An 84,689-nucleotide genomic window follows, 5' to 3' on the forward strand; every position below is an offset into this window, starting at 1 on the left:
GTGCCCGCCCTGCAACCAGCCCACACGACTTTGCCGGAACCCTGCCCTCCCAAGGGGGGCGTCCCTGTTCCAGTTTACCGAGGTCAGCGGGCCGGTCCCGGGACCGGACGCCGGCCGCGGCTCACCCGCCGAAGATGATCGTCGCCGGGTGGGTGTCCAGGGCCGCCTGGTTGAACGTCACCGCGACACCGTGGCCCTTGAGCCGGGAGGCGTGCTGGTCGATCTTCCAGCCGTCGAGGCGCACGCCGAGGTCGGGGTGGCGCCGGGACTGCTCTGCGGTCAGCTGTACGCGGACGGTGCTCGATTCACCGGCCGTCAGGTTCAGGTAGTTGTCGCTGAAGGTCGCCGGCAGCACACGTTCGCCGGTTCGGGTGTCGTAGACCTGGAGGTGCAGCATCAGGGCCACGGCGGTGCCGAGGTTGGCGACCTCCGCCGTCAGTTCGACCCCGTCCCGCCCGCGCCGGGCGTCGGCTGCCACGGAGACGGTAGCCGCGGGCGCGGTGTCCAGGCTCGTGAAGCCGGCCGGGTGCGCCGGGTTCTCGACCCACGAGAAGGTGCGGACCAGCTCCTTGCCCTCCCGCAGTACCAGCCGGACGAAAGCGACGTCGCCGGGTGCGGCTTTCAGCTGGGACGCGAGGTTGCCGACCACGGTGTGCCCGGACGCACCGGCCTCGCCGACGGCCAGCGACGTTTCGGCGAACGCCGTTCCGTCGAGGTCGTACAGCGTGACGGCGACCGTCCCCCGCACCGCGGTCCGGGTGTGGTTGGCCACCACCACGTCGAACGTCTGGCGGTCGAGGATCACGTTGACCCGCCGGCACGCGTGCTGCACCGCGTAGTACGCCGAGTGCGCCTCGAGGTCGTGGCTGTACATCTGCCACACGAAGCTCGGCTGCGCGGGGTTGGTCATCCACATGATCACGCCCGTGCGCGGATAGGGCTTGCCGGGCGTGGCGCCGAGCATGTTCGCCGCGTGGGCCTCGTAGATCGCCCTGATGCACTCGTAGTTCATCAGCTGCGACTTGCGCGCGAAGTCCGGCAGGTTCGCCACGGTGCCGTAGCGCTGCGCGGTGAGGCGCAGGTAGCCGGCACCGCCGCCGTTGCCGCCGTTGCCGTTCACGTCGCGGTCGGCCCAGAAGTCGTCCGGGTGCTCCCACGACGACTCGGGCAGCATCTTCCGCATGAACTCGAGCGTCGGGATCGAGTAGGAGCCGACCTCGTTGTGGAACGGCGGCCACTTCGTGCCGTCGTTGCGGGAGAAGTGGTCACTGGGCACGACCCAGTGGTACGGCCCGCCCGAGGTGTAGCCGCCGATCGGGTTCGCGCCGGTGTCGCCGGCCGAGCTGGTCAGCACCGCGCGCTTCGGGTCGAGCTCGGCGACCAGCGCGTCGAGGCCGTCGATGAGCGGCTGTGGCGGCGGGCCCTCGTTGCCGCCGCACCAGAGCAGGATCGACGGGTGGTTGCGGAAGCGCACGATGCAGTCGCGGATGTTCGCCAGGTCCCGCGCGACGTCCTCCGGCGGCGGACCCTCGGTCGAGCAGAAGAAGTCCTGCCACACGAGGATGCCGAACTCGTCGCACGCCTCGTAGAAGCCTTCGGTGCTGCTCTGCCCGTTCCAGTTGCGGATCAGGTTGAGGTTGGCGTCGCGGTGCAGCCGGACCTGCTCGCGCAGGCGGTCGCGCGGAATGCGCTTGAGGGCTTCGTCGAGGCCCCAGTTGCCACCCATCACGAGGATCGGCTGGTTGTTCACGGTGATCGCGAGGCAGTCGGCCGGCGAGCCCGACGGCGACTGGATCGACCGGGAGTACTCGATCCGCCGGACGCCGAAGTCCACCGTCCGCTCGTCGCTGACCTGTCCCCCGGACTCGACGGCGACCGTGAGCCGGTAGCGGTGGGGGTCGCCGTAACCGTTGGGCCACCAGAGCTTCGGGTGGTCCAGCCGCAGCGCGGCGACGTCCTTCGAGGTCACGGTGATCGACGACGCGCCCGCCGGCACGCTGACCGTACGCCGGAAGTCCCGGGCGGCCAGCGATCCCTTCAGCACCACGGTCCGGGCCTGCGCGAACACGCTGTCGAGGCCGAGGTCGAGGGTGACCTCGGCCGTGCGCAGGTCGGCCGAGAGCGTCGGGTCCACACGCACGTCGCTCAGCCGCACGGGACCGGTGGTGGACCACGTGACCGGCTGCCAGATGCCCAGGTCGCGGTCGGGGATCGTGGGCAGCCAGTCCCAGCCGGAGGTGCAGAAGAACGTCGGGCCGTTCTTCAAAGTGATGCCGGTCTTGCCGCCGTTGCGCCCGCCGCGCGTCACGCCGCTGGTGTAGCTCGGCGCCGACGGCGGGTCGGTGTAGTCCAGTTTTCCCACCAGCACGGCCAGGTACGCCATGCCGCGCGCCTTCGCGACGATGTCGGTCACGTCGAACACGCCGCGCTTGAACGCACCCTCGATCGAGCCGACTTCGGTGCCGTTGAGCCAGATCGTGCCCAGGTAGTTGACGCCGTCGAACCGCAGCCAGAACCGCTGGCCGGGGATCAGCCGGGGGACGGGGAAGGAGACGCGGTACCAGTAGCCGGTGTCCTTGAGGGTGTCCGGGATCGTGTCGGTGACGATGTGGCCGTAGAGCGGGTCGGGGTAGTCGCCGTTGGCGATCATGCTCGTGAGCGGCGTGCCCGGCACGACGGCCGGCTTCAGGCCGGCGATGTGCTGCGCACTGGCGAACTGGTCGCCCGCCGCGGTGGTCGCGTCAGCGGCGGTGAAGGACCAGCCGCCGGTGATCTGGGCACCCGAGGTGCCGGCCGGGGCCGCGCCCGCGGTGCCGGTCAGGCCGAGCGCCCCGAGGGCGCCGCCCCCGGCGATCGCGATGCCACCGGACAGGAAACGTCTGCGATTCAACCGGGCCACGTCGCTCCCCTGCTGCTTTGACAACGTTGTCACACGCCATGTGAATTCCATGATTCTCAGGCTGTGAACGCTTTGTCAAGCAGCGGTGCGGTTGGTCCACACCTCACGGACGGCCGGGAAACCCGTTCGCCGCAACACAACCGGGTCAGGACACCAGCTCGACCTCGAGCCCCATGATGCTCGTCGTGTGGCTGCGGCGGAACCAGCGCCGGGCCGGCGAGGTGGGCGGCAGCTCGTCGAGGAATGCCTTGCGCTGCGGGATCGTCGCCGCGCGCCAGCGCAGTTCGAGCACGGGCCGCACCGGCGCGAGGAAACCGCGCAGCTGCTCGTGGGTCTCGGCGAAGCGGGTGCGGTACTCGCGGTCCGGTTCGTAGGCGAGCTCGAGGTCGATCAACGGCTCGGTGCCGCCGGCCCGGTGGTGGCAGCGCGAAAGCATCCGGGCGATCTCGTCGACCGCGAGCTGCACCGTCGTGGTCATCCGGTCCTGCCAGCGCCCGAGGTGCGGGGCGTTCACCGCCGCCGGGGCCAGGTCCGCCGACGGGACGATCAACGCCCGGACCTCGGTCCCGGTCAGCTCGACCCGCAGCCGACGGCCGCCCGCGTCGACGAAGAACCGGGGCACCCGGCCGGCCAGTCCGGACCCCGCACGCAGCCGCGCCCACTCGGACACGTCGCCGGGCGGGTCGCCGGACAGCACGAACGTGAACTCCAGCTCGTCACCGGCGAGGCTCATCCTCGCCGGGAACAGCGATCCGAGGTCGGTCATGAACGCCGAGCCGATGCCGAGTGCGGCCCTGGAACCGCCTCCGGGCATCACCGCCTCCTCGCGGGTGGGAGCGAACTAGACCTGCAGGTCCGTTTCAATGCGCTTGAGGTAGTGGCGCGCCAGCGCGAGATTCGCGCGTTCGCGGTCCAGAACCAAGTACAGGAAAAGCGAGTTGCGCGATCCGACGGAATTGAGCAGCCGGATCAGGTGGTATTGGCGGTGCAGGGTGATCAGGATGTCCTCGATGCTGTCGTTGAGCGCGAGCGAGGACATGACGCGCAGTTTCGACCGCACGACCTCGGTGTTCCCGGCCGCCGCGACTTCCAGGTCCAGCCAGTCGCCACCGCCGCTGGTGCCGAGCGACATCCCGCTGTCGTAGTCGACGAGCGCGACGCCGATGGCACCGGCGATGGACATGGCCTCTTTCAAAGCGGTGTCGATGTTCATGATCACACGTACTCCTTCGTGAACTGGTGGTGGACCGGTACGCCGCGAGCGGCTAGGCGGCCAGAATCGAGTCGATCCGCTCGATGATCGGCCGGGACTCGAACAGCAGGCGTCCGACGTTGAGTCCCTTGTCTCCCAGGACGACCAGCACCGCCACCCGGCCGATCGCGTAGACGGCCATGTAGCCCTCGCTGCTGAAAACCACGGTCTGTTTCAACGTGCCCTGACCGCACGTTTCCGACGCCTGCCGCGCGATCCCGAGGTCGGCGGCGGCGAGCGCGGAAAGCTTGGCGGGGTCGAGGCGGGCGTCCGCGTCGGCCATGATCGGGATCCCGTCGACCGCCGCGAGCACCGTGTCGGTGACCCCGGCGACGTTTTCCCGCAACTTCCTCAGCTCAGCGCCCAGCGCGTCGAAATCCACTATGTCTTTCTTCCTGCATCGAAAAGGACGACGGATCGCCCGGGATTCACGCACGGCAAATTTCGCAGGCAGCCTGGTCCCACACACTCCAGTACTGACTCCGAGTGAACTCGCGGTACGAACTCTCCCGCACGGCCGAAGCACACGACGACCATTCGGGTTGCTCTTGCGCCGGGAACCCTACCGTCGCAATCACTCTCGGCCTACCAGGGCACAAGATCATGTCGCATGATCACACGATCGGCGCAACCACAGCCAGTCAACTCGGAAATTGGTCCAGTACTGGTCAATTGATCACCGGACGGCACGATGCACCGTTTCCGATCTTCGAAATCGTCGATGAACTGCTGCGACGGCAGTTGGTGCGACTTATTGACTGTTCGTCGACCGGCCTTGCTTCGTCCACTTTGTCCCGATGTCGAGGTACCGTTCTTGCGCGATAGGTACAACTGTGACAACACGCACCCCGGCGTGGCGCGAAGTTACTCCTTTCGGCGGGTTACTCCTGCCCCGTCACAGGTCGGACCATCTCCCGCTTGCCCGGCCCTCCGGTCGCCGACGCCCGCGAGGGCGATCTATACACCCAAGGTATACCTCTCGTATATAGTCGCCGGTGTCGATCATGAGGCACCCGGACCGAGGGCGGGTGAGCAATGGACACGGCGCTTCAGGACAGGGCTTCGCGGGCGGCCCCGGCGGAGGTCGCACGGCCGGCCGTGGCGTGGCTGCCGGTGGTTCTGGTGGCGCTGGGCACGGCCGTCGCGCTGGTGGAGGAGGCCGTGCGGCAGGGGTACCACGGTGACGAGCTCTACTTCCTCGCCGCAGCGCAGCACTTGTCGTGGGGGTACGCCGATCAGGGGTTGCTGGTGGCGTTCCTGGCGTGGGCCGCCGAGGCGAGCGGGGGTTCGCCACTGGCCCTGTGGGCGCCGGCGATCGTCGCGTCCTTCGCCGGAGTGGTACTGGCCGCGCTGATCGCGCGGGAGTTCGGGGGCGGGCGGTGGGCACAGGTGGCCACGGCGGCGGTGTCCGTCGCGTCGCCGCGGGTGCTGGACACCGGGTCGCTGCTGGCGACGCAGACGTTCGACATCCCGTTGTGGATCGCCACCACCTGGCTGCTGGCGCGCTGGGGCCGGACCGGCTCCGACCGCCTGTGGTGGGGCATGGGCCTGCTCGCGGGGGTCGCGTTCACGGTCAAAGCGCTGATCGCCGTCTTCTGGGTGTGCTGCGCCGCCGCGCTGCTCGCCACCAGGCACCGGCGGGCGCTGCTGCCCCACCTCGCCAAGCCGGCGGTGCTCGGCGGGCTGGGTGCCCTGCCCTCCCTGATCTGGCAGTGGTCGCACGGGTTCCCGCAGGCGACGCTCGTTCCCGTCGTCGCGCAGGAGACCGGGCAGTTCGCGGGCGGCAAGGCGGCCGCGCTGCCGTTGACGCTGCTGTCGAACGGCGCGCTCGACGGCGCGGCGCTCGCCGGCTACCGCTGCTGGGTCCTCCTGCGCGACGAGCGGTTCAGGCCGTACCGGTTCCTGGGCTGGACGGTGCTCGCCGTCGCCGCGGTGGGCCTGGTCGCCGGGGGCCGTTACTACTACTGCGCTGGGCTTCCCGATGTGCTGGGCCGCCGCCGCGACCGCGCGGCTCACCGGTACCCGCAGCTGGTGGCGCAAGATCGCGTCGGTGCGTGTCTCGGTGTTCTCCGCCCTGGTGATCCTGGGGATCAGCGTGGTCGCGACGGGACCGTCCGCGCCGGCCTGGGCCACGGCGGCGACGCTCGAAGTCAAGGCCGAACAAGGCTGGATCGGCTTCACGGACACCGTGGCGGAGGTCTACGCCACGACCGCACCGGGCACGCCGATCGTCACCGAGCACTACTGGCAGGCCAGCGCGGTGAACTGGTTCGGCTCGGGCCGCGGGATGCCGCCCGCGCACAGCCCCCACCGCGGCTTCGCCTACTTCGGCGCGCCGGCGTACACGACGGGGGCAGTCGTGTACGTCGGCACCGATCCGGCGCCGCTGCACACCCAGTGCGTGCGCCAAGCCGTCACGCCGACGCGGCCCGGCCAGGGCTTCGACCGGCTCGACCAGGGGGTGCCGGTCTGGGTCCGCGCGCCGCCCGCGCAACCGTGGGCCACGCTGTGGCCCCAGCTGCGTCACGCGTGATCCCCCGGCTTGGCATAGTGACGGGCGACAGCTGCCCCGCGACCGAAAGACAGGTCAGCACATGGCTTCTCCCCGCCACGACGGCGACACGTGGGACCTCGCGTCCAGCGTCGGCGCGACCGCCACCATGGCCGCGGCCGCGCGGGCGATCGCGACCCGCGCCGAGGGATCACTGTTCGACGACCCGTTCGCCGAGCCCCTCGTGCGCGCCGTCGGCATCGAGCTCCTCACCCGGCTCGCCTCGGGAGAACTGCCGCCGGGCGAGCTGGTCGGCGAGATCTTCGTCGACGTCGCCCAGGTCCGGGCCCGCTTCTACGACACGTTTTTCCTCGACGCGACCGCCGCGGGCATCAGGCAGGCCGTGATCCTGGCCTCCGGCCTGGACTCCCGCGCCTACCGCCTGCCCTGGCCGGCCGGGACGATCGTGTACGAGCTCGACCAGCCGCAGGTCGTCGCCTTCAAGACCCGCACCCTCGCCGACCTCGGCGCCACCCCCACCGCCGACCGCCGCGTGGCCGCCGCCGACCTGCGTGACGACTGGCCGGCCGCCCTGCGCACCGCCGGCTTCGACCCGGCGCTGCCCACCGCGTGGAGCGCCGAGGGCCTGCTCGGCTACCTCCCGCCCGAGGCCCAGGACCGGCTCCTCGACACCATCACCGACCTCAGCGCGCCCGGCAGCCGCGTGGCCACCGAAAGCCGCCCCAACCCCCGCCCCGGCGACGACGCGCGAACCAAGGAACGCCTCGACCGCATCTCCGAAACCTGGCGCGCTCAGGGTTTCGACACCGACATGGCCCAGGCCCGCTACTTCGGCGAACGCAACGAAGCCGGCCCGTATCTCAGCAACCTCGGCTGGACCTTGACCGGCGCCACCATCCGGGAGCTGTTCGAGGCCAACGACTTCCCTCCGTTGACCGACGACGCGCTGGGCACTGCCCAGGTCCGTTACGTCCGGGGCGTTCTCGGCGGATAGCGTGGTCCGACCAGCGCTTCCTGACGGCCCTGTTCCGCTCGGCACCAGTCGCGTGTGGAGCGGACGTGCGAGGCGCCGTGTGGCGGCCGTGGTGAACCGGGGTCGTCGTCGATCTTCGGCCCGAGCCGAGCGCGGTCACCGACGCTCAGGCCGGGTAGCTCGTTCCACGAGCTCCAGAACGTGCTCGTAGCGCTCCCCCGTCGCGCGCGTCATCCCGAGCTCGCACGTCCGGTTGCACGACACGTGTGCCTGGAACGGGCCCGCCGCCGCGAGTTCCCGGGCCTGCCGCGCGGTGGCCGACGCCGTCAGCTCCGGGTGCAGCAGGCCGCGGTCGCCCGCGAAGCCGCAACAGCCCCACTCGTCGGGGACCGTCACCGTGGTCGCCACGGCTTCGGTCAGCTCGCGCAGCGCGCCGGTCAGGCCCATCCGGGTGGCCGAGCACGTCGGGTGCAGGGCGACGGTCGCCGCGGGGGCGGTGATCGTGAGCCGGCCGAGGACGTTGTCGCGCACGAACTCGACGGCGTCGACCACCCGGATCGTGCGGAACCGCTCCGGGCCCTGCTCGACCAGGTGCCGCACGCCTTCGCTGCACGAGGAAGCGTCGCCGATCACCGGAATGCGGCCTTCGTCCGTGGCCGTCCACAACGCGGGCAGCACGCGGCGCGCCATCTCCTCGTACCCGCGCTCGAGTCCCTTGGACTTCCACGGCGTGCCGCAGCACAGCGAAGCGGGCGCGGCCGGCGTCGTGAGGCGGATTCCGGCACGCTCGCAGAGAATTCGCAACGCGGCCGCCGCTCCGACGCCCTCGCTGCCGAACATCGTGCCGGTGCAGGAGGCGAACAGCACCGCGTCGGCGCCGCCGGTCTCGGCGGCGGTGCGCCGTCGCCCGCCGCTCGGGAGTTCGGGTGACCACAGCGGGACCGCGTCGGCGCCGCCGGCCTTGCGCGCCAGGGCGTTGGTGCCGGTGACGAGGCTGTCGGGCAGGCGAGCAGCGGTGGTGAGCGCGGCCGCGGCGGCGCGCGTGGTGCCGTCCCAGTGCCGGGCGGCGCCGGCCCACAGCGCCGACGTGGCGCGGCCGACGTCCTCGGCCCGCAGCCGCTTCATCAGGTCGCCGGTGTTGATCGTGACGGGGCAGGCGGTCTGGCACATGCCGTCGGCGGCGCAGGTCTGCACCGCGGCGTAGTCGTACTCGGCCCGCAGCTGCTCGACCGCCGCTGTGTCGCCGGCCGAGCGGGCGCGTTCGATCTCCCGGCGCAGCACGATGCGCTGGCGTGGAGTCGTGGTCAGGTCGCGGCTGGGGCACACGGGCTCGCAGAACCCGCACTCCACGCAGCGGTCCACTTCCTCCTCCACCGGCGGCGCCGCCTTGAGGTGACGCAGGTGCCCACCCGGGTCCTCGGCGATGAGCACGCCCGGGTTGAGCACGCCGCGCGGGTCGCACAGGCGCTTGATCTCGCGCATCACGTCGTAGAGCTCGTCGCCGTACTGCCGGCGGACGAACGGCGCCATCATCCGGCCCGTCCCGTGCTCGGCCTTGAGCGAGCCACCGCGCCCGAGCACGAGGTCGACCATGTCGTCGGTGAACGCCGCGAACCGGTCCAGCGGTCCGCCGTCACCGAGCCGCTCGGTGAGCATGAAGTGGATGTTGCCGTCCTTGGCGTGGCCGAAGATCACGCTGTCGCGGTAGCCGTGGACGTGGAACAGGCCCGTGAGCGCCTCGCACGTCGGCAGGAGTTCCGGCACGGGCACGACGATGTCCTCCAGCAGCGCTGTCGTACCGCTCGGACGCGCGCCGGCGATCATCGCGTACAGGCCTTTGCGCACGTGCCAGTGGGCGGCGCGGGTTGCCGCGTCGGCGGACAGCTGCGGGGTCGAGGTCGGCAGGCCCGCCAGCACCGAAGCGGCGGCTCCGGCCAGCTCGGTGACTTCTTCGGCGGTGCCGGCCTGGTACTCGACGAGCAGCGCCGCGTGCTGCCGCACGGCGAGGTCCCGCAGCACGCCGGTGGCCTGGGCGTCGCGTTGCCCCACCCGCAGGGAGGTGGCGTCGAGGAGCTCGATCGTCGCGGGGCCGGTGGCGACCAGCGCCGGCAGCACACCCGTGGCGCCGGCGAGGTCGTCGAACACGAGCAGGCCCGTGCGCGCGTGCCCGTGCAGCGGCACGGTGCGCAGGACCACCGATGCGATGAACGCCAGCGTGCCCTCGCTGCCCACCGCCAGGTGGGCCAGGATGTCGGCCGGCGCGGTGTGGTCCAGCAGCGAGTTGAGGCCGTAGCCCATGGTGTTCTTCATCGAGAACTGCCGCTCGACGTTCGCGCGCAGCGCCGCGTCGCCGCGTACCCGGTCGCGCAGCCGCGCCAGCCCGGCGTGCAGCTCGGGTTCGGCGGCACGCAGGCGCTCGTCGGCGTCGCGTTCGCCGGTGTCCACGACCGTGCCCGACGGCAGGACGAGCACGATCGAGTCGAGCGTCGCGTAGCTGTTGGCCCATGTGCCGCAGGCCATGCCGCTGGAATTGTTCGCCACGACGCCGCCGACGGTGCACGCGACCTCGCTCGCCGGGTCGGGGCCGAGCTTGCGGCCCAGGCGCGCGAGGCGCGCGTTCACCTGCCGGATCGTGGCGCCGGGGCCGACCCGCACGCGCGCGCCGTCGTCGAGCACCTCGATGTCGCGGAAGTGGCGGCGGGTGTCGACGAGCACGCCGTCGGTGCCGGCCTGCCCGGACAGGCTCGTGCCCCCGGACCGGAACCCGAGCGCGACCCCGGCCGAGCTCGCCGCGGCGAACAGCCGGCCGACCTCGTCGGCACCGCGCGGGGTGACCACCGCGCTCGGGGTCAGCAGGAAGTGCGACGCGTCGTGCGCGTGGGCCAGGCGGTCGGTGAGCCGGTGCCCGACCAGGGCCGGGTCCCCGGTCGCGGCGGCCAGCAGGGTGAACAGGTCGGCGGAACGACCCGACGCGGCGGCGTGCTCGGTGACGGTCATCGGCTGATCCTCGTCGATCGGGAAGGGCGCGGCGCGTTCAGCGTGCCCTTCGCCGTGCAAAGTCTTCAACGACTACCGACGAGTTCCCGGCCGAATCACAGCGAGTGCCCTCGGTCGCCCGAGTCCCAGTGTGCGCCCGGGGCGACCGCCGTCACCCCGCGTACCGTGCCGGGATCTGCACCGCGGTGTCGAGCATCTGGCGCGTGCTCTTGAACCAGTCGTGCAGGTTCAGGTCCAGGATCAGCTCGTCCGCACCGGCCGCTTCGGCCGTGTGGATGTCTTCCTCGACCTGGTCGAGGGTGCCGACGAACGCGGTGCGATCCGGGCCCTGCGGGCGGTCGGTGAAGGTGACGTTGCCGACCACGATCAGCTCCATCCGGCTCGCGTCGCGGCCGTACCCGGCGGCCAGTTCGCGGATGCGGTCCCACTCGGAGCGCAGGGCCGCGGCGCCGGCCGGGCCGGGGGTCGTGAGCAGTGGCAGCCAGCCGTCCGCGCGCCGGGCGATGCGCCGCACGGCCGCCGAACTGCTGTCGCGGCCCAGGTTGCTGCCGCCACCGCCGAGCAGCACCGGGATCTTCGCGACGGGCTTGGGCAGGACCGAGGCGTTGTCGATCACCGTGCGCGGCCCGCGGAACGACACCGGGTCCGGCCCCCACACGGCGTCGAAGACGTCCAGCGTCTCGTCGAGGAACCGGCCGCGATCGGCGCGGGCGACACCCGCGGCCTGGAACTCGTCGGTGGACCAGCCGGCGGCCATCCCCGCGAGCACACGGCCGCCGCTGATCCGGTCGAGCGTCGCCAGTTCCTTCGCCAGCTGCACGGGCGTGTGCAGCGGCGCCACCAGCACGGACGTCCCGAGGCGCACGTGCTCCGTCACGGCCGCGGCGACCGTGAGCACCGCCAACGGGTCGGCGGCCTGCCGCGAGCCTTCCGGCCACGGCACGTCCGGCGGCGCGTACGGTTCGCGCGGCGCCGCCGGGAAAAGCAGGCGTTCGTAGGTCCACAAACTGGCGTAGCCCGCCGCCTCCGCGGTTTCGGCCGCCTCGACCAGATCACGCCGCAGGTCGACGCCCAGCCGCTGCGGCAGGCGAAGTCCGAGTTTCACTTCAGCTCCTCCGAGGATCGGGGGCCGGTTTCGAATCGGCCAACTCACCCAGCCTGAACCTTCACATCGATGTGAAGGTCAATGTAGGCTGGAGCACATGCGAATCGGGGAGCTCGCCCAGCGCACCGGCGTGTCCACCCGCCTGCTGCGCTACTACGAAGAACAGGGCCTCCTGACCCCCGCGCGCACCCCCAACGGTTACCGCGACTACGGCGAGTCCCACGTGGACGTCGTGCTGCAGATCAAGGGCCTGCTCGACTCCGGACTGCCCACACGCATCATCCAGGAGCTCCTGCCGTGCCTGGACAAGCCGAAGGACATCCACGTCCCCAACGTGACGACCGAGATGATCGCGACCCTGCACCGCGAACAAGCCCGCCTGTCCGAACGCATCGACTTCCTGACCCGCAACCGCGACGCGATCGGCGACTACCTGCAGGCGGTGCTGAGCGTGAAATCGGCGAATGCGGGCACTTCCTGAAAATGCACTGCCCGCCAGCCACGACGTCGGGGGTTTCGCGACCTACTCGGCCCATCGGTACACCGAGCCCGCGAGCGCATTGAGCGGCTCCTCGACCGGATGGACGCACGAGTGCCCGAATCAGCGTGAAGGACCCCGACCGTGGGTGTCAGCGCGCGGGCTCGCGTCGAAAGGTGGGCAGCTGGTGCTCATGTCCGCACCTGATCCCGCTGCACCCAGGAACCGTTCGCCCGGATCGGCGCGAACGGTCGGCTCGCCGTCGCGGCGACCAAGGAGATCTCCCGGCGCGCGCCCGGCTGGACGGTGAAGCAGGCGTGGGCCGAGCAGCCCGCGTTGATGAACCCGGTGTTCTCCTCCGCCGACGTTCAGGAAGGCGCGCGGGTGTTCGCGGAGAAGCGCCCTCCCGGGTGGACCGGGCGTCAACCCGGGCTGCGCTTGAGCTTGACCCGGTACGAGTACTGCTCGGGCAGGAAGTGGTTCACCGCCAGCTCGACGGGCTGACCGTCGGTTGTCAGGTAGGTGCGGTCCACGCGCAGCAGCGGAGCGCCGGGCGGGCACTCCAGCGCGTCGGCGAGCGTGGCGTCGGCCGCGGCGGCCGTGATGCTCTGGTCGGCCTCGGCGATCGGCGCGGGCAGCCGGTCGTCGAGCAGGCCGATGATCGTCACCTCGCTGCTCGCGCCCGCGGTGGCGAGCTCGGGCGCGTCGGCGAGGGTGCTGCCGGCGGCCGGGTGCAGGTGGACGGCGGTGTGGCAGAAGGGTTTTCCGTCGTGTAGCCGGCGGAACAGCACGGTGTGGACCGTGTCGCTGTCGAGCCGCAGCCGGCTGGCCGCCTCCACGTTCACCACGCGCCGCAGCGGACGCAGCACTTCGAGCGTGGTGTCGAGCGAGAGCCCCATCAGGTCTTCGATGGAGCCGAACTGCCGCAGGTACTGGCCCTCGCGCGGAGCGGCGAAGGTGCCCCGCCCCGGCACGCGGTGCACGAGGCCGTCGGCCACGAGGTCCTGGAACGCGCGCCGCACGGTCTGTCGGCTCACGCCGTGCTCGGTGGCGAGCTCGGCCTCCGTCGGCAGGCGGACCCCGTCGGCGAAGCGCCGCTGCAGGATGCCGTGGCGCAGCTCGCGCGCCAGCACCTTGTACGCGGCTTCACCCGGCTGCTCGCTGTTGGTCATCCGTCCCACTCCGCTCCGTCGCGGTCGGGCAAGCGCCGGCTCAGCCGAGCCCACCGCGCTGCACCAGCTGGCTGACGATCACGTTGCGCTGGATCTCGTTGGTGCCCTCGCCCACGATCATCAGCGGCGCGTCGCGGAAGTACCGCTCCACGTCGAACTCCGTGGAGTACCCGTAACCGCCGTGCACGCGCACGGCGTTCAGCGCGATCTCCATGGCCGTCTCCGAAGCGAACAGCTTCGCCATACCCGCTTCGAGGTCGCTGCGCGCCCCTGAGTCGTACGTCTCGGCGGCGTGCAGCACCAGGTGGCGCGCGGCCGTGTACTTCGTGGCCATGTCGGCGAGGTAGTTCCCGATCGACTGGTGCTGCCAGATGGGTTTGCCGAACGACTCCCGCTCCTGTGCGTAGCGCAGCGCGTCGTCGATCGACGCCCGCGCCACACCGAGTGCGCGCGAGGCAACCTGGATCCGGCCGATCTCCAGGCCCTTCATCATCTGCGCGAACCCGCGGCCTTCCGTGCCGCCCAGCACCGCGTCGGCCGGGGCTCGGTAGTCCTGAAAGGACAGTTCGCAGCTCTCGACGCCCTTGTACCCCAGCTTCGGCAGGTCGCGCGAGACCGAGAAGCCCTCGCCGGGCTCCGCGAGCAGGATGCTGATCCCCTTGTGCCGCGGCTCGGCCTTCGGATCGGTGCGGCACAGCAGCGCGATGAGCTTCGACCGGCGGGCGTTGCTGATCCACGTCTTCGAGCCGTTGACGACGTAGCCCTCACCCTCGCGACGCGCCGAGGTGGTCAGCGCCTGCAGGTCGGACCCGCCACCGGGCTCGGTCAGTGCCATGGTCGCGCGGATCTCGCCCGTCGCCATCCTCGGCAGGTAGCGCTCCTTCTGCTCTTCGGTGCCGAACGCGACCAGCAGCTTCGTCACCACGGTGTGGCCGCCCATCGCGCCCGCGAGGCTCATCCAGCCCCGGGCGAGCTGCTCGGTCACCTGCACGTAGCACGGCGTGGACACGGCGACCTCACCGTAGGGCTCCGGCACGGCCAGCCCGAAGATGCCGAGCTGCTTCATCTGCACGATGAGCTTCTCGGGGTATTCGTTCGCGTGCTCCAGCTCGCGGGCCACCGGACGGACTTCACGGTCGACGAAGTCCGCCACGGTGTCGACGATCGCCTGCTCTTCTTGGCTCAACGTGTGCACGAGGCTCCTTTTCGGACGGTCGGACCACACCGGCGGCGCGCAGGGCGACGACGCCGGCGGGCGAGCGGCCCAGCTCGCTCAGGACGGTTGCGGTGTGCTCGCCGAGGGCGGGAAGCCCCGTCACGATCCGGGCGACCGGGTCGTGCCGCGCGGCCGGCGTCACGGCCACCGTGTCGACGAGCGAGCGCTGCGCCGGCGCCTCGGCTGTCGCAATCATGCTCACCGTCCAGGGACGAAATGTACGGCCAATAGTGCGCACCACCCGCACCCGTTGTCAACCAGACGTCACGGAGCGGTTGACACTTACCGCGGCTCACGGGGAGACTCGCGAGCGAATTTGGCCGTACATTTTGAAGGAGCGTGTCGTGACCGCCAGCGTCCCGATCGACGTGCAGGGGCCCTACTTCGACGAACTCACCGTGGGCCGGCGGTTCTCGGCGCCCGCCGTGACCCTCACCGAGGGACAGGCGGCGCTGCACCAGGCGATCGTGGGCGACCGGCTGCGCCTGCCGCTCGACGCCGGGCTCGCCGAGGCCGTCACGGGGCGCGCGCCCCTGGCACACCCGGCCCTGGTCTGGGACCTCGCGATCGGTCAGTCGACGGGCGCGACCCACCACGTGCGCGCCAACCTCTTCTACCGCGGCTTCGTGGTGCGCCGGCTACCCCGCATCGGCGACACACTGTCCACGGTCACCGAGGTCGTCGGGCTCCGGCAGAACCGGGCCCGCGAAGGCCGCGCGCCCACGGGTCTCGCGGCGTTGCGCATCGAGACCACGGACCAGAACGGCCGTCCGGTGCTGGACTTCTGGCGGTGCGCGATGCTCCCGCTGCGCGAGGGCGCCGGCGACACCGGCCACCACGACGACCTCGACACCATCGGCACCAACCCCACCCCCGCGGACTACGCGGCGACGATCGACGGCTGGAATCTCGCACCGCTCGCCGACCGGGCCGCCGGGCCGCGGTTCGCCGATCTCGAAGTCGGGCGCGCGTACCGCGTCATCGGGGCGGACGTCGTGTCCTCGGCGCCCGAGCTGGCGCGGCTCACGCTCAACATCGCCCGCGTGCACCACGACCGCGTGGCCGCCGGCGGGCAGCGGCTCGTGTACGGCGGTCACACGATCGGTCTCGCCATGGCCCAGCTGACGCGCGCGCTGCCCGATCTGGTGACCGTGGCCGGCTGGGACGGCTGCGACCACCTCGGCCCGGTCCACGAAGGCGATCTGCTGTCCAGCACCGTCACCGTCGAAGGGCTGACCCCGCTCGCGTCGGGCGGTCTCGTGCACCTGCGCATCGAGGTCGACGCGCACGACGACAACACCGGCGGGCGGCCCGTGCTGCTGTGGCGCTGCGTCGCCGTACTGGCCTGACCCCACGAAAGGAACGCCCCTTGGACGCCCGAGTTCTCGCCGAAGCGCGGACGCTGCTGTTCGTCCCCGGCGACCGTCCGGACCGCTTCGCCAAAGCCGCCGCGAGCGGTGCCGACGCGATCGTGATCGACCTCGAGGACGCCGTCGCACCGACGGCCAAGACCACGGCGTTGCGCAACGCGGTGGAGTGGCTCGGGGCCGGCAACGACGCGGTCGTCCGGCTCAACGCGACCGGAACTCCTTGGCACGCCGAGGAAATCGCCGCGCTGAACGAGCAGCCGATCAGTGTGATGCTCCCGAAAGCCGCCGATCCCGACGCGCTCGCCGGAGTGCTCGCGGCGCTCGCGCCGGGCTCCGTGGCAGTTCCGCTCGTCGAGACCGCCGCCGGGGTGCTGGGGGCTCGAGCGGTTGCGGCCGTGCCGGGGGTCGTGCGCCTGGCGTTCGGGCACGTGGACCTTTCGGTCGAGCTGGGCGTGCCTCCGGACGGCTCGCCGACGCTCGAGCAGGCCCGGGTCTCCCTCGTGCTCGCGGCCGCGGCGGCCGGCAGCGCGCCACCGATCGACGGCGTGACCACCGCGCTCGACGATCCCGACGTGCTGGCCGCGGACGTCCGGCGCGCGAAGCTCTTGGGGTTCACCGGAAAGCTCTGCGTGCACCCTCGTCAGGTACCGCGGGTGCACGAGGCGTTGGCACCCACCGAGACCGAGCTGGAGTGGGCCCGCACCGTCGTGGCCGCCGCGAGCGGAGGCGCGAGCGCGGTCGACGGCCAGATGGTCGACCACCCGGTGCTCCTGCGGGCGGAGCGGTTGCTGAACCGGGCCGCGAGCTCAGCCTGACCCGGGGTCGGGTTCCTTCGTCAGCACGTCGTCGGTGAACCCCGCGCCCAGCGCGCGCAACGCGGCGTCGAGGTACACCGTGAGATCGGCGTCGGCGCGCGCGGACCAGCGTTCGTAGGCCGCGCGGCAGGCGGCAAGGACCGAGCGCCCGACCGCCAGCGGGTACAGCGAATCGGTGGGCTGGCCGATGCGCTGCGCGACGAAGTCGGCGATGGCTCGTTCCCAGGCGTCGTAGTGGATCGTGGCGCTGGCGGCGAGGTCGGGGACCGTGCTGAGCAGGCTCATGCGCAGGCGCAGCTCCGGCACGTCCTCGGCGCGGTAGTGGTTGGCCTCCAGCACCGCGCGGCGCACGGCCTCGAGCACCGGCAGGTCTTCCGGCATGCCGGCCAGCACCGACCGGATCGTCTCGACCTCGTGGTCGAACTCGTTCCACAGCACGTCGGATTTGGCATCGTAGTACCGGAAGAACGTACGCCGCGTGACGCCCGCGGCCGAGGCGATCTGGTCGACGGTCGTCTCCTCGAAGCCCTGTTCGGTGAACAGTTCGAGAGCGATGACCTCCAGCTCGCGGGCACTCGTGGCCGGCGGGCGGCCGCGGCGGGACTTGTTTTTCGTCACGCAGTGACGTTACTCTACCTATATTCGTCACATAGTGTCGAAAATTCGTGATACGTGTCGAAGGAGCCACGAATGAGCGAAACCCCCGAGGTCGAAGACGTTGTGGTGGCCGAGGACCTGCTCGTCGAAGAGGTCTCGATCGACGGCATGTGCGGTGTCTACTGACACCGCGCCGTTCGAGCTGGACGGCGCCTGGGAGCTCGACTCCCGGGTGTCCGTCCGGCCCGAGCGGTTCGGCGCGCTGCTCTACCACTTCGGCACGCGCCGCCTGTCGTTCCTGAAGAACCCGACGTTGCTGGCCGTCGTGCGCGCCCTGCCCCAGCAGCCGACCGCGCGCGCCGCGTGCGCCGAAGCCGGTGTGGCGCCGGCAGAACTGCCCCGCTACGAGCGGGCTCTGGCCACGCTGGCCCAGTCGCTGATGATCCGCCCGAGGAGCGTGTGATGTCGCTGGTCGACGAATTCCAGTACGGGCTCGACGCGCCGATCTGCCTCACCTGGGAACTCACCTACGCGTGCAACCTGTCGTGCGTGCACTGCCTTTCTTCTTCCGGGCGGCGCGACCCACGGGAGCTGAGCACGGCCGAGTGCAAGGCGCTGATCGACGAGTTCGAGCGCATGCAGGTGTTCTACGTGAACATCGGCGGCGGCGAGCCGACCGTGCGGCCCGATTTCTGGGAACTGGTCGACTACGCGACCGAGCACCACGTCGGCGTGAAGTTCTCCACCAACGGCATCAAGATCACCGACGAGGTCGCGCGCAAGCTCGCCGCGAGCGACTACGTCGACGTGCAAATCTCCCTCGACGGCGCCACCGAGGAGGTCAACGACGCGGTGCGCGGCCCCGGCTCGTACCGCACCGCGCTACGCGCGATGGAACGCTTGCGTGACGCGGGTTTCAAGGACTTCAAAGTGTCCGTTGTGGTCACTCGCCGCAACGCCGGGCAGCTGGATGCGTTCAAGGCCATCGCCGACCGCCACGGCGCCCAGCTGCGCCTGACCCGCCTGCGTCCCTCGGGCCGCGGCGCCGACGTGTGGGACGAGCTGCACCCGACGGCCGAGCAGCAGCGCGAGCTCTACGACTGGCTCGTCGCCCACGGGGACAACGTGCTCACCGGCGACTCGTTCTTCCACCTCGCGGGGTACGGCGAAGGCGGGCTCCCGGGGCTCAACCTGTGCGGCGCCGGGCGCGTGGTGTGCCTGGTCGATCCGGTCGGCGATGTCTACGCGTGCCCGTTCGCCATCCACGACACGTTCCTCGCCGGCAACATCCGCGACGCCGGGTTCGCGCCCGTGTGGCGGGAGTCCGAACTGTTCACCGAACTGCGCAGCTCGCAGACCGGCGGCGCGTGCACTTCGTGCTCGGCGTATGACTCGTGCCGCGGCGGCTGCATGGCGGCGAAGTTCTTCACCGGCCTGCCGCTTGACGGCCCGGACCCCGAATGCGTGCGCGGCCGGGGTGAGCTCGCGCTCGCCGGGGTCACGCCGGGAAGTGCGCCGAAACCGTCGCTGGACCACTCGCACCGCACCGGCCCGGTCCCGGTGACCATCGGCCTGCGCCGACCACCCGAACGAGCGTGCGACGAGAGCCCGCTCGCCGGCCTCGAGCGCTGACGCATGCGGCTGTCCGACCTGACGTCCCCGGACGTCGCGCGCCGGGCCGGGGCGATCCTGGCCGTCCCGATCGGCGCCACCGAGCAGCACGGCCCGCACCTGCCGGTGAGCACGGACACCGACGTCGCGCTGGCGTTGTGCGACCGGCTCGCCGCGGCCCGGCCCGACGTGGTGGTGGCGCCGGCCGTGCCGTACGGCTCCAGCGGCGAGCACGCCGGGTTCGCCGGCACGCTGTCGATCGGGCGGGCCGCCACCGAGCTGCTCCTGCTCGAACTGGGCCGGTCCGCCACGGAAACCTTCGGCCGGGTGCTGTTCGTCTCCGCGCACGGCGGCAACGCCGAACCCGTCCGGGCCGCCGCGGCCACGCTCGTCGCGGAGTCCCGGGACGTCTCGGTCTTCGAGCCGCGCTGGCCGGGGGAACCCCACGCCGGGGCGGCGGAAACGGCGCTGCAGCTGACGTTGCGGCCTGGCTCGGTGCACATGGCGCGCGCGGTCCGCGGCGACACCCGGCCCCTGCGCGAGTTGCTGCCGCTGCTGTGTTCCGGCGGCGTCCGCGCGGTCACGGACACCGGCGTCCTCGGCGACCCGACCCACGCCACGGCCGAGGACGGCGTGGTCCTGCTGAAGGAACTGGACACGCAGCTGCTCACCCACGTCGAGACCTGGGTGGCCCGGTGACCCCGCGCGTCGCCCTCGTGACGGGCGCCGCCCGCGGTATCGGCGCGGCGACCACGCTCCGGCTGGCCGAGCAGGGCTGGCGAGTGCTGGCGGTGGACCTCGCCGCCGACGACCCCGCCCTGCCGTACGCGATGGGCTCCGCGGCGGAACTGTCCACTGTGACCGGACACCCGAACGTTCTCGCGCACACCGCCGACGTCCGCGACCGCGCCGCCCTCACCGCCGCGGTCGCCGCCGCCGAATCCCGCTGGGGCGGCCTCGACGCCGCCATCGCCGCCGCCGGCGTCATCGCCGGCGGCCGGCCGCTGTGGGAGGTGCCCGAGGACCAGGAGGACGCCGTCCTCGACACCGACCTGCGCGGCGTCGTGAACCTGGCCCGCGCGGCCATTCCGGCGCTGCTGCGCCGCCCGGCCCCGCGCTCGGGCCGCTTCCTCGCCGTGGCCTCCGCGGCCGCGACGCGCGGGCTGCCGATGCTCGCCGCGTACTGCGCCGCCAAAGCCGGGGTCGCCGGCCTGGTCCGCGCCCTCGGCGTGGAACTCAGCGACAGCGGCGTCACCGCCAACGCCGTCAGCCCGGGCTCCACCGACACCCCGATCCTCGCCGAGAGCGCCCGTCTCTACGACCTGCCCTCGGCCGCCGCGTTCGCCTCGCAGCAGCCGGTGGGCCGGCTCCTCGATCCGGCTGAGGTCGCCGCCGTGCTGGCGTTCCTCGCCGGGCCGGACAGCAGCGGCATGACCGGCTCGGTCGTGCCCGTGGACGGAGGTCTGGCCCTGTGACCCTGACCCAAGCCACGGCCACACCAGCCGGGCAACCACTCGCGCTACTCGTCGACCCCGCCATGGTCGCCGCCGTGGCGGGCCTTCTCACCGACCCCGACGGCGGTGCTGTGCCCGGCTCGGTCGTCCCCGCCGGCGGCGGGGACCATTCAGCGACCCTGCCCCAGATCACCGCCCTGCCAGCCCGGCAACCACCCACACCGTCCGCCGACCCAGCCGAAGTCGCCGCCGTGCTGGCCTTCCTCGCCGACCCCGATCGCGGTGCCGCGACCGCCTCGGCCCTCCCCGTCGACGGGGATCAGTCAGCGACCCGGCCCCTGACCACGGCCATGCCAGCCCGGCAACCACTCGCCCGGCTCCTCAACCCCGCCGAAGTCGCCGCCGTGGCGGGCCTTCTCACCAACCCCATCGGCGCCGCCGTGACCAGCTCGGTCATCTCCGCCAACAGGAATCATTCAGCGGCCCTGCCCCAAACCACCGCCACACCAGCCCGGCAACCACCCACACCGTGCGCCGACCCAGCCGAAGTCGTCGCCATACCAACGCACCTCACCCACCCCGATAGCGGCGCCGTGACCACCTCGGTCATCCCCGCCAACAGGGATCATCCTGCGACCCTGCCCCAAACCACCGCCACACCAGCCCGGCAACCACCCACACCGTCCGCCGACCCAGCCGAAATCGCCGCCATACCAACGCACCTCACCCACCCCGATGGCGACGCCGCGACCGACTCCGTCAAACCCGCGAACGGAAGGCCGGCCCAGTGACCCCACCCCTCCCCCACGGGTTCCGCCTCGAACTCGACACCGGCACCCAGCAGCTGACCGACGCGCTGTGGTTCGGTGGCTCCCCCGCGCGTGTCCTCCGGCTGACCGCCGCCGGGCAGGAAGCGTGGCGCCGGCTGCAGAACGGGCCCGTCGACTCCCCCGCGACCGGTGCCCTCGCACGCAAGTTCACCGACGCCGGCCTCGCCCACCCCGTCCCGCCGCCGAGCGCGAAACCGCCGGATCTCACCATCGTCGTCCCGGTGCACGATCGGGCCGCGGCGCTCGGGCGGTGTCTCGGGGCGCTCGACGGACGCCACCCGGTGCTGGTCGTGGACGACGCGTCGGCCGATGCCGCCGCGGTGGCCTCGGTGGCGGCCGGGCACGGGGCGAAACTCGTGCGCCGCCAGGTCAACGGGGGTCCGGGCGCCGCGCGCAACACCGCGCTCGAGCACGTCTCCACGAACCTCGTGGCGTTCCTCGACAGCGACTGCGTGCCGAGTCCCGAGTGGACTGACCGGCTCGCCCCCCACTTCGCCGATCCGTTGCTCGCCGCGGTCGCCCCGCGGATCCGGCCGTTGGCGCCCGACGGCTGGGCCGGGCGCTACACCCGCGCGGCCGGCAGCCTCGACCTGGGCGACCGGCCCGGCCGCGTCGTGCCCGGAACCCGCGTGTCCTACGTGCCGACCGCCGCCCTCGTGGTCCGCCGGGAAGCACTGGCCCACCACACCTTCGACGAAACCATGCGGGTCGGCGAGGACGTCGACCTGGTGTGGCGGCTGCACAACGCGGGGCTGAGGGTGCGCTACGACCCGTCCGTCCACATCGGACACGAAGAGCCGGCGACCTGGCGCGGACTACTGGCCCGCCGGTTCCGCTACGGCACCTCCGCGGCCCCGCTCGCCGAGCGCCACCCCGAGGCGACGGCGCCACTCGTGCTGCACCCGTGGCCGGCACTCACCGTCGCGGGGCTACTGGCCCGAAAGCCCCTGGTCGCCGCCGCCGGGTTCGCCGCGGCAGTGCTGGGCATGCGCGAAACCCTGCGCTCACAGGACATCCCGACCGCCGGCGTCACCCGCGCCACGGCCACCGCCGTGCACCAGACGTGGCTCGGCACCGGCCGCTACGGCACGCAGTTCGCGGCACCGGCGCTCGCGGCGCTCCTGGTCGCGGGCGGGCGCCACCGACTCGCCGCCGCGTCGCTGCTGTTGGGCCCGCCGCTCGCCGCGTGGCTCGGCCGCCGCCCCGACCTCGATCCGGTGCGCTACAGCGCCGCCGCGATCGCCGACGACCTCGCCTACGGCGCCGGCGTCTGGGCCGGCTGCCTCACCCACCGCACCGCCGCGCCGCTGCGCCCGCGCATCGCCTGGCGGCCCCTTCGCATCGACCGTGAGGAACACCGATGAGCAACACCTGGTTCGAGTCCGTCGCCGAAGCCCAGCGGCGCGCGAAGAAGCGCCTGCCCGCGTCCGTCTACTCGGCACTGATCGCCGGCTCGGAAAAAGGCCTGACGCTGCAGGACAACCTCAACGCGTTCGACGAGCTCGGCTTCGCGCCCCGTACCGCCGGGCACCACGCGCAGCGCGAACTCGCCACGACGGTCCTCGGCCGCGACGTGTCCCTGCCCGTGCTCATCTCCCCCACCGGCGTGCAGGCCGTGCACCCCGACGGCGAGGTCGCCGTGGCCCGCGCGGCCGCCGCGCGCGGCACGTCGATGGGCCTGTCCTCCTTCGGCAGCAAGCCGATCGAAGACGTCGTCGCCGCCAACCCGAACACCTACTTCCAGGTCTACTGGACCGGCACCCGCGACGACATCGTGGGCCGCCTCGACCGCGCCCGGACCGCCGGCGCCGCCGGGATCATCCTCACCCTCGACTGGTCCTTCTCCCACAGCCGCGACTGGGGCAGCCCGCACATCCCCGACAAGCTCACCCCGCGCGAACTGCTCCGCTTCGCCCCCGAAGGCCTCACCCACCCACGCTGGCTCTACCGGTTCGCGCGCACCCGCCGCCTGCCCGACCTCACCGTGCCCAACATGACCCCACCCGGCGGCACCGCACCCACCTTCTTCGGCGCCTACGGCCAGTGGATGCACACCACCCCGCCCACCTGGGACGACGTCGCCTGGCTGCGGGCCCAGTGGGACGGCCCCTTCCTCCTCAAGGGCGTGATCCGCGTCGACGAAGCCCGCCGCGCCGTCGACGCCGGCGTCAGCGCCATCTCCGTGTCCAACCACGGCGGCAACAACCTAGACGGCACCCCCGCCACCATCCGCGCCCTTCCCGCCATCGCCACCGCCGTCGGCGACCAGGTCGAAGTCCTCCTCGACGGCGGGATCCGCCGAGGCAGCGACGTCGTCAAGGCCCTGGCTCTCGGTGCCCGCGCCGTCCTCATCGGTCGCGCCTACCTCTGGGGCCTCGCCGCCGGCGGCCAGGTCGGCGTGGAAAACGTCCTCGACGTCCTGCGGGGCGGCATCGACTCCACCCTGCTGGCCCTCGGCCACCGCAGCGTGCACGACCTGACCCCGGCCGACCTCGTGATCCCCGCCGGCTTCACCCCCGCCCTGGGCACGAACCCGGCGGCCGTGCTGCACTGAACAGTCAGGTGGTGCCGGCCGCGACCAACTCGATGATCTTCGGCGCGTGGTCCGCGATGAAGAAGTGCCCGCCGGGAAACTCGACCAGCTCGCAGGGCGCCGTCGTGTGCGTTGCCCAGTCCTTCGCCTCGGCGAGAGTGGTGTGGGAGTCGTCCGAGCCGATCAACGCGGTGATCGGCACCTCCAGTGGCTTGCCCCCGCCGAACCGGTACGTCTCGACCGCACGGTAGTCGGCGCGCACGGCCGGCAGGATCATGGCGCGGACCTCGGGTTCACGCAGCAGCCGGGTGTCCGTGCCGCCGAGGGACTCGATCTCGGCGACGAGGCCGTCGTCGTCGAGCCGGTGCACCCGGCCGGTCCGGCTCATCGCGGGCGACGGCCGGCCGGACACGAACAGATGCGCCAGGCGGAACCGCGGGTCGCCGGCCAGCCGGCGCGCCACCTCGAACGCGACGACGGCACCCATGCTGGGTCCCAGAAACGTCAGCGGCCGGTCGAGGAGCCCCGCCATGGCGGCGCAGATGTTCCTCACCGGGCCGGCGGTCCTGCGCGAGGCCCTCGGCGAGCAGGTGTCGGCCGAGGATCTCGGGGGCGCGCTGGTACACCACACCCGTTCGGGTTCCGCGCACCACATCGCGGCCACCGAGGAGGACGCCATCGCCTACGTCCGGGAGCTGCTCACCTATCTGTCCACTGAGGACACCATCACCAGGGTGCCGCCGCGGCATTCCTGACTTCCCCAGTCGCCACCGACGATGCCGGCACCGACAGCGCCTGGCTCCTCTCGATCGTCACCGGCGAGGTCGCCGGCGCCGCGAGCCTGCTGGTCCTCGACGCCTCCGACCTCGCGGCCGGACCGGTCGCCGCCGGGCACCTGCCGCGCCGCGTTCCCGCGGGGTTCCACGGCGCCTCGATCGCGGACGGACCCGAGTCCTGAGCGAGCGGACCCGGCTCGTGGACCCGGTGAACAGCTTCCTGCGGGCGGTGCAGGTCGAGAGCACCCTCGACCTGCGGTGCCTGATCGCCGGGCGGTTCGAGCTGGACCGCGAGGCGGTCGCGGCCGGGCTGGTTCCGTTCCACCTCGTCCTCGAGGGCTCGTGCACGGTGACCACCGCCGCCTCGACGACCGAGCTCAAGGCCGGTGATCTGCTGTTGCTTCCCCGCGGCGACGCCCACCGGGTGAGTGTTGTCACGACCGCGCCGCGGTGGGACGTCGCCGATACCGCGGGGCCGGCGTTCCCGACGCGGCGCAGCGTGGGCGCGGAGCCGGAACTCGATCTCTACTCCGGCCACTACCGCTTCGACCCGGCCGCGGGATTGGCGGTGGTCCGCACACTGCCGCCGGTGGTGCACGTCGCGCTCGGGATTTCGCTCGCCGGGCTGTCCCACGTGCTGCGCGGCGAAACCCGCTTCGGCGACGACTCCCTCGTGCGTTCGCTCTTCGGCGTACTGCTGGGGATAGCACTGCGGCCCGCGAACCCGGGCCGGTAGCGCGGTCCACACCACTGCCGGTTCCACGCCACCCACGGTCCACACCACTCGCGGTCCACACCACTGTCGGTCCACACCACTGTCGGTCCACACCACTGTGCCGGCCGATGTTCCTCCGGCCCTGCCGAAAAGTCCTTCTCGCCCGGACCCGGCGGACACGCCGGTTGCGCGCGTGGCTCGAATTTCGCCGGGTTCGGATCATGGCCGATTCAGGACTCGCCCGCGGCCCCTAGGTTGGGCGGGTGGAGCGAGGAGATGAGCGGTGACCCCGTCGTGCACCCGGGTTTCCTGGCCGATCGCGGGCCGCGCCGAGCTGCCGCGCCGGATGCGCGCGATGGTGTTCGACCGGTTCGGCGGCCCGGACGTCCTGCACCAGCGGGAGGTGGACACGCCGCGGCCGGGGCCCGGCGAAGTGGCGATCCGCGTGGCCGCGGTGAGCGTCGGCCGGCTGCTCGATCTCAGCGCCCGCGCCGGAACCCACCCGTACGCCCGGATCGAGCTCCCGCACGTGCTCGGCGCCGAGCACGCGGGCACGGTCGCCGCGGTCGGGCCGGGAGTGCGGTCGGTCCGCCCGGGTGACCACGTCGCGGTCATCCCGCTGCAGACGTGCGGTTCCTGCGCGGCGTGCGTGGCCGGCGCCGAGGAAGCGTGCGAGTCCGCACGGATCCTCGGCGTGCACCTGCAGGGCGCCTACGCCGAGTACACCGTGGTGCCCGAGGCGACGGTGTTCCCGGTCCCGGCGGGCGTGGGGCCCGAGGAGGCCGCGGCCCTCGTGTGGTCGGGCGCGGTCGCCGAGAACCAGTTCGAGCAGGCCGGCCTGAAAACCGGCGAATGGGTGCTGGTGCACGGCGCTTCCTCCGCGCTGGGCTCGCTCACGGCGACACTGGCCGGGCACCACGGCGCCCGCGTGATCGCCGCGTCGCGCTCGGCGGCCAAGCGCGACCGCCTGCGAGCGCTGGGCTCGATCGCCGCGGTGGTCGACCCCACCGGCCCCGGGTTCGCCGAGCAGGTGCGCAAGCTGACCGCGGGCGCCGGCGCGGACCTCGTGGTCGACAACCTCGGAGATCCCGCGATCTGGCGGTCCACCCTGGACGTCCTCGCGATGCGCGGCCGCGTCGTCTCCTCGGGCGCGTTCCTCGGCGGGAAGGTGGAGCTCGACCTGCTGCGGCTGTACTCCCGGTCCCAGCGGATCATCGGCGTCCGCACCGGCAACGCACGCAGCACCCGCCGGCTCTGGGCAGCCGTCGAAGCCGGGTTCCGGACCGACGTCGACCGGGCCTACCCCGTCACCCGCGCCGCCGAGGCCCACCGCTACCTGGAAGCATCCGCCAACACCGGCCGCGTGGTGCTCACGACGACCGACGACGACTGGGCGGACCGGCCCGGCGAGAAGGAGCAGTCATGAACCCGGACCACGCGGCGGCCCGCGTCTCCAAGCTCGGCTACGTGGAGTTCACGACCCCCGACGTCGACCGGCTGGTCGAGTACTACCGGACCTGCCTCGGGTTCCGCGTGGAGGAGCAGGCACCCGACGTCGCCTACCTCACCACCGGTTTCGACCACCACAGCGTGATCATCCGCGAAGGCGAGACGGCCGCGCGGACGGCAGTGGGCTACGAGATCGCGTTCGACCCGTCCGCCGCGCAGCGGCACCTCACCGACTCCGGGTACGAGGTCTCGCGGCGCAGCGACATCGCACCGGGCACCTCGGACGTGCTCGTGCTGGCCGAACCGGGCACGGACGTCCCGCTGCACCTCTACGCCGCGCAAACGCCGAGCGCCGCCGGCACGGAACCCGGCCCCGCGCACCGCCCGACGAAACTCGGGCACCTCGCCGCCTTCACCCCCAGCCTGAACCGGATCCAGGGCTTCTACGAGGACCTGCTCGGCTTCCGCTGGTCGGACACCATCGGCGACTTCTTCGTCTTCCTGCGCTGCAACGCCGACCACCACGCGGCCAACTTCCTCCAGAGCGCGAAGTTCTCCGGCATGCACCACGTCGCCTACGAGATGCGCGACCTCAACCACCTGCAGACCACGCTCGACCACCTGGCACGCCACGACGTCCGGCTCCACTGGGGCCCGGGCCGCCACGGCCCCGGCCACAACGTGTTCACCTACCACCGCGACCCGGACGGCAACACCGTCGAGCTGTTCACCCAGCTCGACCAGATGATCGACGAATCGGCCGGCTACTTCGAACCCCGCCCGTGGCACGAGGACCGGCCCCAGGTCCCGAAGACCTGGGAGGTCGACATCGCCACCGCCAACGCGTGGGGTCCGGTGGCGCCCGACGTGCTCGATCACTGAGCCGGCGGAACTTCCCCGAAGCCCGGTGAGACACGGGCGGCCGATCCGGACATGTACGGGGTGAGGCGACGGACGGGAGGATGCGATCACATGGGTGTGCCGCCGGACAGGGCCGGACCGGCCGAGCGGGAACAGCGGTTCCGCGCTCTGCACGAACGGACGTACGCGGATCTGCTGCGGTTCGTGGAGCGCCGGGTCGACCCGGCCGAGGCCGAGGACGTGGTGTCGGCCGCCTATCTGACCGCGTGACGGCGCCTCGACGAGGTACCCGCCGACGCGCGGCCGTGGCTGTTCACCGTGGCACGCAACACGATGGCGAACCAGACGAGAGCCAGGTGGCGCCGGCAGGCGCTCGACGTGCGCGTGTCCGCCCTCCCCCGGGGGACCGAGGCCGACGGCGCGGTCGCCGTGGCCGTGCGCGTGGACCTGGCCCGCGTGTGGCAGCGGCTGTCCGCCGCCGACCGTGAGGTCCTGGCGCTGACCGCGTTCGACGGCCTCGACTCCACGCAGGCCGCGCTGGTGCTGGGCTGCCGGCCCAGCACCTACACGACCCGGCTCAGCCGAGCCCGCCGGCGCCTGCGTGACGCCCTCGATCCGCTGCCCGAAGCGCAGCCGCACAGTCTCGAGAAGGAGACCCGCTGATGGTGAACACCGATCCCCTCGCCGGCCTCGGCCTGCTCGACCCGGCGCTGGGCCGAGAGCCGAGCGAGACCGAGTGGACGCGCGCCCGCGCCTCGGTCGAGCGCATCATGTCCGACGACCGCACCGCCTGCGTCCGGCGCCGCTCACGCGTGCGCCGGCCCCGGCTGGCCGCGATCACGACCGTGGCGGCGGTGGCCGCCGTCGGTGCCGTGGTCGTGCCGAGCGTGCTGCCGAGCGCCGCCGACCGCGCGTTCGCCGCGTGGACGACCGACCCCGTCGAGCTCACCTCCACCCAGCCACTGCCGCTCGCCGAGGACTGCGCCCAGTTCGGCGGTGGCGGCACCGTGACCGCGGCTGACGTGCTCGTCGCCGAGCGCCGGGGTCCGGCCACGCAGCTGCTGCTCCACAAAGGACCGGCCGTGGCCGAGTGCGTGAGCTTCGACTCCGAGTCCGTCGTGGGCTGGACGCAGGTGGCCGGCTGGCCGGCCGCACACCCCTCGGGCCGGACCGTGACCGTCGACCTGCTCGACTCGCACGGCTCGGGCGGTGACGCGTTCTCGAACATCGCCGGACGCGTCGGGACCGACGTCGCGGGGGTCGACGTGGTGCGGGCCTCGGGCCAGGTCGTGCACGCCAGCGTGCGGGACGGCTGGCTGACCGGGTGGTGGCCGGGTGCCGACGCACTCGACCTGCGCCCGATCAAGATCGTCGTGCACACCACCGACGGCACCTCGGCCACGTTCGCCGCGACCGACCTCCTGTCGTGAGGTGCTCCGGGGGCGTCCACTGTGGACACCCCCGGCTGCGCGGAAAGCACGCGCGCGCCGCGCAGGCCGGAGAGGTCGAAGGTGAAGTAGGACTTCGCCACGTGCTTCTCGTCGGCCGGGCAGGCGTCGAGGCAGCCGGGACCGGGCAGCTTGCTCAGCTCCCGGGGCTGGGCGTCCCACGTCTGCGCCTGCTCGGAAAGGAGACCGCGGTCGCCGGCTGTTCGGCGGCGCGCGCCACCGATCTCTGGGTCACGGCACCGGCGAAACGTCGGGTGGGACGCCGCGGCGACGCTGCACCAGGCGATCGACCCGGGCCCACCTCGTTGACGCTGGTCCTGCGCCTACCCGACGACCAGTAGCGCGACCCGCGGTTCGATGCCGAACGTCAGCCTGCAGAAGAACCAGCCGTCCACTTCGTATTCGTTCTTCGTGACCGACAACGGACCCTCGATGACCTGCGCTCCGGCCCAGGCGTTCCACACCTACCGCTACCGCGGCGGCGACCCGGTCACGGTGCCAGTGGGGCCCGGACGGCACGGCGAGCGTCGTCCTCACCCCGCTCACCACCGATTTCCAGTCCCTGACCGCGACCACCACTCGTTCACCCCTCGCTCCGCCGCGCCGCCGCTGACCTGTGACGCCAGCGGGGCCATTCGCCCCGGCCAGCCGGTCCACTGCACGCTCACCCGGGTGCAGCCCGGTCTCGCCGCCTACGGCAGCACCGTGGAAACGTCGTACGGCACCGGCCCGGACGTGACCTTGGCCCCCGGCCCCGACGGCACGGGCGCGTTCGACGTCACCCCGCCGGCGGACCAGGCGCAGTACGTGCTCGTCGTCCGCGCCTGGAGCACCAATGGCGCCGGCCTGCGCACGGACACCTCGGTCACCCTGTTCTGGGTGGACGCCGCCGCGGCGAGCCGCCTGGCCAAGGCGGTCTGAGCCGGCCGCGGGCCGGTGACCGCGGCAGCCCGCCACGGTCACCGGCCGGCGCAGTTTCGCCGTCGGTGAACCCCGGAATCGGACCAGGGCCGAACCGCGTTGGCCTGACATGGACACCGACAACCCGGAGGACCCCCTCGACGCCTACTCGGCCATCGTCACCTCCGTCGCCGCTCAGCTCACGCCGCGCGTCGCGGCCTTGAGCGTCCGCTCGTCGCGCGGCGAGTCCGCCGGATCGGCCGTGGTGCTGACCGGCGAGTCGCACCTGGTCACCAACTCCCACGTCATCGCCGGCGGGGACCACGGCACGGCGGAGTTCGCCGACGGCACCGTCGCGCGTTTCGACGTCGTGGGCAGCGACCCGCTCTCCGACATCGCCGTGATCCGCGCCGACCGGGAAATCCCCACGCCGCCCGAATACGGCGACGCGGACACCCTGCTCGTGGGCTCCCTGGTCGTGGCCGTCGGCAACCCGCTCGGGCTGGCGGGCACCGTCACCGCCGGCGTGGTCAGCGCCCTGGGCCGCAGCATCCCGGCCCGCACGCGCACCGCCGCGCGCCTCATCGAGAACGTCATCCAGACCGACGCGGCCCTCAACCCCGGCAACTCGGGCGGCGCGCTCGCCGACAGCCGCGGCCGCATCGTCGGCATCAGCACCGCCGTCGCGGGCTTCGGGCTCGGGCTGGCGGTGCCCATCAACACCACCACCCACCGCATCCTGCACGCCCTGCTCCACGACGGCCGCGTCCGCCGCGCCTACCTCGGCCTCGTGACCACCCCGGCGCCGCTCACCCCCGGCCAGGCCGAGCGCTTCGGCCAGCGCACGGCGTTGCGCATCGTCGAGGTCGTGCCCGACAGCCCGGCCGCCCACAGCGGCCTCAAGCCCGCCGACCTCGTCCTCGCCCTCGACGGCGCGCCGCTGCGTACCGCGCAATCGCTGCAGCGACGCCTGTTCTCCGAGGCGATCGGCCGGCAGCTCGAGATCACGGCCCTGCGCAACGGCGCGCTCGTCGACGTGATCGCGGTTCCGGCGGAGCTGTCGGATTGACGACCCGCCTGGTGCAACCGGTCCCGGCCCCGGCTGCTCGCCGAGGCCGGGGACCGCGATCAGTTCAGCTTGCGCGTGTCCGCGGGCAGGCCGCCGCCCGCGTAGACGTCCTCGGCGAGCTTCGCCAGGGCGGTGAGGGCCACGTTCTGGCTCCACGGCCCGTAGGAAACCCGCGACACGCCCAGCTCCTGCGCCCGCGCCAGCGGGATCGAGCCGGGGATGCCGATCAGGTTCACCTTGCGCTCCCCCAGCTCGCCCACGAGCCGGGCCACCTGCTCCTCGTCGAGCAGGCCGGGCACGAAGAAGTTCGACGCCCCCGCCTCGAGGTACGCGCGACCCCGCACGATCGCGTCCTCGAGCACCTCGGCCGGGTCGCGGTCGCCGGCCTTGACGAACGCGTCGGTGCGCGCGTTGAGCACGAAGTCGACACCCGCCTTCTGCGCCGCCGCCACCGCCGCCTCGACCGCCTTGACCGAGTCGGCCAGTGGCTTCATCTGGTCCTCGAGGTTGCAGCCCACGGCGCCGACCTCGATCGCGCGCGCCACCGTGCCGGCCGGGTCGCCGTAGCCACCTTCGAGGTCCGCCGTCACCGGCAGGTCCCCGGCCGCCCGCACGATCAGGGCGACCTCGGCGATCATCTCTTCGCGCGGGATGTTCTCGCCGTCGGGATACCCGCGGGAGGCCGCGATCCCGTGGCTGGGCGTGGCCAGCGCCTTCGTGCCGGGCGTCTCGGCCACCACCCTCGCGGTGATCGCGTCCCAGACGTTGACGACGAGCAGCAGTTCGGGCGCCGCGTGCAGCTCCTGCAGCAGCCTGGCCTTGTCGGCGGTGGAAGTCATGCCGCACAACCTAGCGGCCCCGGCGCACCCCGACGGGTCAGGGCGCGTGCAGCGCCGACTTCATCTCCGCCAGGTACGAGTTGTAGTCCGCCTGCGCGAGCACCGGGTGGCTCCACGCCGGAGCCCACTTCGCGGGGTCCCACACGGCCGCGTCGTTGGTCACGTCCTTGCGGATCGACGTGTGGTTGGTGATCCTGACGACCGCTTCCTGGCCCGCCTTGGACACGAGCCAGTCGTCGAACAGGCGCGCGGCGTTGGGGTGCGGCGAGTTCTTCACGACGTCGATCAGGCTCAGCGAAGCCGGCAGCGGCGTGGCGTTGCCGAAGTCCAGCTGTGCGGGCGTCTTCCGCTTGAGCGCCGAGGCTTTGTAGCCGTACGCCGTGGCCGCGACGAGGGGTTCGCCGGCCTGGACGTCGGTCAGCGAGACGGTGTGGCTCTGCACGAACCGCGGCGAGTTCTCCCCCAGCGCCTTGAGCAGCGCCAGCGCCTTGTCGCGCCCCATCGCGATGATCAGGCTGTCGTACCAGTTCACCGCGTACGGATCGATGGAGAACTGACCCTTCCACTCCGGCCGGGTCAGGTCCTCCCACGACTTCGGCGGCGTCAGGCCGCGCTGGCGCACCAAGGTCGGGTTCCACGCCAGCACGGTGGTGAGCACGTACACCACACCCTGGTAGCCCTTCGGCAGCGTGAGCCCGGACGGCAGCGGCGGCGCGTCCTTCGGCTGGTACGGCTGCAGCGCCCCGGCCTGCACCAGCTGCGCGATCTGCGGTCCTTCACCGGAAACCACGTCGGCGTTGAACTTCCCGCCGCGCTGCTCGGTGATGATGCGCTGCGGCAGCTCGGAAGCGCTGGGGCGCAAGGCATTCACCTTCACGCCGGGGTAGGTCTTGGTGAACTCCGCGATGATCGGCTGCACGTCGGTGTCGGCGAACGTGGTGTACCAGACCACGGACCCCTCCTTGGCCGCGGCGGCCGCGAGCTGGTCCGGGGTGAGGTTGTCCGCCGCCGCCTGAGCCGCGGAGTCGTCGGCCGCGCCGGCGCCACACCCGGCAGCGAGCGCGAGCAACGCGGCGGACAGGAAGACGAGCGGCCGTCGGATCGAATGCAAGGGGTGCATCGCCGTTCCCTTCGGGCGAGGGCGGCCCCGTCGTCCGGCAGGGCGGCGGCTCACCTCGTCGTGACACCGTTTGGCGCAATGGTATTACCATAACAGCCTTCACGGCTCACCGCGACCACCTTGCCGCTTGCTGGTGCGAGACGCGGGCTGTTCCGAGACGCGGGGGCCAGCCGTCACAACGCGTCCGGGCCGCGCTCCCCCGTCCGCACCCGCACCACGGTCTCCACCGGGGTCACCCAGATCTTCCCGTCGCCGATCGTCCCCGTGTGCGCCGTGTCGCGGACCGTCCGCAGCGCGGCGTCGACCTGGTCGTCGTCGAGAAGGATCTCCAGGCGGAGCTTGGTGATGAAGTCGATCTCGTACTCGGCGCCGCGGTAGATCTCGGTGTGGCCCTTCTGCCGGCCGTAGCCGCGGACCTCGGTGACCGTCATGCCGGCGATGCCGAGATCCTGCAGGGCCACTCGCACGTCGTCGAGCACGAACGGTTTGACGACGGCGGTCAGCAGCTTCATCGAGTCTCCTCGCGCGGCCGGTGCGATCCCGGACTGCCGGCGAGCGCGCTTCCCCGGCGTCCGGATTGGACGGCCAGCTCGTACGCGCCCTCGGCGTGCTCGGCCTCGTCGACACCGTCGATCTCAGCCTCGCGGTCGAGCCGGAATCCCATGAACCGGTGCATGACCCAGCCGATCAGGAAGGTCACGACCAGCGAGTAGCCTAGTACCGCGAAGGTGCCGAGCGCCTGGCGCCACAGCTGGTCGAACCCGCCGCCGTAGAGCAGGCCGTTCACCCCCTGCGGGTTCACGCCGACGGTCGCGAACACACCGATCAGCAGCGTCCCGGCGAAGCCGCCGATGCCGTGGACCGCGACGACGTCCAGTGAGTCGTCGAACCCGAACCGGTACTTCAGGCCCACCGCGAACGAACACACCACACCCGCCACCAGGCCGATCGCGATCGCGCCGATCGGTTCGACGTAGGCACACCCGGGCGTGATCCCCACCAGCCCGGCCACCGCCCCGGACGCGGCGCCGAGCGTGGTGGGCTTCCCGTCGCGGAACTGCTCGACCAGCAGCCACCCCAGCACCGCGACCGCGCCCGCGACCGTGGTGTTCAGGAACGACGTGGCGGCCAGGTTCTTCGCCGCCAGCGCGGAGCCCGCGTTGAACCCGAACCAGCCGAACCACAACAACCCGGCGCCGAACATCACGAACGGCAGGTTGTGCGGCCGCGCCGCCTGCTTCGGCCACCCGTGCCGCCGCCCCAGCACGACCGCCAGCGCCAGCGCGGCAGCCCCGGAATTCACCTCGACGGCCGTGCCACCCGCGAAATCGAGCAGGTGCACCTTGCCCAGCAGCCACCCGCCGGGCGCGAACACCCAGTGCGCCACGGGCAAGTACACCAGCGTGACCCACACGACGGAGAACACCGTCCACGTCCAGAACCTCGCCCGCTCGGCGATCGCCCCGGCCAGCAGCGCGACGGTGATCACCGCGAACATCATCTGGAACGCCACGAACGCGTACAGCGGCACCTTGTTCCCGGCCACCCCGATCGTCTGCTCGGCGATCCCGCGCAGCCCAGCCAGCCGCAGATCACCGAGCAGCCCACCGAACCAGTCCCCACCGAAGGCCAGCGAGTACCCGTACACCACCCAGACCAGACCGACGGTCGCGAGGCAGACGAACGTCATCGCCATCACGTTCAGCACGCTGCGCGCGCGCACCATCCCGCCGTAGAACAGCGCGAGACCCGGCGTCATCAGCATCACCAGCGCCGCGCTCACGAGCAGCCACGCCGTGCTTCCGGTATCCACCACGCTCGGTCTTCTCCTCTCGCCACCCAGCGGCAGGAAACTAACCACGCGGTGTTACCGGCGTGTTTCCGCGAGGAGTCGACCACCTACTCACGATCGGGCGAATCGGGCTAATCGGGAACAACGGGCTGTCGAGTTGTCCGGAAAGGACACTTCCGGACAACGGGCAGAGTGATCGACATGCCGGGCTGGACACGGCCGGGAGACGACGGTGACGCTGATCCGGGGTGGAGCGTTGCGGCGCGCTGTCGACCACTCCTTGCGAGCGGCACCTCGAAACGAAACCGGCTCGACCGCAGTAGCTCTACGACGCCGCCGCAGCAGTACCGGCCGGCGCGGGAAACCCGCCCACCGCCTGCTCGAACGCCTGCGCCACCCGCAAAACCGTGGCGTCGTCGAACCGCTTCCCCACGATCATCATCCCCGCCGGCAGCCCGTCCACCAGTCCCGCCGGCACGCTGCACGCCGGGTGCCCGGTCACGTCGAACGGCGCGGTGTTGCCGATCATCGACAGCGCCGTGTCCAGGTAGTCCGCGAGTGACACGTCCGCCGGCGGCAGCTCCCGCGCGACATAGGGCAGCGTGGGCATCACGAGAACGTCGTAGGAGCCCAGCACCAGGTCGTAGGCGGCGCGCAGTTCGTAGGAGAGGTTGCGCGCCATGGCGTAGTACTTGCCGCCGGCGAGGTCGAAGGTGTAGCGGCCCGAGAGGCCGACGAGCTGGACCGTCTTGGACAGCTCGCGGCCGCGCGCGAGGCGACCCCGCGCGTAGTGCTCGATCAGCTCGGGGTCGTACTGGCCCCAGGTGCCCATGCCGTAGCCGTGGCCGTCGATCATCTGGTAGGCGGCGCCTTCGGTCGCGATCACGTTCCAGACCGCCATGGCGTCGAGGTGCCACGGGACCGAGACCTCGGCCGCGGTCAGGCCCGCCGACCGCAGCACGTCCACCGCGTCGCGCACCGCGGCGTCGACGCCGGTCAGCGACACCGGCGTGCCGAACCCTTCCCGCACCACGCCCACGCGCAGCCCGGCCGCGCCCTCGCGCAGCGCGGCGACGTAGTCGACCGGCTCGAGGACCGTCGGCTGCCGGGAGTCGTAGCCGTCGACGCCGGCCAGCACGCCCAGCATCAGCGCGGCGTCGGCCACCGTGCGGGTCATCGGTCCCAGGTGGTCGATGGTCTGCTCGATCGGGAACGCGCCGGTGTACGGCACCAGCCCGTACGTCGGCTTGTGCCCCACGATCCCCGTGAACGACGCCGGGATCCGCACCGAACCGCCCTGGTCCCCGCCCACCGCCAGGTCGACGTCACCGTTCGCCACCAGCGCCGCGCTCCCGCTCGACGAGCCGCCCGCGTTGCGCGAGAGATCCCACGGGTTGCGCACCGGCCCGGGCCACGACGTGAAGCTGCCCCCGGAGAAACACAGGTCCTCACACGTGGACTTGCCGGCGATCGTGGCGCCCGCGGCGAGCAACCGGCGCACCACCGTGGCGTCCCGCCGCGGCACGAAGCCCTCCATCGACGCCGACCCGTTGACCATCGGCACCCCGGCCACCGCGATGTTGTCCTTGACGGCGACCGTCCGCCCCGCCAGCGGCCCCTCCGCCGCCTCGTTGATCGAGGTCCGCACCGACCAGGCGTTGAGCGGATCGTTCCCGGGCAGCGACGACTCCCGTACCGGCACTTCGGGCGCGGACCTCGCGTAGAGCCGCTCGACCTCCTCCGACGCCGCCAGGGTCCCCTCGACCGCCGGGACGAACTCCGCGACCTCGGCGTCGGTCAAGTCGAATCCGTAGCGCTGCGACAGCCGGGCGAGCCTTGCCGCGTCGGGCACAGGGAGAGCCATGACCGCTCCTTCGAGGTCGGCGATGGCGTCGAACCTAGGGACGAACCGCCTGCCCGTCAACGCGAGCCGCTCAGGCGAAGAACTCCGCGATCCGCTCGATCGCGCGGGGGATGTGCACCTCGCCGGCGAGGACCTCGTGGCGCGCGCCGGGATAAACGGCGCGCAACGCGGCCACACTGCGCGCGTACTCCGGTGACGTGCTCCCACCCCGCAGCAGCGTCATCGGCACACCCACCCCGGCCCAGTACCCGGCCGGCACCCGTACCGCGGTCGCCGACTCCAGATCGGCGACGAGACCGGGGACGAGCTGCGCCAGCTTCGCGATCGTCGCACCGCCCATACCTTCGACCCGGTGCGCGGGCGTCCCGCTCAACGCCAGCGCGAGGCGCACCGCGTCTTCGGGCCGGCCGTCCGCGACAGCTTCCCGGCATCCCGTGAGCATCGGACGCAGCGGATCGCCGAGCAGCGCCATCGGCGGCTCGTACAGCACCAGTTGCGCGACACGTTCCTCGGCGGCGCGCGTGGCGGCCAGGCTCACCAGGCCGCCGAAGGAATGCCCGAACACCCGCGCCGGCTGCGCGAATTCTCCCAGCACCGCAGCGAGATCCGCGGCCTGCAGCTCGACCGTCACCGCCTCCGGCCCCGTCGCGGTCCGCCCGTACCCCCGGCGTTCGACGAGCACCACCTCGTACCGGCCGACCAGCGCCCGCACCAGGGGCCCGTACAGCTGAAGCGGCGCGAGAACCCCCGGCACGATCACCAGCGGCCGCCCCCGGCCCTCGACCGAGAAGTGGATTTTCGTTCCGTCCGGGGAAACCGCACTCCCGTAACGCACGGCGGCTCCTCACCCTGACCCTGTTCGGCACTCGGAAGATCTTTCCACGGGCAAGAGCACGAGTCGTGAAACCCGGCCGGAAAACCGGAAGCACACGAAGCAGTGATCAGCGGTGGCGGTTTTCCGGCGAAACCGGCCGCCCGGAGGGGTCCACCGTGGACACCACCAACCCGGCGACCACCCCACGATCGGCCCGCACGATCTCCGCCGCGCTCGGGACGTGCGCCGGGCCGGTCAGCCACTGCACCGCGACCCCGATCAGCAACGAGTAGCAGTGCGCCCCCACCACCCGCACCTCGTCCGGCGCGGCGTCCTCGGCCAGGCCGCCGAACGCTCGGACCAGCGCGGTCCGCGCCGGCTCCTACCCCCGGGCGTCGATGACCCGGATCTCTTCGCCGTGCTGCACGTAGCTGACGCTGGCGAAGTTCACGAACCACAGCTCGCGGTGCGCGGGATCGATTCGACGATGTGGCCCCAGCGCTCCTCGTGCCCCACCGGCTCGTCCGGCGCGCCGAGCGCGGAGAACAGGAGCTCGCCCCACTCCGCGTTGAGCTCGACCAGCACCCGCGTGAGCAGCTGGTCCTTCGAGCCGAAGGGGTAGTTGATCGACGCCCGGTCGGCGCCGCTGCTCGTCGGTGTCTCGGCCGGCACGCTCGCCATGCAGGGCATCGAAACCGCCACGTCGCCGCTGACAGCACCACGCGGGTCCTCGCATCGGTCAACTACCTCGTGGTCGTCCTCATCGGACTGTTCATGGCCATCACGCTGACGAACAACCTCGTCGGCGCGATCGGGCGGCGCCGCGGCGAGTTCGCCGTGCCGGCCCTGCTCGGGGTCCACCGGCGTCCAGGCCCGGGGCGTGCGGCTGCGCGAAACCGCGACGTCGACGGTGACCGGCGCGGCGGCCGCGTTCGTGGCCGTTGTCTCGACCTGTCCGACGGACTCGACCACGAAGAGAACACGCTCGCGCCGGCCGGCACTGAGCACCTCAGCGCTTCGCGGAACGACCCAGCCGCAGAGCCGAGACGAGGAAGAACAGCCCGCCGAGCGTCGCGTACCCGGCGAGGGTCGTCAGCGTGGCGCCGTCCTTTGTGGACTGCAGGATGAACGTCGTGCCGGCCACGGCGGAGATCGCGCCGCTGAGGATCATCGGCCACTGGCCGCCGAGTGGGCGGCGCAGCAGGCCGACGACGAGCTGGACGAGCCCGGCCACGATCGCCCACGCACCCCAGACCCGCAGCACCCCCGGGATGCCTGAGGACGCGGCGACACCGAGGCCGACGGCGGCGGCCAGGCTGATCACGATGTTCGCGTAAAGGCCCGCGGTGTCCGTCTTCGCGGAGCGGGCGTCGACGATCGCGGCGGCGACGTCGAACACCGGGTAGAGCACCAGCAGCACGACGCCGACGGGGCCGAGCGCCTTCGCCGTGGCGAACACCAGCGCGGCCCACACGACGGCGGCCCGAAGCGGACGAAGTACAGGCGCCGCAATGCAAGTGCGGCCACGGAGCGGTCTTCGGAGATGGTTTGCGCAGTCATCACGGCACCTCGGGGAGATAGAACGATCGGTCTTGCCGTTCGGAACTATGGCAGTCCCTCCGGGGAGCACGCAAGACCGAACGTTCTATCTGCTAGCCTGACGGTCACCACGAAGGGAGGTCGCGTGTCCGAAGCCCGCACCCGGCTGCTCGCCACGGCGACCCGGCTGTTCTACTCCGAAGGCCTGCACTCGGTCGGCGTCGACCGGATCATCTCCGAAGCGTCCGTCACGCGCGCCACGCTCTACCGGCACTTCCCCGGCAAGGACGACCTCGTCGTGGCCTACCTGACCGAGGCCGACCAGTTCATCCGCGCCCGCGCCGAAACCCTCCGCGCGGCCGGCCACAGCCCGGCCGACACCGTGCGCGCCTTCGCCGAGTCCATCGCCGACGACCTGCGCTCGCCGGGCTTCCGCGGCTGCGCCTTCCTCAACGCCGCGGCGGAGTACCCCGACCCGGCCCACCCGGTGCACCGCGCCGTCCTCACCCACCGCGACTGGTTCCTGGCCACCGCCACCGAACTGTTCGCCGCCGTCGGCGAGGACGCCCCGGAACCCGCGGCCCGCCACTTCACCCTGCTGCGCGACGGCGCCATGTCCGCCGGCTGCCTCACCGACCCGGAGCCGGTCTGCGAGACGTTCCTGCTGGGCGTGGAAGGAATCCTGCGGCACCGGGAGGCGGTTCCTGCCGCACGCGGGCGCCGGACCCGGCGCTGACCGCTCGCCTCACCGGCGGTCGAGCCGGCCGATCAGCTCGTCGAGCGCGAAGTCGACCGTGAACGCGTACTCGGCGGCCGCGTCGAACCGGGCGAGGTCCGGTGCGGCGGCCGCCACGGCGGGCAGGCCGCTGTCGGCCCGGATCGCGTGGCACCGGGCGATTCCCGCCAGGTCCGTCGTGCCGTGGGAGGGCCCGGCGTCGACTTCGCGCAACAGTGCGCCGATGAGGTTCGCGACCAGCGTCCGCAGGAGGTGCACGGACTCGCCGGCGGGGCAGCCGGCATCGCACAGCACGGACCGGACTGCCTCGACCGGCGCGAGCCCTTCGAACGAACCGAGCTGCCGGGTGAGCACCAGGGAAGCGGCTCCCGGATGGGCCAGCGCCCCGGACGTCGCCCGTCGGCTCGGGCAGTGATGGCCCCCAGGAGGTTCTCGGCGACCGCGTCGAGGAGGCCGTCCTTGCCGTCCACGTGGTGGTGAAGACTCTTCGCGTCGACCCCGAGGACCCGCCCGACGGCACGCATGCTGACCGCGGGGACACCCTCGGCGTCGAGGACCCGCAGAGTCGCCTCGACGATCGCCGCACGGGAGAGCCGGCTTTCGCCCTTCGGCGGGCGCCCGCGGCGGGCAGTGGTCGTGCTGGACCACATGCGCGACGAGGTCGTGCAGGACTGCGACGCCACCCTCTCGACGTTCCCGCACCCGCACCACGAGCGGCGCCGCACGCGGATGACCGTCCACGACGGCGACGGTGAGGTGCGCGGGTACTACCACGACACCCGCGTGGCCTTCCCCGATCAGGACCACGAGATCATCGCGCTGCGCCACGCGCACGACGCCGTGATCGTCGAGTTCTGGCTCACCGGCACCCACCGCGGTCCGCTCGGCAAAGTGCCGCCCACCGGATCGCGGCACCGCACGCGGATGACCGCGTACTTCCTCTTCGACGCCGACGAGAACCCGCTCGTCGAGCGCACCTACTTCGACCAGCTCACCATTCTCAAGCAGCTCCTCGCCGGCCTCGACAAGACGAACCCCGCAGACCTGTTCACGCTCGGCCGCGCCGTCGTGGGCGCGCTCGCCACCGCCGGCGGCGAGCCCGACCCACACCACCGCCCCCGCGCTCGACGGCTGATGAAGGTCCACCACCTCAACTGCGGCACCATGCGGCCCTGGGCGACCCCGGACGGGCTGGTCTGCCACGTCCTGCTCGTCGAGAACCCGCACAGCCTCGTCCTGGTCGACGCCGGGCTCGGCCTCCGCGACGCCGAGGACCCGGCCGGCCGGTTGGGCCCGACGCGGTTCTCCGTGCGCCCCGCGTTCGATCGAGCCGAGGCCGCCGTCACCCAGGTCGCCCGCCTCGGCTTCGACCCGCGCGACGTCCGCCACGTCGTCCTCCCCCACTTCGACGCCGACCACACCGGCGGGCTCGCGGACTTCCCGTGGGCCCGGGTGCACCTCACGGCCGCCGAACGCTTCGCCGCCCTCCACCCCCGCGGCCTCGTCGAACGCGGCCGGTACCTGCCCACCCGCCGCGACCACGGCATGATCCTGGTCGGGCATTCCCCCACCGCGGGCGAATCCTGGCGCGGCTTCCCGGGCGCGACGGAACTCACCGACGTCGCCCCGGCATCGTGCTCGTCCCGCTGCCCGGGCACTCCCGGGGCCACGCCGCCGTCGCGGTCGACACCGGGGACCACTGGGTTTTCCACGCCGGGGACGCCCTCTACCACCACCGCCGGCTCGGTGCGACCGGCAGAGCACCCCTCGCGCTCACCGCGATGGAACGCGTCGTCGCCCACGACTGGCGGCAGGTCAAGGCCAACCACCGCCGGCTCGCCGAACTGGCGCGGACGGCCGGCCCCGATCTGGTGCTGGTCGACGCCCACGATCCCGTCCTGCTGCACCGGGCGCGTGCCTGAGGAGGGTGGTCAGTGCTCCGGCAGCTGCCGCCGTTCCCTGAGGCGCTCCAGGTCCTCCCGCAGGTCCGTCGGCAGCAGCTCCGCCATCTGCTCGGGCCGCAGCGGCAGGTCCAGCAGGCTCAGCTTGACCCGGCTGCGCTGTGCGTGCCGCCCGGGGTCGAGGCGCACGACCTGGGCCGCGTCCGGGCGCAGCGTGGCGGTGAGCGGTGTGGCCGGATCGAGCGGGCGCCACGCGTTCCCGTCCACGCGCACCACCGCCGGCGCTCGGCGGGCGGCGCCCCGCAGCGTCACCACATCGCTCGCGGGCAGCACGATGGCCCGGCTGACACCCGACATCGACGCCACCGGCGTCACCGCCAGCACCTCCGCCGCCGGTGAGATGACCGGCCCGCCGGCGGCGTAGTTGTACGCGGTCGAGCCTGTCGGGGTGCTCAGGATCAACGCGTCGCAGCGGTAATAACCGAAGTGGATCTCGTCCACGAGCAGGTCCACTTCCACCGTCGCACCGGGCTCCCCACCCCCGACCACCACGTCGTTGAACGCGACGGCCTTCGCACCCCCCTCGTCCAACGCGACGCAGCTGTGCGGCTCGATCTCGAAATCCCCGCCCGCCAACCGCTCGAGCGCCCCGGCCAGCTCCGACGGCGCGATCTCGACCAGGAACCCGACGTTGCCGTAGTTCACCCCCAGCACCGGCACGGGCCGATCCACGGCCAGGCGCATCGCGCCCAGCATCGTCCCGTCGCCCCCGAGGCTGACGATCGCGTCGACCCCGGCCGCGAACTCGGCTTCCGGCACCACCGGTACCCCCGCACCGACCTGCGCGGCGTCCACCTCCCGCACGACGATCTCCACGCCCCCGCGCGCGGCCCACGAAACCAGCACATCGACCGACGCGCCCACCGCCTTGCTCGGATGCGCCACGACCCCGACCCGGGCCACCTCGGAACCAGCCATGGGTTCATTGTGGCGAGGCCGACGCCGGCCCGCTTCCCACGAACGGACGATCCACAATGGCCGGTGGAGGCGGCCGGGCCGCCCGATCGGGACGGGCGACAAACCGGTCGATCAACGCATTCGCGACCTGCCTATGCTGTGCGCCATGACGAGCGACCTGGGGTACGACTGCTCCTGCTGCGGCCGGCACCACGACGAACTCCCGCTGGGCTACGGCACCTTCGCACCGGCCTACTGGCACGACGGCCTGGCCGGCAACCCCGACAGCGTCCTCGGCGACGAGCAATGCGTGATCGAGGGAGAGCACTTCTTCGTCAAGGCCCGCTTGGTCCTGCCCACCCTCGACGCCGGCGACGACTTCGAATGGGGCGTGTGGGTGTCGCTCAGCAAGGCCGGCTTCGCCCGCGTCACCGAACTGTGGACCACGCCGGAACGGGTGCAGGAGCCGCCGTACTTCGGCTGGCTCGCCACCGAGCTCCCCACCTACGAGCCCACCACGCTGAACCTGAAAACCAACCTGCACAGCCAGCCCGTCGGCGTCCGGCCGATCGTGGAACTCGAGCCCACCGATCACCCGCTGGCGGTCGAACAACGCACCGGGATCACCCGTGCCCGCGTCCAGACGATCGCGGAGCTGCTCCTGCATCCCCACCGGTGACCGCGCCGCATCCCGGCGTACCGGCGGCCGCGCGCCGATAAAATTCGCGGACGGACCATCGATGGGCGGGCGGCTCGTTCGTCGTGGAGATGGACGGGCCCGATCGGGGCCCCGACCGACGGGATGCGTGCGATGGCGAAGTACCTGCTCCTCATCTACGGGGACGAGCAGATCTGGGAAGCGGGCTCCGCGCAGGGGCGGGCGGAGATCGAAGCGGGACATGCCGCGTTCAACACCGCGGCCGGGGCCGCGGTGCTCTCCGGCCACGAGCTCCTGCCGACGGCGACCGCGACGAGCCTGCGGGGCAGCGCGAACGGCCGGCCGACGCCGACCGACGGGCCGTTCCTCGAGTCCAAGGAGGTGCTCGGGGGTTACTACGTGGTGGAGGCGCCCGACCTGGACGCCGCCGTCGAGCTCGCCGAGCGGCTGCCCGAGCTCAGGGTGGCGCACAGCGGGGTCGAGATCCGGCCGATCAACGAGCCGCGGTAGGCGGGCCTTGACCGAGGATGCCGACGTCATCGATGCCGTCGCGCAGGCGCACCGTCGCGAGTGGGCCGGCGTGCTCGCCGCGACGGTGCGGGTCGTGCGTGATCTCGACCTGGCCGAGGAGTGCGTGCAGGACGCGTACGCCCGGGCGCTGCGCACGTGGTCGGCGAGCGGTGTGCCGGCCCGGCCGGGCGCGTGGCTGACCACCGTCGCGCGCAACCGCGCGAAGGACCTCCTGCGGCGGGAGTCGGTGCTGCGCTCGGCGTTGCCCCTGCTCGTCGTCGACGACGTCGTGACCGAGCCGGCGGACCCCGAGACCGTCGGAGACGACCGGCTGCGGCTCATCTTCACCTGTTGCCACCCGACCCTCTCGCGCGATGCCCGGGTGGCGCTCACCCTCCGGTTGGTGTGCGGGCTGTCCACCACCGAGGCCGCGCGGGCGTTCCTGGTGCAGGACGCGGCGATGGCGGCCCGGATCACCCGGGCGAAGAAGAAGATCAGCGGTGCCCGGATCCCCTACCGGGTGCCCGGCCCCGGCGACCTTCCCGAACGGGTGGGTTCCGTCCTCGACGTCGTGCACCTGGTGTTCACCACCGGCCACCTCACCCCGGTCGGCGACCGGCTGGTGCGGCGCGACCTCGTGGACAGCGCCCTCCACCTGGCCCGCACCCTGCACCAGCTCCTGCCCGGCAACACCGAAGTCACGGCTCTCCTGGCGTTGCTGCTGCTCACCGACGCCCGCCGCGACACCCGGCTTTCCGAGGACGGGGAGCTCGTCCTGCTGGCCGACCAGGACCGTGCGCGCTGGGACGCGGTTCAGATCGAGGAGGGCACCGCACTGCTCACCGACACCTTGCGGCTCGCGGGCCCGACGAGGTACGGCGTGCAGGCCGCGATCGCCGCGGTCCACGCCGAAGCGGCGAGCTGGGAGGACACCGACTGGGTGGAGATCGTCGGCCTGTACGACGTGCTGCGCCGCCTGTGGCCGTCGCCGGTCGTCGACCTCAACCGGGCCATCGCCGTCGGCTTCCGCGACGGCCCGGCTGCCGGCCTCGCCGCTCTCGCGCCTCTCCTGGACGACCCGGCCCTCGGCACCCACGCCTACCTCACCGCCGCCCGCGCCGACTTCCTGCGCCGCCTGGGCCGGTGGGCCGAGGCCGATGTGTCGTACGAGGAGGCGCTGACGATGACCGACAACGAGGTGGAGCGTGCGTTCTTGCTGAGCCGTCGGGAGGAGGTCAGGCCGCACCTCGGCTGATCGAGGGCCTCGCGGGCGACCTCGTCCCTTCCCGCGCTGACCCGGCGGACTCCGCCCAAACGGCTCAGCGGATCCGTCGCCCGGTCTCGGCACACGAATACCCGCCCAGTTCCTCGATCTCCGCCCTGAACTCCGGTCGGTCGAGCAGCTCCCACAACGGCGCGAGCAGGTCGTGGGACAGGTCGTCGGGGCGCAGGACCAGGTCGTAGGGCTCCTGGGCGACGGGGACGAAGTCGAGGTCGAACGCGCGGGCCGCGGCGAGAATGCCGAGGCCGGTGTCCGCGCGGCCGGCCGCGATGGCGGCGGCGACGGCGAGGTGGGTGTGCTCCTCGCGCGCGTAGCCCGGGATGGCGGCCGGGTCGATCCCGCGGCGGGTGAGCTCGTGGTCGAGCAGGGCGCGGGTGCCGGCGCCGCGCTGGCGGTTGACGTACCGGAGGCCGGGCTGGGCCAGATCGTCGATTCCTTTGATCCCACCGGGGTTTCCGGGGGCGACGAGGAGGCCTTGATCGCGGTGCACGAGCCGGATCACCGCGGCGTCGGGGCCGAGGAGCTTGTCCACATAGGGCAGTGTGTACTCCCCTGTGGACGGATCGAGCAGGTGGGAGCCGGCGAGGTGGCACAACCCGTCGCGCAGGGCGACCAGGCCGCCGAGCGAGCCGACGTTGGAGGAAGCGAGCGTGACGAGCGGGTCGGCGGCGCGCAGGGCGGACGCGGCGAGGTCGAGCACGAGGTCGTGCGAGCCGATCGCCACGATGGTGCGGTTGATCTCGCTCAGCCCGCGCAGCAGCTCCACCTGCACGTCGGCGGCCGCGTGGTGGCCCTCGACGCCCGCCGGGACGACGAGCAGGCCGTCGGCGCGCACGAGGGAGGTGAGCACGCCGGCGCCGCGGGGCAGCGGGGTCGCGACGACCTGGCCGCGCACCCGGCCCAGCCGCACGCGCACCCAGTCGTCCATCCCGACCACGGACGGCAGCTTCCGGGCCAGCCGCGCCGTGGTGACGGGCCGCTGCCGCGTGGCCGCGCCCTCGAGCTCGGCCAGCGCCGGCGCGGCGAAGATGTCGAACGTCAGCGCGGCCGAGACCGGATACCCCGGCACACCGATCACCGGCGTGGCCGGCTCCCCGCTCACCACACCCAGCACAACGGGATGGCCGGGCCGGACCGCGACCCCGTGCACCGCGAGCGAGCCGGCTTGCGCGACCACGCGGGCGGTGTAGTCGTCGCGTCCGGCGCTGGATCCGGCGATGAGCAGCACGAGGTCGGCTTCGGCGGCGGCCGCGCGCAGCACGGCGGTGATGGCGCCGGGATCGTCGGCAACGATGTCGGTGACCCGCGCGGTGCACCCCACCTCCCGCGCCTGGGCGGCCAGCATGAGCGAGTTGGTGTCCGGGATGTCCCCGGCCTCCAGCGCCGAGCCGAGCGGACGGATCTCGTCACCGGTCGGGATGATCACCACGTTCGGCGCCCGCCGCACCGCCAGCTCGATCACCCCCGCGGCCGCGCACGCCGCCACGTCGACCGGCCGCAGGCGGTGCCCTTCGGGCAGCAGCAGCTCTGCCGCGCTGATGTCCTCGCCGATCGAGCGCACGTGCTGGTAGGGCGGCACCGCCGCCCTGAGCTCGGCGCCGTCGGCGGTGTGGTGCACGTGTTCGCGCATCACCACCGCGTCGTACGCCGGGGGCACGGGGTCGCCCGTGTCGACGACCTCGAAGTCACTCAACACCACCGGCGTCGTCTCCGACGCGCCCACCGTGTCGGCCGCGCGCACGGCGATCCCGTCCATCCCGGAGGAGTCGAACGCCGGCGAGGACCGCCGCGCCCACACCGGTTCCGCCGTGACCCGCCCGACCGCGTCACCCACCGGCACGCGCACCACCGCCACCCGCGCCGGACACCCGGCGGCGGCGCGCGCCTCACCCCAGGCGGCGTGAGCCCGAGCGGCCGGGACGTCGGAGACGAAGGGACTGTTCATGCGTACAGCGTTACCTCAATCCCGGTGCCGGCGTCGAGCCCGGCCGGCCGAGACGAAGGACCGGTTCACCCGTACACCGTGACATCGACCTCGGCACCTTCATCAAGACCCGTTGCCGCCTCGGGCACCACCACGTAGCCGTCCGCCCGGGTCAGCACCGACAGCAACGCCGACGGCCCGAACAACGGCTCCGCAACCCCGCCACACACCCGAACCTGCACCACGTCCAACCGCCCCGCGGCCGACGCCAGGCCGCGCGACAAGCGGGCCCGCACGTTGGGCCGCGCGGGCGGCGTTGAGCACCCACCCAGCCGCCACACCAGCGGGACCCCGATCTGACCGAACACCACCAGCGCCGACAGCGGATTGCCCGGCAGCCCGACGACCGGAATCCCTCCGCAGGTGGCCAGCAACGTCGGCTTGCCGGGCTTGATCGCCAGCCCGTGGCACCACACGTCCCCCACCTCGGCCACCGCGGCGGCCGTCTCGTCGCGCGCGCCCACCGACGAACCGGCCGACACCACCACCAGGTCCGACTTCGGCAGCACCGCCGTGAGCCGCTCCTTCAACGCCCCGGGTTCGTCGGAGACGATGCCCGCGAGCACCGGGTCGCCCCCGGCCTCGAGGACCAGGCCCGCCAGCGCCGACGCGGTGGCGTCGCGAACCTGCCCGGCACGCAGCGAAGGCGTTTCCGGCGGTACGACTTCATCGCCGGTCGAGATGATCGTGACGCGGGGACGGGCGTGCACGGGCACCGAAACCACGCCGGCCGCGGCGAGCAAACCCAGCTCCGGCGCCCGCAGCGGACGCCCACCGGGCACGAGCGCGGCTCCGGCGACCACGTCGTCGTCCGCGCGCACGAGACCGCCGCCCGGCGCAACCGGGCGGGTGACCTCGATGGTGCCGGGCATGGTTTCGGCGGTGAACTCGACCATCACGACCGCGTCCGCACCCGGAGGCAGCACTCCCCCGGTCGGCATCGCGACGCAGCCGCCGGGCCGCACGGCCACCGTCGGCTCCGCGCCCATCCGGACACCGCCGAGCAGGTCGAGGTAGGACGGCAGCCCCTCCGAGGCGCCGTACGTGTCGGCCGCCCGGACCGCGAATCCATCCACAGTGGACTTGGAAAACCCCGGCAAGTCGTGCGGCGCCGGGATTCCCGCGGCGGGCACGCGGTGCAGCGCTGCCGACAACGGAACCTGCTCCACCGGCGTGCGGTGCTCCGGGCGGAACCCGGCGAGGGCTTCGGCGACCGTGCGGGTGGTGAAGAACTCCCGTCCGCTCACCGGTTCGGCTGGTCCTTCGCCCCTTCGGGCTTGGGCTGCGCCCGCGCGGCCGCGCCGCCCTTCGCCAGGCCCAGCACCGACACCACCGGCCCGAGCGCCACCTGGCCGAGCCCGCAGATGGACGTCTTGCGCATGGCCTCCTCGAGCCGCAGGATGCGCTCGCGCCCGGCCTCGTCCAGACCGCCGCCGTCGAGCGCACCGGTCAGCAGCGTGTGCGCCTTCGTGGATCCGACGCGGCACGGCACGCACTTGCCGCAGGACTCGTTGCGGAAGAACCGCAGCACGTTCGTCGACGCGGCCAGCAGGTCGGTACCCTCGGCCAGCACCACCACCGCGCCGGACCCGAGCATGGTGCCGGCCTCGGCGAGCGTGGCGAAGTCCAGACGGAGGTCGAGCCGGTCGGGACCGATGAAGTTGGACGACGCCCCGCCCGGTTGCACAGCCCCGATCGCCGCGCCGCCGAGGACGCCGCCGGCGGTGTCGATCAGCTCCCGCACGGTCGTGCCCATCGGGACGCAGTAGACCCCGGGCTGCTGCACGTGCCCGGAGACGGCGAAGAACTTCCAGCCGACGGACTCCCCGGCACCCTGCTCGTGCCACCACGAGGCACCGCGCTGCAGGATCACCGGCACGTCGGCGAACGTCTCCACCGAGTTGATCAGGGTCGGTCGCCCGTGCAGGCCGTAGTTGCCCGGGAACGGCGGCTTGTTGCGGGGTTCGCCGCGGTGGCCTTCCATGCACTCCAGCAGCGCGGTCTCCTCCCCGAGGATGTACCCGCCGGGAGAGACGAAGAGGTCCAGCTCCAGTCGGCGTCCGCTGCCACAGGCATCCGGCCCGATCACGCCCGCCTCGCGCAGCGCCGCGATCTCCTCGCGCAGCACGCGCTCTTCGGGCCCGTACTCGTGGCGGATGAAGACCCAGCCCTCTTCGGCGCCGACCACGGCCATGCCGAGCAACAGCCCTTCCAGCACGAGGTGGGGCTGGTCGGCGAGGATCTGGCGGTCCTTGAACGTGCCCGGCTCGGACTCGTCGGCGTTGCAGATCGCGTACTTCACCGTGCCCGGCGCACCGGCGACGAGGCGCCACTTCTGCCCCGTCGGGAACCCGGCACCGCCCATGCCGCGCAGCCCGGACTCCTTCAGGATGTCCACAATGGACTCGGCACTGATATCACCCGCCAGGAACGCCCGCAGCGACGAGTACCGCTGCGGCACACCGGAACCGGCCGGATAGGGGTCGTTGGGCCACGGCTGCTCGCGGCGTTGTGCCGACGCCGGTGAGACGCCGGCGCCACGGGCGGCCGTCACCAGCTCGTCGACGGCGGACACCGGGCCCGGGTGTTCGTTCACCGCCGCGGCGGGCGCGCTGTCGCAGCGGCCCAGGCAGGACACCTCGACCAGCTCCACGTCGGTGTCCTCGCCGTAGGCTTGCTTGATCTCCGCGATCCGGTCCTCGCCCGAGCGCAACCAGCACGACAGGTCGTGGCAGACGCTGACCTGGACCTTCGCCGGCGGAGTGGTGCGGAAGTGCGGGTAGAACGAGATCAGCCCCTCGATCTCGTACCGCGGCCGGCGCACCTCGCGCGCGAGGTCCTCCAGCTCTTCCCGGGGCAGCCACCCGAGCCGGGCCTGGATCGCGTTCAGCGCCGGGATCAGCGACGGGCCGGGGAACTTCCCCGCCCGGGCCTCGACGCCGGGCACCCGCTCGGGGCTGAGGGTCATTCCGCGACTCCTGCCGTTGCGACGGATTCCGTGCGCGCCGCACCCATGGCCTCCACCTGGACCGCGCAGAACTTGAACTCGGGAATCTTGCCGTAGGGGTCGATCTCGTCGATGGTCAGCAGGTTCGCCGCCGCCTCCCGGAAGTGGAACGGGATGAAGCAGTTGCCCAGCTGCTCCCGGTGCGAGATCCGCACCTGCAGCTCGATCACGCCACGACGGGACCGCACCCGCGCCAGCTCCCCGTGCGCGAGGCCGCGGTCGGCCGCGTCCTTCGGGTGCAGGTACACCTCCGGCACCGGCGCGATCGAGTCCAGGGCGAACGAGCGCCGCGTCATCGACCCCGTGTGCCAGTGCTCCAGCAGCCGTCCGGTGTTGAGCACCAGCGGGTACTCCGAGTCCGGGAGCTCCTTGGCCGGCAACCACTGCGCGGGCACGATGTGGGCCAGGCCGTCGTCGGTGTTGAAGCGCTCGTCGAACAGGACCACGGTGCCGTCGCTGTGCTCCGGGTCGTCGTTCGGGTAGAGCTTCCCCGAAAGGCCCAGGTTGTCGTGGCGCAGGTTCCGGTACGACGGCATCAGCGACACCATCTCGTCGAAGATCTCACCCGGCGAGGAGTAGTTCCAGTCCAGGCCGATCCGTCGCGCGATGTCCTGCACGATCTCCCAGTCGACGCGCGCCTGCCCGGGCGGGTCCAGCACCTTGCGGCCGAGCTGCACCCGCCGGTCGGTGTTGGTGTAGCTGCCTTCCTTCTCCAGGTAGGAGGACGCGGGCAGGATCACGTCGGCGAACTCGGCGGTCTCGGTGAGGAAGATGTCCTGCACGACCAGGAAGTCGAGTGCCGCCAGAGCCTTCCGGACTTTGTTGATGTTCGGGTCGGACAGGAAGGGGTTCTCCCCCAGCATGTACATGCCGCGCACGCCGCCGGGCTTGAGCACCGACCCGATGATCTCGGTGACGGTCAGGCCGCGTTTCGGGTCGAGCTTCGTACCCCACGCCTGCTCGAACCGCTCACGCGTCGCTTCCCGGTCGACACCCTGGTAGTCCGGGTAGAACATCGGGATCAGGCCGGCGTCCGAAGCACCCTGCACGTTGTTCTGCCCGCGCAGGGGGTGCAGTCCCGTCCCGGGGCGGCCGACGTTGCCGGTGATCGAGCACAACGCGATCAGGCAGCGCGCGTTGTCGGTTCCGGTGGTGTGCTGGGAGATGCCCATCCCCCAGTAGACGACCGCGGCGCCGGCCTCGCCCCATTCCCGGGCCACGGCGCGGATCAGGTCCGCGTCCACGCCGGTGATCTGCGCGGCGCGCTCGGGCGGGTAGTCGGCGACCGTGCGGGCGAGCTCGTCGTAGTTGGAGACCCGCTCGGCGATGAACTCGCGGTCGATCAGGCCGAGGCGGATCACCTCGTGCATGATCGCGTTGTAGAACGCGACATCCGTGCCGGGCTTGACCTGGCAGTAGTAGTCGGCGTGTTCGGCGACCGTGTTGGCGCGCGGGTCCACGTACACGACCTTCGTGCCACGCCGCCGGGCCTGCTTGAAGAACGAGCTGGCGACGGGGTGGTTGGCCGTCGGGTTGGAGCCGGCGATGATCACGACGTCCGCGTTGGCGACGTCGCTGTAGGTCGTCGATACCGCTCCCGAACCCACGCCCTCGAACAGCGCGGCGACCGAGGACGCGTGGCACAGCCGGGTGCAGTGGTCCACGTTGTTCGTGCCGAACCCGGCGCGGATCAGCTTCTGGAACAGGTACGCCTCTTCGTTGGAGCACTTCGCCGAGCCGAACCCCGCGATCGCGCCCGGGCCGCCGCTCGTGTGGATCTCCTTGAGCCGCGCGGCGATCAGGTCCAGTGCCTCGTCCCAGGTGGCCTCCCGGAAGTGCGGCATCACCTCGTCGTAGTCGACCAGCCCACCCGGCTTGCGCCGCCCGTCGCGGCCCTTCTTGCCGCCACTGCGGCCCCCGCCCCCGCCGGAGCGGCCGCGGTCGTTGAACCCGTCGCCGCGCACGTCGGCCGACAGCGGGCCCTTGGGGTAGGAGGAGTCGATGCGGATCAACGGAACCGTGAGCCGCTGCGGGGAGGCCGCGTAGTCCCAGCCGTAGCGGCCCTTCACGCACAGCCGGCTCTTGGATCCCGGCTGGTCGCGGCCCTCGGCGAACGCGATCGCACCGCGGTCGCGGTCGACGTAGTAGGTGAGCGCGCAGCCGACGCCGCAGTAGGGGCAGACGCTGTCGACCGCGTCCAGCTGCTCACGCGGCTGGATCGGGATGAGGTTGATCGGCTTGTTGGTCAGCGCGCCCGTGGGGCAGGCCTGCACGCATTCGCCGCACGTGACGCACGAGCTGGATCCCATGGGGTCGTTGAGGTCGAACGCGATCTTCGTCGAGTAACCCTTGCCCGAGCGGCCGATCACGTCGTTGCCCTGGATGTCGTCGCAGGCGCGCACGCAGCGGTCGCACAGGATGCACGCGTCGTGGTTCACGTCGATCACCGGGTTGGAGCCGTCGACGCCGCGCCCGGAGCCGCACGGCAGCTCGGTCGTCTCGCGGGCCACGTCGAACCGGTCGGCCAGCTCCAGCAGCAGGTTGTCCCCGGTCGTGGTCTGCTTCGGGTCCTGCTCGCGCGGCGGCTGGTCCGACAGCAGCAGCTCGGTCAGCGTGGCGCGGTTGCGTTCCAGCTCCGGCGTGCTGGTCTTCACGTCCATGCCGTCTTCGCACGGGCGCACGCAGGCCGCCGCGAACGCCCGGCCCCCGGTGTCGACCACGCACATGCGGCACACGCCGACCGGGTCGTAGCGCTCGTTGTGGCAGAGCACCGGGATGTCCACGCCGATCTGTTTCGCCGCGTCGTAGATGCTGGTGCCTTCGGGCACCGTCACGGACTGCCCGTCGATGTTCGCCGTCACGGTGCGCACGGCTGCGCGCGGCTCTTCGACTGTTGTCATCACTGACCTCCGTCATGGAGCGCGTCCTGCATACAATATACGTCACGCGGTCAGGCGTCGAGGAGCAGATCGGGCAGATCGGCGACGTCGACCCGGCCTTTTTCATCGAGCCCACGAGAAACGTAGTAACTGTCGACCATTGCCTGCAACCGTTCGGCGGTCAGCGAAGCTCTGCGCCCCGATTCGAGCTCCAGCGGCGTCGCCAGCATGCGGGGCGGCAGCGTGTCGTCCGCGGCGGTGGCGCCTTCGCGCTGGTTGAACGCCCGTTTGGCCCGCACGATCCGCCGCGCGGTGTCCCGGAGCTCGGCCGCGTCCATCGACCAGCCGGTGACCAGGGACAACAGCCGCGCCCATTCGGTGAACGGGTCCTCGAACACCCCGCGCAGGAACTTGCAGAGGATCATCGAGTCCATCACCGCCGCGCGGTCCTCGGTCCCGATCGCGGCGGACACGTGGGCCGCGCCGCCGTCGAAGCGGTTCACCGCGCCCGACAGGTCCGCTTCGTAGGCACCGGAACGGTTGTGGTCGGCGCCGCGGGCGTTCACCGCCAGGCCCAGCGCCATCGACTGGAGGCTCCGCGGCTCGTAACCCGGTAGCTCCAAGCCCTTGACCTGCGGGGCGAAGTCGAGCGACCCGTGCCCGACGAGCCGCGCCGCGCGCCGGGATCCCTGCGCCAGCAGCTCGCCGAGACCCGGTTCCCGGGCACCGATCGCGTCGAGGGCCCGCAGCAACGCGGCGCCGTCGCCGAACTTCAGCCACGGTTCGTCGAGCAGCCCTCGTTCGACGCACTCCATGGCCCACGCGATCGTGCCCCCGGCCGAAATCGTGTCCAGCCCGAGTTCGTCGCACTTCGCGCTGGCGGCGAACACGTCGTCCGGGTCTGAGACACCGCACAACGGGCCGAGCGCGAACACGTTCTCGTACTCCATGCGCTGGCTGCCGCCGCCCTTGCGGGAGTAGATGTGCTCGCAGCCGATCGAGCAGGAGGCGCAGCTGTTGCGGGCGACGCCCCGCATCTCGTGCAGCTCCTCCGCGGCCAGCTTCGGCGCGCCGTCGAACGTCGCCGCCGTGAAGTTGCGGGTCGGCAGCGTGCTGACGGCGTTGAACGCCAGCAGGTTCGCCAGCGTCCCCAGCTCGCGGTACTTCGCCGTCGCCGGGCCGAAACTGCGTTTGCGCAGGTCTTTCGCCGCGGCCAGGACACCGGCCGGGTCGGCGACGGCGACCTTCGTGGCCGAGCGGACCAGCACCGCCTTGACGTTTTTCGCGCCCAGCACGGCGCCGAGCCCGCCGCGGCCGGCGTGGCGCCCGTCGTGGCTGATCGTGGCGTACCGGACCTGCCCCTCCCCCGCCGGTCCGATCGCCGCCGTGCGCCAGCCGCGCCCGAACCGCTTCCGGACCTGGGTTTCCGCCTCCGCCGCGGGCAGCCCGGCCAGCTCCGGCGCCGGTTCGAGCCGGACCTCGGCCCCGTCGATCACCAGTACCGACAGCCGATCCGCCCGGCCGCGGATGACGAGGGCGTCGTGCCCGGTCAGCTTCCCGGCGATCGCGAACTGGCTGGACGCCAGCGCATCGGTCAGCAATCCGGTCAACGGTGACTTGGCCACCACGGCGAACTTCGCGCTCGTGGTCAGCGGAGTGCCGACGAGCGACGAGAAGACGAAGGCCAAGGGCGCTTCGGGCGCCAGCGGGTCGACTCCCGGCGGTGCGAAGCGGTGCAGCAGCCACGTACCCAGCCCCACCCCGCCGAGGTAGGCCCGCAGCACCCGCTCGTCCAGCTCGCACACCGTGCCCGTGGCCGTGTCGGCACCGACCTCGACGATCAGCGCCCGTCCGAAAAAACCGCCCGCCGCCATGTCACGACTGTAGGCCTGTGCGCACCGGAAAGCGCCGCTCAGCCGCCGGCGTCGGCCGACAGGAACGCCACCGAGTCCCCCGTGGCCAGCGGCAACAGCGGATCGCGGGTCACCTGGTCCCTGTTGACCGCGGCGACCACGTGCCGATCCAGCGCCAGCCCGGCCAGCTCGGCGGCCTCGCCCAGCGTCGCCGCCCGCCCCGCGCGCGGCCGATGACCGTCCCGGCCCGCCAGCGCGCCGAACCGCTCGACCGTCACCTCCGGCGACGGCCGCGCGACCACCGCCGCGTAGTCCTCCGGCGTGTTCACGTTGACGACCGACTCCAGCTCGGGATCGAACCGCGCCAGCGCCCGGTCCGCGAGCAGCTGGTCGTCTTCGAGCTGCGCGACCTCGCAGTGCTTGAACAACATCCCCGGGCGCAGGTCACCCTCCCCCACCAGCCGCGCGATCAGCCCGGCGAGCGACGTCCGATACCCGGCGGCGAGCGGCTGGCGGAACCCGCGCGCCACCGGCATCACCATGTCGGCGCCCGTCTCCGCCACACCGCGCAACACCCGCCGCACGAACGCCGGATGCAGGAACGGCATGTCGGTGGAACAGACGAACGCCGCCTCGGCCCGCTCCCGCACCGCATCCAGCCCCGCGGCCACCCCCTGCATCGGCCCGAGCCCCTCCACGGGGTCCTCGACGACCTCGACCCCGGCCGGCAGCCCCGGCAGCTCCTGCCCCGCGGCCGCGACGACCACCACCGGACCGTCGACCACCCGCCCCAGCAACGCGCTGGTGCGGTACAGGAACGTCGAACCGTGCCACTCCAGTCCGGCCTTGGGGCGCCCCATCCGCGAAGAACGCCCGCCCACCAGGACGACACCCGCCTCAGTCTGCACGGGCGAAGGATAACGCTGTTCCTCGGACCCGCGCCGATTCGTTTCCGGCTCGCCGCCCCCGGCGGCGCTGGTCGTAATACTTCGTTTCTTCCGGCAACCATCGGTACGTCGCGGTCGCCGAGGACGCAACGGTGTCCGCGGTGGCGGGCGGGCACGCCGGTCGCGGACAGCCCGAGGCCACGTCGCCGACCTGAGCCGCGCGATCGAGCCGATCTGAGCCGAAACTGTCGGTGCCCCCTGCCAGGATGACCGGCATGCGAACAGTGCTGCACGGCGAGCTCCGCGTCCACTATGGACAGTGTTACGTCCACGGCGACGGCGGGGACCCCTTCGAAGGCGACCTTTCGGCGTGCTTCACCGGGCAGCGCAACGGGCTGTGCGGCGCCGCCGTGCGGGGGACGCTCTTTCTCATCACCGGGGTGCACACGGGGAACGTCGGGTTCACGCTCGAGGTGCACGAGAGCGAACCGCCCGAGACCGAAGCGGAAGAGGTCGTCGAGGTGTCGTTCCGGGTCACCGGCGCCACGAGGCTCGTGACCTGGGGCGGCGAGGGCGCGTGGGACCTGGGACTGGCACCGGGCGACTACCGCGTGCGCTACAGCGGCACCGCGATGGACGCCGCGCGGGAACACGACACCCGGCTCGCCGACGAGCCCGAGCTGGACCGCTACCTGCTCCAGTTCTGGCCCGCTCGGCCGGCGCCCGACGCGATCCTCCGGCAGACCAGCGCGGTCGCCAGGTACTGGCACGGCGTCGCGCGGGAGCTCCCTCCCCCGCCGACGCCCGAGGAGCGCGCCGAAGCCGAGGAAGCGCGCCGGCGGGCCGAGGAGCGGGCTCGCGCGAACGCTCGGCACCAGCGGCTCGTCCGGGAGTGGGGCGGCGTGCTCCCGGACGAGCGGATCCTCGCGCTGCCGCCGGGTTCCCTGCGCGAGCACGCGAAGCACGACCGTGACCTGGTCGTGGACCTGCTCGCGGCCCCACCCGAAGCCCGGCGCGCGTTCGCCCGCTGGGTGGCGCACCGCGCGTTCGAGCACGCGGGCCTGGACACCGTCCCGTGGATCGCCGAGGGCCTGCGCGCCCTCGACGCCGGTGAACCCCTGCCCCGACCCTTCGACGACTGGCACGCGGCGTGGGACCACCTCCTGTCCGACCCCGCGGTGCCCCGCACCCTCGTCCCCACCCCGGACGGCCGGCACGACAACGCGCTCCAGCAGGCCATGGCCTTCCCGGCAATCTTCGCTGCGACCGAGCCCGATTCGCTGGCCGCCGCGGGCCGCACCCTCTCCGCGGCGCGGGTTGCGTTCGGTGAAGACCGCGCCGCGTTCTTCGCCAAGGCGCGTGCAGAGGTCACGCGGATGGTCCCGCGATGAGCGGCGGCGGCTGACCCCACTGCGGTTGTCCAGGGCCGGGCTGGCCGGGGGCGGGCAGCTGCGGTGCCTGCGGCTTCGCAACCATGGCCACCCACCGGTATGCGTGGTCATGGGCCAGCGCCCCCACGGCCGCGCGTCCCCGGCGACAAGGGCGACGTTGGCGCAACGCCACTCGCCGAGGCGATCCGGTGTCCTCGGTGAACGACAGGCCCAGTCTTCCGGTTTGCGGACGTCACACGCGTTCCGGCATGTTCCAGGGCGCGCGGAACCGGTGGTTCGCCAGGCCCACCGCGTCGGGACCGGCAGCCGGCTTGCCGGCGACCTGATCAACCAGGAACTTCAGGACGTCGGCGCGCTCCCTGCCGGGCGCCGGCGGACCGTCGTCGCCCGTGAACTTCTTCCGGATGAAGAATTTCTCGGGATTGATCTCGCGACGGGGATCGTTCTGCGGAACCTGACCACGGCCGCGGCCAAGGCGAAGGCGTACGCCGGTCAGCCCTGTACGCACCTGCACGGGAGTCGCCGTCCGGCAATCGGCGCCGCGAGCCGCCGAGCTGTGCACGGCGGTCCCACCCGCCTTAGCATCGGCTCATCGACGGCCGGGCGGCAGGCGGGAGGTGGCATGGTTGCGCCTTCCGCGAATCCGCCCGAGAAGGCCGTGCTGCGCCGTGCGCGGGCGATCCTGCGGTCGTTCGACGCGAGTTCCTCCGTGCTCGGCGTCAGCGAGCTCGCGCGGCGCAGCGGGCTGCCCAAGGCGACCGTGCACCGGCTGGTGCAGGAGCTCGTCGAGTGCGAGCTGCTGGAGCGCGACGGGCACCGCTACCGCCTCGGTGGCTGGCTCTACGAGCTCGGCCAGCGCGCGCCGGTGCACCGGTCGCTGCGGGTCGTCGCCGCGCCGAGTCTCGACGACCTCGCGCACGTGACCCAAGAAACGGTGCTGCTGGTCGTCCCCGGGCGTGACGGGATGCTGTTCACCGAGAAGTACGTCGGCAGCCGCGGGCGGGGGCGGGTCGTCACGCAGCTCGACGGCCGGGTGCCGGTGTACAGCGCGGCCTCGGGCAAGGCGATCCTCGCGTTCGGCCCACCGGAGCGCGTCGACGCCGTGTGCGCCTCGGCCGGGCCCGACGCCTATCCGCCGCTCGACGAGCCGCGGCTGCGGGCCGAGCTGCAGGAGATCCGCCGGCGCGGGTACGCCGTCTCGCACATCGAGCCGGCGCCGGGCTACGGTGCCATCGCCGCGCCGGTGTGGTCAGACGGTGCCGTGGTCGCGGCGCTGAGTGTCGTCGCGCCCGGGGACCGCCTCGACGTCGGGCGGTTCTCGGCCGCCTTGCTGCTCGCCTGCACCGCCCTGACGCGCCGGCTGCGCGGCGCCCGCGCACGACCGTTCCACTGACCGGACCGTTGGTCTTCACCGCGGCGGTCTCCTGCCCCACCATGACCGCTCCCCATCGGGACACCGCGCTCGTCCCGGCAGTCGAGGAGGACCAATGGCGGACTCTCTTGAACCACCGCGGCAGCCGATGCGGCGGATCGTCCTGGCGGGGCTCGTGGGCAACGCCCTGGAGTGGTACGACTTCTTCCTCTACGGCACGGCCGCCGCGACCGTGTTCAACAAACTGTTCTTCCCCGCGGTGGACCCGGTCGCCGGCACGATCGCGGCCTTCGGCACCTACGCGCTGGGGTTCGCGGCCCGCCCGATCGGCGGGCTGATCTTCGGCCATTTCGGCGACCGGATCGGGCGGCGCGCCGTGCTCGTCACGACCCTGACGATCATGGGCCTGACGACCGCGCTGGTCGGCGTGCTGCCGACGTACCAGCAGATCGGGCTGTGGGCACCGATCCTGCTGACCGTGCTGCGGGTGGTGCAGGGCATCGCCGTCGGCGGCGAGTGGGGTGGTGGCGTGCTGCTGATCAGCGAGAACGCCGATCCCCGCAAACGCGGCATGCAGTCGGCACTGGGCCAGAGCGGCGTGAGCCTCGGGTTCGTGCTCAGCGCCGCCGTGTTCGCCCTGGTGAGCGGGACGACGAGCGCCGAGGCCTTCCAGTCGTGGGGCTGGCGGATCCCGTTCCTGGTCGGCGTCGTCCTGCTCGGCGTCGGCCTGGTGATCCGGCTGAGTGTGCTGGAGACGCAGTCGTTCCGGCAGGTGCAGCAGCGCCGGGAGACCGAGCGCTTCCCCGTGCTCGCCGCGATCCGGCAGCACCCACGGGCGGTCGCGGTGTCGTTCGGCGCGCGGCTGGCGGAAAACGGTGGCAGTTACCTGTTCCTGGTCTTCGTGCTCACCTACGCCAACCAGCTCGGCATCGCGCAGTGGGTGACGCTGGTCGGCGTTGTCCTGGGTGAGCTCTTCGAGGCGATCGCCATGCCGTTCTGGGGCGCGCTGTCCGACCGCGTCGGGCGACGGCCGGTGTACCTGGCCGGTGCGATCGCGCTGATCGTCTGGGCGGTGCCGTTCTTCCTGCTGTTGCAGACCAAGGAAACCGCGCTCGTGTGGGTCGCGCTCGTGGTGGCGAACGCCGTGTGCCACGGCGCGATGATCGGCGCGCAGCCGAGCTTCTTCAGCGAGCTGTTCGGCAGCGGCGTGCGCTACAGCGGGGTCGCGCTCGGGCACGAGCTCGCCTCGGTCCTCGCGGGGGGTCTCTCACCGCTCATCGCGACGGTGCTTCTCGCGTGGGCCGGCACGTGGTGGCCGGTCGCGGCCTACCTCGGGCTGCTCGGGCTGATCACCGCCGCGGCGCTCGTGTGGGCGCCGGAGACCGCGGCACGCGACCTCGACTCCGTGGGACACAAGGGTTCCGCGAAGACGACGGAGCTCGCGCGATGACCGCGATCGTTGCCGCGCACGAACACCCGTACTCGCGCCACCCGGCGCCCGGGACGACCACCGAGCACGTGCTGACCGCCGCCTTCCACGGTGTGCTGGCCGAAGCGGGGATGCGGGCGGAAGACGTCGACGGGCTCGGCGTGGCGTCGTTCACCCTCGCGCCCGATCACGCGATCGACCTCGCGTGGCGGCTCGGCCTGCGGCTGCGCTGGCTCATGGAGGACCCGCACGGCGGCGCGAGCGGGCTCAACCTCCTGCAGCACGCGGTGCGCGCGGTGGAGGCCGGCGATGCGCGGACGATCGTCCTGCTCGCCGGTGACCACCTCGACCGCGCGGCGTTTCGGCGGCTCGTGGAGAACTACAACCGCGCCACGGCGGAAACCCTGACGCCGCTGGGCATCGCGGGGCCGAACGCGCTGTTCGCGATGCTCACGCAGCGGCACAGCCAGGCCACCGGACTGTCCGAAGAGGACTACGCGCGGATCCCGCTGGCGCAGCGGTGGTGGGCCGGGCGCAACCCGCACGCGGTCTACCGCGAACCGCTCACCCTCGCCGATTACCTGGCCGCCCCGGTCGTGGCCGCGCCCCTGCGGCGCTACGACTGCGTACCGGTGGTGACGGGAGCCGACGCCGTCGTCGTCATGGCCGGCGCGCGCGGTCCCCGGGCCGAGGTCCGCGCGTTCGGGGCGAGCCACAACCACGACGGGCAGCAGGGCGACGGCCTGCACACCGGGCACCACCTCATCGCCGAACGGCTGTGGGCGGACGCGGCACTCGGTCCGGCCGACGTCGACCTCGCCTGCGTCTACGACGACTACCCCGTGATGGCGCTGGCGCAGGCCCAGGACCTCGGGCTCGCCCCTGAGCCGCGGCGGTTCCTGCACGAAACCCTGGCGGCACAGCACTGGCCGCTGAACCCGTCGGGCGGGCAGCTCTCGGCCGGGCAGGCCGGCGCCGCCGCAGGACTGCACGGGCTCGTCGAAGCCGTGCGGCAGCTGCAGGGCCGCGCCGGTGAGCGGCAGGTCGAGGGAGCGCGCCACGCGCTCGTCACCGGGTACGGAATGGTCCTGCACCGCTACGGAGCCTGCGCCAACGCCACGATCCTGGAGGGGAAACGATGACGGAACCGGCGAACGCCCGCATCGAGCAGGTGACCGAAGCCGACGGGGTGCGCGTCGCGACGCTGCGCACCGCCGACGGCACCGTGGTCGTCGGCCGGCTCGGCGGGACCGAGGAGCCCGGCGACGACGTGCGGGTCACGACCGCGCCGTCCGGGCCCGGCACGGCCTGGGTACCCGCCGGCCACCGGCTGCCCGACCGGACGTCGGCCGCTCGAGCGCTGTGGCCCGCGAACTGCACCGTGCCGCGGCTGCTGGCGCACCAGGCTTCGGTATACGGAGACCGGACGCTGGTGCGGTGCGGCGACGTCACCTGGACCTACCGCGACACCGCCGACCGCGCCGCCCGCGCGGCCGGGATGTTGCAGCGGCGCGGGGTCCTCGCCGGCGACCGGGTCGCGTTGCTGTGCGGGAACCGCCTGGAACTGCTCGAGATCTTTCTGGGCTGTGCCTGGCTGGGCGCGATCGCCGTGCCGCTCAACACGGCGGTGCGCGGCGCCGGCCTGCGGCACGCGCTGGCCGACTCGGCGGCGAGCGTGCTGGTGGCCGAAGCCCACCTGGTCACCGCGCTCGACGACATCGACGTGCCCGAGACGCTGGCGCAGGTCTGGGTCCTCGACGGCCCGGACCACCCCGTGCTCGCCGACGCCGTGGCGCCCGTCGACGCGGCGCCGGGTGACACGGTCGCGATTCTCTACACCTCCGGCACCACGGGCCTGCCGAAGGGCGTGTGCTGCCCCCACGCGCAGTTCTTCTGGTTCGGCGTCACGGTCGCCGAATGCCTCGAGCTCGAACCCGGCGACGTGCTCTACACGTGCCTGCCGCTGTTCCACATCAACGCGCTCACCGCGTTCTTCCAGGCGCTGGTGACCGGCGCGCAGGTGGTGTTCGGCACGCGGTTCTCGGTGTCGCGCTACTGGAGCGAGGCCGCCGCGTGCGGTGCGACGGTGACCTACCTGCTCGGCGCCATGGTGCAGATGCTGCTGGCTGCACCGGAGTCCGAACGCGACCGTGGCCATTCCGTGCGCATCGCGCTCTCACCCGCGACCCCGGTCGCGTCGCACGGCGCGTTCCGCGAGCGGTTCGGGGTGCGGCTCATCGAGGGTTACGCCTCCACCGAGACGAACATGATGGTCGGCGCGCACGCAAGCACCCAGCGGCCCGGCTGGATGGGTGTCGTGCTGCCGGGCTACGAAGCGCGCGTGATCGACGCCGCGGGCCTCGACGTGCCCGACGGTGAGGCGGGCGAGCTGGTCTGCCGCTCAGGCCTGCCGTTCGCCTTTGCCACCGGCTACTTCGGCAACCCGGTCGCGACCACCGCGGCCTGGCACGACCTGTGGTTCCACACCGGCGACCGCGTCATCCGCGACGGCGCGGGCTGGCTGCGGTTCGTCGACCGCGTGAAGGACAGCATCCGCCGCCGCGGCGAGAACATCTCGTCGATGGAGGTCGAGCAGGTGCTGGCCGCGCACCCGGCCATCGCCGCCGTCGCGGTGTTCGCCGTCCCGTCGGAGCTCGCCGAGGACGAGGTGATGGCCGCCGTCGTCCCGCGCGGCGAGATCGCCCCGCTGGACCTGGTGCGCTGGTGCGAACCACGGCTGTCGTACTTCGCGATCCCCCGCTACCTCGATTTCGTCCCCGACTTGCCCCTCACTGAAAACGGCAAGGTCCGCAAGGCCGTCCTGCGCGCCCGCGGCGTGACTCCCACGACCTGGGACCGCGAGGCGGCCGGCTACCGGCTCCGCCGCTGACCTTCCTGTTCCGGACAACCGGCAGGCAACCGAACGACGTCCCGCAGCGTGCTCCTTGGCGAAATCACCTGAACCGAGGGGGAACCGTGAGCCGCACGCGGAAGGATTCCCGGCCGCCGCATTGACCTTGGTCCCGATGCTCACCGTCACCGCGGGCACCGCCGCGGCACGCGAATGCACGTGGACACCGGCCACGCTCCCCCTGCCCGCCGGGCAGGACTGGGGACACGTCTCCGCCGCCGCGGACGGCGGCTGGTTCGCCGGCAGCGGATCGTCCGACGCGATCCGCTGGCACGACGGGGTGGCCGAAGACCTCGGCAACACGTTCGGCCGGCAGACGGAGCCGACCGACATCAACTCCGCGGGCACCGCGGTCGGGCTGACCTACGAAAACAGCTTCGGACGCGACGCGCGTCCTCTACCGCGACGGCGGGTTCACCGCTCTGCCGCTCCCGGCGGGCCGCCGGTCGGCACGAGCCCTCGGCGTCAACGACGCCGGTGACGTCGTCGGCGCCGCCCTCGGCATCGGCGACAAGTTCGACCTGACGATCTGGCCGGCTGCCGCGCCCGGCACAGTGCGAGATCGACGAGCAAGGCCGCATCCTGCTGCGCGCCGAAAGCACGCGGACCGACTACTTCGTGCGGTACCCGGACGGGACGATGACCGCGCTCGCGCTCGGCACCGACTACGTCGACGCGTTCCGCAACGGCCGCCTCGCCGGCGACAAGTACGAGAACGGCCACTTCGTCACCGCCGAGTGGGACCTGACCGGCACGATCGTCCGCCGGCTGGACACCTGGGCGTCCGAGCTCGCCCTCGACTCGGGCACCCGAACGACCGGCACCTACCGAACCGCGACCGCGGCTACGCGCTGGGTGTCTGGGAGGACGGCGCCCTCACCGGCACCCTCGTCACCAGCCCGGACTTCGGCGGCTTCGACCGGCCGGTGATCACCGACGACGGCGTCGTCGCGACCACGATCGGCTCCACCGTGACGACCTTCCGCCACAGCTGTCCCGCGTGGCGGCTACGAGTTCACCAGCCGCACCGTGAGCGGGCGGGCCACCGGCTGCGCCGGGGTCCGCACGGTCACCGTCCTCGTCGCGGGGTCCCAGGTCCAGGACCCGGTGGCGCTGCGGCGACCGTCGACGTACACCGCCGACAGCGCCTTGGCGTCGGTGAACCGGACGGTCCACGTGCGCTGCGCCGGCCGGCCCGGGTACGAGCCGCGCAGGCCGGCGATCGCGAGCGTCGCCGAGCGGCCCTGCTCGGTGTAGGTCAGGTTGGTCGTCGCTCCCTTCGCGGAAGGGGACTGCCCGTCGTCCTCGTAGAGGGTGAACGCGCCGTTGTGGCCGCCGGCCACGGTGGCCGTCGCGGCGGTCAGGGGGTTCTGTTCGTCGTTGGTGACGTTCGCGCTGCGGGTGACCACGATGCCGCCCGAGCGCAGGAACACCGGCATCGTGTCCCAGCCCGTGGTGATCTGCGCCGTGGTGCCGCCGTGGTAGGTCTTGCCGGTGAAGTAGTCCGTCCAGTCGCTCCCGGGCGGGAACCACACGCTCGTGGTGGCGGTGGTGCCGGGAGCCGTCGCCGGGGCGACCAGCACGTCCGGGCCGTAGAGGTACTCCCCGCCCGCCTGGGCGTAGGCCTCCTGCTGACCCGGGTACTGCAGGTACAGCGGCCGCACGATCGGCAGGCCCGTCGCACTGGCCTGCTGCGCGAGGGTGTAGGTGTACGGCACGAGGTCCTCACGCAGGTTCAGGAACTTCGTCGCCGACGCGTCCGCGGCCGTGCCGTACTGCCACGGCAACCGGTCGCTGTGGTTGGAGTGCAGCCGGTCGATCGGCTGGAAGGTCCCGAACTGCACCCAGCGCGCGTACAGGTCGTCCGGCAGCTTCGTGCTGCCCGGCTCACTGCCCGGTTGCTGCAGTCCGCCGGTGTGGCCGCCGATGTCGTGGCTCACCGACGCCAGCCCGGTCGCCGCGGACTCGCCGGGCGTGTAGCCGACCTCGAAGCCGAGCGTGGCCCAGTCGGACGTGGTGTCGCCGGTGAAGTGCAGCGTGGTGCGCTTGTCCGCCCACGGCCCGGTCGCCACGGCGGTCGGCGAGCTGTAGCCGCCGGCCTGCAGCGAACCGTAGGCCCGGGAGAAGGCGAACCCGCGGCCGGTGCCGCGCGCGGCGTACTGCTGGTTGATCCACGCGTCCGGGGTCACGCCGGCGAGGCTCGAGTTCGACCCGTCGCAGCACCAGTCGAGCCACCAGAAGTCGGCGCCCTGCTGCTCGATGGGCCGCTGCAGGTCGAAGTAAGCCTTCAGCTGGTCCGGGTCACCGAAGTCGAAGACGTAGCAATCCGTGCCGCCACCGCCGCAGCTGCCGGGCTTGAGCTTGCCCTTCGCGGTCGCCTGCGCCGCGGGGAACTGCGGGTCGGACGCGAGGATGCTCGGGTGGATGTTCAGCGCGGTGTGCAGGCCTTCGTCGTGCACCCACTGGAAGAACGCGGCCGGGTCGGGGAACCGGGAGGGATCGATCTCCCAGCCGTTCCACTTGTTCGGTGCTTTGAAGTCGGTGTCGACGACGAGGCTGTCCAGCGGCACGTTCTGCGAACGGAACTTCGGCAGGATGTTCTGTTCGAAGTCGGCGGCCGTGCGGTCGTAGTACTCGGAGTACCAGACGCCGTACGCCCAGCGCGGCAGCAGCAGCGAGGGCCCGGTCAGCTGGGCCAGCTCCCGCAGCGCGCGGCTGTAGTCCTGGCCGTAGGCGAAGACGTAACCGTCTTGGTGGGCCTTCCCGGCGGGACGCTGGGTGACGGCCTTGGTGCGCGGGTCGAAGAGGGCCGATGCACTGTCGTCGAGCAGGGCCCAGCCGTCCTGGTACAGGATTCCCGGGTTGGTGACGGCCGTGCCGTCCACGCCGTCGAGGCCGCGCCGGTAACCGCCGAGCGCCGCGTGCGGGGCGAGGAGCGGCGCGTGCGGCGTGGTGACCGCGACGGTGTCGACGTTGAGGTGGCAGCTCGTGGAGTCCGGGCAGCCGAGCGTCACGGTGTTGGTTCCCGCGGCGAGCTGGACCGGCACGGCCGTGGTGCGCCACGAGTTCCAGCTGCTCGTCGCGGGCAGCGTGAGACTGGTCGGCGCGCCGTCACCCACCTTCACCGACGCCGTGGTCGGCTGGGTCAGCCCCGCGACGGCCGTCGCGTCGGCGTAGCGCAACTGGAGGACGTACGAGCCCTTCGCAGGCACCCCGGTCACCGTGAGGGTGTCGGACGCGCCGGCCTTTTCCATGCCGGCGAGGAAACCCTGCGCGGAGTAGCCGTCGTGGTCGTGCGCCGCGTGCGCGCCGCCCGCCGTGGCGCCCTGCTCGGCTTCGCAGAGCACGCCGAAGGCGCAGGACGTCGGCGCCGGCGGCACCGGCTGCGGGTAGGCAGCGCCGGGCGGGACGACGGCGAGGCTGTCGACGTTGACGTTGCCCGAGTCGGTGGCTCCGTGTTCCACGCTCACCTGGTGCTCCCCCGCGGGCAGCGTGAGCGGAACGGTCGCCAGGGTCCAGGTGTCCCAGTCCGCGGTGGGCGGCAGGGTGACGGTGTGCGGGTCACCGCCGTCCACGAGGACGGTGAGGGTGCGGGTCGTGTGCTTTCCGTCGCCGCCGGATCCGTTGGCGTAGCGCAGCTCCAGCTCGTAGCTGCCGGCCGCCGGGGCGGTGGTGCGGAACCCGAGCTGGTCGCCGGTGTTGGCGAAACCCGCCGCGAAGCCACCGCCGGTGTAGCCGCGGTGGTCGGTGGCCACACCCGGTCCGGCCAGCTGCAGGTCCTCGGCCTCGCACAGCGCGCCGAACGCGCAGACGGGGGTCAGCTTGCCCTGCCAGGGCTTGGCAGTGACATCCTGGTCGCCCGTGCGCAGCTCGACGGTCAGGTTGTCGTCGGAAAACGCGCCCGAGCCGAGCTTGTACCGCAGCCGGGCGGCGCTGGTCCGGATGGTCAGCCAGCCGTCCTGTTTCGCCACGGTGTAAGGGGTCCTGGCGAAACCGCCGCGACCGGTCACGTTGAACGTGCCGGCGTCGACGAAGGCGGAGTCGCCCGCGTACTCCGTCCGGATGAGCGTCGGGGAGAGCACCTCGAACCGCGCCTGCCCGGCCGTCACCGTCTGCGCGGCCAGGCCGGAAGCCGGCGCCGCACCCGCGGAAGCGCCCGCGGACACCAGCGCACCCGCCAGGCACACCGCGGCCAGCAGCCACACCAGAGGTCGTCGTCGGACCGCTGCCCGTTTCGCCACCATTGCCTCCTCGACAGATCCCCGGCGACGGTAGTGCGGCGACGATCAGGAATGAAGGCGCGGGACGGAGCCTGTCCGGTGTTCTGTCCACGACAACCCGTTCAGAGTACCGTTTTTGGACTCTCCACAATGGACCGGGCAGAAGCGCTTCCCCACTGTGGGCCGCGCCACACGCGCAGCTTCACTCTCGTTCTGAAACCTTTCAAATACGGACCTAACCAGGGTTGACAGAAAATGTCAACGGGCAAGGACTGCCCCGTTGCCCGTGCGCACCCTGAACCGATTCTGCCCGCTGAAGGCGATGTTCGGCGATTGACAACGGTCGTGGAAAACCTGGAAACCGGATTCGCTCGCCTTGAAACGTTTAAATCTTCCCCCACGGAGAGGCCGGTGAGCCGCGTACGGCACCATCGCGCGTGGTGTGGTTTTCCTTCCCACCCGCGCGCCGTCGACCGCAGAGATTTTCTGAAGTTCAGCGGTGGTGTCGGTATGGCGTTGGCGCTTTCGGGTGTGGCCGGGGCCGGCGCGGCCGAGGCGGCACCGGCGCTGGATGATCCGGAGGGCAAGTACCGGCCGGGGACACGCTGGTGGCTGGCCGAGGGACTGCACACCGACGCGACGATCAAGGCCGACATGAAGCTGCTGCTCGAGATGGGCATCGGCTCGGTGGAGATCGTGTGCATGCCCGAGCCCAATGTGGACAGCGACCTGGCCGGCACGGTCTTCGTGAACAACAATACGGGCACCGCGTTCACCGCCACCCTGAGGCGCTCGGTGATGACCGTGGCCGGCACCCGACGCTGTTCGGCTACACCACCACCGTGGTCGCCGACGGCCTGAGCTACCTGCTCTCAGCGCTCGGCATCACCGCCATCGGCGGCGGCGAGCCGACTCTCATGAAGGATGCGGCGAAGAAGATCACGCTGCGGGATCTGCCGGACAGTTGGCGGTACCTGCTCGGCCACCCGCAGCTGCGTCCGGTATTCCTCAACCGCCTCGCCGTAGGCGGCCTCATCATGGCGCAGGAACCGGTGATCGAGGTGCTCATGCTGTGTGACCTCCACTTCGCGCCGTGGCAGTACGGACTCGCCTTCGCCGTACCATGCATCGGCGGATTCGCCCGCTCGCGCCTTGCCGGTCCGACAGTCGCCAAAGCACGGCGAGCACAAGGTCATGTGGCTCGCGGCCATCGGCGCGGTCCTGTGACCGCTGGGACTGGCGTTCATTCCCACCGGCCTGGCCGGACTGCTGCTGGTCGTGGTCATCGAGTTCGGTGTCATCATGCCGATCAGCCTGTTCAACCCGCACCACGCCGAACGCGGACCGTCCCCGCAGCGCCGTCGCCGTTACCGACCCTGCTCGAAATCCGCCGAGTGCTCGGCCCACCACCGGGCGATGTCGGACCGGCGGGCAAACCACACGCCACCCTTGGCCTGGGCGTACTCGAGGAACTCCCGCAGCGCTCCGGTGCGCGCCGCCTGGCCGATCAGGCGGGGGTGCAGGCCGATGGACATCATCTTGGGCCGGCCGCGGGAGCCCTCCAGCCACAGCTCGTCGAAGCCGCGCTTGAGGTAGTCGAGGAAGAGACTCGGCGAGCGAGTGCCCTGGATGTCGTTGTACGTCAAGGAATACGGCACGACGAGGTGTCGCGTGCCGTTGACGTCGACGTAGTAGGGCAGGTCGTCGTTGTAGGCGTCGGAGTCGTAGAGGAACCCGCCGTTCTCCACGACCAGCTCGCGCGTGTTGACCGACGGGCCGTACCGGCAGTACCAGCCGCTCGGCGCTTCCCCCCACGTCTGCTCGAACGACGTGACCGCCCGCTGGATGTGCTCCGCCTCTTCCTCGCGGGTCAGGCGCCAGTGCTCTTCCCAGCGCCACCCGTGCGCGAGCAGGTCGTGCCCGGCCGCGCGGGCCTCCTTCGCGACCTCGGGGTTGCGTTCGAAGGCGACGGCACAGGCGAAGAACGTCGCCTTCACGTCGTAGTCGTCGAAGAGCCGGAGCAGCCGCCAGACGCCGACGCGGCTGCCGTACTCGTACATCGACTCCTTGGCCAGGTCCCTCAGGTAGGCCGGGAACGCGTACTCGACCTCGGCGAGGCTGTCGTTCTCGCCGTCGCCCATCTCGTGGGAGTACTCGGAGCCTTCCTCGTAGTTCACCACGATGTTGACCGCCACGTTCGCGCCCTCGGGCCACTGCACGGCCGGCACGTCCTTGCCGTAGCCGACCAGGTCGCGGCTGAGGTTGCTCGCGATTTCGCGCACGTCATCTCCTCACTCGGGGAATTGCTTCAGGAAAGATCAACTGTGCCGGGCGCCGGTTCGCCGGAACCGTGGAGGACCTCCAGCGGGACCCGGTGCGTCTCCGGCACGAACACCGCCGCCACGGCGAGGCCCACGTACATCACCGCCACGGATCCGAAGACCCAGGACGCTCCGACGTGCTCCAGGAGCGCACTGGCGATCAGTGGCAGCAGCGCGCCACCCACGAACCCGACGTTGACGATGACGGCCGTTCCGAAACCCCGCACCCGTGTCGGGAACAGCTCGGGGGCCCACGTCCAGATGGTGGTGTTGACGATCAGGATGAAGATCTGGAACACGAAGCCCAGCACCAGGATGAGCACGTCACCGTTGGCGAACAGGGCGAACGCGACGACGCCGAGCGCACTCAGGACCGCGCCGGCCGTGACGACGGTGCGGCGCGGAATGGCGAACCCACCGTAGGAGGCGATCAGGCACCCGATGAGACCGCCGACGTTCTGCAGCATGGTGAAGGTGACACTGCCCTGCACCGAGTAGCCGCGCCCGACGAGGATCTGGGGCATCAACAGGACGACGCTGAACTGGGCGCCCCACGCCAGGAAGGCCGTGAGGCCCAACGCGATGGTGCGACGACGGAGCGGCTTGGTCAGCACACTGCGCAACGCCTGGCCCCTGGACTCGTCGTGCTGGGCGCTCTCCGAGGCCGCGACGGTGTCCCGGCCGACGAAGGACCGGACCTCGTCGCCGCTGTGCAGGCGCAGCCGTCCGGTCGACAACCGGGTGAGGGCCTCGTTCGTCTCCTGGATCTTGCCCCGGCTCAACAGGTGAGCCGGCGTCTCGGGCAGGTACCGCCGGAAGAACACGATCAGGACGGCCGGAATCCCCAGGAGGCCGAACGCCCAGCGCCAGGCGTCGTCGCCCGCGTCGACCGCGGAGGCGAACGGGCCGATGATCACCAAGGCGTAGACGTAGGCGAGAAAAATGCCGATTCCCGCGGAGATCGTGTTGAACAGGGAGACGAACACACCGCGGAACTTGGTCGGTGTCAGCTCGGAGAGGTAGGTGAGCCCCACGGCGATCTCGCCGCCGACGCCCAGGCCGGTCACGACCCGGGTGATGCCGAGGACGACGGAGTTCGGCGCGAAGGCCGACAGCACCGAGCCGAGGCAGTAGATGCCCAGGCTGACCGACAGCAGGCTCCGGCGACCGAAGATGTCCGCGACCAGGCCGCCGACGATGCCACCGGCGACGATGGCCAGCAGGCTCACGGTGGACAGCAAGGCCAGCCCCGAGGCGTCGAGCCCGAGCGCCTTTTGCAGGGACGGGCCGAGGGCCGAGAGGATGAGCTGTTCGAAAACCTCGAAGAGGCCGCCCAGGACGACCAGGGTGAGCGCCAGGTAGTGCGTGCGCGTGAGCCCGAATCCGTCGACGATCTCACCGAGAGATCGGGGCTTGCCGCTCATGGTGGCTTCAGCGTCGAATGCCATGGTTCCCCTTCGGGTCGAATGACGTTGCGGCCTCTTACGAGGCGTCGTCCGCTTGCGTCGGTGGGCGGTTGGGCAGCGGGAAGGAGAACACCGAGACGAGGTCCTCGGCGCCGGTGTTCTCCAGCGCGTGCCACGAGGCCGCCGGGATGAAAATCGCCTGACCGCGCTCGAAATCCATGACGCCCTGGTCGGTGTGCAGCCGGCCCGAGCCCTGGGCGACGTACATGACCTCGGAGGTGGCGTGGGCGATCGTGCCGGTTTTCGGGGCTCCGGCCGGGATCGTGACCGCGCCGAGGCAGTTCTGGATTTCGGGGACGTTGCTGCCGCTCAACAGCAACCCGTCGGCCGGCGGGTTCGCCGGGTCCGCAGTGACCTGGACGTAGCGTCCGGTGATCGCGTCGGTCATGGATTCCCTTCTCGCGATGGTGGTGCCGCTCTGCCGGCGAGGGGCCGGTGGCTGTTCGGCGCCCTCCTGCCCGGGGAAGAGCTGCGTTTGGTTCCGCTGGAGGTGCGCCTTCATGGCTTCCTCGGCCGCTTCCGGCCCGTCGCTGCGAATCGCGTCGAGAACGCGCTGGTGGTCGGCGATCAGTTCAACGCGTTTCTCGCGGTCCTTGAGGATGATCTGGTTGATCAACACCCACAGGGGTTGCCGATCGATCTCGACCAGTTCCGACGCGAAGTGATTGAGGAGGTGGTTCGGACACATCGCGGCCAGGTCCGCGTGGAAAGCCATGGAATGGTTGACGAAGTCGGGCAGCTGCGCCGGCTCGTCGATCAGGCGGGTGGCGATGTCGAGATCACGCTGGACCTCCCCCAGATCGATGTCGCCGGGCGTTGCCGCCAGCAGGCGCGAGATGGGCGGCTCGACCACGAGCCGAGCCGCGATCACGTGCTCGGGTGTCGAGCCGATCTCTTGTCCGACGCGCTGGGCGAGCCCACGGCTCAAGTCGGCGACGTACGTACCGTCCCCGTGCCGCACGACGATGGCCCCGCTCAGTTCCATCGCGAAGAGCGCCTCGCGCACGGTCGCCCGCGACACCTCGAACTTCACCGAGAGGTCCCGATCCGACGGCAGCCGCGCACCCGCCGCCAGTCCACCCTGCTGGATCTCGCTCAGGAGCGCCTGCGCGATGCGCAGGTACCGCCGCTTCGGCAGGGATGAACCAGACTGGTCTGATGACTGCATGGGCAGACGTTAGACCACTGGTTCGGGCAAAAACAAGGGCCGGACGTCGACGGGAAGTGACGATCGAGCCGCGGCTCGGATCCGGGCGCCGATCCACCGGGGATCGCATCGCCGCAGCTCAAGTGATGTTTCAGCGGTTTGAAGTCACGGAGCAGGTTCGGCCACGACGCGGCCGTTACCGGTCCCGGTGCAGTTCGACGAGCCCGATCGCCGTAGCCCGCAGCAGCAGGTCGAGCCGGGGTTCGAAGTCGAGCGCGACGTGCGCCCAGCCGGGTTCCTGCTCGTACAGCCTGGCCGGCGTCGGAGTGGGAGGCGAGGCCTGCCAGAACGCGGCCGCCAACGAGTCCGCGGCCGCGAGAAGACGGTAAGACTGCTCACTCGACCGACAGCACCGACCAGATCACCGGCGGCCGTGCCGTCGACATCGAGGGTGCGCGGGCGTACAGAACCAAGGCCATGACGGCCCGACTGGTCACCAGGTCGACACCAACCAGCTGTGGCCGAGCAGCGCCACCGTAGTGCCTGGACGGCTTCGCCACATCCGCGCTCTCGACAGGTCGTCAACCCGGGCCGTCGGGATGGGCGAGATCGTAAGCCCGGGAAACCTTCTGCGGCACCACCATCCGCCACGCGTCCACGACGAACTCGCGGGCCTCGACCGGATCCAGCGCCGCGAGCTCGGCGTGGACCCAGTTGAACCGCATGTCCGACGTCGACGGCAACCGGAACTTCCCCGGCTCGCCGGCAACGAGCGCGGCGCGCTCCTCCTTCGGGAACGCGAAGCCCATCTCCGTCTCGTCGAGGGAGAACGCGACGTAGACGATCTGCTTGACCCGGAACTTCAACCGGCCCCGCACGTACACCGGATAAGAACGCTCCAGCTGCGACCCCAGCGCACGGACGTCCTCGACCACCGCCACCCCGCACCTCCTCAGCGCCAGAACGGAGTCTTCCACGTCACGCGCGGAAACCCGGCATCTTCAGCCCAACAAGGAATTCAGCACGGCAGGCGCCTCGGCCGGGCCCGGCAGCGGCGCCCACCGCGTCCCGCACGTCCGCGCGAGCGACGCTGCCTCCTCCGTGTCGTCCGCCGGTGCGATGATCAGCAGTTCCGGCAAGGCCAGCGCGGCAGGGCGGGGGTCCTCGTCGTCGGTGGCGCGGCAGTCCGACAGCAGCACGGTCACCTTGCGGACGGCCCGTGATCGATCGAGCTGCCGGGCGGCCTCGCGCAGCGCGGGTGCCAGGCCGGTGACGCCGTGGCCGCGCAGGTCGAGGACGTCGTCGACGAGGGTGTCGGGTGGGCGGGGCGTGTCGAGGGCGCGCAGGATCCGCGGCGTGCGGGCGAAGGCGATCACGGCGTGCTCCCCCGGCGCCCGCCACACGCACGCGGCGGCGGTGAGCGCGGCGGCGGCGAGACGAGCGCCGCCCATGGAGCCCGAGGCATCGATGAGCAGGCAGAGCGCGAGGGTGGGCCGGGCCCAGGTGCGGGCGGTCAGTTCGTCCAGCGCAGGCGGACGGCGCAGTCCGCGGGCGTCGGCGACGGCCGGCAGTGACGCGTCGAGGTCCAGGTCGCCGCCGCGGTCGGCGGGGACGGGGGTGAGGCGGCCGATGCCGGTGCCGCGCGGTGGTCCGGACCGGACGCGATCGAGGGCGATGCGGGCGGCCAGCGCACGGGCGGCGGCGCGCAGGGCTTCGTCGGTGGCGTGGGCGATCTCCGCCAGCAGGGCGAGGGCCTCGTCGGGGTTGTCGGTCAGGGCGCGGTCGAACGCTTCGGTGTCGAGGACTCCGACCTCGGGGGAGATCTCGCCGAACCGTTCGTGACGGGCCAACTGTGACCGCGGCGTGCTGCGCCGACCGGGCGCCGGGCGTGCCGGGCGGGGCAGGCGGGGCGCTTCGAGCGCCGGGGCGCCCGCCGGCGGCGGGCTCACGCTCCCCCCGGCGCATCACCTCCCTCGGGTGGCGACCCGAACGCCTTCTCGTACAGCTCCCGCACCACCGCCTCGGCCGTGCGCGTGCAGGACTCCTGCAAGCGGATCCGGCCGGACAGCGCGACGACGGCGGCGTCGAGGCCCACTCGCCACTCGCTGACGTCGACCGCACGACGCCGCGCCAGCGACGTGCTCAGCCGCACCATGTCGATGGCGCCGCGCACGGAGGAACCGACGCGGATCTCGCCGTGTTCGCGGGTGGCCCGGACGAGCTCGACGACCTTGGCGCGCCACGCTCGCGGCACGTCCGGCGCGCGCAGGACCACGACGGTCTCCTCGTCGGCCGCGGTCTGGTAGCCCATGCTGATCCGGCACACCCGGTCGTAGATCGCCGACGAGATGCGGGCCGTGCCCACGGCGTCGAACGGGTTCATCGCCGCGACGAACCGGAACTCCGGCGCCGCCGCGACGCACCCCAGCCGCGGGACGTGGAGCTCGCCCTCGCTCATCACGGTCAGCAGGACGTTGAGCGTCTCCTCCGGGATCCGGTTGACTTCCTCGACATACAGCAGCGCGCCGGACCGGAGCGCCTCCACGAGCGGCCCGTCGACGAAGGTTTCGGGCCGGTAGCCCCGATCCAGCACCAGCGCCGGGTCGAAGTGCCCGATCAGCCGCGCCGGGGTGAGCTCCGCGTTGCCCTCCACGAAGACGAACGGAACCTCGGCGTGGTGCGCGACCGCCCGCAGCAGGGTGGTCTTGCCGGTGCCCGGCGGCCCTTCCAGCACCACGTGGGCGCCGCTGTCGAGCGCCGCTTCCAGCAGCTCGACCTCGTGCTCGCGCCCGACCACGGGCGACTCCGCCGCGGCCGGACCAGCGGTGAGCGGGCCGGGCACCGGAGTGCCCGGCCCGCGCGGAGCCGAGTGCACCGCCATCAGTGCTCGTGGATCATGACGCCGCGGACATTGCTGCCGTTGAGCAGGTCTTCATATCCCTCGTTGACTTGCTCCAGCGTGTACGTCTTCGTGATCAGCTCGTCGAGCTTGAGGTCGCCGGACTGGTAGAGACCCAGGATCTTCGGGATGTCCGTGGTCGGGTTGCAGTCGCCGAACAGCGTGCCCTTCACCGTCTTCTTGAACAGCGTGAGGATCGAGCCCGGGAGCTGGATGTTCTTCGTCGCCAGCTTGTTCAGACCGGTCAGCACGACGGTGCCGCCCTTGCCGGTGGCGTCGAACGCGCCGGTCACGATCTCCTCGGTCACGATCCCCGCGGTGACGATGGCCTTGTCGGCTCCGTTGCCGTTGGTCATCTGCCGCGCGAGGTCGCCGGCCTCCTCGATGCTCGCGACGGCGTGCGTGGCGCCGAGCTCCATCGCCTTCTCGCGCTTGTTCGGCAACGGGTCCACGGCGATGAGGTTCTTCGCCCCGGCGTAGCGCGCGCCCTGCACCGCGTTGATGCCGATCCCGCCGACGCCGGACACGATCACCGTCTCGCCCGGCCGGACGTCGGCGGCGTTCACCGCGGAGCCCCAGCCCGTCGGTACCCCGCAGCCGACGAGCACGGCCTTGTCCAGCGGCAGGTCGTCGTCGACCTTCACCACGGAGTTCTGGTGGATCGTGGCGTACTGAGAGAAGGTCCCGAGCATGCACATGGCGCCGTACTGGCCCCTCGGCCCGGAGAAGGGGAACCGCTCACCGGGCAGGTGGCCCTCGAGGATCGTGGCGCCCATGTCGCAGATGGCCTGCTGGCCCGTGGCGCACCACCGGCACACGCCGCAGTTGGGGATGAACGAGCACACGACGTGGTCCCCCGGCTTCGCGCGGGTCACGCCGGGGCCGACCTCCTCGATGATCCCCGCGCCCTCGTGCCCGAGCACCATCGGCAAGCGGGCCTCCAGGTCGCCGTGGGCGATGTGGACGTCCGAGTGGCACAGGCCGGCGTGGGTGTAGCGGATCAGCACCTCGCCTTCCTGCGGCCCGTCCAGCTCCAGTTCCTCGATCTCGATCGGCTTGCCGACTTCGTGGACGACCGCGGCCTTCGTCTTCACGGGCTTCTCCTTCACTTCGTTGTGAGGTTCCGCCACCAGGCGACATCGACGGCCTCGGCCCGGGTGCGGGCGGCCGATCGTCCCGGTGGGAGGGGAGAGGAGGCGGCTTGGGTGGCCTTCGATCGTGACAATCGGGCCGGAAGTCTGTCAACTTCGGCGCCGACGCCCCGGCGGCTGTACATCGGGACCGGCATGGCGCAGAGTGCGTAGCGGATTGACCATCGGCCAGGAGGTGTGATGACCGGCGAGGAAATCGTGCTCGGTCCCCTACCGAAGGGGATCACTCCCGCTCACGAGGGCATGGGAAAGAAGGTGTGGAACGTACTCGGGCACACCTACTCCATGAAGGCGGCCAGTGAGACGAGCTTCGCGTTCGAGACCCTCGACCCACCCGGCACCGGCGTGCCGCCGCACGTGCACCCGACGCAGGACGAGCACATCTACGTCCTGGGCGGTGTGTTCACCCTCTACCTCGACGGCAAGTGGGAGACCGCGGGTCCCGGCGACACCGTGCGGATGCCGAAGGGTCTCCCCCACGCCTACTACAACCGCAGCGAGGACATGGCCCGGGCGTTGTTCTGGGTGAGCCCGGCCGGGCGGCTCGCGCAGCTGTTCGACAAGCTGCACAACCTCGAGGACCCGGCCGAGGTCGTCAGGGTGTCGGCGCTCTACGACGTCGACTTCCTCCCGCCCGGTTCGGTGGAGGGCGCCTGAGGGCTCACCGGCCGGGTTGGTTCACCTGCTGCTGTGACGCCCCGGTGACCTGGGCGTAGCCGGTGACGACCGCCTCGAGCGCCGCCGCGTCGATCACGTCCTCCAGGCGGGAGAAGCCGTCCGGGGCACGGCTTTCGACCTCGTCGATGACGTTCTCCGGACCGCCCTGGCGGTTGCGGAGCACGATCTCGGCGGTGGCCGCCAGGCGGTCGTCCTGGTACGCCCGCAGTGCTTCGACGGGATCGGTGTGCGCCGCCAGGTGCCCGCCGAGGCTGGTGGCGTCGAGGATCGCCTGGCCGGCGCCGTTGGAGCCCATCGGGTACATCGGGTGGGCGGCGTCGCCCAGCAGCGTCACGCGCCCGTGCGACCAGGCGGGCAACGGATCCCGGTCGCACATCGGGAACTCGAAGATCTCCTCGGTGGCCTCGATCAGCGCCGCGTGGTCGACCGTGGGCAACCGGAACCGCCCGACGTGGCGGGCCAGCTCGGCCCGGTCGGCGGGTTTGGCCCAGTCCTGTCGCCTCGGCGGCGCGGAACCGGGCTGCCCGGTGCGGATGCAGATCGCCCAGTTGGTGAGCCTCGTGCCCGCGTCGCGGCCCGCCGCGATCGGGTAGACCACCAGCTTCGCCGCGGTACCCCCGGCGACGATCATCGAGCGCCCGCCGCCGAACTCCGGCCAGTCGGTGGCACCGCGCCACATCAGCACGCCGTTCCACCGCGGCGGCCCCTCATCCGGGAACAGCCGGGACCGCACGGTCGAGTGGATCCCGTCGGCCGCCACCAGGACGTCGCCGTGTACGGTCGACGGCGGACCACCGTGGCGGTCGGCGAAGTGCGCCCGGACGCCGCTCGCGTCCTGCTCGAACCCGATCAGCCGCTGCCCGGTCCGCACCGCGTCGGCACCGAGCCGCTCCCGGACCGCGCGCAGCAGCATGCCCTGCAGCCGGCCCCGGTGCAGGCAGAACTGGGGAAGCGTGAACCCGGCGTCCAGCCCGCACGGCCGGCGCAGGATCACCTGCCCCAGCCGATGGGTGTAGAACAGCTCGCGGGTGCGGATCCCGACCTCGTCGAGCGCGTCGAGCAGCCCGAGCGCGGCGAGCTCCTTGACCGCGTGCGGCAGCGCGTTGATCCCCACGCCCAGCTCGCTGATCCGTTCGCTCTGCTCGTGGACGACACACTCGATGCCTTCGTGGTGCAACCGCAGAGCCGTGGTGAGCCCACCGATCCCCGCTCCGACGATGACAGCCTTCACAGCCACCTCCTGTCCCTGCCTCGCAGCATCGCCCAGATGCGCGGTTCACGCCACCCCCTCTCGGCTCCTCCGTGGAGTCCGTGACGATTTCACCGACCGTGTGTCCCTTTTCCGGTTGCGGCGCAACAGGTTCCGGGTTCGCGGCGATCGCGGCACGCGTTGCGGGATCGACGGAGGTGCGCGGCCCGGCAACGGTACCTACAGTGGGCAGCATCGGTCGGTGACACAACCCGGAACGAGCGACGCGCGAGGCGGTGCCCGGTCCGCGGCAGGCCAGGCCTGGCCCGGACGAGCGGGAACCGGTGCGAACCGTGCGCTTGCCGTCGAGCGTCGGGGATGGACCAGAGGCGGTTCCCCACCATGAAGGATGCACATCGGTTCGAACCGAAGGGCCCCGGTGGCGCTGCCGTGTTCGCGGCGTGGGAGCGGTTCGTGCGGGGTGAGGACCAGGTGCCCGGGGTACGGCCCGTGGTGGCGATCTCCTGGCACCGCTGCCGGGAGCAGTACCGGGTCGACCCGCACCTGACCGAGGCTCCGGTGGCCGTCGCCGAGCGCCGCCACACCCCCGAACACGACGTCGTCTTCGCCGAGCTCGGTTTTCGCGCCGCTTCCGTGGCGCACGAGATGGTCGGCCTGCCCGGCGTCGTCACCGTCACCGACGCCGCCGGCCGGGTCCTGGCCGAATGGGGTGACCCCGCCGCCCTCGCCCGGGCCGACGAGTTCAACCTGGCGCCCTGGTTCAGCTGGGCCGAATGCGCGGCGGGCACCAACGGCATGGGCACGGCGCTCGAGGCCCACGGCCCGGTGCTGATCAGCGGCGCGGAGCACTGGTGCCAGGCGTTCCACAACTGGGTCGGCGCGGGCATCGCGGTGCGCGACGTGGTGACCGGGGAACCGATCGGCGGCTTGAACCTCTCGTGCTGGCGCAGCCCGCTGCCGGCGTCCGCGGGCGGGTGGCTGGCGAACGCGGTCGCCATCACCCAGCGCTCGCTCAAGCGACGTGCCCGTGACAGCGGCGCCGAACTGGTCGCGGCCTACACCCAGGCCAGGGCTCGCTCCCGCACGCCGCTCGCCGCGGTGGACACCGCGGGCAAGGCGGTGATCGCGGACGACACGGCGAGCGTGCTCATGGGTGTCCCCGCGTCCACCCCGGCGGTGGACTCCACGCTGCGGTGGAACCCCGGCCTGCCGGAGCTGATCGGAGCCGCCCGGCACGCGAGCAAACAGGCCGGACACAACCCCGACTGGGTCGGCTCCACGCAGATCTTCCCCCACCTCGCCGACGAGCCGACGTCGATCAGCATCCGGCCCGTCTTCTCGTCGGCGAGCCTGATCGGGCACCTGGTTTCCTTCGGCGTCGCCGAAGGAGTGCAGCTGCCCCAGCCGGAGGAGTCCACGCGGGCCGGCGGGCAGCCGAGCCGGCTGATCGGGCTGCGGGCCGACCGGATGGTGCTGCTGCGACTGGGAGAAGTCGCCTTCGCGGAATCGATGGGCAACGACGTGTGGCTCTCGACCGCGCAGGGCCGCTTGCGCGCCGCCTCGGCGAGCTTGGACAAGCTCGAAACCGAGCTGACCGAGGTCGGCTTCCTGCGGGTGCACCGCCGGTATGTGGTCAACACCGACCGGGTCCGCGAGATCGAGCGCGGGCACAAGGGCGAACTGCGGCTCGTCATGGACGACGGCGGGAACGAGGTGGTGCCGGTTTCCCGGCGCAACACACCGGCGGTGCGTCGCGCGCTGAACCTCTGAACTCGTAGCACAAACCCCGTACTCGGAAGGAATCCCGTGTCTGACAGCCCCGAAACCGCGGGCGGCCTCGGCCTCGCCGGCTCGCCCGGGACCGGACAACGCGCGGCGAGCACGGCGGGCACCCGCGGCTGGTGGCCGGATCAGCTCGACCTGAAGATCCTCCGCAAACACCCGGCCACGGCGAACCCGCTGGGCGTGGACTTCGACTACGCCGCCGAGTTCCTGACCCTCGACCTCGACGCGCTGGCCCGCGACGTCGACGAGGTGCTGACGACCTCGCAGGAGTGGTGGCCCGCCGACTTCGGGCACTACGGACCGCTCGTGCTGCGGATGGTCTGGCACTGCGCGGGGACCTACCGGGTCCACGACGGCCGCGGCGGCGCGGCCACGGGCATGCAGCGCTTCGCCCCGCAGAACAGCTGGCCGGACAACCGCAACCTCGACAAGGCGCGCCGACTGCTCTGGCCGGTGAAGAAGAAGTACGGCCGCAAGATCTCCTGGGCCGATCTCATGGTCTTCGCCGGCAACCGCGCCCTGGAGACGATGGGCTTCACGACCTTCGGCTTCGCGGGCGGGCGCGAAGACGTCTGGGAAGCCGACGACGACGTCTACTGGGGACCCGAGCGCGTCTGGCTCGGCGACGAGCGCCACGGCGGCGTCCGGCAGCTGGAGAAACCGCTCGCCGCCGTGCAGATGGGCCTGATCTACGTCAACCCGGAGGGCCCGCACACCGTCCCGGACCCGGTCACCTCGGCGCGGGACATCCGCGAGACGTTCCGGCGCATGGCGTTGAACGACGAGGAGACCGTGGCGCTCATCGCGGGCGGGCACACGTTCGGCAAGACCCACGGTGCCGCCGCGCCGGAAAACCACCTCGGCCCCGAACCCGAGGCGGCGGGGCTCGAGGAACAGGGCCTGGGCTGGCGCAGCAGCCACGGCAGTGGCAAGGGCGCGGACACCATCTCCAGCGGGCTCGAAGGCACTTGGACGCCCACCCCGACGCGGTGGGACAACAGCTACCTCGAAACCCTGTTCGGCTACGAGTGGGACCTGGAGCTGAGCCCCGCCGGCCTGTGGCAGTGGATCCCTCGAGGGGGTGGCGGGGCCGGGACCGTGCCCGATGCCCACGACCCGTCGAAAACGCACGCGCCGACGATCCTGACGACGGATCTCGCACTGCGCAAGGACCCCGGCTACGAGCAGATCGCCCGGCGGTTCCTGGAGGACCCCGGTTCGCTGGCGGACGCGTTCGCCCGGGCGTGGTTCAAGCTGACACACCTCGACCTGGGCCCGATCCCGCGCTACCTCGGACCGTTGGTCCCGCGCGAGCCGCTGCTGTGGCAGGACCCGATCCCCGCCGTGGACCACGAACTCGTTTCAGCGGCGGACATCGCCGTGCTCAAGCGCGAGATCCTCGCCTCCGGGCTGTCGATCTCCCGGCTCGTCGCCACGGCGTGGGCGTCGGCCTCGACGTTTCGGACCAGCGACAAGCGCGGCGGTGCGAACGGCGCGCGCATCCGCCTCGAGCCGCAGCGGAGCTGGCCGGTCAACGAGCCCGGCCGGCTGGCACAGGTGCTGCGCACCCTGGAAGCGATTCAAGAGTCCTTCACCGGCTCCCGGACCGACGGCAGGAAGATCTCGCTCGCCGACCTCATCGTGCTCGGCGGGGCCGCCGCCGTCGAGCAGGCCGCCCACGACGCCGGCCACGACGTCGAAGTCCCGTTCGTCGCCGGACGGATGGACGCCACCCAGGAGTGGACGGACGTGGCGTCCTTCGCCGCACTCGAACCGGCCGCCGACGGTTTCCGCAACCACACGGGGAAAAACGGCCGGCTTCCGCCGGAGCACGCGCTGATCGACCGGGCGAACCTGCTGGGCCTGAGCGCGCCCGAGATGACGGTTCTCGTGGGCGGGCTGCGGGTTCTCGGCGCGAACCACGCCGGTTCGCCACTCGGGGTTTTCACGTCCCGGCCCGGGTTGCTGACCAACGACTTCTTCGTGAACCTCCTCGACCAGGGCATCGAGTGGCAGCCCACCGAGGGGTCCGGCGCGACCGCGTCGACCTTCGAAGGCCGCGACCGCGGCACCGGCGAGCGCAAGTGGACCGGCAGCCGGGTCGACCTGGTTTTCGGTTCGAACTCCGAGCTGCGCGCGCTCGCGGAGGTCTACGCGAGCGACGACGCGCAGGAGAAGTTCGTGCGTGATTTCGTGGCCGCGTGGGAAAAGGTCATGAACCTCGACCGGTTCGACCTCGCCTGACCCCGGCGCCGTGCGCGGATTCCCCGTCGGTCACACGAGTTTTTCACCGCGGGCCAACGGTCTCGCCCGGGGCGGGTTTCGGCCGCGCCGGCCTGGCCGAATGGTGCCGATCCGGTGGTGAACGGTGGCCCCCGCGAGGTGAACGGCACACACCCACTCGTCCGTCGCCGACGCTTGTCGACGTGATTTGTCCGGCGTAGCGTGCGTATTGACCACCGATTTTCAGTCGGACGTCGGTCGTGGCGGGAAATAAGATCGAATTTCGAGTAATTCGCTGTGCTGAATTGCGCACCGCCACGACAGCGCACCTTCGATGCGACCGACACGAAGTCGGCACAAAGATCGGGACGAGGAAGGTGAAAGCCGATGACGACAGCGCCGGAGCGGACGGACTTGCTCAAAGAGCTCGGGCTGGACATGCAGAACCACGCAACGCTGGGTCGCGTGCTGGGCACCGGAAAGATCGGGCGGGCCAGCGAAGGAGCGGGGGGCCGCATGCAGGCCACCATTCGCATCAACGAGGACGAGCTGATGTGGGATCCCTCCATTCTCGTCATGCCCCACAGCGGCGATATCGACCTCGAGCTCGTCAACGACGACAAGAACACCCACTGCGCGCTCCTGCCGAGCAACGGCGACCGGAAGTTCATCTGGTTGGTGAACCATTCCCGTGGCCGGGCGACGCTCAATCTCGACGGACCGGGCTACTACTGGTTCAGCTCGCCCACCGGCAACGACGAGGGACGCGGCCTGACGGGGGCCATCGTCGTGCTGGGCGACGCACCGCCCGAGGCTCGTCTCGACCGACCCGACCAGCCGCAGCCGTAGGAAGGAGGAGGAGATGACGACCTCGGAAGACTACGTCGACGCCGGTGAGGCCATCGACCAAGGAAACCTGAGCGGCAAGATTCCGGGCGGGGAGGTCGCCCCGCCGGTGACCGCGAGCGTGAACTACGAGCGCATCCTCAACGCCCGCGAGGAGCCCCACAACTGGCTCACCTACTACGGCGCCTACAACGGGCAGCGGTACAGCCCGCTGGACCAGATCAACACCGAGAACGTCAAGCGGCTCGCCCCCGCGTGGGTGTTCCAGGCCGGCACGACCGGGCTGATCGCGGGAGCGTCGACCTACTCGTTCGAAGCCGCACCGATCGTCGTCGACGGGGTCATGTTCCTGACCGGCTGGGACGGCTGGATCTGGGCGCTGGACGCGAAGACCGGCGTGGAGATCTGGCGGTACAAGCACGCCGTGCCGTTCGACGTGTCGTTGTGCTGCGGCAACGTGAACCGCGGGTGCGCCGTGGCGCAGGGGAAGGTCTTCTTCGTCGCCGCGAACGCCCGGCTGATCGCACTCGACGCCACCACCGGCAAGCCGGAGTGGCGGCAGACCTTCGGCGACGTGCGGGCCGGCGAGAGCGCGACGGTCGCCCCGCTGATCGTGAAGAACATGGTCATCGTGGGGAGTTCCGGCGGCGAGTTCGGCGTGCGCGGCCACCTCGACGCGTTCGACCTCGAGAGCGGCGAGCACCAGTGGCGCTGCTACATGGTGCCGAAGCCGGGAGAACCGGGTTCGGAGACCTGGCCCGCCGACGGTGAGGCGTGGGCGCGGGGCGGCGCGAACTGCTGGGTCACCGGCACGTTCGACCCGGAGACCAACCTGATCTACGTCGGCACCGGCAACCCGGCGCCCGACTTCGACGGCGAGGTCCGGGAAGGCGACAACCTCTACACCGACAGCGTCGTCGCCGTCGACGTCGACAGCGGCCAGATCCGCTGGCACTACCAGTGCACGCCGCACGACCTGTGGGACTACGACAGCATCGCCGAGTGCATCCTGTTCGAGAAGGACGGCCGCAAGCTGCTCGGGCACTTCGACAAGAACGGCTACTTCTACGTCCTCGATCGCACGGACGGCACGCTGATCCAGGCCACGCCCTTCGTGGACCGCATCACCTGGGGCGCGGTCACCCGGGAGGGTCAGGTCACGCCGAAGCTGTACCCGGAGAAGGAGGGCGAACCGGTCCACTTCTACCCGGGCCCGGCCGGCGCCAAGGAATGGACCCACGCCTCCTACAGCCCGAAGACCGAGCTCTTCTACGTCCCGGTCCAGGACACCGGGGCCACGGCCACCCGGCGGCGCCGGGAGTTCAAGGAGAGCATCCCGTATTGGGGCGCCGGCGTTCAGGTGGACGCAGACGACATGGCGGGCTCGATCAGCGCGTTCGACGGTGCCGGCGAGGAGAAGTGGCGCTGGCGCAACGAACTCCCGATGTGCGCGTCGACCTTGGCCACCGGCGGTGACCTGGTGTTCGCGGGCGAGGCCACGGGCGAGTTCAACGCGCTCGACGCGCGCACCGGCGAGCTGCTCTGGCAGTTCCAGTGCGGCAGCGGCCACCACAGCAGTCCGACGACCTACACGGTCGAGGGCCGGCAGTACATCGCCGTGCCGGTCGGCTGGGGCGGCTGGGCCGAGGGGTTCCTCCCCGGCATGCTGGGCGCGGGGCACGGAAGCGCCCTGTTCGTCTTCGCCCTTCCGGAATCGGCATGACGCGAGACCGGGACCGGGACCTGCCGCGAAACCGGGCAGAGGAGGTGAATCCATGGAGTCTCGACTCGATGTGTGGGAGACGCCCGAGTTCGACGAGATCGGAGTCGCGCCCGAGGTGACCATGTACGTCGCTCAGCTGGACGACTGAAGCCCAGCAGGTGCAGGGGTGGCGCCGGACCCGGGCGAAACAGACGGACGCTCGACCTCAGCCCAACAACGACGTGTGCCGCGCCGCGGTCGTGACCGGGCCCGACAACGTGGGC

At 71.7% G+C, this 84,689-nt stretch carries 81 protein-coding genes and 2 pseudogenes; 44 read left to right on the forward strand and 39 right to left on the reverse strand.

The features are described 5' to 3' along the window. Positions 1-121: 121 nt before the first annotated feature. From ACWEOE_RS33065 to ACWEOE_RS33080, 4 genes are all read right to left on the reverse strand, one after another. Positions 122-2,899 carry a glycosyl hydrolase 2 galactose-binding domain-containing protein gene (locus ACWEOE_RS33065; protein WP_452016146.1) on the reverse strand — a complete coding sequence of 926 codons (2,778 nt, stop codon included), beginning with the start codon at positions 2,897-2,899 and terminating at the stop codon, positions 122-124. Between the two features lie 145 nt (positions 2,900-3,044). After that, positions 3,045-3,713: a hypothetical protein gene (locus ACWEOE_RS33070; protein ID WP_452016148.1), complete on the reverse strand. Its 669-nt coding sequence runs from the start codon at positions 3,711-3,713 to the stop codon at positions 3,045-3,047. A gap of 27 nt (positions 3,714-3,740) precedes the next feature. Next, a complete protein-coding gene (locus tag ACWEOE_RS33075; protein WP_452016302.1) occupies positions 3,741-4,112 on the reverse strand; it encodes a hypothetical protein in 372 nt (123 codons plus the stop codon). A 52-nt stretch (positions 4,113-4,164) separates the two neighbouring features. Beyond that, positions 4,165-4,587 (reverse strand): roadblock/LC7 domain-containing protein, encoded by a 423-nt coding sequence (locus ACWEOE_RS33080; protein ID WP_452016150.1) that lies wholly within the window; start codon positions 4,585-4,587, stop codon positions 4,165-4,167. Positions 4,588-5,186: 599 nt separating this feature from the next. Between ACWEOE_RS33080 and ACWEOE_RS33085 the strand changes: the two are divergent. The 3 genes and pseudogenes from ACWEOE_RS33085 to ACWEOE_RS33095 form a co-directional block, all read left to right on the forward strand. Then, positions 5,187-5,801, forward strand: a pseudogene (locus ACWEOE_RS33085) (glycosyltransferase family 39 protein); the annotation flags it as partial. A gap of 331 nt (positions 5,802-6,132) precedes the next feature. Beyond that, a complete protein-coding gene (locus ACWEOE_RS33090) occupies positions 6,133-6,684 on the forward strand; it encodes a hypothetical protein (RefSeq protein ID WP_452016152.1) in 552 nt (183 codons plus the stop codon). Between the two features lie 61 nt (positions 6,685-6,745). Continuing rightward, on the forward strand, positions 6,746-7,657 hold the full coding sequence (locus ACWEOE_RS33095) for an SAM-dependent methyltransferase (protein WP_452016154.1): 912 nt from the start codon (positions 6,746-6,748) through the stop codon (positions 7,655-7,657). Between the two features lie 135 nt (positions 7,658-7,792). Here ACWEOE_RS33095 and ACWEOE_RS33100 read toward each other — a convergent pair whose 3' ends face one another. Both ACWEOE_RS33100 and ACWEOE_RS33105 read right to left on the reverse strand, forming a co-directional pair. Further along, positions 7,793-10,633, reverse strand: a complete 2,841-nt coding sequence (locus ACWEOE_RS33100; protein ID WP_452016156.1) for an FAD-binding and (Fe-S)-binding domain-containing protein — start codon at positions 10,631-10,633, stop codon at positions 7,793-7,795. Between the two features lie 151 nt (positions 10,634-10,784). Beyond that, the gene (locus tag ACWEOE_RS33105; protein WP_452016158.1) at positions 10,785-11,738 is read right to left on the reverse strand and encodes a TIGR03619 family F420-dependent LLM class oxidoreductase; all 954 of its coding nucleotides are present in this window, start codon (positions 11,736-11,738) and stop codon (positions 10,785-10,787) included. A gap of 97 nt (positions 11,739-11,835) precedes the next feature. Here ACWEOE_RS33105 and ACWEOE_RS33110 point away from each other — a divergent pair, with 97 nt between their 5' ends. After that, entirely contained in the window at positions 11,836-12,219 is a 384-nt protein-coding gene (locus ACWEOE_RS33110; protein WP_452016160.1) for a MerR family transcriptional regulator, read from the forward strand. 419 nt (positions 12,220-12,638) lie between these two features. Here ACWEOE_RS33110 and ACWEOE_RS33115 read toward each other — a convergent pair whose 3' ends face one another. Further along, on the reverse strand, positions 12,639-13,388 hold the full coding sequence (locus ACWEOE_RS33115; protein WP_452016162.1) for a GntR family transcriptional regulator: 750 nt from the start codon (positions 13,386-13,388) through the stop codon (positions 12,639-12,641). Positions 13,389-13,428: 40 nt separating this feature from the next. Beyond that, entirely contained in the window at positions 13,429-14,583 is a 1,155-nt protein-coding gene (locus ACWEOE_RS33120) for an acyl-CoA dehydrogenase family protein (protein ID WP_452016164.1), read from the reverse strand. A gap of 365 nt (positions 14,584-14,948) precedes the next feature. Between ACWEOE_RS33120 and ACWEOE_RS33125 the strand changes: the two genes are divergently transcribed. Further along, complete coding sequence (locus ACWEOE_RS33125; RefSeq protein WP_452016166.1) at positions 14,949-15,953, forward strand: MaoC family dehydratase; 1,005 nt, start codon at positions 14,949-14,951, stop codon at positions 15,951-15,953. Positions 15,954-15,973: 20 nt separating this feature from the next. Then, entirely contained in the window at positions 15,974-16,789 is an 816-nt protein-coding gene (locus tag ACWEOE_RS33130) for an HpcH/HpaI aldolase/citrate lyase family protein (protein WP_452016168.1), read from the forward strand. Here ACWEOE_RS33130 and mftR read toward each other — a convergent pair. Beyond that, positions 16,781-17,407: a mycofactocin system transcriptional regulator gene (gene mftR / locus ACWEOE_RS33135; RefSeq protein WP_452016170.1), complete on the reverse strand. Its 627-nt coding sequence runs from the start codon at positions 17,405-17,407 to the stop codon at positions 16,781-16,783. The genes ACWEOE_RS33130 and mftR overlap by 9 nt on opposite strands. 72 nt (positions 17,408-17,479) lie before the next feature. Between mftR and mftA the strand changes: the two genes are divergently transcribed. Genes mftA through mftD form a run of 8 tightly spaced genes read left to right on the forward strand, consistent with a single transcriptional unit; the run spans position 17,480 to position 23,835 of the window. Then, positions 17,480-17,572 (forward strand): mycofactocin precursor MftA, encoded by a 93-nt coding sequence (gene mftA / locus ACWEOE_RS33140; protein WP_452016172.1) that lies wholly within the window; start codon positions 17,480-17,482, stop codon positions 17,570-17,572. Continuing rightward, entirely contained in the window at positions 17,562-17,849 is a 288-nt protein-coding gene (mftB, locus tag ACWEOE_RS33145) for a mycofactocin biosynthesis chaperone MftB (protein WP_452016174.1), read from the forward strand. The genes mftA and mftB overlap by 11 nt, the downstream gene beginning before the upstream one ends. Beyond that, a complete protein-coding gene (gene mftC, locus ACWEOE_RS33150) occupies positions 17,849-19,018 on the forward strand; it encodes a mycofactocin radical SAM maturase (protein ID WP_452016176.1) in 1,170 nt (389 codons plus the stop codon). Before mftB ends, mftC begins: the two co-directional genes overlap by 1 nt. Positions 19,019-19,021: 3 nt before the next feature. Then, a complete protein-coding gene (gene mftE / locus ACWEOE_RS33155; RefSeq protein ID WP_452016178.1) occupies positions 19,022-19,696 on the forward strand; it encodes a mycofactocin biosynthesis peptidyl-dipeptidase MftE in 675 nt (224 codons plus the stop codon). Then, positions 19,693-20,472, forward strand: a complete 780-nt coding sequence (locus tag ACWEOE_RS33160; RefSeq protein ID WP_452016180.1) for a mycofactocin-coupled SDR family oxidoreductase — start codon at positions 19,693-19,695, stop codon at positions 20,470-20,472. The genes mftE and ACWEOE_RS33160 overlap by 4 nt, the downstream gene beginning before the upstream one ends. Continuing rightward, positions 20,469-21,242 (forward strand): hypothetical protein, encoded by a 774-nt coding sequence (locus ACWEOE_RS33165; RefSeq protein ID WP_452016182.1) that lies wholly within the window; start codon positions 20,469-20,471, stop codon positions 21,240-21,242. Before ACWEOE_RS33160 ends, ACWEOE_RS33165 begins: the two co-directional genes overlap by 4 nt. After that, positions 21,239-22,645, forward strand: a complete 1,407-nt coding sequence (gene mftF / locus ACWEOE_RS33170) for a mycofactocin biosynthesis glycosyltransferase MftF (protein ID WP_452016184.1) — start codon at positions 21,239-21,241, stop codon at positions 22,643-22,645. Before ACWEOE_RS33165 ends, mftF begins: the two co-directional genes overlap by 4 nt. Beyond that, positions 22,642-23,835, forward strand: coding sequence for a pre-mycofactocin synthase MftD (gene mftD, locus ACWEOE_RS33175; RefSeq protein ID WP_452016186.1), 1,194 nt, complete (start codon positions 22,642-22,644; stop codon positions 23,833-23,835). The genes mftF and mftD overlap by 4 nt, the downstream gene beginning before the upstream one ends. A 4-nt stretch (positions 23,836-23,839) precedes the next feature. Here mftD and ACWEOE_RS33180 read toward each other — a convergent pair whose 3' ends face one another. Then, positions 23,840-24,346 carry a thioesterase II family protein gene (locus tag ACWEOE_RS33180; RefSeq protein WP_452016188.1) on the reverse strand — a complete coding sequence of 169 codons (507 nt, stop codon included), beginning with the start codon at positions 24,344-24,346 and terminating at the stop codon, positions 23,840-23,842. On the opposite strand from ACWEOE_RS33180, the gene ACWEOE_RS33185 reads away from it, so the two are divergent. The 10 genes from ACWEOE_RS33185 to ACWEOE_RS33230 all read left to right on the forward strand — a co-directional run bounded on the left by ACWEOE_RS33185 (position 24,345) and on the right by ACWEOE_RS33230 (position 31,032). After that, entirely contained in the window at positions 24,345-24,569 is a 225-nt protein-coding gene (locus ACWEOE_RS33185) for a carboxyl transferase domain-containing protein (protein ID WP_452016190.1), read from the forward strand. The genes ACWEOE_RS33180 and ACWEOE_RS33185 overlap by 2 nt on opposite strands. Beyond that, positions 24,566-24,772 (forward strand): carotenoid oxygenase family protein, encoded by a 207-nt coding sequence (locus ACWEOE_RS33190; protein WP_452016304.1) that lies wholly within the window; start codon positions 24,566-24,568, stop codon positions 24,770-24,772. Before ACWEOE_RS33185 ends, ACWEOE_RS33190 begins: the two co-directional genes overlap by 4 nt. Positions 24,773-24,789: 17 nt before the next feature. Further along, positions 24,790-25,326 (forward strand): cupin domain-containing protein, encoded by a 537-nt coding sequence (locus ACWEOE_RS33195; protein WP_452016192.1) that lies wholly within the window; start codon positions 24,790-24,792, stop codon positions 25,324-25,326. Between the two features lie 262 nt (positions 25,327-25,588). Then, positions 25,589-26,731: an alcohol dehydrogenase catalytic domain-containing protein gene (locus tag ACWEOE_RS33200; protein WP_452016194.1), complete on the forward strand. Its 1,143-nt coding sequence runs from the start codon at positions 25,589-25,591 to the stop codon at positions 26,729-26,731. Continuing rightward, a complete protein-coding gene (locus tag ACWEOE_RS33205; protein WP_452016196.1) occupies positions 26,728-27,636 on the forward strand; it encodes a VOC family protein in 909 nt (302 codons plus the stop codon). The genes ACWEOE_RS33200 and ACWEOE_RS33205 overlap by 4 nt, the downstream gene beginning before the upstream one ends. A gap of 90 nt (positions 27,637-27,726) precedes the next feature. Beyond that, positions 27,727-27,885, forward strand: a complete 159-nt coding sequence (locus ACWEOE_RS33210; protein ID WP_452016198.1) for a hypothetical protein — start codon at positions 27,727-27,729, stop codon at positions 27,883-27,885. 48 nt (positions 27,886-27,933) lie between these two features. After that, complete coding sequence (locus ACWEOE_RS33215) at positions 27,934-28,278, forward strand: sigma factor-like helix-turn-helix DNA-binding protein (protein ID WP_452016200.1); 345 nt, start codon at positions 27,934-27,936, stop codon at positions 28,276-28,278. After that, complete coding sequence (locus ACWEOE_RS33220) at positions 28,278-29,045, forward strand: hypothetical protein (RefSeq protein WP_452016202.1); 768 nt, start codon at positions 28,278-28,280, stop codon at positions 29,043-29,045. Before ACWEOE_RS33215 ends, ACWEOE_RS33220 begins: the two co-directional genes overlap by 1 nt. A 375-nt stretch (positions 29,046-29,420) precedes the next feature. Then, positions 29,421-29,984 (forward strand): hypothetical protein, encoded by a 564-nt coding sequence (locus ACWEOE_RS33225; RefSeq protein ID WP_452016204.1) that lies wholly within the window; start codon positions 29,421-29,423, stop codon positions 29,982-29,984. Positions 29,985-30,093: 109 nt separating this feature from the next. Beyond that, on the forward strand, positions 30,094-31,032 hold the full coding sequence (locus tag ACWEOE_RS33230; RefSeq protein WP_452016206.1) for a S1C family serine protease: 939 nt from the start codon (positions 30,094-30,096) through the stop codon (positions 31,030-31,032). A gap of 59 nt (positions 31,033-31,091) precedes the next feature. Here the strand turns inward: ACWEOE_RS33230 and ACWEOE_RS33235 are convergent, their stop codons facing one another. The 9 genes from ACWEOE_RS33235 to ACWEOE_RS33275 form a co-directional block, all read right to left on the reverse strand. Next, on the reverse strand, positions 31,092-31,871 hold the full coding sequence (locus ACWEOE_RS33235) for an isocitrate lyase/PEP mutase family protein (protein ID WP_452016208.1): 780 nt from the start codon (positions 31,869-31,871) through the stop codon (positions 31,092-31,094). Between the two features lie 37 nt (positions 31,872-31,908). After that, positions 31,909-32,991: an ABC transporter substrate-binding protein gene (locus ACWEOE_RS33240; RefSeq protein WP_452016210.1), complete on the reverse strand. Its 1,083-nt coding sequence runs from the start codon at positions 32,989-32,991 to the stop codon at positions 31,909-31,911. Positions 32,992-33,164: 173 nt separating this feature from the next. Next, positions 33,165-33,503 (reverse strand): P-II family nitrogen regulator, encoded by a 339-nt coding sequence (locus ACWEOE_RS33245; protein ID WP_452016212.1) that lies wholly within the window; start codon positions 33,501-33,503, stop codon positions 33,165-33,167. Next, positions 33,500-34,807, reverse strand: a complete 1,308-nt coding sequence (locus ACWEOE_RS33250; protein WP_452016214.1) for an ammonium transporter — start codon at positions 34,805-34,807, stop codon at positions 33,500-33,502. The genes ACWEOE_RS33245 and ACWEOE_RS33250 overlap by 4 nt, the downstream gene beginning before the upstream one ends. Positions 34,808-35,108: 301 nt before the next feature. After that, entirely contained in the window at positions 35,109-36,647 is a 1,539-nt protein-coding gene (locus ACWEOE_RS33255) for an amidase (RefSeq protein ID WP_452016216.1), read from the reverse strand. A 70-nt stretch (positions 36,648-36,717) separates the two neighbouring features. Then, positions 36,718-37,482, reverse strand: a complete 765-nt coding sequence (locus ACWEOE_RS33260; RefSeq protein ID WP_452016218.1) for an alpha/beta fold hydrolase — start codon at positions 37,480-37,482, stop codon at positions 36,718-36,720. A 106-nt stretch (positions 37,483-37,588) separates the two neighbouring features. Further along, on the reverse strand, positions 37,589-37,768 hold the full coding sequence (locus ACWEOE_RS33265; RefSeq protein ID WP_452016220.1) for a hypothetical protein: 180 nt from the start codon (positions 37,766-37,768) through the stop codon (positions 37,589-37,591). 140 nt (positions 37,769-37,908) lie between these two features. Continuing rightward, positions 37,909-38,433 carry a hypothetical protein gene (locus ACWEOE_RS33270; protein WP_452016222.1) on the reverse strand — a complete coding sequence of 175 codons (525 nt, stop codon included), beginning with the start codon at positions 38,431-38,433 and terminating at the stop codon, positions 37,909-37,911. A gap of 37 nt (positions 38,434-38,470) precedes the next feature. Further along, positions 38,471-38,935 carry a hypothetical protein gene (locus tag ACWEOE_RS33275; RefSeq protein ID WP_452016224.1) on the reverse strand — a complete coding sequence of 155 codons (465 nt, stop codon included), beginning with the start codon at positions 38,933-38,935 and terminating at the stop codon, positions 38,471-38,473. 210 nt (positions 38,936-39,145) lie between these two features. Here ACWEOE_RS33275 and ACWEOE_RS33280 point away from each other — a divergent pair, with 210 nt between their 5' ends. Then, complete coding sequence (locus ACWEOE_RS33280; protein WP_452016226.1) at positions 39,146-39,736, forward strand: TetR/AcrR family transcriptional regulator; 591 nt, start codon at positions 39,146-39,148, stop codon at positions 39,734-39,736. A 32-nt stretch (positions 39,737-39,768) separates the two neighbouring features. On the opposite strand, the gene ACWEOE_RS33285 is transcribed toward ACWEOE_RS33280, so the two are convergent. Further along, on the reverse strand, positions 39,769-40,386 hold the full coding sequence (locus tag ACWEOE_RS33285; protein ID WP_452016228.1) for a TetR/AcrR family transcriptional regulator: 618 nt from the start codon (positions 40,384-40,386) through the stop codon (positions 39,769-39,771). A 79-nt stretch (positions 40,387-40,465) separates the two neighbouring features. Here ACWEOE_RS33285 and ACWEOE_RS33290 point away from each other — a divergent pair. Next, positions 40,466-41,149 (forward strand): annotated as a pseudogene (locus ACWEOE_RS33290) (ester cyclase); the annotation flags it as partial. A gap of 221 nt (positions 41,150-41,370) precedes the next feature. After that, positions 41,371-41,658 carry a hypothetical protein gene (locus ACWEOE_RS33295; protein WP_452016306.1) on the forward strand — a complete coding sequence of 96 codons (288 nt, stop codon included), beginning with the start codon at positions 41,371-41,373 and terminating at the stop codon, positions 41,656-41,658. Between the two features lie 9 nt (positions 41,659-41,667). Here the strand turns inward: ACWEOE_RS33295 and ACWEOE_RS33300 are convergent, their stop codons facing one another. Further along, a complete protein-coding gene (locus ACWEOE_RS33300; RefSeq protein WP_452016230.1) occupies positions 41,668-42,615 on the reverse strand; it encodes an NAD(+)/NADH kinase in 948 nt (315 codons plus the stop codon). A 145-nt stretch (positions 42,616-42,760) separates the two neighbouring features. Here ACWEOE_RS33300 and ACWEOE_RS33305 point away from each other — a divergent pair, with 145 nt between their 5' ends. From ACWEOE_RS33305 to ACWEOE_RS33315, 3 genes are all read left to right on the forward strand, one after another. Beyond that, on the forward strand, positions 42,761-43,273 hold the full coding sequence (locus ACWEOE_RS33305; protein WP_452016232.1) for a DUF2199 domain-containing protein: 513 nt from the start codon (positions 42,761-42,763) through the stop codon (positions 43,271-43,273). Positions 43,274-43,405: 132 nt separating this feature from the next. Continuing rightward, positions 43,406-43,762 carry a YciI family protein gene (locus ACWEOE_RS33310; RefSeq protein WP_452016234.1) on the forward strand — a complete coding sequence of 119 codons (357 nt, stop codon included), beginning with the start codon at positions 43,406-43,408 and terminating at the stop codon, positions 43,760-43,762. Positions 43,763-43,769: 7 nt separating this feature from the next. Continuing rightward, positions 43,770-45,017 (forward strand): RNA polymerase sigma factor, encoded by a 1,248-nt coding sequence (locus ACWEOE_RS33315; protein WP_452016236.1) that lies wholly within the window; start codon positions 43,770-43,772, stop codon positions 45,015-45,017. Positions 45,018-45,081: 64 nt separating this feature from the next. Here ACWEOE_RS33315 and ACWEOE_RS33320 read toward each other — a convergent pair whose 3' ends face one another. The 6 genes from ACWEOE_RS33320 to mobA all read right to left on the reverse strand — a co-directional run bounded on the left by ACWEOE_RS33320 (position 45,082) and on the right by mobA (position 55,675). After that, positions 45,082-46,989, reverse strand: a complete 1,908-nt coding sequence (locus tag ACWEOE_RS33320) for a molybdopterin biosynthesis protein (RefSeq protein WP_452016238.1) — start codon at positions 46,987-46,989, stop codon at positions 45,082-45,084. A gap of 65 nt (positions 46,990-47,054) precedes the next feature. Next, positions 47,055-48,275 (reverse strand): molybdenum cofactor synthesis domain-containing protein, encoded by a 1,221-nt coding sequence (locus ACWEOE_RS33325; protein WP_452016240.1) that lies wholly within the window; start codon positions 48,273-48,275, stop codon positions 47,055-47,057. Next, positions 48,272-49,996: an NAD(P)H-dependent oxidoreductase subunit E gene (locus ACWEOE_RS33330; protein ID WP_452016242.1), complete on the reverse strand. Its 1,725-nt coding sequence runs from the start codon at positions 49,994-49,996 to the stop codon at positions 48,272-48,274. The genes ACWEOE_RS33325 and ACWEOE_RS33330 overlap by 4 nt, the downstream gene beginning before the upstream one ends. After that, positions 49,993-52,935 (reverse strand): formate dehydrogenase subunit alpha, encoded by a 2,943-nt coding sequence (gene fdhF, locus ACWEOE_RS33335; protein ID WP_452016244.1) that lies wholly within the window; start codon positions 52,933-52,935, stop codon positions 49,993-49,995. The genes ACWEOE_RS33330 and fdhF overlap by 4 nt, the downstream gene beginning before the upstream one ends. 50 nt (positions 52,936-52,985) lie before the next feature. Continuing rightward, entirely contained in the window at positions 52,986-54,788 is a 1,803-nt protein-coding gene (locus ACWEOE_RS33340) for an aldehyde ferredoxin oxidoreductase family protein (RefSeq protein WP_452016246.1), read from the reverse strand. Positions 54,789-54,826: 38 nt separating this feature from the next. Beyond that, positions 54,827-55,675 (reverse strand): molybdenum cofactor guanylyltransferase, encoded by an 849-nt coding sequence (gene mobA / locus ACWEOE_RS33345; RefSeq protein WP_452016248.1) that lies wholly within the window; start codon positions 55,673-55,675, stop codon positions 54,827-54,829. Between the two features lie 254 nt (positions 55,676-55,929). On the opposite strand from mobA, the gene ACWEOE_RS33350 reads away from it, so the two are divergent. Beyond that, on the forward strand, positions 55,930-57,045 hold the full coding sequence (locus ACWEOE_RS33350; RefSeq protein ID WP_452016250.1) for a hypothetical protein: 1,116 nt from the start codon (positions 55,930-55,932) through the stop codon (positions 57,043-57,045). A 232-nt stretch (positions 57,046-57,277) separates the two neighbouring features. On the opposite strand, the gene ACWEOE_RS33355 is transcribed toward ACWEOE_RS33350, so the two are convergent. Beyond that, on the reverse strand, positions 57,278-57,559 hold the full coding sequence (locus ACWEOE_RS33355; RefSeq protein ID WP_452016252.1) for a hypothetical protein: 282 nt from the start codon (positions 57,557-57,559) through the stop codon (positions 57,278-57,280). Between the two features lie 108 nt (positions 57,560-57,667). On the opposite strand from ACWEOE_RS33355, the gene ACWEOE_RS33360 reads away from it, so the two are divergent. From ACWEOE_RS33360 to ACWEOE_RS33385, 6 genes are all read left to right on the forward strand, one after another. After that, the gene (locus ACWEOE_RS33360; RefSeq protein ID WP_452016254.1) at positions 57,668-58,438 is read left to right on the forward strand and encodes an IclR family transcriptional regulator; all 771 of its coding nucleotides are present in this window, start codon (positions 57,668-57,670) and stop codon (positions 58,436-58,438) included. A 94-nt stretch (positions 58,439-58,532) separates the two neighbouring features. Then, entirely contained in the window at positions 58,533-59,867 is a 1,335-nt protein-coding gene (locus ACWEOE_RS33365; RefSeq protein WP_452016256.1) for an MFS transporter, read from the forward strand. Then, positions 59,864-60,988 (forward strand): thiolase family protein, encoded by a 1,125-nt coding sequence (locus ACWEOE_RS33370; protein ID WP_452016258.1) that lies wholly within the window; start codon positions 59,864-59,866, stop codon positions 60,986-60,988. The genes ACWEOE_RS33365 and ACWEOE_RS33370 overlap by 4 nt, the downstream gene beginning before the upstream one ends. Further along, on the forward strand, positions 60,985-62,736 hold the full coding sequence (locus ACWEOE_RS33375; RefSeq protein ID WP_452016260.1) for an ATP-dependent acyl-CoA ligase: 1,752 nt from the start codon (positions 60,985-60,987) through the stop codon (positions 62,734-62,736). The genes ACWEOE_RS33370 and ACWEOE_RS33375 overlap by 4 nt, the downstream gene beginning before the upstream one ends. A gap of 136 nt (positions 62,737-62,872) precedes the next feature. Further along, on the forward strand, positions 62,873-63,238 hold the full coding sequence (locus ACWEOE_RS33380; RefSeq protein WP_452016262.1) for a hypothetical protein: 366 nt from the start codon (positions 62,873-62,875) through the stop codon (positions 63,236-63,238). Between the two features lie 137 nt (positions 63,239-63,375). Then, complete coding sequence (locus ACWEOE_RS33385) at positions 63,376-63,687, forward strand: hypothetical protein (protein WP_452016264.1); 312 nt, start codon at positions 63,376-63,378, stop codon at positions 63,685-63,687. A gap of 77 nt (positions 63,688-63,764) precedes the next feature. Here the strand turns inward: ACWEOE_RS33385 and ACWEOE_RS33390 are convergent, their stop codons facing one another. Continuing rightward, positions 63,765-67,001 (reverse strand): TIM-barrel domain-containing protein, encoded by a 3,237-nt coding sequence (locus ACWEOE_RS33390; protein WP_452016266.1) that lies wholly within the window; start codon positions 66,999-67,001, stop codon positions 63,765-63,767. Between the two features lie 231 nt (positions 67,002-67,232). On the opposite strand from ACWEOE_RS33390, the gene ACWEOE_RS33395 reads away from it, so the two are divergent. Further along, positions 67,233-67,838, forward strand: a complete 606-nt coding sequence (locus ACWEOE_RS33395) for a twin-arginine translocation signal domain-containing protein (protein WP_452016268.1) — start codon at positions 67,233-67,235, stop codon at positions 67,836-67,838. 11 nt (positions 67,839-67,849) lie between these two features. Here ACWEOE_RS33395 and ACWEOE_RS33400 read toward each other — a convergent pair whose 3' ends face one another. The 9 genes from ACWEOE_RS33400 to ACWEOE_RS33440 all read right to left on the reverse strand — a co-directional run bounded on the left by ACWEOE_RS33400 (position 67,850) and on the right by ACWEOE_RS33440 (position 75,904). After that, positions 67,850-68,299 (reverse strand): hypothetical protein, encoded by a 450-nt coding sequence (locus ACWEOE_RS33400; RefSeq protein WP_452016270.1) that lies wholly within the window; start codon positions 68,297-68,299, stop codon positions 67,850-67,852. A 45-nt stretch (positions 68,300-68,344) separates the two neighbouring features. Continuing rightward, complete coding sequence (locus ACWEOE_RS33405; RefSeq protein WP_452016272.1) at positions 68,345-69,259, reverse strand: polysaccharide deacetylase family protein; 915 nt, start codon at positions 69,257-69,259, stop codon at positions 68,345-68,347. 26 nt (positions 69,260-69,285) lie between these two features. Next, the gene (locus tag ACWEOE_RS33410; RefSeq protein WP_452016274.1) at positions 69,286-70,746 is read right to left on the reverse strand and encodes an MFS transporter; all 1,461 of its coding nucleotides are present in this window, start codon (positions 70,744-70,746) and stop codon (positions 69,286-69,288) included. Positions 70,747-70,780: 34 nt separating this feature from the next. Then, the gene (locus tag ACWEOE_RS33415) at positions 70,781-71,932 is read right to left on the reverse strand and encodes an FCD domain-containing protein (RefSeq protein ID WP_452016276.1); all 1,152 of its coding nucleotides are present in this window, start codon (positions 71,930-71,932) and stop codon (positions 70,781-70,783) included. 175 nt (positions 71,933-72,107) lie between these two features. Further along, complete coding sequence (locus ACWEOE_RS33420) at positions 72,108-72,272, reverse strand: hypothetical protein (protein ID WP_452016278.1); 165 nt, start codon at positions 72,270-72,272, stop codon at positions 72,108-72,110. A gap of 220 nt (positions 72,273-72,492) precedes the next feature. Further along, positions 72,493-72,852, reverse strand: a complete 360-nt coding sequence (locus ACWEOE_RS33425) for an MmcQ/YjbR family DNA-binding protein (RefSeq protein ID WP_452016280.1) — start codon at positions 72,850-72,852, stop codon at positions 72,493-72,495. Positions 72,853-72,912: 60 nt separating this feature from the next. Further along, positions 72,913-73,761, reverse strand: coding sequence for a VWA domain-containing protein (locus ACWEOE_RS33430; RefSeq protein ID WP_452016282.1), 849 nt, complete (start codon positions 73,759-73,761; stop codon positions 72,913-72,915). A gap of 95 nt (positions 73,762-73,856) precedes the next feature. Further along, positions 73,857-74,792, reverse strand: a complete 936-nt coding sequence (locus tag ACWEOE_RS33435; protein WP_452016284.1) for an AAA family ATPase — start codon at positions 74,790-74,792, stop codon at positions 73,857-73,859. Beyond that, a complete protein-coding gene (locus ACWEOE_RS33440; protein WP_452016286.1) occupies positions 74,792-75,904 on the reverse strand; it encodes an NDMA-dependent alcohol dehydrogenase in 1,113 nt (370 codons plus the stop codon). The genes ACWEOE_RS33435 and ACWEOE_RS33440 overlap by 1 nt, the downstream gene beginning before the upstream one ends. Before the next feature lie 237 nt (positions 75,905-76,141). Between ACWEOE_RS33440 and ACWEOE_RS33445 the strand changes: the two genes are divergently transcribed. Then, positions 76,142-76,618: a cupin domain-containing protein gene (locus ACWEOE_RS33445; RefSeq protein ID WP_452016288.1), complete on the forward strand. Its 477-nt coding sequence runs from the start codon at positions 76,142-76,144 to the stop codon at positions 76,616-76,618. Positions 76,619-76,622: 4 nt separating this feature from the next. On the opposite strand, the gene ACWEOE_RS33450 is transcribed toward ACWEOE_RS33445, so the two are convergent. Next, the gene (locus ACWEOE_RS33450) at positions 76,623-77,870 is read right to left on the reverse strand and encodes a flavin-dependent oxidoreductase (RefSeq protein WP_452016290.1); all 1,248 of its coding nucleotides are present in this window, start codon (positions 77,868-77,870) and stop codon (positions 76,623-76,625) included. A gap of 360 nt (positions 77,871-78,230) precedes the next feature. Here ACWEOE_RS33450 and ACWEOE_RS33455 point away from each other — a divergent pair, with 360 nt between their 5' ends. From ACWEOE_RS33455 to pqqA, 5 genes are all read left to right on the forward strand, one after another. Next, positions 78,231-79,619: a LytTR family transcriptional regulator DNA-binding domain-containing protein gene (locus ACWEOE_RS33455; protein WP_452016292.1), complete on the forward strand. Its 1,389-nt coding sequence runs from the start codon at positions 78,231-78,233 to the stop codon at positions 79,617-79,619. 36 nt (positions 79,620-79,655) lie between these two features. Beyond that, a complete protein-coding gene (katG, locus tag ACWEOE_RS33460) occupies positions 79,656-81,878 on the forward strand; it encodes a catalase/peroxidase HPI (protein WP_452016294.1) in 2,223 nt (740 codons plus the stop codon). 366 nt (positions 81,879-82,244) lie between these two features. After that, entirely contained in the window at positions 82,245-82,706 is a 462-nt protein-coding gene (locus ACWEOE_RS33465) for an MSMEG_3727 family PQQ-associated protein (RefSeq protein ID WP_452016296.1), read from the forward strand. Between the two features lie 13 nt (positions 82,707-82,719). Continuing rightward, positions 82,720-84,426, forward strand: a complete 1,707-nt coding sequence (locus ACWEOE_RS33470) for a PQQ-dependent dehydrogenase, methanol/ethanol family (RefSeq protein WP_452016298.1) — start codon at positions 82,720-82,722, stop codon at positions 84,424-84,426. Between the two features lie 52 nt (positions 84,427-84,478). Next, entirely contained in the window at positions 84,479-84,574 is a 96-nt protein-coding gene (gene pqqA, locus ACWEOE_RS33475; RefSeq protein ID WP_452016300.1) for a pyrroloquinoline quinone precursor peptide PqqA, read from the forward strand. Positions 84,575-84,689: the final 115 nt, after the last annotated feature.

It is taken from the genome of Amycolatopsis sp. NPDC004368 (assembly GCF_053602515.1).

What these genes read in the sequence shown, in the direction of transcription:
- ACWEOE_RS33350 (WP_452016250.1), top strand. Translation starts at nt 55,930, where the DNA reads ATGCGAACAGTGCTGCACGGCGAGCTCCGCGTCCACTATGGACAGTGT.
- mftC (WP_452016176.1), top strand. Translation starts at nt 17,849, where the DNA reads ATGTCGCTGGTCGACGAATTCCAGTACGGGCTCGACGCGCCGATCTGC.
- ACWEOE_RS33320 (WP_452016238.1), bottom strand. Translation starts at nt 46,989, where the DNA reads ATGAACAGTCCCTTCGTCTCCGACGTCCCGGCCGCTCGGGCTCACGCC.
- ACWEOE_RS33340 (WP_452016246.1), bottom strand. Translation starts at nt 54,788, where the DNA reads ATGGCGGCGGGCGGTTTTTTCGGACGGGCGCTGATCGTCGAGGTCGGT.
- ACWEOE_RS33255 (WP_452016216.1), bottom strand. Translation starts at nt 36,647, where the DNA reads ATGGCTCTCCCTGTGCCCGACGCGGCAAGGCTCGCCCGGCTGTCGCAG.
- ACWEOE_RS33380 (WP_452016262.1), top strand. Translation starts at nt 62,873, where the DNA reads ATGCTCACCGTCACCGCGGGCACCGCCGCGGCACGCGAATGCACGTGG.
- ACWEOE_RS33115 (WP_452016162.1), bottom strand. Translation starts at nt 13,388, where the DNA reads ATGACCAACAGCGAGCAGCCGGGTGAAGCCGCGTACAAGGTGCTGGCG.
- ACWEOE_RS33245 (WP_452016212.1), bottom strand. Translation starts at nt 33,503, where the DNA reads ATGAAGCTGCTGACCGCCGTCGTCAAACCGTTCGTGCTCGACGACGTG.
- ACWEOE_RS33455 (WP_452016292.1), top strand. Translation starts at nt 78,231, where the DNA reads ATGAAGGATGCACATCGGTTCGAACCGAAGGGCCCCGGTGGCGCTGCC.
- ACWEOE_RS33300 (WP_452016230.1), bottom strand. Translation starts at nt 42,615, where the DNA reads ATGGCTGGTTCCGAGGTGGCCCGGGTCGGGGTCGTGGCGCATCCGAGC.
- ACWEOE_RS33090 (WP_452016152.1), top strand. Translation starts at nt 6,133, where the DNA reads ATGTGCTGGGCCGCCGCCGCGACCGCGCGGCTCACCGGTACCCGCAGC.
- mftD (WP_452016186.1), top strand. Translation starts at nt 22,642, where the DNA reads ATGAGCAACACCTGGTTCGAGTCCGTCGCCGAAGCCCAGCGGCGCGCG.
- ACWEOE_RS33100 (WP_452016156.1), bottom strand. Translation starts at nt 10,633, where the DNA reads ATGACCGTCACCGAGCACGCCGCCGCGTCGGGTCGTTCCGCCGACCTG.
- ACWEOE_RS33390 (WP_452016266.1), bottom strand. Translation starts at nt 67,001, where the DNA reads ATGGTGGCGAAACGGGCAGCGGTCCGACGACGACCTCTGGTGTGGCTG.
- ACWEOE_RS33095 (WP_452016154.1), top strand. Translation starts at nt 6,746, where the DNA reads ATGGCTTCTCCCCGCCACGACGGCGACACGTGGGACCTCGCGTCCAGC.
- ACWEOE_RS33410 (WP_452016274.1), bottom strand. Translation starts at nt 70,746, where the DNA reads ATGGCATTCGACGCTGAAGCCACCATGAGCGGCAAGCCCCGATCTCTC.
- fdhF (WP_452016244.1), bottom strand. Translation starts at nt 52,935, where the DNA reads ATGACAACAGTCGAAGAGCCGCGCGCAGCCGTGCGCACCGTGACGGCG.
- ACWEOE_RS33465 (WP_452016296.1), top strand. Translation starts at nt 82,245, where the DNA reads ATGACGACAGCGCCGGAGCGGACGGACTTGCTCAAAGAGCTCGGGCTG.
- ACWEOE_RS33445 (WP_452016288.1), top strand. Translation starts at nt 76,142, where the DNA reads ATGACCGGCGAGGAAATCGTGCTCGGTCCCCTACCGAAGGGGATCACT.
- ACWEOE_RS33235 (WP_452016208.1), bottom strand. Translation starts at nt 31,871, where the DNA reads ATGACTTCCACCGCCGACAAGGCCAGGCTGCTGCAGGAGCTGCACGCG.
- mftA (WP_452016172.1), top strand. Translation starts at nt 17,480, where the DNA reads ATGAGCGAAACCCCCGAGGTCGAAGACGTTGTGGTGGCCGAGGACCTG.
- ACWEOE_RS33470 (WP_452016298.1), top strand. Translation starts at nt 82,720, where the DNA reads ATGACGACCTCGGAAGACTACGTCGACGCCGGTGAGGCCATCGACCAA.
- mftE (WP_452016178.1), top strand. Translation starts at nt 19,022, where the DNA reads ATGCGGCTGTCCGACCTGACGTCCCCGGACGTCGCGCGCCGGGCCGGG.
- ACWEOE_RS33220 (WP_452016202.1), top strand. Translation starts at nt 28,278, where the DNA reads ATGGTGAACACCGATCCCCTCGCCGGCCTCGGCCTGCTCGACCCGGCG.
- ACWEOE_RS33435 (WP_452016284.1), bottom strand. Translation starts at nt 74,792, where the DNA reads ATGGCGGTGCACTCGGCTCCGCGCGGGCCGGGCACTCCGGTGCCCGGC.
- ACWEOE_RS33310 (WP_452016234.1), top strand. Translation starts at nt 43,406, where the DNA reads ATGGCGAAGTACCTGCTCCTCATCTACGGGGACGAGCAGATCTGGGAA.
- ACWEOE_RS33395 (WP_452016268.1), top strand. Translation starts at nt 67,233, where the DNA reads ATGTCAACGGGCAAGGACTGCCCCGTTGCCCGTGCGCACCCTGAACCG.
- ACWEOE_RS33365 (WP_452016256.1), top strand. Translation starts at nt 58,533, where the DNA reads ATGGCGGACTCTCTTGAACCACCGCGGCAGCCGATGCGGCGGATCGTC.
- ACWEOE_RS33110 (WP_452016160.1), top strand. Translation starts at nt 11,836, where the DNA reads ATGCGAATCGGGGAGCTCGCCCAGCGCACCGGCGTGTCCACCCGCCTG.
- ACWEOE_RS33070 (WP_452016148.1), bottom strand. Translation starts at nt 3,713, where the DNA reads ATGCCCGGAGGCGGTTCCAGGGCCGCACTCGGCATCGGCTCGGCGTTC.
- ACWEOE_RS33180 (WP_452016188.1), bottom strand. Translation starts at nt 24,346, where the DNA reads ATGGCGGGGCTCCTCGACCGGCCGCTGACGTTTCTGGGACCCAGCATG.
- ACWEOE_RS33225 (WP_452016204.1), top strand. Translation starts at nt 29,421, where the DNA reads ATGCCGAACGTCAGCCTGCAGAAGAACCAGCCGTCCACTTCGTATTCG.
- ACWEOE_RS33185 (WP_452016190.1), top strand. Translation starts at nt 24,345, where the DNA reads ATGGCGGCGCAGATGTTCCTCACCGGGCCGGCGGTCCTGCGCGAGGCC.
- ACWEOE_RS33210 (WP_452016198.1), top strand. Translation starts at nt 27,727, where the DNA reads ATGGGTGTGCCGCCGGACAGGGCCGGACCGGCCGAGCGGGAACAGCGG.
- ACWEOE_RS33415 (WP_452016276.1), bottom strand. Translation starts at nt 71,932, where the DNA reads ATGCAGTCATCAGACCAGTCTGGTTCATCCCTGCCGAAGCGGCGGTAC.
- ACWEOE_RS33285 (WP_452016228.1), bottom strand. Translation starts at nt 40,386, where the DNA reads ATGTGGTCCAGCACGACCACTGCCCGCCGCGGGCGCCCGCCGAAGGGC.
- ACWEOE_RS33205 (WP_452016196.1), top strand. Translation starts at nt 26,728, where the DNA reads ATGAACCCGGACCACGCGGCGGCCCGCGTCTCCAAGCTCGGCTACGTG.
- ACWEOE_RS33230 (WP_452016206.1), top strand. Translation starts at nt 30,094, where the DNA reads ATGGACACCGACAACCCGGAGGACCCCCTCGACGCCTACTCGGCCATC.
- pqqA (WP_452016300.1), top strand. Translation starts at nt 84,479, where the DNA reads ATGGAGTCTCGACTCGATGTGTGGGAGACGCCCGAGTTCGACGAGATC.
- ACWEOE_RS33075 (WP_452016302.1), bottom strand. Translation starts at nt 4,112, where the DNA reads ATGAACATCGACACCGCTTTGAAAGAGGCCATGTCCATCGCCGGTGCC.
- ACWEOE_RS33330 (WP_452016242.1), bottom strand. Translation starts at nt 49,996, where the DNA reads ATGACCCTCAGCCCCGAGCGGGTGCCCGGCGTCGAGGCCCGGGCGGGG.
- ACWEOE_RS33370 (WP_452016258.1), top strand. Translation starts at nt 59,864, where the DNA reads ATGACCGCGATCGTTGCCGCGCACGAACACCCGTACTCGCGCCACCCG.
- ACWEOE_RS33360 (WP_452016254.1), top strand. Translation starts at nt 57,668, where the DNA reads ATGGTTGCGCCTTCCGCGAATCCGCCCGAGAAGGCCGTGCTGCGCCGT.
- ACWEOE_RS33375 (WP_452016260.1), top strand. Translation starts at nt 60,985, where the DNA reads ATGACGGAACCGGCGAACGCCCGCATCGAGCAGGTGACCGAAGCCGAC.
- ACWEOE_RS33305 (WP_452016232.1), top strand. Translation starts at nt 42,761, where the DNA reads ATGACGAGCGACCTGGGGTACGACTGCTCCTGCTGCGGCCGGCACCAC.
- ACWEOE_RS33240 (WP_452016210.1), bottom strand. Translation starts at nt 32,991, where the DNA reads ATGCACCCCTTGCATTCGATCCGACGGCCGCTCGTCTTCCTGTCCGCC.